131 protein-coding genes, 4 pseudogenes and 1 CRISPR repeat array (1 of these 136 cut by a window edge) are annotated in these 110,121 nt (G+C 25.2%); of the genes and pseudogenes, 114 read left to right on the top strand and 21 right to left on the bottom strand.

Annotated features, from left to right (window positions below):
- From J2Z53_RS06715 to J2Z53_RS06780, 14 genes are all read left to right on the top strand, one after another.
- Positions 1-303: the 3' portion of a hypothetical protein gene (locus J2Z53_RS06715; protein WP_209796679.1), read on the top strand. It extends 219 nt beyond the left edge of the window; the window shows 303 of its 522 coding nt (coding positions 220-522); its start codon lies off the left edge, out of view; it ends in the stop codon at positions 301-303.
- 20 nt (positions 304-323) lie between these two features.
- The gene (locus J2Z53_RS06720; protein ID WP_209796680.1) at positions 324-908 is read left to right on the top strand and encodes a helix-turn-helix domain-containing protein; all 585 of its coding nucleotides are present in this window, start codon (positions 324-326) and stop codon (positions 906-908) included.
- Between the two features lie 160 nt (positions 909-1,068).
- Entirely contained in the window at positions 1,069-2,238 is a 1,170-nt protein-coding gene (locus J2Z53_RS06725; protein WP_209796681.1) for a ParB/RepB/Spo0J family partition protein, read from the top strand.
- A 243-nt stretch (positions 2,239-2,481) separates the two neighbouring features.
- Positions 2,482-5,517, top strand: coding sequence for a hypothetical protein (locus J2Z53_RS06730; RefSeq protein WP_209796682.1), 3,036 nt, complete (start codon positions 2,482-2,484; stop codon positions 5,515-5,517).
- A gap of 85 nt (positions 5,518-5,602) precedes the next feature.
- The gene (locus tag J2Z53_RS06735) at positions 5,603-5,800 is read left to right on the top strand and encodes a hypothetical protein (protein WP_209796683.1); all 198 of its coding nucleotides are present in this window, start codon (positions 5,603-5,605) and stop codon (positions 5,798-5,800) included.
- 24 nt (positions 5,801-5,824) lie between these two features.
- Positions 5,825-7,450, top strand: coding sequence for a DEAD/DEAH box helicase (locus J2Z53_RS06740; protein WP_209796684.1), 1,626 nt, complete (start codon positions 5,825-5,827; stop codon positions 7,448-7,450).
- A gap of 801 nt (positions 7,451-8,251) precedes the next feature.
- Complete coding sequence (locus J2Z53_RS06745) at positions 8,252-8,887, top strand: type III toxin-antitoxin system ToxN/AbiQ family toxin (protein WP_209796685.1); 636 nt, start codon at positions 8,252-8,254, stop codon at positions 8,885-8,887.
- Between the two features lie 291 nt (positions 8,888-9,178).
- Complete coding sequence (locus J2Z53_RS06750; RefSeq protein WP_209796686.1) at positions 9,179-9,646, top strand: hypothetical protein; 468 nt, start codon at positions 9,179-9,181, stop codon at positions 9,644-9,646.
- Between the two features lie 611 nt (positions 9,647-10,257).
- Positions 10,258-10,521 (top strand): hypothetical protein, encoded by a 264-nt coding sequence (locus J2Z53_RS06755; RefSeq protein ID WP_209796687.1) that lies wholly within the window; start codon positions 10,258-10,260, stop codon positions 10,519-10,521.
- Positions 10,521-10,862 carry a hypothetical protein gene (locus J2Z53_RS06760; RefSeq protein WP_209796688.1) on the top strand — a complete coding sequence of 114 codons (342 nt, stop codon included), beginning with the start codon at positions 10,521-10,523 and terminating at the stop codon, positions 10,860-10,862. Before J2Z53_RS06755 ends, J2Z53_RS06760 begins: the two co-directional genes overlap by 1 nt.
- Before the next feature lie 32 nt (positions 10,863-10,894).
- Positions 10,895-11,113: a hypothetical protein gene (locus J2Z53_RS06765; protein WP_209796689.1), complete on the top strand. Its 219-nt coding sequence runs from the start codon at positions 10,895-10,897 to the stop codon at positions 11,111-11,113.
- Between the two features lie 2 nt (positions 11,114-11,115).
- Entirely contained in the window at positions 11,116-11,253 is a 138-nt protein-coding gene (locus J2Z53_RS06770; protein ID WP_209796690.1) for a hypothetical protein, read from the top strand.
- Positions 11,254-11,266: 13 nt separating this feature from the next.
- Entirely contained in the window at positions 11,267-11,467 is a 201-nt protein-coding gene (locus tag J2Z53_RS06775; protein WP_209796691.1) for a hypothetical protein, read from the top strand.
- Positions 11,468-11,530: 63 nt separating this feature from the next.
- A complete protein-coding gene (locus J2Z53_RS06780) occupies positions 11,531-12,256 on the top strand; it encodes a DUF975 family protein (protein WP_209796692.1) in 726 nt (241 codons plus the stop codon).
- 116 nt (positions 12,257-12,372) lie between these two features.
- Here the strand turns inward: J2Z53_RS06780 and J2Z53_RS06785 are convergent, their stop codons facing one another.
- Positions 12,373-12,540, bottom strand: a complete 168-nt coding sequence (locus tag J2Z53_RS06785) for a hypothetical protein (protein WP_209796693.1) — start codon at positions 12,538-12,540, stop codon at positions 12,373-12,375.
- Between the two features lie 310 nt (positions 12,541-12,850).
- Between J2Z53_RS06785 and J2Z53_RS12845 the strand changes: the two genes are divergently transcribed.
- The 27 genes and pseudogenes from J2Z53_RS12845 (at position 12,851) to scpB (ending at position 36,637) form a co-directional block, all read left to right on the top strand.
- A complete protein-coding gene (locus J2Z53_RS12845) occupies positions 12,851-13,090 on the top strand; it encodes a hypothetical protein (protein WP_234925797.1) in 240 nt (79 codons plus the stop codon).
- A gap of 117 nt (positions 13,091-13,207) precedes the next feature.
- Positions 13,208-13,594 carry a phage terminase small subunit P27 family gene (locus J2Z53_RS06795; RefSeq protein WP_209796694.1) on the top strand — a complete coding sequence of 129 codons (387 nt, stop codon included), beginning with the start codon at positions 13,208-13,210 and terminating at the stop codon, positions 13,592-13,594.
- Entirely contained in the window at positions 13,587-15,254 is a 1,668-nt protein-coding gene (locus J2Z53_RS06800; RefSeq protein WP_209796695.1) for a terminase large subunit, read from the top strand. Before J2Z53_RS06795 ends, J2Z53_RS06800 begins: the two co-directional genes overlap by 8 nt.
- A gap of 207 nt (positions 15,255-15,461) precedes the next feature.
- Positions 15,462-16,685: a phage portal protein gene (locus J2Z53_RS06805; RefSeq protein WP_209796696.1), complete on the top strand. Its 1,224-nt coding sequence runs from the start codon at positions 15,462-15,464 to the stop codon at positions 16,683-16,685.
- Positions 16,663-17,262: an HK97 family phage prohead protease gene (locus J2Z53_RS06810; protein ID WP_209796697.1), complete on the top strand. Its 600-nt coding sequence runs from the start codon at positions 16,663-16,665 to the stop codon at positions 17,260-17,262. Before J2Z53_RS06805 ends, J2Z53_RS06810 begins: the two co-directional genes overlap by 23 nt.
- Before the next feature lie 48 nt (positions 17,263-17,310).
- Positions 17,311-18,411, top strand: coding sequence for a phage major capsid protein (locus tag J2Z53_RS06815; protein WP_209796698.1), 1,101 nt, complete (start codon positions 17,311-17,313; stop codon positions 18,409-18,411).
- Between the two features lie 47 nt (positions 18,412-18,458).
- A complete protein-coding gene (locus tag J2Z53_RS06820) occupies positions 18,459-18,749 on the top strand; it encodes a head-tail connector protein (RefSeq protein ID WP_209796699.1) in 291 nt (96 codons plus the stop codon).
- Positions 18,742-19,080 (top strand): phage head closure protein, encoded by a 339-nt coding sequence (locus J2Z53_RS06825; RefSeq protein WP_209796700.1) that lies wholly within the window; start codon positions 18,742-18,744, stop codon positions 19,078-19,080. The genes J2Z53_RS06820 and J2Z53_RS06825 overlap by 8 nt, the downstream gene beginning before the upstream one ends.
- Positions 19,080-19,436, top strand: coding sequence for an HK97-gp10 family putative phage morphogenesis protein (locus J2Z53_RS06830; RefSeq protein WP_209796701.1), 357 nt, complete (start codon positions 19,080-19,082; stop codon positions 19,434-19,436). Before J2Z53_RS06825 ends, J2Z53_RS06830 begins: the two co-directional genes overlap by 1 nt.
- Before the next feature lie 16 nt (positions 19,437-19,452).
- On the top strand, positions 19,453-19,803 hold the full coding sequence (locus tag J2Z53_RS06835; protein ID WP_209796702.1) for a prohead protease: 351 nt from the start codon (positions 19,453-19,455) through the stop codon (positions 19,801-19,803).
- 20 nt (positions 19,804-19,823) lie between these two features.
- Complete coding sequence (locus tag J2Z53_RS06840; RefSeq protein ID WP_209796703.1) at positions 19,824-20,447, top strand: major tail protein; 624 nt, start codon at positions 19,824-19,826, stop codon at positions 20,445-20,447.
- A gap of 11 nt (positions 20,448-20,458) precedes the next feature.
- Positions 20,459-20,794, top strand: coding sequence for an RNA polymerase subunit sigma (locus J2Z53_RS06845; protein ID WP_209796704.1), 336 nt, complete (start codon positions 20,459-20,461; stop codon positions 20,792-20,794).
- A 233-nt stretch (positions 20,795-21,027) separates the two neighbouring features.
- Entirely contained in the window at positions 21,028-24,270 is a 3,243-nt protein-coding gene (locus J2Z53_RS06850) for a phage tail tape measure protein (protein ID WP_209796705.1), read from the top strand.
- A gap of 55 nt (positions 24,271-24,325) precedes the next feature.
- Positions 24,326-24,760, top strand: a complete 435-nt coding sequence (locus tag J2Z53_RS06855; protein ID WP_209796706.1) for a hypothetical protein — start codon at positions 24,326-24,328, stop codon at positions 24,758-24,760.
- Between the two features lie 152 nt (positions 24,761-24,912).
- A pseudogene (locus J2Z53_RS12990) lies at positions 24,913-24,975 on the top strand (sporulation initiation factor Spo0A C-terminal domain-containing protein); the annotation flags it as partial.
- A gap of 358 nt (positions 24,976-25,333) precedes the next feature.
- Entirely contained in the window at positions 25,334-25,867 is a 534-nt protein-coding gene (locus J2Z53_RS06860; protein WP_209796707.1) for a hypothetical protein, read from the top strand.
- A gap of 739 nt (positions 25,868-26,606) precedes the next feature.
- A complete protein-coding gene (locus J2Z53_RS06865; protein WP_209796708.1) occupies positions 26,607-26,906 on the top strand; it encodes a hypothetical protein in 300 nt (99 codons plus the stop codon).
- A 392-nt stretch (positions 26,907-27,298) separates the two neighbouring features.
- On the top strand, positions 27,299-27,511 hold the full coding sequence (locus J2Z53_RS06870; protein WP_209796709.1) for a hypothetical protein: 213 nt from the start codon (positions 27,299-27,301) through the stop codon (positions 27,509-27,511).
- A gap of 290 nt (positions 27,512-27,801) precedes the next feature.
- Positions 27,802-28,884, top strand: coding sequence for a DUF1002 domain-containing protein (locus J2Z53_RS06875; RefSeq protein ID WP_209796710.1), 1,083 nt, complete (start codon positions 27,802-27,804; stop codon positions 28,882-28,884).
- 96 nt (positions 28,885-28,980) lie between these two features.
- On the top strand, positions 28,981-29,499 hold the full coding sequence (locus tag J2Z53_RS06880) for an NUDIX hydrolase (protein ID WP_209796711.1): 519 nt from the start codon (positions 28,981-28,983) through the stop codon (positions 29,497-29,499).
- A 146-nt stretch (positions 29,500-29,645) separates the two neighbouring features.
- Complete coding sequence (gene spoIIM, locus J2Z53_RS06885; protein ID WP_209796712.1) at positions 29,646-30,281, top strand: stage II sporulation protein M; 636 nt, start codon at positions 29,646-29,648, stop codon at positions 30,279-30,281.
- Positions 30,282-30,364: 83 nt separating this feature from the next.
- Positions 30,365-31,243 carry a tyrosine-type recombinase/integrase gene (locus J2Z53_RS06890; RefSeq protein ID WP_209796713.1) on the top strand — a complete coding sequence of 293 codons (879 nt, stop codon included), beginning with the start codon at positions 30,365-30,367 and terminating at the stop codon, positions 31,241-31,243.
- A gap of 50 nt (positions 31,244-31,293) precedes the next feature.
- A complete protein-coding gene (locus J2Z53_RS06895) occupies positions 31,294-32,466 on the top strand; it encodes a phosphopentomutase (RefSeq protein ID WP_209796714.1) in 1,173 nt (390 codons plus the stop codon).
- 27 nt (positions 32,467-32,493) lie between these two features.
- Positions 32,494-33,798: a pyrimidine-nucleoside phosphorylase gene (locus tag J2Z53_RS06900; RefSeq protein WP_209796715.1), complete on the top strand. Its 1,305-nt coding sequence runs from the start codon at positions 32,494-32,496 to the stop codon at positions 33,796-33,798.
- Positions 33,799-33,993: 195 nt separating this feature from the next.
- On the top strand, positions 33,994-35,178 hold the full coding sequence (locus tag J2Z53_RS06905) for a D-alanyl-D-alanine carboxypeptidase family protein (RefSeq protein ID WP_209796716.1): 1,185 nt from the start codon (positions 33,994-33,996) through the stop codon (positions 35,176-35,178).
- Between the two features lie 114 nt (positions 35,179-35,292).
- Positions 35,293-36,048, top strand: coding sequence for a segregation/condensation protein A (locus J2Z53_RS06910; RefSeq protein ID WP_209796717.1), 756 nt, complete (start codon positions 35,293-35,295; stop codon positions 36,046-36,048).
- Entirely contained in the window at positions 36,041-36,637 is a 597-nt protein-coding gene (gene scpB / locus J2Z53_RS06915; protein WP_209796809.1) for an SMC-Scp complex subunit ScpB, read from the top strand. Before J2Z53_RS06910 ends, scpB begins: the two co-directional genes overlap by 8 nt.
- Positions 36,638-36,680: 43 nt before the next feature.
- On the opposite strand, the gene ytfJ is transcribed toward scpB, so the two are convergent.
- Positions 36,681-37,178, bottom strand: coding sequence for a GerW family sporulation protein (gene ytfJ / locus J2Z53_RS06920; RefSeq protein WP_209796718.1), 498 nt, complete (start codon positions 37,176-37,178; stop codon positions 36,681-36,683).
- Complete coding sequence (locus J2Z53_RS06925) at positions 37,171-37,758, bottom strand: DUF2953 domain-containing protein (protein ID WP_209796719.1); 588 nt, start codon at positions 37,756-37,758, stop codon at positions 37,171-37,173. The genes ytfJ and J2Z53_RS06925 overlap by 8 nt, the downstream gene beginning before the upstream one ends.
- A gap of 109 nt (positions 37,759-37,867) precedes the next feature.
- Here J2Z53_RS06925 and J2Z53_RS06930 point away from each other — a divergent pair, with 109 nt between their 5' ends.
- Together J2Z53_RS06930 and J2Z53_RS06935 are read left to right on the top strand one after the other, a co-directional pair.
- Positions 37,868-38,953 carry a D-alanyl-D-alanine carboxypeptidase family protein gene (locus tag J2Z53_RS06930; RefSeq protein WP_209796720.1) on the top strand — a complete coding sequence of 362 codons (1,086 nt, stop codon included), beginning with the start codon at positions 37,868-37,870 and terminating at the stop codon, positions 38,951-38,953.
- A 78-nt stretch (positions 38,954-39,031) separates the two neighbouring features.
- A complete protein-coding gene (locus J2Z53_RS06935) occupies positions 39,032-40,021 on the top strand; it encodes a sulfide/dihydroorotate dehydrogenase-like FAD/NAD-binding protein (protein WP_209796721.1) in 990 nt (329 codons plus the stop codon).
- Between the two features lie 45 nt (positions 40,022-40,066).
- On the opposite strand, the gene J2Z53_RS06940 is transcribed toward J2Z53_RS06935, so the two are convergent.
- Positions 40,067-41,593, bottom strand: coding sequence for a recombinase family protein (locus J2Z53_RS06940; protein ID WP_209796722.1), 1,527 nt, complete (start codon positions 41,591-41,593; stop codon positions 40,067-40,069).
- Between the two features lie 140 nt (positions 41,594-41,733).
- Here J2Z53_RS06940 and J2Z53_RS06945 point away from each other — a divergent pair, with 140 nt between their 5' ends.
- Positions 41,734-41,877 (top strand): hypothetical protein, encoded by a 144-nt coding sequence (locus J2Z53_RS06945; protein WP_209796723.1) that lies wholly within the window; start codon positions 41,734-41,736, stop codon positions 41,875-41,877.
- A gap of 54 nt (positions 41,878-41,931) precedes the next feature.
- On the opposite strand, the gene J2Z53_RS06950 is transcribed toward J2Z53_RS06945, so the two are convergent.
- Positions 41,932-43,299: an MFS transporter gene (locus tag J2Z53_RS06950; protein ID WP_209796724.1), complete on the bottom strand. Its 1,368-nt coding sequence runs from the start codon at positions 43,297-43,299 to the stop codon at positions 41,932-41,934.
- Between the two features lie 378 nt (positions 43,300-43,677).
- Between J2Z53_RS06950 and J2Z53_RS06955 the strand changes: the two are divergent.
- Positions 43,678-44,415, top strand: a pseudogene (locus J2Z53_RS06955) (NAD(P)/FAD-dependent oxidoreductase); the annotation flags it as partial.
- On the opposite strand, the gene J2Z53_RS06960 reads toward J2Z53_RS06955, so the two are convergent.
- The 3 genes from J2Z53_RS06960 to J2Z53_RS06970 all read right to left on the bottom strand — a co-directional run bounded on the left by J2Z53_RS06960 (position 44,395) and on the right by J2Z53_RS06970 (position 47,180).
- Positions 44,395-46,113 (bottom strand): recombinase family protein, encoded by a 1,719-nt coding sequence (locus tag J2Z53_RS06960; RefSeq protein ID WP_209796725.1) that lies wholly within the window; start codon positions 46,111-46,113, stop codon positions 44,395-44,397. The pseudogene J2Z53_RS06955 and the gene J2Z53_RS06960 overlap by 21 nt on opposite strands.
- Before the next feature lie 105 nt (positions 46,114-46,218).
- Positions 46,219-46,683, bottom strand: a complete 465-nt coding sequence (locus J2Z53_RS06965) for an ImmA/IrrE family metallo-endopeptidase (RefSeq protein ID WP_209796726.1) — start codon at positions 46,681-46,683, stop codon at positions 46,219-46,221.
- 20 nt (positions 46,684-46,703) lie between these two features.
- Positions 46,704-47,180: a helix-turn-helix domain-containing protein gene (locus J2Z53_RS06970; RefSeq protein ID WP_209796727.1), complete on the bottom strand. Its 477-nt coding sequence runs from the start codon at positions 47,178-47,180 to the stop codon at positions 46,704-46,706.
- Between the two features lie 190 nt (positions 47,181-47,370).
- Here J2Z53_RS06970 and J2Z53_RS06975 point away from each other — a divergent pair, with 190 nt between their 5' ends.
- From J2Z53_RS06975 to J2Z53_RS07210, 47 genes are all read left to right on the top strand, one after another.
- Positions 47,371-47,589, top strand: coding sequence for a hypothetical protein (locus J2Z53_RS06975; RefSeq protein WP_209796728.1), 219 nt, complete (start codon positions 47,371-47,373; stop codon positions 47,587-47,589).
- A gap of 11 nt (positions 47,590-47,600) precedes the next feature.
- Positions 47,601-48,353: a phage antirepressor gene (locus J2Z53_RS06980; protein ID WP_209796729.1), complete on the top strand. Its 753-nt coding sequence runs from the start codon at positions 47,601-47,603 to the stop codon at positions 48,351-48,353.
- Positions 48,354-48,428: 75 nt separating this feature from the next.
- Positions 48,429-48,587: a hypothetical protein gene (locus tag J2Z53_RS06985; RefSeq protein WP_209796730.1), complete on the top strand. Its 159-nt coding sequence runs from the start codon at positions 48,429-48,431 to the stop codon at positions 48,585-48,587.
- Positions 48,588-48,654: 67 nt separating this feature from the next.
- On the top strand, positions 48,655-48,840 hold the full coding sequence (locus tag J2Z53_RS06990; protein WP_209796731.1) for a hypothetical protein: 186 nt from the start codon (positions 48,655-48,657) through the stop codon (positions 48,838-48,840).
- 13 nt (positions 48,841-48,853) lie between these two features.
- The gene (locus J2Z53_RS06995) at positions 48,854-49,009 is read left to right on the top strand and encodes a hypothetical protein (RefSeq protein WP_209796732.1); all 156 of its coding nucleotides are present in this window, start codon (positions 48,854-48,856) and stop codon (positions 49,007-49,009) included.
- 104 nt (positions 49,010-49,113) lie between these two features.
- Positions 49,114-49,377, top strand: a complete 264-nt coding sequence (locus J2Z53_RS07000; protein ID WP_209796733.1) for a hypothetical protein — start codon at positions 49,114-49,116, stop codon at positions 49,375-49,377.
- Positions 49,377-50,288 carry a YqaJ viral recombinase family nuclease gene (locus J2Z53_RS07005; RefSeq protein ID WP_209796734.1) on the top strand — a complete coding sequence of 304 codons (912 nt, stop codon included), beginning with the start codon at positions 49,377-49,379 and terminating at the stop codon, positions 50,286-50,288. Before J2Z53_RS07000 ends, J2Z53_RS07005 begins: the two co-directional genes overlap by 1 nt.
- A gap of 2 nt (positions 50,289-50,290) precedes the next feature.
- The gene (locus tag J2Z53_RS07010) at positions 50,291-51,121 is read left to right on the top strand and encodes a recombinase RecT (RefSeq protein ID WP_209796735.1); all 831 of its coding nucleotides are present in this window, start codon (positions 50,291-50,293) and stop codon (positions 51,119-51,121) included.
- A 10-nt stretch (positions 51,122-51,131) separates the two neighbouring features.
- Positions 51,132-51,893, top strand: coding sequence for a hypothetical protein (locus J2Z53_RS07015; protein ID WP_209796736.1), 762 nt, complete (start codon positions 51,132-51,134; stop codon positions 51,891-51,893).
- A gap of 135 nt (positions 51,894-52,028) precedes the next feature.
- Positions 52,029-52,235 carry a hypothetical protein gene (locus J2Z53_RS12850; protein WP_234925798.1) on the top strand — a complete coding sequence of 69 codons (207 nt, stop codon included), beginning with the start codon at positions 52,029-52,031 and terminating at the stop codon, positions 52,233-52,235.
- 14 nt (positions 52,236-52,249) lie between these two features.
- Entirely contained in the window at positions 52,250-52,645 is a 396-nt protein-coding gene (locus tag J2Z53_RS07025; protein ID WP_209796737.1) for a replication terminator protein, read from the top strand.
- Positions 52,646-52,679: 34 nt separating this feature from the next.
- Positions 52,680-53,393 (top strand): hypothetical protein, encoded by a 714-nt coding sequence (locus tag J2Z53_RS07030; RefSeq protein WP_209796738.1) that lies wholly within the window; start codon positions 52,680-52,682, stop codon positions 53,391-53,393.
- An 82-nt stretch (positions 53,394-53,475) separates the two neighbouring features.
- Positions 53,476-53,772: a hypothetical protein gene (locus tag J2Z53_RS07035; RefSeq protein WP_209796739.1), complete on the top strand. Its 297-nt coding sequence runs from the start codon at positions 53,476-53,478 to the stop codon at positions 53,770-53,772.
- 43 nt (positions 53,773-53,815) lie between these two features.
- Positions 53,816-54,127 carry a putative PDDEXK endonuclease gene (locus J2Z53_RS07040; RefSeq protein ID WP_209796740.1) on the top strand — a complete coding sequence of 104 codons (312 nt, stop codon included), beginning with the start codon at positions 53,816-53,818 and terminating at the stop codon, positions 54,125-54,127.
- 190 nt (positions 54,128-54,317) lie between these two features.
- A complete protein-coding gene (locus tag J2Z53_RS07045) occupies positions 54,318-54,956 on the top strand; it encodes a hypothetical protein (RefSeq protein WP_209796741.1) in 639 nt (212 codons plus the stop codon).
- Between the two features lies 1 nt (position 54,957).
- Positions 54,958-55,281 carry a PadR family transcriptional regulator gene (locus J2Z53_RS07050; protein WP_209796742.1) on the top strand — a complete coding sequence of 108 codons (324 nt, stop codon included), beginning with the start codon at positions 54,958-54,960 and terminating at the stop codon, positions 55,279-55,281.
- A 248-nt stretch (positions 55,282-55,529) separates the two neighbouring features.
- Positions 55,530-56,045, top strand: coding sequence for a 2'-5' RNA ligase family protein (locus J2Z53_RS07055; RefSeq protein WP_209796743.1), 516 nt, complete (start codon positions 55,530-55,532; stop codon positions 56,043-56,045).
- Between the two features lie 71 nt (positions 56,046-56,116).
- Positions 56,117-56,320: a hypothetical protein gene (locus J2Z53_RS07060; RefSeq protein WP_209796744.1), complete on the top strand. Its 204-nt coding sequence runs from the start codon at positions 56,117-56,119 to the stop codon at positions 56,318-56,320.
- A 103-nt stretch (positions 56,321-56,423) separates the two neighbouring features.
- Positions 56,424-56,957 carry a hypothetical protein gene (locus J2Z53_RS07065; protein WP_234925799.1) on the top strand — a complete coding sequence of 178 codons (534 nt, stop codon included), beginning with the start codon at positions 56,424-56,426 and terminating at the stop codon, positions 56,955-56,957.
- Positions 56,958-57,443: 486 nt separating this feature from the next.
- A complete protein-coding gene (locus tag J2Z53_RS07070) occupies positions 57,444-58,271 on the top strand; it encodes a dCTP deaminase (RefSeq protein WP_209796745.1) in 828 nt (275 codons plus the stop codon).
- A 65-nt stretch (positions 58,272-58,336) separates the two neighbouring features.
- Entirely contained in the window at positions 58,337-59,245 is a 909-nt protein-coding gene (locus J2Z53_RS07075) for a terminase small subunit (RefSeq protein WP_209796746.1), read from the top strand.
- Complete coding sequence (locus J2Z53_RS07080; protein ID WP_209796812.1) at positions 59,238-60,587, top strand: terminase large subunit domain-containing protein; 1,350 nt, start codon at positions 59,238-59,240, stop codon at positions 60,585-60,587. The genes J2Z53_RS07075 and J2Z53_RS07080 overlap by 8 nt, the downstream gene beginning before the upstream one ends.
- A gap of 2 nt (positions 60,588-60,589) precedes the next feature.
- Positions 60,590-62,101, top strand: coding sequence for a phage portal protein (locus tag J2Z53_RS07085; protein WP_209796747.1), 1,512 nt, complete (start codon positions 60,590-60,592; stop codon positions 62,099-62,101).
- A complete protein-coding gene (locus J2Z53_RS12855; RefSeq protein ID WP_234925800.1) occupies positions 62,085-63,665 on the top strand; it encodes a phage minor capsid protein in 1,581 nt (526 codons plus the stop codon). The genes J2Z53_RS07085 and J2Z53_RS12855 overlap by 17 nt, the downstream gene beginning before the upstream one ends.
- Before the next feature lie 6 nt (positions 63,666-63,671).
- Positions 63,672-63,839, top strand: coding sequence for a CPCC family cysteine-rich protein (locus J2Z53_RS07100; RefSeq protein WP_209796748.1), 168 nt, complete (start codon positions 63,672-63,674; stop codon positions 63,837-63,839).
- A 170-nt stretch (positions 63,840-64,009) separates the two neighbouring features.
- Positions 64,010-64,609, top strand: coding sequence for a phage scaffolding protein (locus J2Z53_RS07105; protein WP_209796749.1), 600 nt, complete (start codon positions 64,010-64,012; stop codon positions 64,607-64,609).
- 21 nt (positions 64,610-64,630) lie between these two features.
- Positions 64,631-65,593: a major capsid protein gene (locus tag J2Z53_RS07110; protein WP_209796750.1), complete on the top strand. Its 963-nt coding sequence runs from the start codon at positions 64,631-64,633 to the stop codon at positions 65,591-65,593.
- 11 nt (positions 65,594-65,604) lie between these two features.
- Positions 65,605-65,892 carry a hypothetical protein gene (locus J2Z53_RS07115; protein ID WP_209796751.1) on the top strand — a complete coding sequence of 96 codons (288 nt, stop codon included), beginning with the start codon at positions 65,605-65,607 and terminating at the stop codon, positions 65,890-65,892.
- A 1-nt stretch (position 65,893) separates the two neighbouring features.
- Positions 65,894-66,256, top strand: coding sequence for a head-tail connector protein (locus J2Z53_RS07120; RefSeq protein ID WP_209796814.1), 363 nt, complete (start codon positions 65,894-65,896; stop codon positions 66,254-66,256).
- A 2-nt stretch (positions 66,257-66,258) separates the two neighbouring features.
- On the top strand, positions 66,259-66,585 hold the full coding sequence (locus J2Z53_RS07125; RefSeq protein WP_209796752.1) for a hypothetical protein: 327 nt from the start codon (positions 66,259-66,261) through the stop codon (positions 66,583-66,585).
- Positions 66,585-66,971: a hypothetical protein gene (locus tag J2Z53_RS07130; protein WP_209796753.1), complete on the top strand. Its 387-nt coding sequence runs from the start codon at positions 66,585-66,587 to the stop codon at positions 66,969-66,971. The genes J2Z53_RS07125 and J2Z53_RS07130 overlap by 1 nt, the downstream gene beginning before the upstream one ends.
- Entirely contained in the window at positions 66,971-67,357 is a 387-nt protein-coding gene (locus tag J2Z53_RS07135) for a phage tail terminator protein (RefSeq protein WP_209796754.1), read from the top strand. Before J2Z53_RS07130 ends, J2Z53_RS07135 begins: the two co-directional genes overlap by 1 nt.
- Before the next feature lie 8 nt (positions 67,358-67,365).
- A complete protein-coding gene (locus J2Z53_RS07140; RefSeq protein WP_209796755.1) occupies positions 67,366-67,836 on the top strand; it encodes a phage tail tube protein in 471 nt (156 codons plus the stop codon).
- Positions 67,837-67,848: 12 nt separating this feature from the next.
- Entirely contained in the window at positions 67,849-68,214 is a 366-nt protein-coding gene (locus J2Z53_RS07145) for a hypothetical protein (protein ID WP_209796756.1), read from the top strand.
- Positions 68,165-68,536: a Gp15 family bacteriophage protein gene (locus J2Z53_RS07150; protein WP_209796757.1), complete on the top strand. Its 372-nt coding sequence runs from the start codon at positions 68,165-68,167 to the stop codon at positions 68,534-68,536. Before J2Z53_RS07145 ends, J2Z53_RS07150 begins: the two co-directional genes overlap by 50 nt.
- Before the next feature lie 44 nt (positions 68,537-68,580).
- Positions 68,581-72,009: a hypothetical protein gene (locus tag J2Z53_RS07155; protein WP_209796758.1), complete on the top strand. Its 3,429-nt coding sequence runs from the start codon at positions 68,581-68,583 to the stop codon at positions 72,007-72,009.
- A gap of 3 nt (positions 72,010-72,012) precedes the next feature.
- On the top strand, positions 72,013-72,366 hold the full coding sequence (locus J2Z53_RS07160; protein WP_327786703.1) for a DUF6711 family protein: 354 nt from the start codon (positions 72,013-72,015) through the stop codon (positions 72,364-72,366).
- Positions 72,367-72,382: 16 nt separating this feature from the next.
- Complete coding sequence (locus J2Z53_RS07165; protein WP_209796759.1) at positions 72,383-72,646, top strand: hypothetical protein; 264 nt, start codon at positions 72,383-72,385, stop codon at positions 72,644-72,646.
- A 65-nt stretch (positions 72,647-72,711) separates the two neighbouring features.
- Positions 72,712-73,092, top strand: a complete 381-nt coding sequence (locus J2Z53_RS07170) for a hypothetical protein (protein WP_209796760.1) — start codon at positions 72,712-72,714, stop codon at positions 73,090-73,092.
- 34 nt (positions 73,093-73,126) lie between these two features.
- On the top strand, positions 73,127-77,944 hold the full coding sequence (locus J2Z53_RS07175; protein WP_209796761.1) for a hypothetical protein: 4,818 nt from the start codon (positions 73,127-73,129) through the stop codon (positions 77,942-77,944).
- 360 nt (positions 77,945-78,304) lie between these two features.
- A complete protein-coding gene (locus J2Z53_RS07180; protein ID WP_209796762.1) occupies positions 78,305-78,715 on the top strand; it encodes a phage holin family protein in 411 nt (136 codons plus the stop codon).
- Positions 78,716-78,763: 48 nt separating this feature from the next.
- Positions 78,764-79,186, top strand: a complete 423-nt coding sequence (locus tag J2Z53_RS07185) for a hypothetical protein (RefSeq protein WP_209796763.1) — start codon at positions 78,764-78,766, stop codon at positions 79,184-79,186.
- Between the two features lie 88 nt (positions 79,187-79,274).
- Positions 79,275-79,433, top strand: a complete 159-nt coding sequence (locus J2Z53_RS07190) for a hypothetical protein (RefSeq protein WP_209796764.1) — start codon at positions 79,275-79,277, stop codon at positions 79,431-79,433.
- A 132-nt stretch (positions 79,434-79,565) separates the two neighbouring features.
- Complete coding sequence (locus tag J2Z53_RS07195) at positions 79,566-80,666, top strand: GH25 family lysozyme (protein WP_209796765.1); 1,101 nt, start codon at positions 79,566-79,568, stop codon at positions 80,664-80,666.
- 103 nt (positions 80,667-80,769) lie between these two features.
- Entirely contained in the window at positions 80,770-81,921 is a 1,152-nt protein-coding gene (gene dprA, locus J2Z53_RS07200) for a DNA-processing protein DprA (protein ID WP_209796766.1), read from the top strand.
- 2 nt (positions 81,922-81,923) lie between these two features.
- Positions 81,924-83,057, top strand: a complete 1,134-nt coding sequence (locus J2Z53_RS07205) for a phosphoribosyltransferase (RefSeq protein ID WP_209796767.1) — start codon at positions 81,924-81,926, stop codon at positions 83,055-83,057.
- 177 nt (positions 83,058-83,234) lie between these two features.
- Positions 83,235-84,161: a PH domain-containing protein gene (locus J2Z53_RS07210; RefSeq protein WP_209796768.1), complete on the top strand. Its 927-nt coding sequence runs from the start codon at positions 83,235-83,237 to the stop codon at positions 84,159-84,161.
- A 321-nt stretch (positions 84,162-84,482) separates the two neighbouring features.
- Positions 84,483-84,968: direct repeats of the CRISPR family, unit length 29 nt; unit sequence GTTTTATCTTAACTATATGGAATGTAAAT.
- 122 nt (positions 84,969-85,090) lie between these two features.
- Here J2Z53_RS07210 and J2Z53_RS07215 read toward each other — a convergent pair.
- Positions 85,091-85,372 carry a helix-turn-helix domain-containing protein gene (locus J2Z53_RS07215; protein ID WP_209796769.1) on the bottom strand — a complete coding sequence of 94 codons (282 nt, stop codon included), beginning with the start codon at positions 85,370-85,372 and terminating at the stop codon, positions 85,091-85,093.
- On the opposite strand from J2Z53_RS07215, the pseudogene J2Z53_RS07220 reads away from it, so the two are divergent.
- Positions 85,364-85,585: pseudogene (locus J2Z53_RS07220) on the top strand (FAD-dependent oxidoreductase); the annotation flags it as partial. The gene J2Z53_RS07215 and the pseudogene J2Z53_RS07220 sit on opposite strands and share 9 nt — an antisense overlap.
- A gap of 58 nt (positions 85,586-85,643) precedes the next feature.
- On the top strand, positions 85,644-86,579 hold the full coding sequence (locus tag J2Z53_RS07225; protein WP_209796770.1) for a hypothetical protein: 936 nt from the start codon (positions 85,644-85,646) through the stop codon (positions 86,577-86,579).
- 58 nt (positions 86,580-86,637) lie between these two features.
- On the opposite strand, the gene J2Z53_RS07230 is transcribed toward J2Z53_RS07225, so the two are convergent.
- Positions 86,638-88,200, bottom strand: a complete 1,563-nt coding sequence (locus tag J2Z53_RS07230; protein WP_209796771.1) for a recombinase family protein — start codon at positions 88,198-88,200, stop codon at positions 86,638-86,640.
- Positions 88,181-88,372 (bottom strand): hypothetical protein, encoded by a 192-nt coding sequence (locus tag J2Z53_RS07235; protein ID WP_209796772.1) that lies wholly within the window; start codon positions 88,370-88,372, stop codon positions 88,181-88,183. The genes J2Z53_RS07230 and J2Z53_RS07235 overlap by 20 nt, the downstream gene beginning before the upstream one ends.
- Positions 88,373-88,395: 23 nt before the next feature.
- On the opposite strand from J2Z53_RS07235, the gene J2Z53_RS07240 reads away from it, so the two are divergent.
- Positions 88,396-88,554, top strand: coding sequence for a hypothetical protein (locus J2Z53_RS07240; protein ID WP_209796773.1), 159 nt, complete (start codon positions 88,396-88,398; stop codon positions 88,552-88,554).
- A 214-nt stretch (positions 88,555-88,768) separates the two neighbouring features.
- Entirely contained in the window at positions 88,769-89,053 is a 285-nt protein-coding gene (locus J2Z53_RS07245; protein ID WP_209796774.1) for a 50S ribosomal protein L7/L12, read from the top strand.
- A 214-nt stretch (positions 89,054-89,267) separates the two neighbouring features.
- On the opposite strand, the gene J2Z53_RS07250 is transcribed toward J2Z53_RS07245, so the two are convergent.
- Both J2Z53_RS07250 and J2Z53_RS07255 read right to left on the bottom strand, forming a co-directional pair.
- Complete coding sequence (locus J2Z53_RS07250) at positions 89,268-89,753, bottom strand: hypothetical protein (protein WP_209796775.1); 486 nt, start codon at positions 89,751-89,753, stop codon at positions 89,268-89,270.
- 552 nt (positions 89,754-90,305) lie between these two features.
- Positions 90,306-90,926 carry a hypothetical protein gene (locus J2Z53_RS07255; protein ID WP_209796776.1) on the bottom strand — a complete coding sequence of 207 codons (621 nt, stop codon included), beginning with the start codon at positions 90,924-90,926 and terminating at the stop codon, positions 90,306-90,308.
- A 358-nt stretch (positions 90,927-91,284) separates the two neighbouring features.
- On the opposite strand from J2Z53_RS07255, the gene J2Z53_RS07260 reads away from it, so the two are divergent.
- Together J2Z53_RS07260 and J2Z53_RS07265 are read left to right on the top strand one after the other, a co-directional pair.
- Complete coding sequence (locus J2Z53_RS07260) at positions 91,285-92,040, top strand: DUF3679 domain-containing protein (RefSeq protein WP_209796777.1); 756 nt, start codon at positions 91,285-91,287, stop codon at positions 92,038-92,040.
- A gap of 45 nt (positions 92,041-92,085) precedes the next feature.
- Positions 92,086-92,376 (top strand): annotated as a pseudogene (locus tag J2Z53_RS07265) (FAD-dependent oxidoreductase); the annotation flags it as partial.
- Between the two features lie 94 nt (positions 92,377-92,470).
- Here the strand turns inward: J2Z53_RS07265 and J2Z53_RS07270 are convergent.
- Positions 92,471-93,832, bottom strand: coding sequence for an MFS transporter (locus tag J2Z53_RS07270; protein ID WP_209796778.1), 1,362 nt, complete (start codon positions 93,830-93,832; stop codon positions 92,471-92,473).
- 460 nt (positions 93,833-94,292) lie between these two features.
- Here J2Z53_RS07270 and J2Z53_RS07275 point away from each other — a divergent pair, with 460 nt between their 5' ends.
- From J2Z53_RS07275 to J2Z53_RS07290, 4 genes are all read left to right on the top strand, one after another.
- A complete protein-coding gene (locus tag J2Z53_RS07275) occupies positions 94,293-94,724 on the top strand; it encodes a MarR family winged helix-turn-helix transcriptional regulator (RefSeq protein ID WP_209796779.1) in 432 nt (143 codons plus the stop codon).
- A 13-nt stretch (positions 94,725-94,737) separates the two neighbouring features.
- A complete protein-coding gene (locus tag J2Z53_RS07280; protein WP_209796780.1) occupies positions 94,738-95,136 on the top strand; it encodes an HsmA family protein in 399 nt (132 codons plus the stop codon).
- Positions 95,137-95,369: 233 nt separating this feature from the next.
- Complete coding sequence (locus J2Z53_RS07285) at positions 95,370-95,756, top strand: zinc ribbon domain-containing protein (RefSeq protein ID WP_209796781.1); 387 nt, start codon at positions 95,370-95,372, stop codon at positions 95,754-95,756.
- Between the two features lie 120 nt (positions 95,757-95,876).
- Positions 95,877-96,149, top strand: coding sequence for a hypothetical protein (locus J2Z53_RS07290; RefSeq protein ID WP_209796782.1), 273 nt, complete (start codon positions 95,877-95,879; stop codon positions 96,147-96,149).
- Positions 96,150-96,221: 72 nt separating this feature from the next.
- Here the strand turns inward: J2Z53_RS07290 and J2Z53_RS07295 are convergent, their stop codons facing one another.
- The 3 genes from J2Z53_RS07295 to J2Z53_RS07305 all read right to left on the bottom strand — a co-directional run bounded on the left by J2Z53_RS07295 (position 96,222) and on the right by J2Z53_RS07305 (position 98,062).
- Positions 96,222-96,470, bottom strand: coding sequence for a spore coat protein (locus J2Z53_RS07295; RefSeq protein ID WP_209796783.1), 249 nt, complete (start codon positions 96,468-96,470; stop codon positions 96,222-96,224).
- Between the two features lie 12 nt (positions 96,471-96,482).
- On the bottom strand, positions 96,483-96,668 hold the full coding sequence (locus J2Z53_RS07300) for a hypothetical protein (protein WP_209796784.1): 186 nt from the start codon (positions 96,666-96,668) through the stop codon (positions 96,483-96,485).
- A gap of 146 nt (positions 96,669-96,814) precedes the next feature.
- Complete coding sequence (locus J2Z53_RS07305) at positions 96,815-98,062, bottom strand: CapA family protein (RefSeq protein ID WP_209796785.1); 1,248 nt, start codon at positions 98,060-98,062, stop codon at positions 96,815-96,817.
- Positions 98,063-98,259: 197 nt separating this feature from the next.
- Here J2Z53_RS07305 and J2Z53_RS07310 point away from each other — a divergent pair, with 197 nt between their 5' ends.
- Positions 98,260-98,874, top strand: a complete 615-nt coding sequence (locus J2Z53_RS07310) for a DUF4352 domain-containing protein (protein WP_209796786.1) — start codon at positions 98,260-98,262, stop codon at positions 98,872-98,874.
- A gap of 285 nt (positions 98,875-99,159) precedes the next feature.
- Here J2Z53_RS07310 and J2Z53_RS07315 read toward each other — a convergent pair whose 3' ends face one another.
- On the bottom strand, positions 99,160-99,600 hold the full coding sequence (locus J2Z53_RS07315; protein WP_209796787.1) for a hypothetical protein: 441 nt from the start codon (positions 99,598-99,600) through the stop codon (positions 99,160-99,162).
- Positions 99,601-99,817: 217 nt separating this feature from the next.
- On the opposite strand from J2Z53_RS07315, the gene J2Z53_RS07320 reads away from it, so the two are divergent.
- On the top strand, positions 99,818-100,354 hold the full coding sequence (locus J2Z53_RS07320) for a hypothetical protein (protein WP_209796788.1): 537 nt from the start codon (positions 99,818-99,820) through the stop codon (positions 100,352-100,354).
- A gap of 54 nt (positions 100,355-100,408) precedes the next feature.
- Here J2Z53_RS07320 and J2Z53_RS07325 read toward each other — a convergent pair whose 3' ends face one another.
- The gene (locus tag J2Z53_RS07325) at positions 100,409-100,648 is read right to left on the bottom strand and encodes a hypothetical protein (protein ID WP_209796789.1); all 240 of its coding nucleotides are present in this window, start codon (positions 100,646-100,648) and stop codon (positions 100,409-100,411) included.
- A 210-nt stretch (positions 100,649-100,858) separates the two neighbouring features.
- On the opposite strand from J2Z53_RS07325, the gene J2Z53_RS07330 reads away from it, so the two are divergent.
- The 5 genes from J2Z53_RS07330 (at position 100,859) to J2Z53_RS07345 (ending at position 104,680) form a co-directional block, all read left to right on the top strand.
- Positions 100,859-101,725: an SDR family oxidoreductase gene (locus J2Z53_RS07330; RefSeq protein ID WP_209796790.1), complete on the top strand. Its 867-nt coding sequence runs from the start codon at positions 100,859-100,861 to the stop codon at positions 101,723-101,725.
- Positions 101,726-101,749: 24 nt separating this feature from the next.
- Positions 101,750-101,884, top strand: a complete 135-nt coding sequence (locus J2Z53_RS12930; protein WP_268835884.1) for a hypothetical protein — start codon at positions 101,750-101,752, stop codon at positions 101,882-101,884.
- Between the two features lie 147 nt (positions 101,885-102,031).
- Positions 102,032-103,060 (top strand): DUF6398 domain-containing protein, encoded by a 1,029-nt coding sequence (locus J2Z53_RS07335; RefSeq protein WP_209796791.1) that lies wholly within the window; start codon positions 102,032-102,034, stop codon positions 103,058-103,060.
- 131 nt (positions 103,061-103,191) lie between these two features.
- Positions 103,192-103,695 carry a DUF308 domain-containing protein gene (locus J2Z53_RS07340; RefSeq protein ID WP_209796792.1) on the top strand — a complete coding sequence of 168 codons (504 nt, stop codon included), beginning with the start codon at positions 103,192-103,194 and terminating at the stop codon, positions 103,693-103,695.
- Between the two features lie 70 nt (positions 103,696-103,765).
- On the top strand, positions 103,766-104,680 hold the full coding sequence (locus J2Z53_RS07345) for a hypothetical protein (RefSeq protein ID WP_209796793.1): 915 nt from the start codon (positions 103,766-103,768) through the stop codon (positions 104,678-104,680).
- Positions 104,681-104,707: 27 nt separating this feature from the next.
- Here the strand turns inward: J2Z53_RS07345 and J2Z53_RS07350 are convergent, their stop codons facing one another.
- Positions 104,708-105,331: a hypothetical protein gene (locus J2Z53_RS07350; protein WP_209796794.1), complete on the bottom strand. Its 624-nt coding sequence runs from the start codon at positions 105,329-105,331 to the stop codon at positions 104,708-104,710.
- Positions 105,332-105,398: 67 nt separating this feature from the next.
- Between J2Z53_RS07350 and J2Z53_RS07355 the strand changes: the two genes are divergently transcribed.
- Positions 105,399-106,430 carry a 3'-5' exonuclease gene (locus tag J2Z53_RS07355; RefSeq protein WP_209796795.1) on the top strand — a complete coding sequence of 344 codons (1,032 nt, stop codon included), beginning with the start codon at positions 105,399-105,401 and terminating at the stop codon, positions 106,428-106,430.
- Between the two features lie 20 nt (positions 106,431-106,450).
- Here the strand turns inward: J2Z53_RS07355 and J2Z53_RS07360 are convergent, their stop codons facing one another.
- Complete coding sequence (locus J2Z53_RS07360) at positions 106,451-106,879, bottom strand: divergent PAP2 family protein (RefSeq protein WP_209796796.1); 429 nt, start codon at positions 106,877-106,879, stop codon at positions 106,451-106,453.
- Between the two features lie 289 nt (positions 106,880-107,168).
- Between J2Z53_RS07360 and J2Z53_RS07365 the strand changes: the two genes are divergently transcribed.
- From J2Z53_RS07365 to J2Z53_RS07380, 4 genes are all read left to right on the top strand, one after another.
- A complete protein-coding gene (locus tag J2Z53_RS07365; protein ID WP_209796797.1) occupies positions 107,169-107,786 on the top strand; it encodes a hypothetical protein in 618 nt (205 codons plus the stop codon).
- A 190-nt stretch (positions 107,787-107,976) separates the two neighbouring features.
- A complete protein-coding gene (locus J2Z53_RS07370; RefSeq protein ID WP_209796798.1) occupies positions 107,977-108,516 on the top strand; it encodes a hypothetical protein in 540 nt (179 codons plus the stop codon).
- On the top strand, positions 108,513-109,409 hold the full coding sequence (locus J2Z53_RS07375; RefSeq protein ID WP_209796799.1) for an ABC transporter ATP-binding protein: 897 nt from the start codon (positions 108,513-108,515) through the stop codon (positions 109,407-109,409). Before J2Z53_RS07370 ends, J2Z53_RS07375 begins: the two co-directional genes overlap by 4 nt.
- Positions 109,393-110,088 carry a hypothetical protein gene (locus J2Z53_RS07380; RefSeq protein ID WP_209796800.1) on the top strand — a complete coding sequence of 232 codons (696 nt, stop codon included), beginning with the start codon at positions 109,393-109,395 and terminating at the stop codon, positions 110,086-110,088. The genes J2Z53_RS07375 and J2Z53_RS07380 overlap by 17 nt, the downstream gene beginning before the upstream one ends.
- The last annotated feature ends 33 nt before the right edge of the window (positions 110,089-110,121 follow it).

Raw genomic sequence — 110,121 nt, forward strand, 5'->3', positions numbered from 1 at the left:
GATTTACAAAAATACTTAAAAGAAAAAAATAAAAAGAATTTTGGAAATGCAATAGAGATTTTTAATAGAAGTGCTGGTACTAGATTTAATAGAGATAGTCAAGTTAAACTAAATAATGATTGTATTATAGTTGAAGGGGATTTTTGTGAATGGGGTGGATCAATAAGACATCCTCAAATTGGAGATGTTGAAGGTGTTATATTAAAAATGAATAATATACCTAAAAAACAAGTTGAAGAAGAAATTAAAAAATATAATTTAACTTGCATGACTATAATAGAAGAAGATCAAATTAGAGAATAAAAAAGTAGGTGAGTTTTTTGTTGAGAGGAAATATAAATCAAATAATCGAAGATTATGAAAATAGAAAAATTAAAGTTCCAAATATATTAAAAAAATATTCTATAACAAAAAGGGAATTAGATAGAATTAGAAAAGATTACAACTTGAACTCTAGAAAAAAAAGATTAACCGATGAAGAAATAGAAGAAATGCTTAAACTATATAAAGAAGGGCTTGATACTAATTTAATAGTAAAAAAATTTAAAACTACCATTACTACTTTACACAAATATAGAAGATTGCATAATATACCAAAAAGGGAAAAAATAATTAAAGAATTAGATAAAAAAATAGTAAATAAAATCCAAAAATATTATAGAATTGGATTGGAGAATAAAGATATAGCAAAATTAGTAGCAAAAGATAAAAATAGAAAATCATTTATAGTATTAATGTATCAATCAAAAATTATTAAACCAATGAGAAGAAAACCAGTACCCAAAGAAATAAAAGAAAGAATTTTACAAGAATTAGCATTTGGAAGAATAAGCAACAAAGATATAGCTACAAAATATAATGTATCTGCAGCTTTGGTATCAAGATTGGCACACGGAGAATGTATATAAATACAATGAGAATGGAATACCAGAAGATGTTAAAAAATTTATTAATAAATTAGAAAAGCAAATTTTTATAAAAGATAATAGAGGTTTACTTTATATAAATAAATAAGGCTTGTGTATATTACATAAGCCTTAAATATTAAAATAAAGGAGATAATGAAGAATGAATCAAATTACAAAAATTGCTACAAGTTCATTACATATTCATCCAGAGAATACAAAATTCTTTGATGATATAGAAGGTGAACAATATGAAAGATTTAAGAAATCAATACAAGAAGATGGGGTATTAACTCCATTAATAATTGCACCAGATATGACAATAATAAGCGGTCATCAGCGTTATAAGGCTTGTAAGGATTTAGGTATTGATTTAGTTCCAGTAATAATAAGAGAAGATTTAGTTGATGAAGATGAAAAATTAAAAAAATTATTAGCCACTAATTTTGGAAGATTGAAAAATAATCCAATGAAACAAAGTAGAGTTATTACTGAATATGAGAAGTTATGTGAAATAAAGAAAGGTAGACCATCAAAAGTGCGAAATAATTTCGTAATTTCTCAAAATCAGATTGCTAATGAGTTTAGAATCACCCCAAGACAAATGCAAAACCTTAAAAAGCTACAAGATTTAATACCTGAATTACAGGATATGATAGAACAAGGTCAGTTATCTGCAACAGTAGGTTATAAAATATGGGCTAGAATGCCACAGGATGAACAAGAAAAGTTTTTTAATGATATTGGTCAAGATAAAATAAAAACTCTTTCACAGAAGGCTACACAACAATACATAGATAAGATTAAAAATCTTGAAAAAGAATTAGAGAATGAAAAAAATAAAGAACCTATTATAAAAGAAGTTGAAAAAGTTGTTGATAATACTGATTATAGTTTAGAAAAGAAAAATGAATATTTAAAAAAAGAATTAAAACATAAAACTGAATTATATGAAATATCAGAAAGACAACTTGATAATTTTAGGGAGCAGCTAAATAAAATGGAAAGTGGTACTAAAAAATATAATGATTTAAAGAAAAGTATAGATAATTTGACCAAAGAAAAAGATAGTATCAGTAGGCAAATAGCTTCGTCTACTGAATTAAGTGGAATGGTTCATGAAATTGAACATTTCTTAAAAAATAAGTTAGCACCAATCACATATTCAAGAGCTTTACTTGACTGCAAGGATAATCCAATAGTAATAAAAAACATTGAGGAAATAGTACAAGTTGTAGAAAAATGGTGTATAGAAATGAAAAATCAAATAAATAAAAATAAAATTAATACAGATGAATTAGTAAGTAATGTTGAATTTGTAGAGGTAAGATAATATTGAAAATTTTAATTTAACAAAATTTATGGAGAATCAAACACAAATTAAGAAAAGGTAAAAGAATAGAACTTATTTAAAAAAGGAGAGTAAATATATGATTACATTAAAATTGAAATTTATTATAGGAGATTATTATAACTTTCGATCGTTAGTGCCAAACATTGGGTACTTTAAAAGTATTTAAAATTACTATTTTAAAACCTTAATTCAAAAAGATTTAAAAGGAGGAAAAGAGAATTTATGGTAAAACAACAACAATTTAAGATAGACTATGTAAGAGATAATAATAAGATAAAAGAGATAGCATTAAGTAAAAATGTAATAATAGAAGCATTACAAATATATTTAGATAAAGAATTTAAGGACGGAGAACATATAAGCCAATTAATAAAAGTTATATTAAAAAAAGGTCAAGAATTAGAAACTTTAAAAAAAGGAATAACTTATAACAACATCGATTATATTCCTTTATTAACTTCACCATCTATGCAGAAAGCTGAAGAAGATAAATATAAATTGGAGTACATATTTATTAAAAAAGATCTTGCTGGATTTAAAGATAAATTAGAGGATATATTAAGTTTAAGCAAATGTAAAAACTGGGAAAACAAAGAAATGAGTATAGTTAAAGATGTTACTGCAAGACTGGGATTAGCAACATCAGGTACATATAAAATTAATCATAATTTTAGCTTTATTATTCTTCCAGAAGAAACATATACATATTTAACTAATAACTATATAGCATTTAGAAATAAAGATTATAGTGAAACTGTAGATATAAAACCAGACTCAGATTTAGAAGCATATAAACATACCATTTTTGATGGATTTGGACTAATGAGTAATAATATGGCTAGTATAATTCAAAAGCAGTTAAATAAAGATTATAGAGTAGATTTTGCAATAATACGTGCTTATAATGGACTAGCTATAAAAGGCTTATGTTTACGTTTTGATTGGAATAAATACTTTAAAGAAAATTATATAAAAGATACTGATTTTATAAAAAAAACTGAACATGGTTTTGAGATAAAAGATTATAAAGATGAGTGGAAAGATACTAATGTAGATTTTATTTTAACTGAATCTCAAGTTAAATGGTTAAAAAATTGGATTAATTTAGAAGAGTGGCAAAATGCAAAAGATAATTTTGAGGATAAATATAAAACAATAATTAATAGCTTATATATTACTAAAACTAATAAGAATCCTAAAATGCTTAAAACTCATATTTTAACCAATTATCAATTACTAAATAATTTAGCAATTACAAGTCAAGAATTAGAAGAAATAAGTAAACCTACAGAAGATTATTATAAAAAAATATTAGATTATAATATAGATTCAATAAGACTCTTCATGGGGGATATAGCAAGGTTTAATGATACAGAATTAAGTGCAAGTACAAAAGTACAATTCTTGTTGCAGACATTAGGAGATAAGGCATTAAGGATTAGAGAAGTTAGAGAAATAATCCAAAATATGATAACTAAAAAGATAAGTGAGGCAGCAGGAGGAAAAGTATATGTTGAAGGTGGTTATAAATTAGCTGCGTGTTGTCCTATTAGTTTCTGTAATTGGATTATGACTAGAGATCCAGGTAATAATGGATTACAAGAAAGAGAGTATTATATACCAAAATGGAATAATGAAAAGGTTGTAATGAGTAGAAATCCTATTGCTTGTTTTCAGGAAATACAAAGAACAGAAATAGTTGATAAAGAAAATATAAATAAATGGTTAGGAGATTATACACCAGAGTTAATTTTTTATAACCAAAAAGATGATACAGCTATGTTGATGTCAGGTGAAGATTTTGATGGTGATGGTAATTTAGTTATTAAAAATGATATTATATATAATTCTGTTATTAAACCAGACGAAATTTTTGTTAATTTAAACGATAGTAAAGTAGATACTCCAAAACATAAATATACAAAAGAGCAAAGGTTTGAAGATGAAATAGCTAGTAGTGGAAATATGATTGGAAAAATAGCTAATTGTACAAGTGTTATAAATAGTTTAGCTCAAAGATCGTATTATTTTAAAAAAGATAATTATGATAAATGTTATGAATGGAAGGATTTATTTTTAAGATATTTAAATAAAAAATTTAAATCTGATAGAAAAACTTTAAAAGAATTTGATGAAAATACAAGAAAAGAAGAAAAAGAAAATTTTAAAAAATGCTTAGAGAAAAATTTAAAAAATAATAAGATAGAAGAAGAAAAAAATTTAAGTATAGATAAACAAAAAGAGTTAATTGCAAAACATTTTAAAAAATATAAATTAGATAGTTATAAAGCAATAGAATTTAGCATGATGGCAATAGATGCTCCAAAAACTTTAAAATTTCCTACCAAAGATGAGTTAAAGGAATTAGAAAAATATTTAAATAGTAAGAATCCGAGGTTTTTATGCTATTTAGATAAGTGCAAAAAAGATGAAACAAAATTTTATAACTCTACTTTGGAAATGAATGCAAGTAGAATAGCTTATACATTATTAAAAGAAAATTTGAAACTAAAAAAAGGTGAATTTAAAAATGAATTAGATAAACAAGTATATTATGCAAGTGGAGAATCTAAAGAAATTTTATATAAAGAGTTAGAAAAATATAAAAATGATATATGTATTTTAAATGCTGCTATATTAGATTTATATAAAGAGTTTAAAGAATGTAAAGATTTAGAAAAAATAAGAAATAAATTTAATTTATCTGAAGATGAGTATAATGAGAAGGAAGTATACAGTTTTAAGACTTTATATTTTATAGATAAATATAGAGATATAATTAAAAATTTAGATCTAAGTATAGTTGTAGATAATTTATTGCAGCTTAAAGTAAGCACAAATTTTTTACTTAATATAGCTTTTGATACGTTAGAAACTTGCATTAAAAATACTTATAAAGATGTAACTAAGACTTATATAGAAGATAAAAATGGAGATATAGACTGGCTATTTAAGAGATATAGAAAGATTGATACTAAATTAAGTAGTAATAGATTGATTAATAAAGATATTATAAAACACAATAAAAAATTAGGACAAGATATTATAAAATTAAGTTTTAAAAAAAATGATGATGTAGATATTGAGATAAAAGATATATTAACTGTAGAAGAAGATTATTTAATAGATAAAAATAATAATAAATTAGAGTTATATAAAGATAAAAAAGGATTAATAGAAGATAATAAAAAAATAGAAATATTAGATTATAAGATAAATAAGAAAAGTGTACAGATAGAAGTGAAAATAATAAATTAGTAAGGTTAAGGGTGTATCCACACCCTTTTACCTTTCTGTGATGGATAAGTATATCCAGAAAATTAAATAAGAAGGGATGGTTTATATGGAAAAGAAAAAATATTATGTATTGAAAAATAAAAATATGGCTATAACAATAAGTTTTTTATTAAATAAGCCTTTTTATACATTTGATGATAGATTTAATGAAGGTAAAAAAGTTTACAGTTTTGAAGATGATGATAAATTTAGAGAAATATTAACATTAGTTAGTAAAATCAGAACTGAAAATAGTAATTATTAATGTATAGAAAGGATGGATTTATGAATGAGCAAAAAATTAAATTTAAATTGGGTAAGTGATGCGATAGGTGAAGATTACAAGAAATGGAAAAAAGGTGATGTTGTAAAAATACAAGCTCAAACAGGAACTGGGAAAACATATTTTATAACAGGAGCAAAGAATTTTAAGGGATTAATAGGAATGATGAATCGTTTTGAAAAAATGATTTATATATGCAATAGAATAGAATTAAAAAGGCAGATCAAATTAGAACTACTGAAAAAGTTTAATAAAGAAATAATTTATAAAGATGATAAAAAAGTTGATACAGATTGGTTGGATAAACAATGCGTCATAGGAAATGTAGTAATAACAAGTTATCATGCAATTTCAGAAGGAAAATTAGATAATATTTACTTAGATAAAAATAATAATTTAGAAGAGTTTGATTATATAATATGTGATGAATGTCATTTTTTTTTAACAGATAGTAGTTACAATAATAAAACTTATTTAGCTTTTGAAGAATTAATAACACAAGTTCATTTAAACTCAATAAAAATATTTATAAGTGCAACAATGGATGAAGTTAATAATGCTATAAATAAAAATTTTAATAAAAGAATATTACCAGGAAAACATAAGATATTTGAATATGATACAAATAGAGATTACAGCTATTTAAATGTGAAATATTTTAAAAATTTAGAAGATGACATATTTAAATTAATAAAAAATGATAATAGTAATTATAAATGGCTTATATTTGTAACCTCTAAAAAGAAAGGGGAAAATTTAAAGAATAAGCTAAATAATAGTAATATAAGTACAGAATTTATTTATTCAAATAAAAAAAGTAAAGAAAAAGAAAATATATTAAGTACAAATAGTTTCATATCGAAAGTTTTAATAACTACTAAGTGTTTAGATAACGGTGTAAATATTAAAGATAAAAAAGTTAAAAATTTAGTAGTTATAGCATATGATAAAGTTACTTTTATACAAGAAATAGGAAGAAAAAGGTTAAATATAGAAGATGCTGAAGAAATTAATTTATATATACCTTGTTTAGATTTAAGAGTATGTAATACCATACTTAAAAAGTATAGAGAAAAAAATGAGCAATTAAAATTATTTGATGAGAATATAAATGAATTTAAAAGAAAATATAATCATAATCCGTCTTATTCTAAAGATTTATTTTATTTAACATCAAATAACGAGTATAAGGTAAACTTATCAGGCTATGCAAGATTTTTAACTGATAATTATTTTATTAAAACCTTAAAAAAAGATTTATCAGAAGATAAGTTCGCATATATAAAAAGACAATTGGAGTGGTTAGGATTGGAAGATACTTTTGATGAAAGAAATTTAATAGAAAATGTTGTAGATAATAAAGAAAAAAATACTTTAGACGATTATTTAAAAAATATATTAGGTAAAAAACTATTTGAACAAGAACAACAAGAATTATCTAATTTAATAGTTAATGAATTAATAAGTATAAAAATTAATAAAGATTATAGAACTAAGAAGTTGAGACCTTCTACTATGGAAAATATAATTAGAAATGATTTAGAATTAAATTATGCGATAAGTGAAACGGGTAAAGAAAGTAAAGGTGTTAATAGAGGAAAAAGATATATTATTTTTAAGAAGATACAATAAGTTTGTTCCACTTTTACTATCGAATTTATTATATAAAAAATATAGTAGAATTGGAACAATTTATAATAAGTATATATAATAACATATATTGACTTTTATTGACTTTTTCAGTGATGAAGTTATATAATAAGAGTGTAAAACAAAATATGTTTTATATAAATATGATGTTAAGTATAGGGAGGTTTTGCAATAATAGAGCAATAAAGTGCTTACATTAAACCTATCCCAAAGATTATAACTCTATAATAATGAGAGTAATCGGTATTAAGTTTTGTCGGTAACCAGTATCCGTCTAATAAATAACTGGTTCGTCATGTTTTGTCGCTTACCGATATGCGACTAATAAATAGTCGGTTTGTAATGTTTAAAAAAATATTTTTAGTAGTTGATAAAATAGTTAATTATAGTATAATTATAAATAATAAAAGCGGTGAACTTCTACCAGTAAGTGAAGAGCTAAAAAAGTGGTGAATCTCAGCCAATAAATGAGAATAAAAAATAAATTCCTTATATATAAATAAAAATTAAGTATTACCTCTAAAAATATAACTTATACACATTTTATTTTAAAAAGTATTGACTTTACTTGCAATAGATGTATAATAATAAATATAGAAGATAGTTCTTAGTAATTATCTTTCAATATCTGGGTGTTCAACTACCTTATCTTTTATAGATTAAAATGATGGACGTTAAATCTGGGTGTTCAACTACCTTATCTTTTATAGATTAAAATGATGGACGTTAAATCTTAAAGAGAACTGATTAGTTCTCTTTTTTTATACACAAAGGGGAAATACTATGGTAGAATATGAAAAAATTGGGTTGTACCGTATAGATATTGATTATGTTAAATATTTACATGATAAAGATTCACAGGTATTTTATACATCACAAGATAATTATTATAAAAAACCTTATTTAGGTTTAATTGCAAATTTAAATGGATATAAATATTGTATACCCTTGACTTCAAGGAAACCTCATCATAGGAATTGGAAAAATGTAACCCCACATAACTATATAATTTATGAGATAGTTAAAAAACGAGAACTACAACATGGAGATATTTACAAACAGTTAGGTAACACAGATAAGTATAAAAAGATTTTATCTGTATTAGAAATTAGGAAAATGATACCAGTCAAAAATGGTCTTTATAAATATATTGATTTTAATGAAATAGATAATTCGGATGGGTATAGAGATTTACTATATAAAGAGTATAATTTTATCAAGAAAATAAAAAATAGTATATTAAGTAAAGCTGAAAAACTATATAATGATCAAATTAATACTGGAATAATTGGTAAATGTTATTGTAATTTTAGTATATTAGAAGAAGCAATGAAAAATTATAGAGTTATATCAGATGCAGAACTTGAAGTAGCAGTAACAGATATAAAAAAATCAACAGATAAACAAAAAACTAAATAAAATAGTACATATGAACTTAGTGGACAAGCTAAGTTCTTTTTTATGTCTAAAATTAAAGGTTTCAGGTGTAATCCTACACCTTACACCTCGTTATGGTGGAAGTAAGAGTAAATAACTTTTATTTCCATTCTTAGAAATTTAAATTATTGTTAAACCATAGGCTGGATGGATTTGGTCAGTCCATTCAACCCTCCTTTCAATATCAGGTTTTGGATTTTTATTAAAAAAATAGGGGTGAAATTCCCCTAAAAACTATTAAAAAATATAATTAAGCGAAGGAGCTGTGCATAAATGGAAATTAAAAAAATAGAAAAAGAAGTAAGTAAAATATTTAGTCTTTATAATTCAGCAGAAGAAAGCGAATATAAAGTAACTATTAGTAAAGAAAAAGATGGATATAAGTTTAATCTTATAGATGTTGAGTTTTATGATTTAGAATATAATTTTTTCTGTCAAGGAAATCCAGTAAATGAGGATGAATTACTTTATGGATTTATAAAAGATATTTATGATAAAGAGATAAATTATAGAAATAAATTTATTAAAGAAACTTATAATTTCTTATATAGAAAAGCTAGAAGTTTAAATTTATGGTTAAAAAGAAATAATACCAAAAAAGTTAATGAAATTAATGAAGAAATAGCTTTTAGATATGAGGAAAATGAAAAAATGAAATCAAAAATAAATGAATATAAAAATCTAATTAATATTTTATATTCTATCAAAAATCAATATGATAATACAGAAGGATTAGATTAATTTTCTAGTCCTTTTTTATATAATTAACATTAAAGAGCGGATAATTAAATAAAATAAACCTCCTTTTAATTTATTTTTTATTCCTAAGTTTTTTAAATTAAACTAATTCAAATCTTACAGTTTGTTGTCCGCTCTTTAATGTTAATTATAAAATTTAATAAATAAATTAAAGGAAAAATAGGAGTGATTAATTATGTTAGATGTAGATAACATGAATTTAAAAGATTTTTATGACTAAGAACATTAGATCAGAGTATAGAAGAATTACAAGAACTTATTACAATTAATAAAAAAGAATTTTTACATATTTTATTAGAATATAAAGAATATAAAAGATTATATTCTGATGATGGTGAGATATTATGTAGCTTTACAATGGATAATAAATACAATTTTACAGGAAGAATATTTGTAAAAAATAATAAAGTTATAGATTTAATTGCAATGTAGGAGGAGTAATTTGGAAGAATACATAAAAATTAAAAAGAAAATGAGATTTTTAGATAAAAAGATAATAGAAAAAAGAAAGAAAAATATATTAGAATATCTTAATTAAAATACTCGTAAATGATTATTAATTAAATATAAAAGCTAAAGGGAGTTGAAGGATTATGTTGAAAGGAATGGATTTAAATGAGTTAGATTTAGAGGAGGATAAATTTAAAACAATTGATGATTCTATAAAAGAAATAAAAGAATCAATAAGAAATAATAATGAAAATTTTGAAATAGAATTAGAAGATATGTTGCAATATAAAAATAAATTTGGTGGTGATTGTACAATCGCTTGGATGGACGGAAATAATGATATGGATTTTATTGGATATATATTTATTAAAAATAATAAGATTATAGATGTAGTAGAGTACATATAATGCAAGATAATATTTTTAAAATGATGGAAGAAGATTATAACAATTTTATTTTACATAAGATTTTAGATACTTTAGTATCATTTAAATATTTTATAAAACATAAAGTTAGTTATTTAATCTTAGAAAATAATAAGATATTTTATAGCTATCAATTTAAAGGTAAAGATAAGATTACAACTATTGTAAGTTATAAAAATTTTAAAGATTTAAGCAATAGTTATAATAAATGTTTAAATAAGAATATGCAAGTTATTATGTCATATTCAAGCAATAAATTTAATGATTATAGTAGCAATTATATTTTAATCTTAAAAAGTAATATTGATTTATATAAAAAATAAAATTTTAGAATTAATTCAAGGAGGATTTATATATGAATAAAGATTTTAAAAATTATAAAAATGTAGAAAAGGAAGGTAATATAGATATGAAATTAAATATTAAAGTAGATAAAAGAGAGTTAGAAGAAACTTTAGATTTATTAAAACAAATTAAAGAAGAAGTAAGAGAGATAAATGAATTAATGATAAATTCTGAGCCTAATCCTTATGATCCATTTGATGCTATTGCAAGAGTTATGGAGGTAAGATAAAAATGGACTTAGAAGAATTTAAAAAGTTTGTTGAGTTAGAAAAGGAAAATGAAAGATTTAAAACTAGAAATAGAAAGTTAAATAAAGAGAATAAAAAATTAAAATCTATATTAAAGAGTAAGAATAAAAATCAAAAATAGGAGGATTAATTAAATGATAAAAATAAAAATGGAAAACGGTGATGAATTTATAAAAAATACAACTAGAGAGGAATTCATAGAGAATGAATTACACTATTATGTAAAGATACCCATTGGTGATGAAATGAAAGTACAAAGAAGGGGACTATATAAATTAAATAATAATGTAACAATTAATATAGATCAAATAAGTTCTATAGAAGATATAAAGTAATATGTAGACAAATAACTTTTTATGTGAAATAATTTAAGTGTATTTAAATAAGGAGTCTTGCTTATGGATAATAAAGAAATAAAGAAGAATGCTAGAATTATTATTGCAAATAAGAAGTTTAATGTTATATTGTTTACTTTTTTTATAGAAATAATTTTTTTTATAATAGGAGTATTTTTTGTATATAGTACAATTCATTATAAATTTAATTATTATGTGATATTTATATTAATGTCTATATTAATTAATGTTAATATGATGATTACTATTGGAGTTTATTTAAATTTCGAAAGGTATAATAAATTTAATTTATATAATATTTTAAAAAGATGGAGGATTTGTTTAAAGTATTATATATTTAATATGTGTATATTACTAATTGTTAGGATACTTACATTTGTATTTTTAAGTGCTTTTATTATATTTGGATCTCCATTAATATTTTCAGCATTATCAAAGTCTTGGATAGATATATTGGTGAATGCACTAACAATAATTCTAACTATGTATATAACTATAATATTAAATTTAACTTATTTCCCAGTTATATATTTATTATTTCATGATAATAGTTTAAGTGAATCCGTTAGGAAATCTAAAAATTTAATGTATAAAAAGAAAAAGAAATTATTTATATTGAAATTATCATTTATAAAATGGTTTGTATTAGGATTTTTAACTCTAGGGATTGCCTTTCTAATAGCAATACCTTATTATAATATATCTTTAATTATTTTTTATAATAATTTAATTTGCGATAATGAAGAAAAATTAATTGAGATTGAATAGATTAAATATAAAAATATTTTTAGGATAATATAAATAAAGTATTTATATTGAACTTAGTACAAGCTAGGTTCTTTTTTATGCTCTAAATTAAGGGATAGTCATAGTATCTTAAAGTATTATTCCTTAGTTACACCTTTAAATGGGGTATCACTTGAAGTTTTACCATCCATGAATTTACCAGTTGAGCTATCTCTTTTTGTCCAAATACCTGTTTTAGGGTTATATGTTTGAGTTCTTAATTTTACTGCACCTTTTCTACTACCTTTACCTGTATTCTTAGCCATTATATCAGATCCTTTCTTTAACTATCCCTTAATAATAAATTCTATTTAGATTTAATAAAATCCTTCAAATTGAAAGAGGTGATTAGATATAGCAATATTAAAACAATGTAGTTTTCATGGATGCACTAAGATAGTCAAGGAAGGTGTAAAGTTTTGTGAATATCATCAGAATAAATATGATAAAGAACAAAAAGAAAAGTATAAAGAATATAAAAGAAGAAGGATGCATAATGAGGAGCAAAAGAAATTTCAAAAATTTTATTCTAGTAAACAGTGGAAATGTATAAGGGAGTTAGCTATTAATGATACATTGGGAATAGATATAATTAACTATTACAAGTTTAATAGAATAACTGCAGGAAAAATTGTTCATCATATAGTTGAATTAAATGAAGATTATAGCAAAAGATTAAATAGAGATAATCTTATATATTTAACAGAGAGTAATCATAAATTTGTACATAAAGAATATTGCAAAGGTAATAAAGCTAATATGCAAGAACTATTATTAAGTTTGAAATTAAAATTTATGGAAGAGTTTAATTTATAGAAGTTGGGGAGTCAAAAAAGTTTTAATGAAATAAGAAAAGTCCACGGTTCGTAATCTTCTGTAAGTTTTTTTACACTTTTTTTAGATAGTGGGGGTATAGAAAGGGGGATTATAATATTGAATAAATTTAATTGTCCAAAAAATTTAGATAAAGAAGCAAAAAAAGAATGGAAAAGAGTTATTAAACTTTTTGTAGAAGAAAAAAAAGAGATTTCAGAAAAAGACATAAAAGCACTAGAAAGATATTGTGCAAGTTATTCAGACATTATAAAATTTTCAAAATTATTAGAAGAAAAAGGATATTTAATTTATAGTCCTAATGGTTATCCTCAACAACATCCATACTGCCAATTAAAGAAAAATGCAGAACAAGAGATGAGAAATTGGATGAAAGAATTAGGACTAACTCCAGCAGCTAGGGCAAGAATGAACAAGAATAAAATTGTTAATTGTGATATTGATGATACTGAAACCAAAGATATGGAGAAGTTATTCAATGATTAACCAGAAATTATTAGATCAATTGATAGAAAAAAATAAAATTAATCAAAGCTTTATGCTAGATAAAATAAATAAACAGATGGAAGAAAAGTGGAACGATGATAAATATTATTTTGATACAGTAGAGTGTAAAAAGATATATAAATACATAAGTTTATTAAAAAATGATAAAGGAACTTCAAGAAAGTTTAAAATACTTAGATTTCAATTTGAGATAATAGTTGAGATTTTATGTGTTAAAAGAAAAAAAGATAATTTGAGAAGATTTAGAGAAGCTCATATAAATGTTGCAAGAAAAAATTCTAAGTCTTTTTTAGTTGGAATTATTATGAGTTATATATTCTTTATGCAAAAAAATATATTTGGTGCTTTATTTATTATAACTGGTAATACAACTAAACAAGCTACAGAACTTTACAATACTTTTAAATGTTTTGTTAATAGTAATAAAGCATTAAGAAGAAGATGTAAAATTACAGATTCAAAAAAAGAAATTATAAGAAAAGATAATCAAAATAAATTAATAGTTCTTAGTAATGATGGTGGAGGAGCTGATAGTTATTCTGTGTACAGTTTTGCATGTGATGAAGTACATGAATATAAATCAGATGAAATTTATGGAAAGTTGAAGACAGGTACTGGTCAATGGGATGAGCCTTTGGCAATTACATTAACTACCGCAAGTTCTGGAGAAAATAAATTCAACTTAGAAATGCAATTATATACAGTGGCTAAAAATATAGAAGAAGGAAAAGGAGAAGATGAAACTTTTTATTATAAAATATATGAAGCTGATAAAGAGTGTGAAATTGATGATGTAAGGCAATGGTTTAAAGCAAATCCAGCATTAGGATTATTTAGAAAAATAGATGATATAGTGAATTTATGTAATAGAGTTAAATTAATGCCACTTCAAGAAAATATGTTTAGAAGAATGTTTTTAAATCAACATGTAGCAACAGATCATATTAAAAATGCAATTAACATGGAATTGTGGGAACAATGTATACAAGACATAAAAATAGAAGATTTTGAAGGAGAAAAATGTTGGTGTGGATTAGATTTATCTTCTCAGCATGATATTACTGCATTTGTGCAAGTATTTTATAGAGAACATGATGATAAATACTATGTATTTCCACATTTATTTACTGCTAGAGATACAGTGATAGAAAGAGAAGAAAAAGACAAAAATCCATATAGCACATGGATAAAAAATGGTGAGTTAATAGCAACCGAAGGAAGGTATATAAAGTTTAATGATATGTTGGATTACATGAATAATTTGAGTAATGAATATAATTTTGAAAAGCTTGGATATGATAGATATGGTAGTCCAACCATAATGAATGTGTTAGAAAGTGAATGGAATGTTGTTCCGTTAGGTCAAGGAACAGTAACTATGACTACATTTATAAAAGATTTTGAAAATCTGCTTATAGATAATAGAATTGTTATAGCTAAAAATAGTTTATTTGATTTTATGGCTAGTAATTGTGTTGCCGTTTATAATGAACAACTAGAATGTAAATATAGTAAAAAGAAATCTAAATTTAAAATTGATGGAATAATATCTATGTTAATGGGATTAGGATTAGCTATTGAAGATAATGAAGTAGAACATTATAATCCGTTTAGTTCATTAGAAAAAATGGATTGGTAAGGAAGTGATTAAAATAAAAAATATATTCAAAAATTTTATAGGAAAGTTTAAACAGAAGTTATTTTTAGCAGATATGTTATTAATAATTTCTTTTTTTATGGTCTTTTTTACTACATTTAAGCTTAATAAATATATTGCAATGTATTTACTTGCAATAGGATTATTTTTATTAAGTTATTTTATACAGAAAGGAGGAGATAATAATTAATGTTTTGGGATAAATTAGAAAAAAGAAGCACAGAAAAAAACTTGCAAAAATATACTTTTGAAGAATTACTTAGAAATGGTTTGGAAGCTGAAGATGATGTACTCAAAGAAAGTACGTATTTCAAATGTATCAAATACATTTCAGAAAGTGTTGCTAAATGTCCAATAATATTAAAACAAGATACTGAAAAAGGTGAACTTGAAGCTTATAATCATAAGTTGTATGAGAAATTAAGACTTAGACCTAATCCTTTTATGAATGCAGTAGATTGTATTAAAACTTTAGTAGCATTAGGTGAACATAATGGTATATCTGGATTATATATAGACAGAGATACAATGAATTTATATCCAGCAAGAGTAGAGAATATAATAATAGATGATATTGGATTAGTTAGAACATTAAAGAAGAATGCAACATTATACAATATTACAGTTTGTAATAGTAATTTTGATGTAAAGGAAGATGATATATGTTTATATAAATCAGGAATTTCTTTTGATGGGTTAAAGACTAAATCTAATAAATTTTTATTAAGAAATATAATAAATACTAATATTAAAAGTTCTAAGTATTTAAATAATCTTTTTGATTCTGGATTAACTAATAAAATTCTTGTTCAAATGACTAGCGATATCAAAGATAATAATGAGCTTAAAAAGATACAAGAAAAGTTTGACAAACTATATTCTTCAAATGGAAGAACTTTTACAGTACCAGCAGGATTTAATATATCTAGCTTAAATTTATCTCTTGCAGACGCTCAGTTTGAACAACTTAGAAAATTAAGTAGAAGAGAGATTGCAAATTGTTTTGGATTGAGTCCAGCACAAATCAATGATTTAAGTGATTCTAATAATAATAATATGGAGATGCAGAATTTAGGATTTTTAGCTGATACATTATTAATTAAATTTCAACAAATAGAACAAGAATTAGATTGGAAATATCTAAGTTCTATGGATAGAAAGAATGGATTTAAATGTAGATTTAATCAGTCTGTTATGCTAAGAACAGATGCTAAAACACAGGCAGATATTATATGTAAATACTTGCAAAATGGAGCTTATAGTATAAATGATGCTAAAAGAATATTAGGTATGCCACTCATAGAAGGTGGAGACACTGTTTTAGTGCCTTCAGGTTACTATGATTTGAAATATCTAAATGAAATAACATTAAAGAAAGTAGGAGTTAAGGATGGAGAAACAGAAGGAGATTAGAAAATTTATTGCTATTGATTTAGAAGCTAGAACAGAAGAAAATTCTAGTGAAAAAATTATTAGTGGATATATAAATAAATTTAATACTAGAAGTCAATACATGGGATTTTATGAAGAAGTATCAAAAGATGCTTTTGATAAAACTTTAGCTGATGGACATAATATATATGCTATGTATAATCATAATTCAGATATGATTTTAGGTTCTACTAGAAGTGGAAGTTTAAAATTAAATATAGATAATGTTGGATTACATTTTGAATTAAGAATAAATCCAAATATTTCATATGCTAGTGATATTGCAGAACTTGTGAAATCAGGAGATGTAGAAGGATGTTCATTTGGATTTTATGTTTTAGATGATGAATGGACATACACAGAAGATAAAATTGATTTAAGAATCATAAAAGAAGTTGAATTAATTGAAGTTACAATAACACCTTTTCCAGCTTATCTCGATAGTGAGGCAAGTTGTAGAAGTTATGAATTACATAATAAAGAATTAGAAAAAACTAAAGAACTTAGAAAATTAGAAAAAGAAATTGAATTAGCAGAGATAGAAGCAGAACTACTATAGTAGCTCTTTTTTTATACATAAAATTAATTAAGAAAGGATGATTTTTTAATGAGAATAGATGAATTAAAAGAACAAATAAAAACTTTAACAGGAGAAGTTAGAAGTTTAACATGCAATAAAGACTTAGAAGGTGCTAAAGCAAAAATGGAAGAACTAAGACAAGTTAAAGAAACTTTAAAAATTGAAGAAGAATTAGCCGAAGAAGAAATGAGAGATCTAAAAAGACAAAAAGAGAAAAGAAAGGATGATGTAAAAATGGAAAATAGAAAATCAGTAAAAGAAATGGAATTAAGAGCAATTGCAGGAGTTGCTTTAAATAAAGTAGGAGAATTATCAGAAGAAGAAAGAAGTACAATAACAAGTGTTGGAAATACAGCTATAATTCCTAAGCAATTTGTAAATGATCTTATAGAAATTAAAAAGGGATTTGGTTCATTAAAAGAATATTGTGATGTAATCCCAGTAACTAGAAATGAGGGCACTATTCCAGTAGTAGATTATGACCAAAATGAACTTGCAGAAATTGCAGAAGGACAAGATATAGTTGAAGGCAATTTAGTAACAACAGATGTTCCTTTTAAATGTACTAAAGTAGGTTTATTTCAAAAAGTTAGTTCTGAAACTGTAGATGATTCAGCTGTTGAAGTTGACAATTTAATAAGAAATAATTTTAGCGAAATTACTACAACTAAGGAAAATAAAAAGATATTAACACTTATAAATACAAATGCAAAAGCAATTGAAGCAACTGATTATAGTGCAATAGAAAATGCGATTGATAGTACAGTTCCTTCAGCTAAAGGTGGAGTAGTAACTTTATGTAATACTGCTGGATATTGTCTATTAAATAATATGAAGGATAAACAAGGAAGACCTTTAAATTTAATTACAGTTGGAGCTAATGGAGTTGAATACTTCCATAATAAACCTATTATACCATTTGATGATGGTTTAGTTGCTTCAACAAAAGGAAAGACAGCATTATTCTTTACTTTAAACTTTAAGGAAGCAGTAAAATTTATTGATAGAAAACAAATAACAGTTGCAACAGGAAAAGAAATTAAAGATGATACTAATATGTGGAGTATATTAGAAAGAATAGATGTTGTGAGTGGTTCAAAGAGAACTATAAATAAAATAGAACTTTAATTTAAGGAGGGGTTATTCCCCTTCTTTTATATAAAGGAGGAATTTAAATGATAACTTTAGAAGAAGTTAAGAAATATATAGCAGTAGATACTAAATATGATGATGATTTAATTAATAAATTAATAGAACAAGCACAAATATATATTGATAGTTGTGTTGGTACTGGTTATCAAAAGTATGATGATAAAGTAAAGCTATCCAATCTTTTATTAAAAAAGATAATAGGAGATTTATATAATAATAGAGATCTTTATTTAGATAATAAAAAAGGTGGCTATGATAGAATTTCTAATACTATTTTAGATATTTTAGCAAACTGTGGTGATTCTAATGAATAATAAATTAACTGAAAGAATTACTATACAAGAATATACAACAACTCAAAATGAGAATGGTTTTGATGAAGAAACTTGGATTGATTATTTTTCTTGTTATTCAGGTTTTAGACAAATAACTGGAAAAGAATATATAAGTGCTAAAGCTACTAATAGTGAGAATATAGTTACTTTTACTGTTAGATATTGTGAAGAAACAAAAATTTTATTAAAGCCAGGTGCAACAAAGGTATTTAAAATTAAATTCAATGAAGAATTTTATGACATACAATATGCTAGTGATTATAACAATTCTCATCAATATATAGATCTAAAATGTGAGGTAATTAACTAATGGATAGTGTAGAAGTAGAAGGAATGGAAGAATTTGAAGAATTATTGCAAGATATGGTTTTAGATATTAATGCTAAAAAGAAAGCTGTAAAAGCTGGAATAGATATAGTAGCTAAAAGTATAGAAAATAATTCTCCAAAAGGAAAAACTGGAAAATTATCAAAAATCAAAACATCTACAAAAAATACAGGATTAGCTATAGAAGGAACTGCACATGCAAAGGCTTTTTACGATGTATTTGAAAATTTTGGAACTTCACAACAAAAAGCTCATGTGGGTTATTTTGATAGAGCTGTACAAGATAGTACAGATGAAGCAATTGAGAAGGTAGCACAAGTTATATTCTCAAAAATATAGAAATGAGGTGATTAAGATGAATATAAAAGAACATTTATTAAACACCTTGAAAGATGATAGAGTTCTAAATTTAACTGCTGATAAGAGAGTGTATTTTATCCATGCTAATAATCCTAAAACACCTTACATTGAATATGAGGTTATCTCAGAAAATGGAGAAGCGTATGGGGATAATAAAGAAATATATACTAATTATTTAGTACAAATAGATATATTTAGTAAAGATGATTATACAGATTTAGAACAAACTATAAAAGAAGTAATGTTAGAAAATGGATACAACAGAGATCAAGCTGTTGATCTATATGAAAAAGATACAAAATTATATCACAAAGCGATGAGATTTAATATTTCATTGCCATTTTAATTTTAAGGGGGAATTTATATATGGAAAGTAAACAACAAAATTACATGCCAGTCATTGGTGTACAAAATGTACATTTTGCACATAAAATTAATGAAGGTGAGTATGAAACACCAATATTATATGAGGGAGTAAAGCAAATTGGAATAAAGCCTAAAACAGAAAATGTTCCAATTAATGGAGATAATAGACTTTTATATCAATTAAGTAATGTTCCAACCATTGAAGTGGATCTTTCAATGAATGATTTAACAGATGAACAAGAACATTATTTACTAGGACACGAATTAGATGAAACAGGAGGAATAATTTATAATAAATGCGATCATGCACCAATAGTTTCACTATTATTTGAATCTCCAAAGGCTAATGGGGAAATGAGATATTGTATATTATATGAAGGACAGTTCGAACCTTACAGCGAAGATATAAAAGGACAGGACGGAAAAACTACACCAGCAGTTAAAAAGTTAAAAGGTACATTTAGATCAACAGCAAATGGTCTTTATAAATATCAATTTGATAGCGATTCTAAAAATGTTACACAAGATAAGATAGATAATTTCTTTAAAAAAGTATATATACCTAAAAAGTTAATTAATAAAGAAACACCAGTTTCCACATCAAATACTGGATTAGGAGCATAGGAGGAATATAAATGAAAAGAAAATTTAAGCTAGGTAATGAAGAGTTAGAATTTGAAATGACTAATAAAACTATATTTGATATAGATGATAGATATGGTAATTATGGTATTGTTATAAACAGTTTAATGCAAGATGAAAAATTATATAATAATGCTTTAAAAATAATGTCTTGTTCTTGTGTTACAAGAGAATTAAGTGAAGATGAGATAATAGAAAAACTTACACCTAGACAATTAACACAAGAATTTATTAATTTTGTAATAGAACTTTATTTTGATTATGTTGGAATAAAACCAGAATTAAGTGAAGATGAGGATAAAAAAGAAACTAAAAAAAAAGAAATTTAGAAGATAAGCCGTTCGATATAAATAGGCTTTTTTTTATTGCAAAAACACAACTAAATTATAGTAGAGAAGAGTTCTTTAATGCTACTTTTAAAGAAATAGTAGATATGATTAATGAGCTTAACTCTTTCTATAATTTGGATGATAAAAAAGAAATTGAAGAACAAGAAACTAAGAAAGTATATATAGATCAAATCTCTTTCTTATAGATATTAAAAAAAGAAAGGGGGTAAATAATGAGTAATAATACAGAAAAAAGAATTACTGCCAAAATGGTGCTAGATGATAGTGGATATTCTAGTACATTAAAAGGAATAAATGCAGAATTAAAAAACAATCAATCAGCATTAAGAGCTACTCAATCAGGGCTTGAAGCATTTGGTAAGACTACAGAAAATGTAAGTAGAGTGCAAGAAAATTTACAAAAACAGATGGATTTGCAAACTAAAAAAGTAGAGTTATATAAGAGTAGTATAAATAAAGCTAATTCTACTTTGGAAAAAAGTATATCTGAGAGAAGTAAATTAAAGACAGCTATAGAACAAGAACAAGCTAAATTAGATAGCTTAAAGAGAACTTATGGTGAGAATAATGATGCTGTAAGAAATAGTGAAAAGAAACTTCAAGACTTACAGGAACAATATGATAAGACTGATAGAAGTATAGAAAATAATGCTAAAAGGATACAAAACTATGAAACTAATTTAAATAAAGCACAGGATCAAGTTAATAAAACTAAAAGTTCAATAGATAAATTTAATAAATCTTTAGAAAATGTAGATGGATTTAAAAGCACTAAAAAGAGATTAGAAGAAACAAGTGAAAGGTTTACTAAGTTTGGAGAAAAAGCTGAAGGACTTGGAAATAAATTAACTTTTGGAGTTACAATGCCAATTGGTATGGCAACAGCTGCAAGTTTTAAATTAGCAAGTGATTTAAATGAAAATGTAAATAAGACTGATGTTGTATTTAAAAATAATGCAGATACAGTTAAAAGTTGGAGTAAAACTTCATTACAATCTATGGGGATGTGTCAATCTAGTGCTTTAGAAATGGCTAGTAAATTTGGAGATATGTCAGTATCAATGGGATTAAATGCTAAACAAACTGTTAAATATTCTGAAGGATTAACTCAGTTAGCAGCAGATATGGCTTCATTTAAAAACATAAGTATTGAAAGAGCAGATGAAGCATTAACAGGAGTATATACAGGTGAAACAGAAGCTTTAAAAAGTCTTGGTATAGTAATGACACAAACTAATTTACAACGTTTTGCAGAAAGTAAAGGCATCCATAAAAAGATACAAGATATGAGCCAGGCAGAACAAGTCCAACTTAGATATAACTATGTAATGAGTGTAACCAAAGATGCACAAGGTGATTTTGCAAGAACATCAGATCAGGCAGCTAATGCTGGTAGAACTTTTAAAGAATCTACAAAAGAGTTAGGAGCAACAATAGGTACAGATTTATTACCTAAATTTACACCTTACATAAATCAAGCAAATGAAATTATAAAATCTTTAGCTGGAATGGATCAAGGAACTAGGGATTTAATAATAAAAACTGGTATGGCTGCTATGGCAGTCGGTCCCGTTGTTAGTGGAGTAGGTAAATTGTCTAAGGGTATAGGTGGAATTATAAAAGTTGGAAGTAAAGCGGGAGAAGTTCTAGGGTTATTTAGTACAGCTAGTAAAGTAGCAGGTATAGCAGCAGAAGTAACAACAGTAGCAGCTGGAGGATTAGGAGCTTCTTTAGCAGGAATTGCTTTGCCAGTTGTTGGAGTAGTTGCAGGGCTTGGAGCAGTTGGATTTGCAGCTTACAAAGCAAGTGAAAAATTAAACGAAAGTGCTACACCAGCAGTAGATCTATTTGCAGATAAAACAGTTGATGCTACAAAAAGAATAAAAAATGGAAATCAAGAAGTCCAGGCTGTTGTAGGAAGAACAACTGTTAAAATAAGTGAAGCAACTAAAAAGGCTGTAAAATCTTATTTAGATTTAGATAAAAAAGCTAGTAATTCACTTATGGATTTGAGAATGAATTCTGATAAGTTTACTAAAGATGCTAAGAATAAGATAATTAAAAACTTTACTGATATGAGTAAAAGAACTAGCAAATTAAGTAAAGAACAAAGGCAAAAAATGACACTTGATTTTAAGAAACTTGTTAGTGATACTGGTAATTTAAGTAAGAAAAATAAAGCTGAGATTATAAAGCAATATACAGCAATGGTTAATGGAACTAAGAAATTAAGTAAGAAACAAAAACTTCAACTTATAAAAGATTTTACTGATACTTTAAATAAGAGTACAGCTATTACCAAACAACAATCTAAGGCTTTACAAAAGCTTTATAAAGATATGGGAGATAAAATAAAACTTGGAATTAAGAAAAAACAAAGTGAACAACTTAAAGATTTACAAGATTATTTTGGAAAAAGCAATGCTTTAACAGTTAAAGAAGAAGCAGATATATTAAAGAAAACTAAGGATAGTTGGGATAAAAAGCGAGATACTGTAGATAAAATGCAAGAAAAGATAAATAAGATTATATCTAAAGCATCAGAAGAACATAGGCAAATAACAGATAAAGAAGCTAAAGAAATTGGTGATATTCAAAAGAAAATGAAAGAAAGTGCAATAAAAACTTTAAGTGATAATGAAGTTCAATCTAAAGTTATACTTGAAAGAATGAAAAGCTATGATGGCAATATAACAGCTCAACAAGCAAGTGAACATATTAAAGAACTTAATAGGCTTAGAGATGGTTCTGTTAAGGCAGCAAATGATGAATACAACAAAAGAATAGCAGAAGTTATACGAATGAGAGATGAAAGTAAAACAATAACTGCAGATCAAGCTGAAAAACTAATTAAAGAAGCTGAAAAACAAAGAGATGGAACAATTAAAGCAGCAGAAGCAACAAGAAAAGAATCTGTTGATAAAATTTTAAGCATGAATAAAGATATAGGACAAGATGTTGATACCACAACTGGGAACGTATTGAGTGCATGGCAAAAGTTTGCTAATTGGTGGGATAAATGGTTTCCACAGCCTAAAACACTTTCAGTGGAAGAAACAGGTAATTCTCCTAATATGTTTGCTAGAAGGCAATATGGGCATAACTGGACTGGTAACTCTTGGTTTAAAGGTGGATATACTACCCTTCATGAAAGAGGATATGAATTATATGATTTACCAGAAGGTACAAGAATATATAATCATGATTCCAGTGAAGCTATGGTAAAAGCTACTGCAGAAAAGACTGCTGAAATTGTTGCAGAAAATATATTGAATGGAATAAATTTAAACATTCCTAATAATAATATACCAAACATAACTATAAAATCAGATTTACATATAGGAAATTTAAATGAAGGTAAGAAAGAAGATTTAGAAAGAATGTTAGATAAAAGAGATAAAGAAGTAATAAATAAAGTAATAAAAGTTATTACAGAAAATATGAGTGTTAGATAAAAGGTTAGGAATAAAATCCTAGCCTTATTTTTTGCATAAGAAAGGAGAAATATAAATGAGTAAAAAACATGGATTAAGATATACAAAATTATATGGAGTATGGGGAATGATGAAACAAAGATGCTATAATTGTTGCAACAAGGATTATAAAGACTATGGAGCAAGAGAAATAAGGATATGTGATGAATGGAAGAATAATGTTAAAATATTTTATAATTGGGCAATTAATAATGGATATGAAGAAGGGTTAACATTAGATAGAATAAATCCAAATGGAAATTATGAGCCTAACAACTGTAGATGGATTACTAATGCAGAACAACAAAATAATAAAAGAAATACTATTCATGTATTATATAAAGATAAATTATTAACATTAACTGAATTAAGTAACATTACTAATATAAAAAGAGAAACTTTAGAAATGAGATATATAAGAGGGGATAGAGGAGAAAGATTAATAAGACCAGTTAGAAAAAGATGTGCTTAAAGTATTGAAGAAATAAATTTATAAGTATATAATAATGTTAATAAATAATAGTAATCTATGTTAATAAAGATAGAGTTTTTTTATAGTATAGAATATAGGCAAAAGATACTTAAATAGGGAGTTTGTAGTGTTTTGAACAATAACAATTCTCTACTAATAGTGAATTTATAGCAATTATTGCAGACAAGCTTCGTCTTAAAAATAAAGTTTCATAAATGGCTTGGTTGAGGGAAAGTTGATTTTATTTGTACCAATAAATAATTGAAAACACTCAAAAATTATTATATAAATGCAACTAAATAATATTTAAAAGATTAAAAAATACCTTCTATTTATTGAGTTTATAAACTTGATAGATAGGAGGTATTTTTTTATGCCATTAATTAAGAGTAAAAGATGTTATGCTGATATATTCAAGATTTTATAGACCATTGTACATTAAAAGGATTATTAAAGTAAATGATAGATACTAATATTTATAAATTCACTTTTTTGACTTTCTTGTAAATGTTTTCTTATTTATTTATAATTAAATTATACTTTATATAAAAATAATAAGGAGTTGAATAATATATGAAAGTAAGTAAAAAGAAAAAAATTATAATAGGAATAATTGCAGTTATTATAATTTTTATAGCATTTTCAGTTATTAAACATATTATATTTTTTAAACAGGATAGTATAAAATATTTAGAAAATTATAAGACAACGCATGATTATGAACAAACTGTACAAGAATTAAATAATTTATATACAGGGAAAGATCAAAATGAAAAACAAGAAGTGTATAATATTATTTTTAAAGATGAAATAGAACAAGCTAAGGCTAAACAAAAAATAGCTATTTCAGATTTAAAGATAATAAAAGATCCTTATAAAAACCAAGCAGAGTTTAAAATTGATAATCCAACCGATCAAGAAATTTTTTATATAGAATTAAATATAAATTATCTTGATAAAAATAAAAAAGTAATAAGTTCTGATTATACAAATGCTATGAGTATAGCACCACATAGTAAAAGGTTAAAGCAAGTATATCTTAATCCACCAGAAGGAACTAAGGGCATATCTGTAGAAATTACAAAAGTTAAATTTGAAAATTATTAGTATAATTTTTATTTAAAGGTCTCCATCTTATTTTGCTTTCCTTCAAGGTGGAATATTTTGCTACCAACTTCCAAGTTTTTAGAATTTAATATTTTTAATTTATTTACTGGGTATCTGTAAATATTTTATAAAATTTATGTAATTGTTTTCTTAGGGTGGAAGTATATGAGATGATATAGGTGATAACTAGAGAAGAATTATTAAAACAAGACACGATGAATTAATTAAAGTCTCAGAAAATGATATGGATAATTAATTAAAGAAAATTAGACAGGGTGAAATTCAAAACAATATTGCAAAAATTTCAATACATGATGAATATACAGACTATATTTTACAATAAGTAATTGATAAATATAAAAATAAATGTGAAATCATACTTTAGGACTTTGCATATAAATTTAAAAGATGTACTATAAGATACTTAGATTAATTTCTAGGTATCTTTTTTCAACTCAATGACAGTAGTAAAATTTTAAGTTCAATTCATTTACATTATGATATTCAATTTTCAATTTATTTTATTTTGTTTTAGTTTGCTAAAGTTTAAAATTGAAATTTTATTAAATATTATATAATTATTTATATAAATATATAGTTACAATTCATTACTTAATAGGTAAACAATTGAATTATATTTAAACATTTGTGTTATATTTAAACATTTTGTTATACCACTTGAATTTAAATAAATGTTTTTTTAATATAAAAATATAAAGGTATTTGGGAGGTAAACTTAATGAAGGTATCATTTCTTGACGAGAGTGGTAAAAAAACTTTTTTAGAAAAAGATTCAAAGGAGCTAGCAGATATTTTAAATTTAATAACAAGAGAAGGTATGGAACTTAAACTAGATTTTGGTAAAGATTGTTTTATACATGGATATGTTGTTAAAACAATGTATAATTATAATGAAGAAAAAAAAGAAGATATATTAAAAATATATATATCTGAAAGTTATAATAATATTAAATTAAATATAAATAAAGCAATAAAAGAGATTAACGAAAATATAGAGTATATAAAAGATTATATTTAAAAAAGGATGTATTTTAAGATACATCCTTTTTTAAATATAATTGATAAAAGTTTATCATTGTGTTGAAAAAAAATACATATATTCCTACAATAGTATTAAATTTATGTTATTTTATAAAATTTATTAAGCAAAAGTTTAAATTTTATATTAACAAATTATGAATAAAAATTTTAAATAAAATAAAACTTATCATATATAAACATAGATAAAATTCTTTTTAATAGCGATAATTAAAAAAGAATATTAAAATTATTAAAAAGTATATGATCTATATATAGACTTAAGGTTTAATAATAGAATAGTTAAAACTTTACCAATATTTTATGAATTAGTTATATGTAGTATAATAACAAATGTAATATAACTAATGATAGGGAGATGTATTTAAAGATATGAATACTTTAAATATGGGTTTAAATAAGAATTATAATCAAAATATACTTTGTGAAAAAAATGGAATATATGAAAATAAAGATGAAGAATATGATGAGTTTGCAAAAAGTATATTGTATTATTATGGAGATAAAGATAGTAACTTAGATACAAATAAAGATGAAGAATATGATGAATTTGCAAAAAGTATACTATATTATTATGATAATTAATAATAGATTTATAAGCTATTTAGAACTAATTTTTAATAAAAAAACACTTACCATTTATAATAATTTATATGGTAAGTGTTTTTTATTTTATTTATACGAATGCATAATTTTAATATATAATATAAGAAAATATACTTTTATATAAAATACTCTTAAATGATTATTAATAATTAAAATAAAAATAAAATATATAATTAAAAATACTTAATAATAAATTAATCTTTTGTTAAGGATTTCTAATTATAATATACTATAAAGTATTTATTATAATTAGAAATGGAGATACAAAAATGAAAGTAAAAAAATTAGCTGGAATAATAGCATTATCAGGAATAATAACTATTAGTAGTTCTATGATTGCCTTTGCAGATCAATTTAATGTTGTAACATTAGGAGCTAACTTAACAGAGCAACAAAAAGAAAGTATGCTTAAATATTTCAATGCTAAAGAAGGAACATATCAATTATTAACTATAAATAATAAAGAAGAAAGAGAAGCTCTTAAAGGAATAGCAACTCCAGCAGAAATTGGAAATAAAACTATATCCTGTGCATATGTACAACCAACAAAGGCTGGATCTGGAATAAATGTTAAAACTGCAAATTTAACATGGGTTACAGCTTCAATGATTTCAAATACATTAGTTACTGCTGGTATAAATGATGCAAATGTAATAGCTGCTGCCCCATTTCAAGTTTCAGGAACAGGTGCACTTACAGGAATATTAAAGGGTTTTGAAGATTCAACTGGTAAAAAATTAAATTCTGAAAAAAAAGAATTAGCTAATAAAGAATTAGTTACAACAGGGAATATAGCAAAAGATTCAAATATAGGTAAAAATAAAGCTGCTGCTGTTGTTAATGATGTAAAAACAGAAGTTATAAAAGATAAAGCTAAAACTCCAGAAGCAGTAAACAATATAATAAATAATGTAACAAATAATTATAATATTAAGCTTACACCAGAACAAGAAAAGGAATTAAAAAATTTAATGGTAGATATAGGTAAGCAAGATTATAATTATGATGACGTTAAAAAAACATTAAATGAAGTAGGAAATAATATTCAAGAAATATTGAAAAAGTCAGGAGAAACTGTTAAAGATTCAGGCTTTTTCCAAAATTTATGGGAAAATATAAAAAATTTATTTAGTGAAAACAAAGGTAATGAAACCTCAAGTAATGATATAATAAATCAAACTAATGATAAAGCATTAGGAAATAATACAGTTGTTACTGGAACTAATGAAAATATTGAACAAAATGCCAATGCTAATAATAGCAATAAAAAAACAGATGAAGAAAATCAAGGAGTATTTTCAAGATTTATTAATTGGCTTAAGGGAATTTTTAATTCAGATAATCAACAATAATTTAAAGCAATTAAATGATTATATTTATTATAATGTACAAATCTTAGAAGAAGTAATACAATTATTATAAATAATAAATTGTAAAGGAGAAAGTAAATGGATTTAAAAGAAAATATACTAAATGAAGAACTTAAGTATGAAGGAAATTTTCTTAAATTTGTAAGTATAGATGTAGAATTACCTGATGGAAATAAAGGGAATAGAGATGTTATAAGACATCCAGGAGCTTCTGCTATATTAGCTTTCTTAGATTCTGAAACAGTTTTACTTGTAGAACAGTTTAGGGTAGCTTTAAATAAAGTATTACTTGAGATTCCAGCAGGAAAGCTAGAAAAAGGGGAAGATCCAAAGGTTTGTGCATCTAGGGAATTAGAAGAAGAAACTGGATATAAATCAGATAATATAGAATATCTAGGAACGATAGCAACAGGTGCAGGATTTACTGATGAGCAAATACGTATATTTAAAGCAACTAATCTTTATAAAGGAATTAAGTGTGGAGATGAAGATGAATTTATAGAAGTTAAGCCATACAAAATAAAAGAAATAAAAGAAATGATTAAAGATGGTAGAATTATAGATACAAAAACTATATCAGCTTTTATGTATTTGTAAATTTAAAAATGAATAATAAAAAAGAAGCAATTTTTATAAAAAATTGCTTCTTTTTTGTTTATTTACATATTTACCCTTAGGTTATAAGAATAAATTTAAGTTTAATATCATAATATTATTTATAACAACTTTAGGAGGATAGAAAGATGAATGTTTTGGCTAAAAAAGTAAGAGAGACTTTTGAAGGACAAAAGTTATATTATTTATTAGTATTACTATTTTTTTGTGTTGGAATTGTTCTTGGTATTTATGCAGTAAAGTACATGAATTCTACAGATAGACAAGACTTAACTAATTATTATACAAGCTTTATAAATAGTATTGGAAAGAAACCAATAGACTATGGAATCTTATTATTAGAAGTTGTTAAAAAAAATATAATTTTAATATTTCCTATAATGATTTTTAGTTTCACTTTTTTTGGTGCTCCAATAATATTAATAATAGATTTAATTAAGGGATTTACAATAGGATATACATTTACATTTTTACTAACTACTTTTAATGGAAAGGGACTATTAATTGCTTTAAGCTCTTTAATACCACAAAATATAATTTATATTCCAAGCATTATTGCTCTTAGCATAATAGCCATTAGCATTTCAACTATAAAATTCAAAGAAAAATTTATAAAGAAAACTCATATAAAAAATTTAATATTTTATAAAGGGGGACTTAATATAATAATAATATTGCTATGTATAATGGTATTAGGAATAGTTGTAGAAACATATATTTCTCCTTTTATTATTAAATTTATAGTAACTAATTTTTATATGTAAAAAAGAGGAGATAGAAAGAAACTTAGAAGGAAATTAAATAAAAATGTCGAATATAATAATTAGCAATGGTGTAGGAGAGAATAATGTTAGAAATTATTGAGAGTTATAAGGAGTACTTACGAAATAATGAAAAAAGTGAAAACACTGTATATGCTTATGTCACTGATGTAAATTTATTTGTAAAATTTCTTAAAATTAAAAATATAGAAGTTTATAAAGCAGATAGTGAATCAATTACAGCTTATATTAAAAATTTATTAAGTGAGGGAAAATCAGAAAGGTCAATAAATCGTATTGTAATAAGTTTAAGAAGTTTTTATGGATATTTAAAAAATCAAGGGAAAATAATAGATATTCCTAAAATCAAATATAAGAGCAGTAAATCTAACAAAAAATTACCTCAAATTCTTACTATAGATGAAGTTGATAGAATAATAAAATCTGTAGATAAAAATGGAGTTAAAGGTATAAGAGATAATGCTTTACTGGAACTTATGTATGCAACAGGAATGAAAGTTTCAGAACTTATTTCTTTAAATGTAGAAGATGTGAATTTGGATCTTTCTTTTGTAAAATGTACTGATAATAAACACTATGAAAGATTAATTCCAATAGGAAGGAGTGCAGCAAAAGCATTAGAAGAATATCTTTTAATTAGAGGAGAAGTTGCAGAAACTGGAGTTAATACTTTATTTGTTAATTTAAATGGTAAAGGATTAACTAGACAAGGCATATGGAGAATTGTAAAGGAGTACTCTCATAGAGCTGGAATAAAAAAAGATGTAAATCTTAATACATTCAGACATTCATTTGCTGTTCATATGCTTCAAAATGGAGCAAATGTTAGAGCTGTACAAAAGCTTTTAGGAAATCAAGTATTAACTTATATGGATACTTATTATGAAATAATAAATAGCGATAAGATTAATTTAGTCTATAAAAATGCTCATCCTAGGGCATAATTATATAATATAACAAAAGATGAAAAAGTAGTTTCGAAAGGAGAATAATTATGAAAAGAGCAATATTAGTAGTATTAGACAGTGTAGGTGTAGGAGAGCTTAAAGATGCAAATTTGTATGGAGATGTAGGAAGTCATACATTTGACAACACTTATAAAGCATGCGGTGGATTAAGTTTACCTAATTTACAAAAACTTGGTTTTGGAAATATTGAAGGGGTAGAAACATTAGATAAAGTTTCAAATCCACTTGCAGGCTTTGGTAAATCTAAAGAAGAATCAAAAGGAAAAGATACTGTTACAGGTCATTGGGAAATAGGAGGAGTTGTACTTAAAACACCTTTAAATACTTATCCAGATGGCTTTTCAAAAGAAATTATAGATGAATTTATGGAAAAGGCAGGAGTTAAAGGAGTACTTGGAAATAAAGTAGCTTCAGGAACTGCAATAATTGAAGAACTTGGAGAAGAACATATTAAAACAGGATTCCCAATAATATATACTTCAGCAGATAGTGTATTCCAAATTGCTGCACATGAAGATGTAATTCCTCTTGATAAATTATATGAAATGTGTGAAGTAGCTAGAAAAATGTTAGTTGGAGATAATGTTGTTGGTAGAGTTATAGCTAGACCATTTATTGGAGAAGTAGGAAACTTTACAAGAACTCCAAACAGAAGAGATTATGCTTTAGATCCATTTTCAAAAACTATGCTAGAATACATAAAGGAAAATGGATTAAGTGTGGCTGCTGTAGGTAAAATAGAAGATATATACAATAAAAAGGGAATTACAGATGCAGTTCATACAAAAGGAAATATGGATGGAGTTGATAAAACTCTAGAATATATGGATACAATAAAGAATGGATTAATATTTACTAATTTAGTAGATTTTGATATGTTATATGGACATAGAAATAATCCAGAAGGTTATGGAAAAGCAATTGAAGATTTTGATAATAGACTTCCAGAAATATTAGAAAAAATGACTGATGAAGATCTATTAATAATTACAGCAGATCATGGATGTGATCCAACAACAGAAAGTACAGATCATTCAAGGGAGTATATTCCAATAATCGCATACAATAAAAAAATGAAAAAAGGAGTTAATATAGGTATTAGAAATACTTTCTCTGATATAGGAAAGAGTATATTAACTCATTTAGATGTTGAAAATGATTTACATGGAGAAGATTTTTCTAAAATTTTATTTGAATAAATGGGATAACTAAGGAGGCGTTTATCTATGAGAATGTATGATATAATCTTAAAAAAGAGGAAGGGCTTAGAATTAACAAAGGAAGAAATTGATTTCTTTGTTCAAGGATATACAAAGGGTGAAATCCCAGATTATCAAGCTTCAGCACTTTTAATGGCAATCTTCTTTAATAAGATGAATAAAAGGGAAACTGCTGATTTAACAATGTCTATGGTTCATTCAGGAGACACTTTAAATCTTTCAAAAATAAAAGGGGTAAAGGTAGATAAACATTCAACAGGTGGAGTTGGAGATAAAACATCAATATGTTTAGCACCTCTTGTTGCAAGTTGTGATGTTCCAGTTGCAAAAATGTCAGGTAGAGGACTTGGTCATACTGGTGGAACAATAGATAAATTAGAAGCTTTTAAAGGTTTTACAGTTCAACTTACAGAGGAAGATTTCATAAAAAATGTAAATGATATTAAGATAGCTTTAGCAGCTCAAACTGGACATTTAGCACCAGCTGATAAAAAGATATATGCCCTTAGAGATGTTACAGCAACAGTTGATAATATGTCACTTATAGCTTCAAGTATAATGAGTAAAAAAATTGCTTCAGGTTCTGATGCTATAGTTCTTGATGTAAAAGTTGGAGATGGAGCATTTATGAAAACTCCAGAAGATGCAAAAGAATTAGCAAGGGAAATGGTTGACATTGGCAATAATGTTGGAAGAAAAACAATAGCTGTTATTTCAGATATGGACCAACCTTTAGGATTTGCAATTGGAAATGCTTTAGAAGTTATTGAAGCTATAGAACTTTTAAAAGGAAATGGACCTAAAGATTTATTAGAATTAACACTAACTTTAGGTAGCAATATGCTTGTTCTTTCAGGAAAAGTTAAAGATGAAGAAGAAGGAAGAGCACTTTTACTTGAAAATATAAACAATGGAAAGGCTGTACAAAAGTTAAAAGAATTTGTTAAAGCTCAAGGTGGAGATGAATCTTTTGTAGATGATTATGAAAAATTCCCTACAGCTAAACATATTATAGAAGTTAAATCTGAAAAAGAAGGGTACATTAATAAAATACATGCTGAGAAGCTAGGACTTATTGCTATGGAACTTGGTGCTGGTAGAGCAACTAAAGAAAGTACTATTGATTTAGCAGTAGGAATGAAACTTACTAAAAAGCGTGGAGATAAAGTAGAAAAAGGCGATGTTATTGCTTATGTTTATGCAAATGATTTAGACAAAGCAGAAAAAGCAAAGAAAGATTTACTTGAAAATATAATAATAGAAGAATCAAAGGGAAAAGATTTACCTTTAATATATGATATTATAAAATAAGAAATATAAAAATAAGCTATACATTTGTTAATGTGTAGCTTATTTTTTTTATTAAATTAAAATAATATATTTTATTATAAATTAGATTATATATATAAAATTAAAATTGGCTTTTTAATACATATTATGAAATAAATAAGCAGAGTTATATTTTCTATAAATGGTAATACTAATTTTGAGAGGAGGATAATTATTATGAAAAAAATTTATAGAAAATTAGTTAAAATAATAAGTATGACTTTATTAGTTTTCATGTTACCATTGTCATCTATTCAAGTTTTTGCAAAAGGAGAAGATAAGAATGAAAATCAAATAGAAGCTAAATCAGCTCTACTTATGGAACCTAAAACAGGTAAAATAATATATGAAAAAAATTCAGATGAAAAGTTTGCACCAGCTTCTGTAACTAAAATTATGACAATGTTACTAGCGATTGAAGCTGTAGATAATGGAAAAATAAAACTTAATGACAAAATAACCTGTAGTGAAAATGCAAAGAAAATGGGCGGAAGCACTATGCTTTTAGATACAGGAGAAGTTAGAACTGTTGAGGAAATCCTTAAAGGAATAGCTATTGCTTCAGGTAATGATGCAGCAGTTGCAATGGCAGAATATTTAGGTGGAACTGAATCAGATTTTGTTCAATTAATGAATAAAAGAGCACAAGAACTTGGAATGAAAAATACAACTTTTAAAAATTGCACAGGTCTTCCAGCTGAAGGACATTTGTCAACTGCTAAAGATATAGCATTAATGTCAATGGAATTACTAAAACATGAAAAAATATTAAAATATACAGGAACTTATATGGATACAGTTTCAGAAGGAAGAAAATCTCCAATTGAACTTGTAAATCATAATAAACTTGTGAGATTTTTTAAAGGTTGTGATGGATTAAAAACAGGTTATACAAAAGAGGCTAAGTATTGTATATCTGCAACTGCAACAAGAAATGGAGTTAGAATGCTTACTGTAATTATGGGGGCGCCAACTTTTAAAATAAGAAATAGAGATGCTAGTATATTATTAAACCATGGTTTTTCTAAATTTGAAAGTAAGAAGGTATTATCAAAAGATGAGGAAATAAGTAAAGTTTATATGGGTGAAAATACTGATAAGTATTTTATTGCAAAAGCTAAAGATAATTTAAATATAATTTTAGAAAAAGGCCAAAATGGAAAAATTGAAAATAAAATTAATATTAAAGAAATAAAAAATAAATATAATAGCGGAGATATTGTAGGTAAATGTGAAGTATATATGGGAAAAGAAAAATTAGGTGAAGTTGATATATATACTGATAGGGATATAAAAAAAGATAATGTATTTGAAAAAATTAAGTTTAAAGTTAAACATATTTTTAATAAAGAAAATAAATAATAAAAATATAAGGGAATCATACAAATTGTATGGTTCCCTTAAAATTTAATTTAAAAACTACATTATTTAGTGTATAATTAAAATGTTGTTTTAGCGTTGAAAGGTGGGATGAAAATGGAATTACCTAAGATAAAAGTATCTAATTTTGAGGGTCCCTTTGACTTACTTTTACATCTTATTAAAAAGAATAAAATGAATATATACAATATAGAAATATATAAAATAACAAATCAGTATTTAGAATATTTAGATACTATGAAAGAAATGGATCTTGAAATAACATCAGAATTTATAGTAATTGCAGCTACACTAATAGAAATAAAGTCAAAAAGCCTTTTACCTAAAACTAAGGTTTTAGAAGAAAGTGAAGAGGATATAGAAAAAAAACTTGTTGAAAAACTTATTTTATATAAAAAAATTAAAGCATCTACAGAATATTTTAAATCAATATCTTTGGGAATAGGTAGTACTTATTCAAAAAAACCAGAAATAATTGAAGAAGAAAAAGAAAGTAAAGTCAATAATGATGACATATTTAAAAATATTACATTAGTTGACCTTTATAATATATATAACAAAATACTAGAAAATTATATTAATAAACAAAATAAGGGCAATGTAATACAGAAAAATATAAGAGTTGACCTTTATAAAGTTGAAGATAAATATGATTATTTACTTGAAAAAATTAAAGATTGCAAAATACAACAATTTAATAACATCATGAAAGAATGTGAGTGTAAACTTGAGTGTGTTGTAACATTTTTGGCTTTACTTGAACTTATAAAACAAAGAGAAGTTAAAGTTTACCAAACAGAAAATTTTAGTGATATTATTATTAAAAGGTGTGATGAAGATGGAAATGACTAATATAGATAAATTCAAAAATATGGACTATTCTAATAAGGAATCTTTAAAAGCTGCAATTGAAGCAGTACTATTTGTAACTGGAGAACCACTCTCTTTAAGAGATATAGCTATTAATTTAGAAATAACTCCAAAATATGCAGAAGAAATTTTGGGAGAAATGATGTTAGATTATGAAGTATCAAATAGAGGTATAAAACTTATTACATTAAATGGTTCATATCAATTAGTAACTAAAAGAGAATATAGTGACTATATTCAGAAATTATTAAAGAAAAATAGAAGACAATCATTAAGTCAAGCCTCATTAGAAAGTCTTGCAATAATATGTTATAAGCAACCTATTACAAGAGTTGATATTGATGAAATAAGAGGGGTTAAATCTGATAGTGCAATTCAAAAATTAATAGAAAGAGAGCTTATTTGTGAAGTTGGTAGACTTGAAGTTCCTGGAAGACCTATTCTTTATGGAACAACAGATGAATTTTTAAGGCAGTTTGGCTTATCTGGCCTTGATGAGTTACCTTCTTTAGATTTATTTCAGGAAGAAACAGAAGAAAATGAGGTTGTATTAGATACTACTAACAGTTAAAAGGCATTGCTATATAAAATGTATAGCAATGCCTTCTTTTTAGTTACTTTATGTCATGGCCATTACAATTTGATGTAAAGTAACTATCATCTATTTTATTGGAAGTACTATTTTCGAAACTATGTTTACCATTTTTACATTCTTTATCTCCCATAGTACTATTAAATGCATCTTTTAATATTTCAATTATTTGAGGAACTGTATCAACAATTCTATCATAAGTTGTATTTTGTTCTACTGGTAAAAGTCTAACTGAATTTTCTCTAACCACAAGAAAAGCTACTGGTTTAACAGAGACTCCAGCTCCAGAACCTCCACCAAAAGGATAAGAAGTTTCATCTGAATTATTAGAAAATTTATTTTCAGAGTCAAACTCACTTCCTCCAGATGCAAATCCAAAGGATACTTTTGATATAGGAATAATATATGTTCCATCTCTTGTTTCAACAGCATCGCCAATAATAGTATTTACATCAACCATATCTCTTATACTTTCCATAGTGCTTTTCATTAAATTTTCAATTGGATGTTCTCTAGTCATAAATTTCCCTTAAAAGGGACACCTCCTTGGCTTTTAAAATTGATTTTATAAATAGCATTAATATATAAATAATTTGCCCCAATGAAATAAAGATTATACTTTTATAATTAAATGTTAATATTTTTGTATCTTTAAATATAGGATTTAGTGAAAATTTAGATTTCTTTACATTAAAAAATACGATTAATATTTTATAAATAAATGGGGAAATAGAAGCTATAACACCATAAAAAATTGCTGTATTATAGGAATCCCCTAATGAGTAATTTAAAAATCCATTTAGTTTTATTGTTGGTTTAAACTTAGACTTATTTAAATTTCTAATTAAGATTTTAAATAAATCCTTTGATAAATAATAATTTTTTAAAGTTTCGTTTAATGATTTTTTATCTATATCATTAATTATATTTTTAAGTTTATTTAAAACTTTATGTTTTTTTTCTCCATTTAATTTTGAAATTATTTTGTATTTATATAATTTTATATAATAATCTTTATCAGAATAGAAAATACTAATTTTAATAGGAATTGGAACTAAAAAAATTATAATTACAATAATTAATAACAAAAATAAGTTCATTTCTATCCTCCCTTTAATGATATTATTACCAAGAATAAGGAAAAATATACTACATAATGAAATGGTATATTAAAAAGAATTTATTGCAAAATAATATTGAGGTGATTTTATGAGAAAATTTAAACATTACTTAATGTTTATACCTATAGTTTGTTTAATATTTAATATGTCAACTATTAAAGCTTTTGCTTCAAATAATAAATTTAGGGTTTCAGCTAGAAATGCTATTGCAATAGAAGGGGATAGCGGACAAATACTTTTTGAGCAAAATGCTTTTGAAGTTGTACCTATGGCAAGTACTACTAAAGTTTTGACAGCATTGGTAGCAATAGAAAATGGAGATTTAAATAAAAAAATTATTATTTCAAAAAATGCAGCTTCTGTTAGGGGATCTAAAGTAGGATATAAGGTTAATGAAGAAATAACAATTAAAGAACTTTTATATGGTCTTATGTATAGGTCAGGAAATGATGCTGCAATAGCATTAGCAGAAGGTATAGGAGGGTCTGTTGAAGGATTTTCAGAAATTATGAATCATTTTGCAAAAGGAATTGGAATAATTGATTCACACTTCCAAACCCCTCATGGATTAGATAAAGAAGATCATTATTCATCAGCATATGATTTAGCTATTTTAACATCTAAAGCAATGAAATATGATTTATTTAGAGAAATAGTTGGGAGTAAAGAAATAAAAAAGGAAAAATATAATTTTACAAGAGATTATAATAATATAAATAAAATACTTTGGAAAATACCTGGAGCTAATGGAGTAAAGACTGGATATACAGGAGGAGCTGGAAAATGCTTAATTTCCTCTATAAATTATAAAGGAAAAGATATAATAATTGTTGTTTTAAATTGTCCAGATAGGTGGAATCAAACAGAAAAAATATTTAATAACATAAAAGATAAATATGCATTTAGTTCTAATATGACTAGGGATCTTTTGTTAAAAGAAGGAAATAACATTTTAAGTTCAATTGTAAAGGATGAAAAAATAACAAATGCTTTTTCTAAAGATAATACTCAATATGAAATTGATGTATTTAAGCCATATATAGATATAAAAGAAGGGGAAGTAATTGGTGCTTTTAAGATACAAGAAAACAATAAAAAGAAGATGGAACATCCATTAAAGTCATTAAAAGATATAACAAATGAGGATGCAACAAATATACTTCAAATTAAATAAAAGATTTTGATTATAATTGTGAACAATTTACTTTTATAAAAATATTCTAATATAAGGATTAATTTTTTAGGAGAAAAAATGATTAGAGAAGCAACTGATTGTATTGATGCAGGAAGCGAATTTTGTCCTTGTAAGTTAGCAGAAAATGGAGAATGTATAATTTGTTCTCAGATGCATGGAGAATGTTTTTGCGATTGTTCAAATTGGAAAGGAGTATGTATATATCAAGAGTTTTTTAATAATGGAATGAAAGCTAAAGAGGGGAGAGAGAAGTATCCTTGCAAAATATTAGATATTAAAAACTATGATAATAGTGTAATTGTTTTGAAATTCAAAACTGTTCACAAATTAACATTAGATTTAGTTAAGCCTGGAAGTTATATTTTTATATGTCCCGATGAAGATAAATATTTTGATATGCCTATTTCAGTTTTAGAATCAAATATTACCGAAAATAGTATTACTGTAGCAGTAGAAATTAGGGGGGTAAAAACTAAAAAATTATTAGAATTTAATATTGGAGATAAAATTTATATAAGAGCACCATATTGGAATGGAATTTTTGGTATAAAAAATATAGAAAAACAAAATAGAAGTAAGTGCTTAGTTTTAGGAAGAGGAATAGGAATAGCTCCAATGGTTCCTGTAATGCGCAAGTTGATATTACAAGGGTGTAGTGTAGAAACTTTTGTAGATTATGGAGGACTTAAAAAAGGATTTTTAGATGAGTTTTTAGAAAAATATGATGTAAAAAATACTTCTAAAAGTATGCTAGAAAAAGGAGAGCTATCAAAAGAATGTAAGGATATTATTAATAAAAGTATTGAAAATGAAGTTTTATATATTCATATAGCTGGAGCTGATATATTAACTTTAAAGGTAATAGAATATTTGGATAGTTTAAATAGAAATGATATTTTATTGTCATGCTGCAATAACTTTAAAATGTGTTGCGGAGAAGGAATATGCGGTGCATGTACAGCAAGATATAAAGGTCATAAAGTTAAAAGGTTTTGTAAGGTTCAAACAGATCCTAGAAGTATATTTGAAGAAAGGAGATTAATATGAGGATAGTTATTATTGGTGGTGGATGGTCAGGTGTTGCAACCCAGTTCAAATTATATCATTAAATATTATTTGAACTGAGTTATTACCATCAAATTTAATTTCTTTTATTACTTCTTTTACAAAATTTTGTTTTTCTGTTATTGGTAGTTCATTTAAAATAATTAATATATATTTAAGTTTAGTTTGAAAATAATCTAAAGAATAGTTCTGATTTTTATTTAACATTAAGTTTTTTTCTAAATTCATTATATTTTTATCTATGGTACGATTTTCATCACATATATTATTAATTTTATTATTAATTATTTTTAAAGCATCTCCATTTAAAATAGAAATTTTATTAGTTAAAGAATCTATTTTAGATTTATTTGATTTTAGTTTATTTTTTAAATTTGCTAATTCTTTTTTATAATTATTATTATTTACATTAATATATTTATTTAATAAATTTTTATTTAAAGAGATTTTTATTAAAACATCTAAAACTTTTTCTTCCAAAACAGAGGCTCTAATAGAGCTTGAATTACAATTTATTGATTTATTTTTTTTACCAGAACATTTAAAATAAAAAGACTTATCCCCATTTTTTTTAGTATAACTATAAGTTAAAAACATTTTACTACCACATTTACAGGTAACTAAATGAGCTAAAAAAGAATTATTAGATATTCTAGGTCTACCAATTAAGGCTCGTTTTTTTAAGTTTTCATTTGCTTTTATCCAGGTTAGAGAATCAACGATTCCTTCATGAACACTTACTGATACAAATTTATCAGGAGAATTATATAATTTCTTACCATTTCTTTTTGGTCTTCTTCCATAAGATAAAAATCCTTTCCCATTAATATCACCGTATACTTTATAACCTATATTTTCTAAATAATGTTTAGCCTCTAAATCTGATTTAATATAAGTTGGATTAGCAATTATATTAGAAATTGTTTTACTACTTATATTTAGTTTTTTACCTATTTGATAAGTTGTAAAATTATCACTTGCAAGTTTAAATATTTTTTCTATTATTTCTTTTTTATTCTCTAATAACTTAAGATAAGTAATTTTTTTACCATTTATATATTTACTTTCACTAATATAGCCACTAGGAGGTGTACCACCGCTCCATCTTCCAAGTTTAGCAAGCTCATTCATATTATCTTTAATTCGTTCTCTTATATTTTCTCTCTCCATATCAGCAAAACCTGCAAGAATAGTCATCATCATTCTACCAATAGGAGTAGTAGCATCAAATCCTTCTGTTATACTTACTAATTTAATATTATTTTTTTCTAATTCATTGTATATATTAAAAAAATCAGTTATATTTCTAGCAATTCTATCTATTTTATAAATTCCTATAATATCAAATTTCTTTAGTCTAGAGAATTTCATCATATTTTGAAAGGCAGGTCTATTAGTATTTCCACCACTAAATCCTTCATCAACAAAGATTTCAAAGTTACAATTACTATATTTGTTAGAAAAATAATTTTTACATAAATTTATTTGATTTTTTATACTTTCTCCAGTATCAGTTTCTTTAGACTTCCTTGAATATATAGCAATTTTTTTCATTTTAACCTCCTATTAGTAAAGTTTATTCTATTTTCAATAATTATATTATTAAAAAATTTTAGTCTAAATTAGTAACAAAATATAAAAATAATCATAATATAATTAATATTAAAAGATTTATTTTAGGAGTAATAATATTTATGAAAAGAGAGCTAAATGTTAATTATGTATTTTTAAAAAATACAAATTTAATATTTACAAAAGCATTATTAAATATATATGAAAGAAATAAAGAATATATTGATAAAAGATTTTTAGAATTAAAAAATAAAGAAAATATATAGAACTTATAAAAATAACACCCTACAAAAAATTGTAGGGTGTTATTTTTATAAGTTCTATTCTGTTTTTGCTTCTTCTTCCTTTTCAGGTCTGTTATATTTTTTAGTAAATAATATTAGTAATACTATACTACATAATAAATATACTGTACCTGCTATATAGTAAGCTGTACCATAACCATCAGGAGTTGTAAATAAAACATATCTTCCAAATATTCCAGTCAAAATTCCAACTATAGAATTTGTAACTAAAATAAGAGAATTATATGCTGGAACTAAATTTTTTGGAACAAATGTTAATGGTAAAGAAAGTTCAATTGGACCAGAAGCATTTGCAATTCCAGATCTAAAGAATAGAATAATTCCAATTGCCCAAGAAACGTTAGCACCAAACATAGCACCATGTGGCATTATAAACATTATAGGAACACATAGTATTGTAGCTACTGCTATTGTAACTATTGCTCCTAATTTTTTCTCAAGCCAAGGAGTGCAAAAATATCCTAAAACCATTGCAATTGTTGAGAATGTTATTATTGTTGAAACAACACCTCTACTAATATGTAGAAAATCATTTAAATAAATTGGGAAATAAGGAGTTACAAGTAAAGCACCAAATCTTATAATACTAAATATAACTACCCACATAATGACATATTTATTTGCAAATAGTTTAAAGTCAAACTTTTTCTTAGATTTTCTTTCAGAAATTTCTGCTTCTGTTTCTTGATAGTCTTGAACTTGTTCTTTTAAGAAGAATAAAAAGAATAAAGAAATAATTGTTAAAATAACTGCTATCCATAAAACAAATTTATATGATGAAGTATAAGCTGATAATTGCATAGGATTTAATTCGTTTTGATGTTCAGATAAAAGAGCTGCTTGATCATAGGAAATTTTTAAATTTTTACTAAATTTCCAAACAACTATTTTACCATTAAAAAATGTTAATATAGATTGGCTAATTAAATTACAGTACATTACTCTTGAGAACATAGATGTTCGTTCTTCTATAGGAGTATATGATGTAAACATTAAAGGGTATATACAATCATACATTGCAGCACCTATATTTATAAGAATATTAGCAATTAATATGATTGTTGGATTTTTACTATATATACATGCAAATAATCCTAATAATAAAATTATTGGTGATCCAATAGCTATTTTTTTATAACCAATTTTACTTGTAAATAATAATATAATGGCTATGGCAAATGTTGCTATTGATGCATAAGCTGGAAGGGCTTTAACTACATCTGGAACAGTGATGTTTAAGTAGGAAACGAAAGAATCATTTGTTATTCCTGTTACTGCACCCATAAAAATATAACTTATTATAAAAATAGCACAGTTATATTTCCATCTCTTATCCCAATTTTCATCTTTGCTTGTTATTAAATTTAACAATGTATCGTTCATTAATATTCCTCCTTTGTTTATGTATATGTTTACAATACAATAATAGTATTAATTTCCTTAATAATCCACATTGATAAAAATACATTATTGAATTTTTTTATAATAATATAGATAATTAATTAAAAAAAACTAGTTATTTATCTTAAATAATAAATAAAAGTATATATTAAGATGAATTTTAATAAACTTTGTATTTTAAGTAATAAATTTGAACAAATTAAAAATTAAAATATATTGATTTTTTACCTATAATATGCTTATAAAAAAGATAATTAAAATGAAAAAAAATAATAAATTTAGTAAATTTTTTGTGATATTATATTAATAAAATTTACTAAATTTTAATGTAATTTTAAGTAAGTAGCTGTTGCAGCAGCCATAACTGCAAAAAAAGCAGGAGCTGAAGTATTATTATTTGAAAAGACAGATTTACTTCTTGGACTTGGAAATGTGGGAGGTATAATGAGAAACAATGGAAGATTTACAGCTTCAGAAGAACTTATAGCTTTAGGCGCAGGGGATTTAATAAAAATAACTGATGAAAATTCAAGACATAAAAATATAGATTTTCCAGGACACAAGCATGCAAGCCTTTATGATGTAAATATAATAGAAGGAGCAGTAAAGGAATATTTAAAAGATCTAGGAATAGAAATTTTTATGGAAACTCGTGTTAAAGATGTAGATTTTGATGGTAAGAAAATTAAAGGAATAATTTTAGCAGATGATACTTATATTTCAGGAGATGTATTTGTAGAGACAACTGGATCAACAGGACCTATGGGTAATTGTTTAAGATATGGAAATGGATGTTCAATGTGCATTTTAAGATGCCCAGCTTTTGGTCCAAGAATAAGTGTAAGTGAAAGATGTAATGTTAGAGATATTCAAGGAGAAAGAAATGGTGATGAACTTGGTGCCTTTTCAGGATCTTGTAAGCTTACAAAGGAAAGTTTATCAAAAGATTTAAGGGAAGAGTTAGATAAAAATGGAGTAGTAATATTAAAAATTCCTAAGGAAGATATTAATTATGATAAATTAAATAGTAAAGTATGTCAGCAATATGCATTGAGAGAGTTTGCTGAAAATATAATATTACTTGATACTGGACATGCCGTGTACGTAAAAGGACAACTTTTCAAGCTGCCTTTTACAACTACTATCTAAATTTAAAGGACTTATCTTTTCAATAGATCCAACAAAATTAATTTTTATTTTATATTTATTATCATCTTCTTTATAATAATAAATACTATCTATTAATGCATTTATTATTTGTTTTTGTTCTTCATGACTAATTTTATCAATAAAGGAACATTTATTCAATAAAGATTCTATAAAAGATATTTCTAGTGATGAATTTTCTATTTTAATTTTTTCTTTATTTAAAGTTTCTATTTTATTTTCTATATCAATACATTCCTTCTTTAAGATAGAAATTTTCTCAAATAATATATCTGTTAAGAGATTTTTGTCATCATGAGAAAGTTTATCTACTAAAATATTAATTTGTTGTTTTTTATCTTCTAATGACTTATTTAAAGAAAGTAGTTCTATAGATTTATTAGCTTCTTTTTTATATTTTATTTTCACAGAATTTATAAACTCTTTTTTATTATAGCTTAAATCTTTTAAGGCTTTTAAAACTAAAGATTCTATTTCAGATAACTTTACATTATCAATACTACATAAAGCTTTTCTTGATTTTTTCTTTAAGGAGCATACATAATAAAATAACTTTTCTCCAGTTTTAACTGATGTCTTTCCATGTTGTATAATCATACGGCTACCACAATTTCCACAATATAATTTTCCAACTAAAAGAGCATTATGAGTTTTACCTAATCTAGGAAATGTAGATTTATTTTTATCAAATTGTAATTGAACTTTAAGCCAAAGTTTATCATCTAAATATCCAATTACATTACTTACAGAAGCAATACGTTCAGATATATCTTTATTTGCTTTAGTAAGTTTACCTTTCTTGACTATACTTTCAGTTTTATTATAAGTTAATAGAGAGTGAATATTATCTGGTTCACCATATATGGTCCAGTTATTATTTTTAAGATAAGTAGTCACGTTTTCTGTTGATTTAACATATATAGGATTTTGTAAAATGATTTTCAATGTACTTTTTTCAAATAACTTTCCACTATGAGATCTTATGTTATTTTCATGAGTATATACTTCTAATTTATGAAGGCTACCAAGCTCTAAATATTTTTCATATAAAAATTTAACAAACTCAATTTCTTTTTCATCATGCTCTAATATAGTTTGTTGTCTTTTAACTCCATTATCATCTAAGTAAAATGTTTTTTTAGATTTAAATCCTACTGGTATTTTACCACCTGTCCACTTACCATTCTTAGCCATCTCAAGCATATTATCTTTAATACGTTCAGCTATAGTTTCTCTTTCTAATTGAGCGAATACAGAAGCAATATAGATCATAGCTCTACCCATAGGAGTTGAAGTATCAAATTGTTCTTTTATAGAAATAAAATCAACTTTATATTCTTGTAAAGTATCAAGAACAGAAGAGAAGTCAGAAACATTTCTACTGATTCTATCTAATCTATAGCAAATTAATAAATTTATTTTTTTATGTTTAATATCGTTCATTAATTGTTTAAATTGAGGTCTATTTATATTTCCACCACTAAAGCCTTCATCTTCATATATAATGAATTCAACATCTTTAGAAATAAAGTTCTTAACATGCTCTTTGCACATTTCTATTTGATTTTCTATTGAATCACCTTTACCAGTAAACTTTGATTTCCTTGAATATATAGCTACCTTTTTCAAATTAATCCCTCCTTATAAAATTATATTGTAAAGTATTAGAATTTATTTACGAATATATGTTCTTATATATTTAAAAAATAAACAGTTAAATAATTAACTGCTATTTTATAAAGCTTTACCAATAAATAGATTTGGTATGAAATAAATTAAATAATTATCTATTTGATACATAACTCCATATTTATTTCTATAGTAGTCAATAGCTTCTTGTAAATATTCTTCTGTAACTCCTAGATATTCAGCTATTTCAAATCGTCCAACGCATCCATCTTTGAAAGCTTCGATTAAGCCAATTAAACCAACATTTCTATCATAACCATACCGTCTAGCTACAATTTCTTGTTTTTTATTTTCTATTTTATCTTGATCAGATATATCACCATAATTTAATTTATAATGACCAAATTCCTCAGCTAATATGCAATATTTATCTTTTACATTCATTCTACTATTCAATATAATTACATTATTTATACATTTACCACATGGGGCATCAATTCCTAAGTCTATTTCGAGAATTTCAACTCCCTGTTTATTTACTTCATTTAATAAATTTTCATATTTAGTCATATGCATACCAATCCAATCAATTATTTTCTTTTATTTAAAAATTCATTGATTTTTTTATTCATAATATCTTTTTCTTCATCAGTTAAGTTATCATCATGACAAGCAACTAAATAAGGTTCAAAATCTTCTGTTTCATTTGTAGCAGAAATGTCATTATTTATAGAACTAAATTTAGGATTATCTATTAAATCTTTTGTATAGGTAAATACTTTCTTTTTACCTAGATCATTTAGTTTTCTTAAATCTTCTAAATGTTGCTGTTCTTCTTCTGAATAGTTATTAATATTTTTAGATATATTTTCTAATGGTTCAAATGTTTTTACATCAATATTTAAAACATCACATATTTTAATTATTCTATCAACTGCCATTCCACCAATACCTTTATCTAATGCACTTGTTAAAGTTGTGCTTGGAATTTCTACTATTTTAGAAAATTCACGAATACTATTATATTTACTTAAAATTATATGTTTAAGTTTTTCCGTTTTATTCATAATTAAAGAACTCCTTTCTTTCTGTAAATAAATAATAACATTCTATACACGAAATATCAAGAAAAATAAACGAAATATCGTATGAAAATAAATAAAATCATAAAAAAATAAAAAAAATAATTGACTTAAAACGAAATTTAGTTTAATATGAACTCAACGAACGAAATAACGTTCAGAAGGAGGTGGTTAAATGTATTGTAATTTAGAAGCAGAAATTGCTAGAAAAAAAATTAAAAAGCCTATAATAGCTTCAGCTATAGGAAGAACATACAACACTTTAAATCTTAAGATAGCTGGCAAATATCCTTTCACTTATGATGAGGCATTAATAATTCAAGAAAAATTTTTCCCAGAAGTTGATTTTAAGGAGTTATTTAAAAAAACAGAATTGCAAACAAATGCTAGTTAGGAGGATAAACAATGAATAATTTAATTATTTTAGAAGAAAGAGAAGTATTAGGAAAAGATTTTAAAATTTATGGAACAAAAGAAAATCCATTATTTTTAGCAAAAGATGTTGCTAATTGGATTGAACATAGTAGAGCATCAGAAATGTTAAAGAGTATTGATGAAGAAGAAAAGCTGATGCAAACAATCTTTGCATCAGGTCAAAATAGAGAAATGTGGTTTTTAACAGAAGATGGACTTTATGAGGTATTAATGCAAAGCAGAAAACCAATAGCAAAACAATTCAAAAAAGAAGTTAAAAAAATACTTAAGCAAATAAGAAAGACAGGTGGTTATATTCCTTTAGAAGATGAAATGGATGACGAAGAGTTTATGGCGAGAGCTTTAGAAGTTGCACATAGAACTTTAAAAAAGAAAGAAGAACTTTTGAAAACTAAGACAAAAGAACTTGAAGAAAAAAATAGATTCTTAAATCAAATATCAGCAAGTTCAAATTCTATTTTAGTTAGAGATGTAGCACATTTAGTAACTAAGCAAAATATAAAAATTGGAGAAAAGAGGCTTTGGAACAAACTTAGGGAATGGGGTCTTATTCAAAAAGGTTCAACTAAACCAATGCAAAGAGCTTTAGAGCAAGGACTATTTGAAAAATCAGAGTTTATAATTCAGAGAAGTCATGGAGTAGAAACTAAATATACAACTAGGGTAACTGGTAAAGGGCAAGTTTATATAATAAATAAGCTTATTAAAGAAATTAATTCATAAGCAAGATAAATATTAATAGTAACCAAAATGGTTATTAATCATAAAATATATAGAAAAAATTTTAGGTGTGATTTTATGGCAAAGAAAATTTATGAAGTTGAACTAAACTTCCCTAAGGATATGGACGAGCTTGAAAAGAAAATGTCAGAGGTTTTAGCAGATGTAGTATATAAAAAGTTTGGATCAGAAGGAAGTATGAGAATAGTTGAAGGACTAGAAAAAAACTTAGATTAGAAAGTGATGTGGAGTAATCCACTAAACACTTTATTAACATAACTAAAAGTAAGTTAAGGAGGTAGTAATGAAAATAATAAAATATTTAATTTTATTAGTGGTTATATCCTTGCAACTAACAACATTCTGTTTAGCAGCTAGTAAGTTTATTTTAACTAATAAAAGGAAAGAGAAATTAGAGTTTTTAATAATGGCTCTAAGTGGATTAGTAGGATTTATATTATTTACTAATCCAGTAATGTATTTAATTTAAGGAGGGATTAAAAATGTTTAGGAGTGTATTTGAATATGACTTAGCTTTAGTAACTAATATTCTTAAAGATAAAAATGTAAGTTATGACAAAAGAAGTGAGGTTTTACAGGAATTTTGTGAAATGTATATTAATTTTGATAGTTCAAAATTAGATAAATATTTATTTTAGGAGGAATGAAGATGTTAAAGAGATTTTTAAGAAACTTATTTAGTTCTAATAAAACTAAATATAGAAATCATTTCAAAGAAGTTCTTAGAATGGGGGATTAATTAATGGGTACTATAAACACAATACTAGATAAGGTTGTTCCAAGGGTACAAGCTAGAGAAGGCAAGGATAAACCTTTAATAGATATCATTAAAGAAGAGTTAGAAAAAGAAAAGGATCTATCTGAAACCGACCAAAGTAAACAGATAGATCCAAGCAAAAATAATCTTAATAATATATTACCATCAGGAGTGGATTTAGACAATGGGCAAGTATTTTCAGAAGAAACAGGAGATACATTAGGAGAAATTGAGGAGGTACTAAAGTAATGGAAAATAAATTGGAGTGGTTACAAGAAAGACAAAAAGGAATAGGAGGTTCAGATGTAGGAGCAATCCTTGGATTAAATAAATATAAAACAGCTTTTGAGGTTTATTTAGAAAAAACAGAACCTATTTTAGAAGTAAAGGAGCAAAGTGAATCAGCATACTGGGGAGATCAATTTGAAGAAGTAGTTGCTAAGGAATTTGAAAAGCGAACAGGAAAGAAAGTAAGAAGAGATAAAAGGCATTTTCAACATAAAGATTATCCATTTATGGTTGCAAATATAGATAGAAAAGTTGTAGGAGAAAATTCAGTACTTGAATGTAAAACAGCTAATCAATTTTTATCAAAAGATTGGGAAGAGGAAGAAATACCAGCTAGTTATTTAGTGCAAGTTCAACATTATTTAGCAGTTACAGGAGCAGAAAAAGGTTATATAGCAGTTCTAATAGGTGGTCAAAAGTTTGTATGGAAAGAGGTTGAACGTGATGAAGAATTAATAAATATGATTATTGATTCAGAAAGAAACTTTTGGAAGTTAGTAGAGAATGGAACACCACCAGAACTTGATGGATCAAGTGCAGCTGAAAAGTGGGTTAATGAAAAATTTAAAGAAGTAAATAAGGAATTAGCAGTTCAATTTGATTCAACTTGGAAAGAAAAATTAGATAAATTACAAGATTTAAAAGAAAATAAAAAAGTTATTGAAGCAGATATTAAAGAAATAGAAAACCAGTTAAAAAATACCTTAGGACATTCAGAGGTTGGGATAGCTCCAGGTTATTCAATAAATTGGAAAGAAGTATTAACTAGTAGAATAGATTCTAAAAAATTAAAGTCAGAATTTAGAGATATTTATGATAAATGTTTAAAAGAAACTAAGAGTAGAAGATTAACAATTAAGGAGGAAAAATAATTATGGCAACAACATCAACTTTAAAAAATCAATTATCTCAAAGAAAGGAAACTAAAGGCGGATTATCTTTAAGTTCATATTTAGATACTCCTAAAATAAAACAAAGATTTGAAGAAGTTTTAGGAAAGAAAGCACCACAATTTTGCAGTAGTTTATTAACTTTATATAACAATGATGATTTATTAAAAAAATGTAATCCACAAACTTTAGTCCCAGAGGCCATGAAAGCAGCAACATTAGATTTACCAATAGAAAAGAATCTAGGATATGCTTGGATAGTTCCATATAAGGGACAAGCTCAATTTCAAATAGGATATAAAGGATATATTCAATTAGCTCTAAGAAGTGCTCAATACAAACATATTAATGCAGTTCCTATAAGAGAAGGAGAATTAATAGATTGGAATCCATTAACAGAAGAAATTCAAATAGATTTTAATAAAAGAAAATCAGAACAAATAATAGGTTATGCAGGATATTTTGAATTAATAAATGGATTTAAAAAAACAGTTTATTGGAGTAAGGAAGAAATTGAAACTCACAAGAGGAAATTTAGTAAATCAGATTTTGGATGGAAAAATAATTATGATGCTATGGCTCTAAAAACTGTATTAAGAAATATGTTAGGTAAATGGGGAATTCTTAGTGTAGATATGCAACAAGCTTATTCTATGGACGAAGTTCAATATGAAGATAAGTTAATAAATGATATTTCTGAAAAAGAAATAAATACAGAAGATACTAATGTTGTAAATGCGGATTATACAGTTGATGAAGAAAATGAAACAGTTATAAATGGTCAAATTAATTTTGAAGGAACACCATTAGAGTAGGAGAAGCATTATGGATAATCAAGGGTGGATAAAAGATTATAGAAAAGAAATGGATAGTGATATTTGGGTTATGCCACCCTTGTATTTAAAGGTGTGGCAATACCTAAAATATATGGTAAATCATAAGAAAAATGAAATACCTATGACTGATGGCAGTAAAGAAATTATAGAAAGAGGACAACATTTAACAAGCTATAGAGGAATAGCGAAAGGCGTTTCTTATTATGAAGGAAGAACATATAAAGAACCAAGTGCAAGAATGATTAAAAAAATTTTAGAATGGCTTGAAAAAAATAATATGATTTCAATAACACATGGAAGGGGTAACAGGCAATATACTAAGATAACACTAGTAAATTACTCACTTTATCAAGCTGAAAATAACGAAGGGGTAACAGTAAGTAAACAGCTAGTAAACAGTGAGGAAACACAGAGGAAACACTTAGTAAACAGTGAGGAAACAGATGGTAAACAGACCGTGCATATAAACAAGAATGATAAGAATGATATAAGAATGAATAAGAATGAGGAAGAAGGAAAAGAAAGAGAAGAATTACCTAAACTTGAACCTCTTTCTTTCCCAACTCCATCCTGTCAAAAAATTTATAAGTTGATAGGAGAGAATGGATATAGGTTTTTTATTAATGCAGATATAAAAGAAAATGATAATACTATATCAATAAAAACTAAGAGCAATGTAGATAAATCTATAATAGCTCAATATATACCGAGAATAGATTGGCAACTAGACAAAAGAATTGAGGTGATTTGATGGATCCACAAGAAATAATGGACAAATTAAATGATTGCATTATAGCTTTAGGAAAAGGAAATATACAATATAAGACTTTAGCATTACAAAAAAAATAAAGCTGAAAAAGAATATAGAGTTTCTTTAGCTAAAAAAATGCTTAGATTGAGAGCAGAAGGTTATCCAGTTAGTCTTATAAATGATTTATCAAGAGGTGATGAAGAAGTATCAGAATTACGATTAAAGAGAGATATATCAAATAGTAGTTTTTATGCATGTAAAAATTCAATAGATGCTTTAAAATCTGAAATTGAAATATATAGATCATTACTTACATGGCTTAGGGAAGAATATAAAAATTAATAGGAGGAATAGAAATGGAAAACATGATTAATTTAGAAAAATTTGCAGAAGGTGCATTAGCAGAAAAGATGAATGGAGCTTTAAAAGAAGTTTTAGAAAATATACAGGATCCTAATACTGATTTTAAGCTAAAAAGAAAACTTACTTTAGAAATGACTTTTGTAAGTGGAGAAGATAGAGAATTAGCTGAGGTTAGTATGATAGCGAAAACTAAACTAGCACCTAATAAACCGATTGCAACAAAAATTGTTATTGGAACAGATGGCAAGGGTGGAGTTTTAGCAAGTGAATATAAAAAGCAAGTACCAGGACAAAGTGCCATGAGAGTAAATGAAGAAACAGGGGAAATACTTACAACAGCAGAAGAAAAAGAAACAATAAACTTAGAAGGGATTAAATTAGTTAAATAATAAAATTTATATAAATTGAAAGGTGGAAAATAAAATGATGAACAAAGAAGCAATGGAGTATTTAGTGAACTTAGGAGAAAATGATGATCCAATAATTCAATTAGCACAAGGAACATATTCAAGGGTTGGTTTAAGTAGAATTACAGAACCAGTAGCAAATACTCTTACAGTATCAACACTTACAGGTTTAGTTGATTATATAAAAGGAAATGTAGATAAATTAAAAGGTGAGTTACTTATACAAGTAAAATCACAAGATGAAGTAAGATTATATAGTCCTTTAAATGAGGATAAGGAAAGAGAGCTTTATATCAAAGCAGAGGCTATATTACCTAATAATGTTCGTTATGACCAATTTATAGATACAGAAAGATTTAATATAATGCTTCAAAGTAGCTTTGTAGATGCAGGAGATAAAAAGGCATTATTACAATATACAGGTTTAGTACAAGATGAAAATGTTAAGAGTATAGGTGATGATGGAGTAAGTCAACAAGTGACAGTTAAAACAGGTGTAGCAAGTGTAGGACAGGCTATAGTTCCTAATCCAGTAAGTTTAGCACCATATAGAACATTCCCAGAAGTTGAACAACCAATAAGCAAGTTTATTTTTAGAATGAAAGAAGGTCCAAGTGCAGCAATATATGAAGCTGATGGAGGAGCTTGGAGAAATGAAGCTATTAAAAATATAAAAGAGTATTTAGAAGAACAGTTAAAAGAAGTTAAAAATATTAAAATAATAGCTTAATAACAGGGATTATAGGCATATGAGGGTACAGTTTTACCACTGTATTCTCATATGAAAATCATTTGATAAAGGAAGCGAGGATATGAAATTAAAGATAGGAGATAATATAAAATTACTATGCAAAAATGGGATAGGAAACAATAGATATATAGCAGAATATGAAGGTAAGATTGAAAATATATATAAAAATTATATTTTATTGGATCTAGAAAACTATAAAACATGTGTTGGAATAGCAGATATTATTAAACCATCACAGAATGTTCTACAACTTATAAAAAATAAGAATAGGATTAACGTAACTAAGGATATGTTGCCTAATAATGTGGTTAATATAGAACATCTAGAATCAAATAGAGCATTTCAAACGTGTAAATAATAATGATATTTTTAATTTTATTCTAGTTTAAAGGAGAATTTTAATGACTAATAGCAAAAACAAAGGTGCAAGAGGTGAAAGAGAGTTATCCTCTAAATTAAAGGAATATGGATATAATACAAGGCGTGGACAACAGTATTGTGGAGCTAATGGTGATGCAGATGTTGTTGGATTACCAGGTATTCATATTGAATGTAAGAGAGTTGAGAAACTTAATATATATAATGCAATAAGCCAAGCTAAGGCTGATGCTAAGAAAGATGAGTTACCTACTGTATTTCATAGGAAAGATAGAAGTGAATGGCTTGTGACAATGACTTTAGAAGATTGGATGAAGTTGTATAAAAATAATTAAAATAAAATGTTCTTTGAAAATTGAATAATGCGGTATTATAAAAATATTGTTTTGAAAAGATTTTGTGAATTTATTTTTTAAATAATAAAAAAATAAGTAATTAAACTTTTTTATAGGAGCTTTACAAAAACACTATAATGCTATACAATATAGCAGTAAGTTGTATAGCAAGGTAGGTGTGTAAGTAGTTATGGAAAGAATAAGAAAAGATAAGTATTGTTTAAACGGCGAATATTATGAGGCACTTGAAATAATAAATTCTAGATTAGGATTTGTTGTTCCAAAAAGCTTTAGAAAAGAAGTGTATATTGATTTATTGGAGCTTCTTTTTAGAAATCAAAGTTTAGGAAAACCTCTAAATAAGGCTCTAGGGAAAAGTCTTGATGATTTTATTGATGATTTAGTAGAAACATATTATTTAACATTAGGAAAAGGAAAATTTATTAATTATTTTTTGCAGAATGGTTTTTTATGTTCTTTTTCATGTATTATATTTTATATTATTAATTCATATTTTGATAATAGTAATATATTACCATATTCATTTGCGGCATTAATTATGGGAATGGTAGGGTTTATAGGTGGAATAATTCGTGTTTATACAAATTATAAATGCTTATATAAATTTACTGGATATAAAAAACACTTATTTCAAGTTTTTTTAATGTTATGGCCATTATATTTTGTGATATTTGGAGATAATTATATATTTAATTTAACTAAAAATATAATTATATCTAAAAATGTAGTTTGGAGTATTGTAATTGTAGAAGCTATAATATATTTAGTATTAGCTTTATTATTTAGATATGAAGGAAAGAGAGACTAATATGGCAGTTAATTCACAGTTATTAAAGGGATTAATGGATAAAGTGATATTAAAAATTATTAATGAAGAAGAGACTTATGGATATGAAATATATATAAAACTTCAAAAGTTAGGATTTATAGATTTTGCTGAAGGATCGCTATATCCACTTTTACTAAGATTAGAGAAAAAAGGATTAATTAAAGGAATAAAAAGAAAATCACAAATAGGTCCAGACAGAAAATATTATTCTTTGACTGAAGAAGGAATAAAGGAAATGAATGATTTCAAAGAAAATTGGGATAAAATAAATGCAGCTATAGAAAAACTATGGAATAATGGATAGTAAATTTTTCGATATCAAAGTCATTTGGCAAATTTAATATACTACGTAAATGACGTACTTAAATACCGTATTATTCAAAATGAATATACGGTATTTTTTATTTCAATATTAAGAAATTATCAATAATTGATATAAATAATAACCTTTTTAGAAAAGTTGCTCTTTGAAAATTGAATAATACGGTATTATAAAAATATGTTATAATTATATCATTATACATAAATAGTAATTTGTGGAGGGGATTTAAAATGAATACAAGAACTATTATGATTTTTCCCGAATTTGAAAATATTGATATTATTAATAATATACATAAGAAATATGATCCTTTAGCAGATTTAGTATTGCCACATATTACTTTAGTTTTTCCTTTTGATAGTGAATTTACTAATGAGGAAATTAATTTATATTTAAAAGAGTGTTTAAGTGATATAAAACCATTTAAAGTTCAACTACAGGGATTTAGTAAACAACAAGATAAATATGGAAATTATTTATTTTTAAATGTAGTTCAAGGTATGGATGTAATTAAAAACATTCATGATATTCTATATAAAGATAAACTAAAACAATTTGATTTAGGCTATGATTATATTCCTCATATGACAGTTGGTAAATTACCTTCTATTGAATTACTTGATAAAGCATTTGATGATGTAAGTAAATGTAATACTAAATTTAGTACTATTGTCAAAAAGATATCAGTTGAAATTATTGGGGAGCATGAAGAATCAATTATTATAATAGAGCATGAATTAAATTGAAAAATTCCAATTTGACGATTAGTTAATATTTTAAATCAAATGATAAATTATAATAGGGGGAGATTATAAAGATGTTTAAAAATAGAAAAACTTTACGTGGTATTGTACTAGCTGTATTGTTAATTTGTACAGCGTTTTTAGTATATTCCATTGTAACAAATCCACTTGGCAAACATAATATAATGTTGGCACTTGCCGTTTCAGCAGGTTTTATTGCATTGGAGGATGATAAAGCTAAAAAACATAAATCTAAGCTTACTAAACAGATTAAATAACTACTTTTAAAAATTATAAGATAAAAAATATTAACTATTTAAATACCGTATTATTCAAAAATGAATATGCGGTATTTTTTATTGAAAAATTAGAGGTGATAAAGTGATAGATAAAGAAACATTTAAGAAAACAGAAGGAAAGTTATATAGATATTATAAGAGTAAAAAGAAAATAGAGAGTTTTAGAGCTAAAATAGACCTATTACAAAATGATATAAAAGTAATAAATAATAGAATTAAAAATATAGATTTTACAATACCAGTTGAAAGTAAAAGTATAGGATTTGATGAAAGAGTTCAAACATCATCAGATGGAATAAGCTATGCAGAAAGATCTATGATTCAAATTATAGATAGATTAGAAAGAGAGATAGTAGATAATACAAAGGAGATAGAAAGATTAGAAGAGCTTATTAGAAAAATAAATAAGGATAATAAGATAATAGAGGTAAATATTAAATGGTTAGGAAAAGAACAATTAAATTATTTAGAGTGTAAATATAAAGATGAATTAAAAAATTGGGAAATAGCTAATAAATTAAATGTAAGTGAAGTTACTTGTACTAGGATAAGAAATAAATTAATTGAAGATGTATCAAAGTGGGAAGATAGTTTATTAATGCAAGGAATAAATTGAGTGAAATTTTTTGAAAGTTTTTTGAAATAAAATGATAAATCATAATTAAAAAGTTATGAGATAATGAGTATGTGGACAGGTTGAAGATGATGTTCATTTCGTGAAGCCTCCTTATGTTTTAGATTTAGCAGGGAGTAAGCTCCCTGCAATGTGGAAGGAATAGTATTATAAAGGTGCAATTCCTTTACCTTCCTCTCATAAATTCTCATAACCCTTTTATACCATAATTAAATAAAGACTACTGATAGGGATTATAAAGTGCTATTAGTAAGTTTACTAAAGAATCTAGTTTAGGCTAGGTTCTTTTTTATTAGTGAATCAATCTGAAAAATTTCATTAATACAAAAAAATAAAAGATAAATAATCAAAATTAATAAAAAATAATAACATATTAAAAAATTTATAAATATAATAGGAATTATAATAATTGCATATTTAATATAAAAAGTGATATAGTTGAATAAGAGAGATTGGGAGGAAAAAGATATGATACTTATTGATAAACAAATAAAGAAATTAATTAAAGATAAAGAATTAATTATAGACGGATATGATGAAAATAATGTTGGAGCAATCTCTTATGATTTAACAATAGATAAAATTATTATACCTGATTCAAAAAATAAAGAGATAAATAGTTATGATATGGCACCTAATGAAACTGTATATATTAGGACAAAAGAAAAATTAAAAATCCCTTATAATTTAATGGGAACAATTGCAGAAAAAAATTCAGTTATGAGAATGGGCTTAGAAGTTAGTGGACCTCGATATCAGCCAGGGCATGAAACATATTCATTTTTGAGGATTCATAATATTTCACATAATATTATAGTATTAAAAGAAGGTAAAAAAATTGCACAAATAATATTTGAACAGCTAGATGGAAACCCTGAAGTACCATACAATAAAAATAAAAATGCATCTTTTAATAATGAAGTTAAGTATTTAGGCTTTGGTAAATACAAAGATGAATATTCAAAGGATATTGTTAGGTACAATAAAGTTAAAGAAAATCTAGAAAATAAAGAATCACAAATATATGCTAATATATTAACCTTCATGGGAATATTTGTAGCAATTTTTTCTATTTTGACTCTTAATTATGATGGGTTCATAAAAAAAGAATTTCCAATAGACTATATAATAAAATTAAATTTATCAGTAGGATTTGTTATTACTCTTTTTATGGGTTTAATATTAATTTTTATTAATAAAAGAAAAGCAAAAATGTATAAGTTTTTTGTAGCTACCTTTATAATTATTTTAATTATTTTATTAGGAATTAATATATATTGGGTTTTTAAAAAATAATAGGAAAATTTTGAGCTCTTAATAGAGCTCTTTTTATATGTTAATAATTTAAGTGAGGTGGTGATATGGCCAGAGTAAGAAGTCCGAACAGAGATAAAGCATTTAAAATATATAAGAATAGTAATGGTGATATAAAATTAAAAGATATAGCCAAGGAATTAGATGTAAGAGATTCTCAAATTAGAAAGTGGAAATCACAAGATAGATGGGATGATAAATTAAAAGCAGCGTTACCAATAAATAAAGGTAACGTTACTAATAAAAAGAAGAATAAAACCAATATAAAAAAAGAAAGCAGAGAGCCTGTTGCAGAAGAAGTAAAAGAAGTATTAGAAAATGCTGAACTTACTGATAAGCAAAGGCTTTTTTGTATTTATTATATAAAGTATTTTAATGCTACTAAGGCGTATCAGAAGGCTTATAATTCTAGCTATATAGTTGCTAATTCAGAAGGATATAAACTCCTTGTAAATCCTTGTATAAAATCTGAAATAGAAAAGCTTAAGAAACATAAGCTTAATCAAGTAATGTTAAGTGAAGAAGATATATTTCAGAGATACATTGATATAGCTTTTAGTGACATAGGAGATTATTTATCTTTTAAAAAGGTTCGTAAGAATAGATGGACTAAGAATAGTGATGGTGAAGATATTCCAGTTATTAATCTGGATACAGGAGAACAAGATTATTTTGAATATAATGTAGTAGAACTTAATGATAGTAAAGATTTAGATACAAGCATATTACAAGAAGTATCAGAGGGAAAAGATGGAGTTAAGATTAAACTTCAAGATAAAATTAAAGCACTCCAATGGTTAGGAGATCATATTGGAATAGCTACAGATAAACAAAGAGCAGAAATTGAAATATTAAAATCAAGAATAATTAAAGATAATTCTAATAAAGATAATATTAATTCAACAGCTAAACTAGATTCTATATTAAATCAATTAGAGGATGAAGATAATGAGTGATGAATATAAATTATCATCAAAATATAAAGCATTTTTAAAACATAATGCACCAGTAGAATTTCTTGAAGGCACAACAGCAGCAGGAAAAACAACAGTAGGAATACTTAAGTTTATGTTGAAGGTTGCTAAGTCAAATAAGAAAATGCATGTTATAGCATCTAAGACAACAGGGGTTGCAGAGAAAAATATAATACAAAAAGAATATGGTATTACTGATGTATTTGGAGATTTAGTTAAATATAATGGTAATGGTGATAAGGATAATAAAATACCTCATATTCTGTATCATACACCTTCAGGAGATAAAGTAATATATATTTTAGGTTATGATAATGCAGATAAATGGAAGATGGCTCTAGGTTCTCAATTTGGTTGTGTACTTATAGATGAGATTAATACAGCAAGCATTGAGTTTGTAAGAGAAATATGTACAAGAAATGATTATCTTATGGCAACACTTAATCCAGATGATCCTAGCTTACCTATTTATTCAGAGTTTATTAATTGTAGTAGACCATTAGAAAAATATAAAAGTGATGTTCCAAAAGAAATAATGGAGCAATTAAATTCAGAACCAAAGCCTAACTGGACTTACTGGTTCTTTTCTTTTTATGATAATGCATCTTTAAGTGATGAAGATATAGAGAAGAAAAAGACTAGTGCTCCTAAAGGTACTAAGTTATATAAGAATAAGATATTAGGTCTTAGGGGTAGAGCAACAGGATTAATATTCTCTAACTTTGAAAGAAAGAATAATGTTATATCTAAAGAAAAAGCTAAAGGAATGAAGTTTGTTCAATTTACAGCAGGACTTGATACTGCATATTCTCAAAATAGTCCAGATACATTTTCATTTACTTTCTTAGGTATTACAGATAAGAAAGAGTTAGTAATGCTAGATGAAGAAGTATATAACAATAAAGATTTAGAAATACCTTTAGCACCTAGTGATATAGCTCCTAAATATTTTAAGTTTTTAGAGAAGAATAGAAAAGATTGGGGATTTGCTAGAGATGTATTTATAGATTGTGCTGACCAAGCAACAATAACAGAGCTTAAGAAGTTTAAAAGAACTAACGCTTGTATGTATAACTTTATTAACTCTTATAAGAAGGTAGCTATATTAGATAGAATACATTTAATGCTAGGTTGGATAAATGTTAATGGTAAGATATTTTATTATGTTGTAGATACTTGCAAAGAGCATATAAGAGAATTAGAGTGTTACAGTTGGAAAGAAGATAAGTATGAACCAGAAGATTCAAATGACCATACAATTAACTCTAGTCAGTATGCATGGATACCATTTAGAAAAATGATAGGAGATTACGAGGAGGAATAGAAATGGGGTGGATTAAGAGTATGTTGACTAATGCAGCTATAAAGTTATTAGATATACAACCTGCTATATCTAAGCCTGTAATTATAAAAGAGCCTTTATCTTTTGAAGGCAATGTTATGAAAAACAGAATGTGGTATAGAGGTGATCCATCAGAATTAGACCAATTTTTTAAGGGTACTGTAATGGATCAAGTAAGTAGGAGTAGATTTTGGGCAGCAGTTCCAAGTGATAAATTAAATATAAGAAAAATGCATTCAGGATTGCCAGCAATAATAGTTGAAACTTTAGCTGATATTGTTGTAAGTGATATAAGTAATATATCAATTGAAGATAAAGAAGCATTTAAATTATGGGAAGATATAAGTATTGATAATAAGTTTTATAAGTTGTTAAAAAAATCGTTAGTAGAAGCACTTGTTACTGGTGATGGAGCATATAAGATAACTATTGATACCGATATTACTCCATACCCTATCTTAGAGTTTTATTCTGGAGAAAGAGTAGATTATACAATAAAAAGGGGTAGACTACAGGAAGTATTATTTTATACTGATTATTCTATTAGAAATAATAATTATAGATTAATAGAAACATTTGGGAAAGGATATATAAGAAATAAACTTATAGATCAAAAAGGTTCAGAAGTACCTTTAAATACTATTCCAGAGTTATCAGAATTAAAAGATGTAACTTATAATAGTAAATTTATAATGGCAGTACCCTTAAAGTTTTTTGAATCTCAAAAGTGGAGTAATAGAGGTAAATCATTATTTGATAATAAATCAGATGCATTTGATAGTTTAGATGAAGTAATATCACAATGGATAGATGCCATAAGAAGTGGTAGAGTACAAAAATATATACCAGAGGATTTACTACCTAAAGATTTTCAAGGACAAATTATGGAGCCTAATCCTTTTGATAATCAATTTATAAAGATTGGGACAAGTTTAGCAGAAGATGCAAAAAATGAAATAAATATGGTACAGCCAGAAATACGTTATGAAGCTTTTATAGAAAGTTATGCTAAAGCACTAGATATGTGTTTACAAGGTATAATAAGTCCTGCAACATTAGGAATAGATTTAAAGAAGCTGGATAATGCTGAAGCTCAAAGAGAAAAAGAAAAAACTACTTTGTATACCAGAAAAAAGATAGTAGATGAATTACAAGAAGTTATTCCAGAACTTATAAATAAATTACTTAAAGTTAATTGTATATTAAACAATAATAAACTTATTGATGATTTAGATATTACCATAGATTTTGGAGAATATGCTTCACCATCATTTGATGATAAGGTAGAAACTGTAGGTAAGGCTAAAACTTATGGAGTAATGTCTATAGAGCAATGTATTGAAGAAATGTATGGAGATACATGGACACATGAAGAAAAGGAAGAAGAGATTAAAAGGATAAAGGAACAGAATGGTTATCTTGAAGCTGATGAACCTAAGTCAGTAGATGATGAAGATTTAAATTCAGAGGTTGATGAAGATGGACAAGAAGAATAATCCATCAAAATTAAAAGATATTCTAAATAAGCTAAATATAAAGAAAATTAAAGATAATGCTAAAAAGGAAAGAGATAAGTCATATGATATTAGAAAGATATTCGAGCAGATGGAGCTTGATTTAATTTCTAGTATGCATAGGGCTTTTTATTTTCATAAAAAACAGCAAGAAGATGAAGGCTTTAATTGGGAACAATGGCAAAGAACTAAACTTAGAGAGTTAGAAAAATATAGGAAAAGAAATAAAAAGATAGTTGAAAGTTATAATAAACCTATTGAAGAAGCTATAGAAAGAGAAATACAAGGTAATTTTACAAATGGCCAAGATAATGTAGAAAAACTCATAGATAAGGTTAAGGTGCAATTCCCAGATGATATAAAAGAAACTCAAACAGTTAAAGGATATATAGCAAATGAGTTAGGAAAAGAGAGTGTACCTTCTAAAGAAACTAATTTTTTTGGTATTAATGAAAAGAAACTTAATGCATTACAAGAAGTAGTAACAAACGACTTAAAGAAAGCCCAATATTCAGTTCTTAGAAAGATGGATGATGTATATAGACAAACTATATTTAAAACTCATATGTATTTACAGAGTGGAACTAAGACAATTAATCAAGCTATAGATATGGCTACTAAGGATTTCTTAGACAAAGGTATAAATAGTATAGTATATAAAGATGGCAAGAGAGTTAATATTGCTAGTTATGCAGAAATGTGTTTAAGAACAGCAAGTCAAAGAGCTACATTCTTAGGAGAAGGTAAAAAGCGTGATGAATATGGAATACATTTAGTAGTTGTAAGTGCACATTCTAATACTTGTAAGATGTGTGAGCCTTGGCAAGGTAAAATACTTATTGATGATGTATTTAGTCATGGAACTAAAGAAGATGGAGAATATACACTACTTAGTAAAGCTATAACAGAAGGTTTATTACATCCTAACTGTAGGCATACATTAGTAACATACTTTCCAGGTATAACTAGAATGCCAGTAGTTCCAGATGGTAAAGAAGCTATTAAACTATATGAAGCAGAACAAAAGCAAAGATACTATGAAAGACAACTTAGAAAGTGGAAGAGAATAGAAGTTGGTTCAGTTGATGCTAAAAATGTAAATGATGCATCAAAAAGAATTAAAGATATAAAAATTCAATTAAATAAATTGTTACAAGATAATAGACAGTTAAGAAGGTCACATGTAAGAGAAATAAACAGTGATATTATTGAAAAAGTTGGTAGAAATGATAAACTTAATAGTAGAAGGTGGTTAAAAGCTAATTTCTCAACTCAAAAGAAATTTGATAAGCATATAGAAAAACATTTATCAGAATATGGGTATATAACTCCAGAAGAATATTTAAATATATCTAGAGATTTACTAGCAGCTTCATTAAGTGAAGATGTAGAAGGTTTTATTAGCAAAGATGGATTTACATTTAAATATAGGAAAAGTACAAATGATTTTGCTGTAGGAAGAGCAGATGGAAAGATATCAACTGTATTTAAACCTAAAGAGGGTTATGATTATTGGTTAGAACAAATAAAAGAATATAAGGAGTGATGAAAAGTGAAATGTCCAGTTTGTAATAAGGAAGTAGATATGTTTGATATCTGTGATAATTGCAACTATCAAAATAGTGGACCAAATGAAAAGTTAGATGGCCCAGCAGGACCTAATAAAATGACATTAAGAGAAGCAAGGGAAGCATATAAAAATGGTAAAGAAATAAAATAAGAGCACTTACTTAGATAAAGAGTAGGTGCTTTTATTATGATTAAAAATAATAAAAAAGAGAGTAATTAATTATAAGTCTTAGAAATAAGGCTTTTTTATTTTGCCCAAAACTTGCCTAAGGCGTTAAAAGGTGCATGAAATTATTAATATTTAAGAAAGGATTGATTAATATGGCAAATTTAAAAGAGATATTAGGTGATAGTTTTAATAGCTTACCAGAAGATATTAAAAGTAAATACAAAAATATTGATTTAGTTGATAGTGCTAATTATATTGAAAAATCTAAATTTGATGAGGTTTCACAGTCTAAAAAGCAATTAGAAAAGGACATTAAAGATAGAAATAAACAATTAGAAGATTTGAAAAAATCAACTGGTGATAATGAAGAACTTAAAAAGCAAATTGAACAACTTCAATCTGATAATAAAAAGAAAGATGAAGATCATCAAGCAGAGCTTAAGGATTTAAAATTAACTAATGCTATTAAATTAGCTATATCTGGAAAAGCACAAGACACTGATTTAGTGGCAGGGTTAATTGATAAAACAAAATTAATATTAAGCGAAGATGGAAAAATTACAGGACTTGATGAACAGGTTAAGAGTTTAGAAGAAAATAAAGCTTTTTTATTTAAGAGTGAAGAAAAAAACAATAATAATCCATTACCAGGTTTTAGAGTTGGTAATGATGGAAATCAAAAACATAATGATCCAGGTATTAGTATGAGAGATGCTATAGCATCACATATTCAATCACAAATACAAAAATAATTTAAAGGGAGATGATTTTATATGCCAGTAACATTAGCAGAGGCAAAATTAAATGTACAAGATGCATTACAAATGGGAGTAATTGATGAATTTAGAAAATCAAATTGGATTTTAGATCATTTAACATTTGATGATGCAGTTTCACCAACAGGTGGTGGGGCAACACTTACTTATTCATATACTAGATTAAAAACACAACCAACAGCTGCATTTAGAGATATTAATACAGAATATTCACCAAGTGAAGTTACTAAGGAAAGACATTCAGTAGATATAAAGATATTTGGTGGTAGCTATCAAATTGATAGAGTTATAGCCAATATGGGTGGAATTATTTCAGAAATAGAATTACAACAAGCTCAAAAAATTAAAGCAGCTCAAGCTTTATTTAATGATACATTTATAAATGGAGATAGTGCTACAGATAGTAAGGCCTTTGATGGACTAGAAAAAGCTCTAAAAGGTTCATCTACTGAATATAATGCGAGTGGAGATAGTATAATTGATTTATCAACTTCTAAAGCTGTAACAGATAATTATGTTGCTTTTTTAGATATGTTAGATGAATTTTTAACTACATTAGATGGAACACCATCATTCATAGCGGGGAACACAAAACTTATATCTAAATTAAGAGCATGTGCAAGAAGAGCTAGTATGTATCAAGTAACAAAAAATGATTGGGGACAACAAGTAGAATCTTATGGAAATATACCATTTGTGGATTTAGGTACAAAGCCAGGAAGTAATGAAGATGTAGTTAAAACTGATTCTTCAAAAGGAACAACTTCATTATATGTTGCAAGATTAGGTTTAGATGGATTACATGGAGTATCTATGGCTGGAGTATCACCAGTACAAACATGGTTGCCTGATTTTAAAACAGCAGGAGCAGTAAAAACAGGTGAGGTTGAAATGAATGCAGCCATAGCATTAAAAGCTAGTAAAGCAGCAGGGGTATTTAGAAATATAAAAGTTAAATAGGAGGTATTAGTATGGCTAAAATAGTAGCACCTAATAAACAATACACTGGCATTAGTGCTAGTGTATATTTTTGCAATGGAATTGGAGAAACAACTAATGAAGATTTAATTAGTTGGTTTAAGGAACATGGTTATAGCGTTGTAGAAGAAGATATTGCAAAAAAAGATAAGAGTATAGATGAAATGTCAGTGGAGGAACTTATAGCTTATGCAAATGAACATAACATAGACATAGGAAAAGCTACAACACAAAGTGGAATAATAGAAAAAATTAAAACTGCAGAGCAAAAAGGTGAATAATATGTCTTATGTAGATAGTTCATATTATAGAGAAGAATTTAAAGGTAAAATCATTGACGATGATAATTTAGAAAATATATTAGAAAGAGCATCAGATCAGATTGATGTTTTAACTTATAACAGAATAATAGGAATAGAATTTAAAAATTTATCTCCATTTCAACAAGACAAAATTAAAAAAGCTATATGCTTACAAGCAGAGTTTATAGAGCAATATGGTGATTTTATAAATATGCCTTTAAGTAGTTATTCAGTTGGTGGTACATCTGTTAGTTTTAATGGAAGTATAGTAAATGGAATAACTACAACTAAAGAAGTTATTAATTATATATCTCAAACAGGTTTAAATAGTAGGAGGTTATAGGTATGGGTGTTAAATTACCATTTCCTAAATGGATATTGAATACTCCAATAAAAGTCTATCAAACATTCATTAATGAAGATGGAGAGCCAGTAGAAACTCTTTTATATGATGGTTTATGTAATTATAATGAGAAAAGTAAACAAACTTTAGATGCTGAAAGAAGGTTAGTAACTCTTTCAGGTAAAGTTATTATTGAAGGTGATATTAATCCAGGTAAATTAATAGAAGGATATATTAAAATTGGAGATATAAAAAAAGATATTTATAAATCATCAAGACCACGTAATCCAGATGGTTCTGTATTTAGTACTGAATTGGAGCTCATTTAATGAAATCTAAAGTAACAATAAAATTAGATAGAGCAAAGATAAATACAATAGTAAATGCTAAAAATAAAGCTTTAGAAGAAACCACAGAAAATATATTAAGTGATATTAAGACAAGTGCTGTGGTCCCAAAGGGAGATACTGGAGAACTTGAAAGAAGTGGTTTTGTTGATTTATCAAGAATAAATGATGGAATAACATCTATAATTTTTGATACACCATATGCAAGAAGATTATATTGGCATCCAGAGTATAACTTTAGACAAGATAAAAATATAAATGCACAAGGTAAATGGATGCAGTCTTATATTGATGGAGATAATGAAGAATTTGTTGTTAATGCATACAAAGAAAATTTAAAAAAATTTAGCAAAGGATTGATTAAATAATGTTGCTAAGTGAAGTAAGAGAATATTTAAAAATTAAAATAGAATGTCCTCAATGGTATATAGGAAAGATAGATGGAACTAAAGAACAATGTATAGGTATTTATAGTATAAGAGGACCAAGAAGTCATATAGCCTTAGGTGGATTAGAAAATACAAGCTATTCTACTAAGGCTATTTCTATATTAATACATTGGGGAAAGAATGCTAATATAGCAGAACAAAAAGCACAAGAAGTATATAATGTTTTATTTGGTGAAAAAGCAATTATAGGTGGTAAAAGAGTTATAGATTTCAATATGAGAACTACAGAGCCTATAAGTGTTGGAACAGATAAAAATGGGATATACGAATATGTTATAGAAGTAAAGATAATACACGAAAGGTAGGTAATATAATGGCAGGATTTGAAGGAGTATTTCCAGTTTATAATTTAAAATTTAAGATTGGAATAAAAGGTACAAAAAGCAATGATGATACAGATATGGTTGAAATAGCAGATATGGAGAATTTCGGTATAAAGATAGATGGTAAGGTACAGGACTGGACACCTATGAATACAGCAGGCTGGGCTAGAAATTTAATGACAGGAAAGGCCTTTTCTTTATCTTTAAAAGGAAAAAGACATGTAGGTAATCCAGGTAATGATTATGTTGCAGGTGTTGCATGGAAAGATGGTTTAGATTGTAGTTCAAAAGGTGCTATAGAATTTCCAGATGGCTCAAAACTTACATTTGATTGTGTAATTGATGTTAAGAATGTAGGTGGAGATGATAGTACAAAGGTTGCTCCACTTGAATTTGATTTAAAAGGTGATGGAAAACCAACATATACACCAGGAACATCATCACCAGGAGTAAGTCATTAGGAGGTATAGACAATGGCAAAAGTATATAACATAATGGATAAATTGGTTAATGTAAGACCAACAGTAAAAATAGATGAAGAACATGAGTATAAAATAAATAACAGTAAAAACAATGCAGTTTATATTCAATCTTTATTTTCTAATAATAAGAAAAATAAAAGCAAAGATAAAGAAATAAATGAGTTTGAAGCTTTAGATGAAATAATTAAAGCATCTTTAGGAAAAGAAGCTTTTGATTATATAGAAAGCTTAGATTTAAGCCTAGAAGGGTATAACTTAATAGTTAATACTATAATGGCTGGAATATCAAACGTAGAACTTGAAGAAATTGAGGAAATGGGTAAAAAAGAAATGGAGCGATTTCAAGAAGAAAAATAACCAATGGTATGATTTAATTGAAGATTGGGAGCTTATAGATGCTTCCTTTACAGCTCAATATGGTATAAGACTTAGGAATGAACCAGATATGAGTTGGGATGAGTTTTGTACTTTACTTAGTGGAATAATGCCTAAAACTCCACTTGGTCAAATTATTTCTATAAGAAGTGAAGAAGATGAAGAAATACTAAAGAACTTTACTAAAGAACAACATAAAATTAGGAACGAGTGGAGAAACAAACAATTAGAAGAAATGACAGATGAAGAAAAAGAACAGCAAATAAAAGAAATACAAGAATTATTCAAACAAGCATTTAGTTAAATCTAGGTGCTTGTTTTATTTTAGATGAAAGGCAGGTGAAGTTAGTGGCAGATAACGATAGCGTAGGTAAGATTGGCCTTGATTTGGAGATACAAGGGGACGATATAGAAAAACAAATAGAGCATATGGCATCTAAGATAGGAAGTCAAATAAGTAAAACTTTAGAAGGAATTACAGGCAAGTTTGATTTTAGCTCTATGACTAAAGGAATTTCAGAATCTTTAAATAGGTCTTTTAATTCTATAAATGAAACAATAAAATCTAATGTTGAAAAGAATAAGCAAAGTATATTAAAAACTATTGAAGAGATTAAGGAAAGAGCTTTAGATGCTATAAGAAGTATTATGGCCAATGCCAAAAAGATTAAATTACCTTTAAACTTTGAACCTGTAAAAAATATTGTAATGCCTAATCAAACTACTGCAAAGACAGTTAGTTCGAGAGGTCCACCTAAAACTAATACTGTTAACTTAGAAAGTATTAAAGCACAGATAGATAACTTATCTAGTAGTTTAGATATAACTAATAGAAGAATAGAACAACAACAAGAAAAGTTAGCAGGATTAAGAGAAGCTTATAACTCTACATTTAATCAAGCAAGAAAAAATAAAATAGAAGAACAAATACTAAAAACAGAAGCTACTATAAATAAACTTATAAGTAAAAGTGATAAGGCAGGATTTAAATTAGCTGATTTGGATGCAGAGTTTGAAAGATTAAGTAATGCTGCTAAAAGCTCTAGTAGTGGAGTAAACCAAGCTAATGAAAGTATAAAGAGAACATCAAGTGCTGCTAATAATGCTAGTAGAAGCTTAAGAAATGCCAATAATACAACAAGACAATATAGAAATAACATGAATAGTGCAAGAAGTGTAACAAGAATGTTTATAAGAAGTATGTTTATGTGGGGAATGGTTTTCCCTATTGTAATGAAGGGTATAAGTGCGGTTGCAGGATATGTTGGAAGTGCTTTAATGACCAATGCACAATTTGCAAATAGTTTAGAACAGATTAGAACTAATCTTATGGTTGCTTTTATGCCTATTTATCAAGCAGTATTACCAGCACTTAATGCATTAATGAGTGCATTAGCAACTGTAACAGCATATATTGCAGCATTTGTAAGTGCGTTGTTTGGTAAAACATATCAAGCTAGTTTTGGAGCAGCAAAACATATGAATGCTTCAATAGCAGCAATGAAAAACATGGAGAAGCAAGGTAAGAAAACTGGTGGAGCAGTAAAAGGAGTAGGCGATAGTACCGAAAAAGCAGCTAAAAAAATAAAAGGTGCTTTAGCTGGATTTGATGAAATAAATAAATTAAGTATGCCAAAAGACCCAAAAGATAAAGCTCCAAAAGCACCTAAAGGTGGTGGAGGGGGAATTGACCCAATACCAATGGTTGCTCCTAATGTAGATTTAGGACCTACAAGTGCAGCAATGCAAAAAATAAATGGAATGGTAAAAAAATTAAAAGATATTATATCTAGAATATTTCAACCTTTTAAAGCTGCATGGGCAAGAGAAGGTGCTGCAACTATTGCAAGTATTAAATATGCATTACATGGGATTTGGGAGTTAATAAGATCTATAGGGCATAGCTTTTTAGAAGTATGGACTAATGGAACTGGTGAAGCAATACTTGTTGTTATTCTACAGATTCTACAAAACATATTTAATATTATAGGTGATATAGGTATTACTTTTGCTAATGCTTGGAATGCAGGAGGCATAGGAACTGCTATAGTACAAGGTTTAGCTAATGCCTTTTTAAATGTTTTAACATTAATTAAACATATGGGAGATTCTTTAAGGCAAGTTTGGGGAGAAGTTGGTCCAGGAGTTGCAAAAACTTTCATGTCAATACTTCATTCAACATCTAAAGTACTTGAAAACTTAACTCAAAAATTAGTTTATGTTTGGGATCATGGTGGAAGTCATTTATTTCAAGGATTTATAAGATTAGGAGCAAAAGTATTTGAATTAGCTGGATATATTTATACTCAATTTGTTGTTCCTATGGTCAATTGGTTTATAAATAATATAGCACCAGTTATCGCAAAAGTAGCAGATGTAGTAGGAACTATTTTTGATGCATTTAGTAATTTAATAGGATGGTTATTGGGAAGTGGTAAACCTGTACTAGACATTATGATAATAACAGTAACAGCATTTTTTGCAGCTTGGAAAGTAGCAAAACTAATGGCATTTATTCAACAGGCTGGTGGTGTTGTAGGAGTTCTAGGCAATATAGGAAGAGCATTAAAAGAATGCACTTTAACTAAAATAGCAGATAGAATTGAAACAATGAAGTTAACTTTAATGTATGCCAAAGATTTTATTGTTTCATTAGGAAAGGGAACATTAGAATTAATAAAACAAGCAGGACAATTTGTAATAAATACTGGTTTAAAAATAGCAGATGCAACAGCACAAGGTGTAATGACTGCTGCAACTGTGGCTTGGAATGCAGTTTGTGTAATAGCAACAACTGTTACTACTGCTTTAGGAGCTGCAATAGCTTTCTTAACAAGTCCAATAGGTATAGCTATATTAGCAATAACAGCTATCATAGCTACAGGAGTTCTTTTATATAAACATTGGGATGTTGTTAAGGCTAAAGCTATAGAAGTATGGGGTAAGATAAAGGATGTATTTAATACTTTCAAAAATTGGTTACAAGGAGTATTCCAAAGAGATTGGTCTAAGAGTTTTGGAATATTAGGAAACCTATTAAATGCATTTTTGAGAAATGTACACAATATATTTGGTGGAGTAAAACGTATCTTTGGAGGAATTATAGATTTTGTTTCTGGTGTATTTACAGGAAACTGGAGAAGGGCATGGAATGGAGTTAAAGAAATATTTAGAGGAGCGTTCCAATCTTTAGGAGGAATTGCAAAGGCACCACTTAATGCTGTAATAGGAATAGTTAATGGAGCAATAAGTGGAATTAACTCTATTAGTTTTGATGTTCCAAGTTGGGTACCTATGTTTGGAGGCCGACATTTTGGTCCTAGTATTCCACATATGCCTTACTTAGCAAAAGGTGGTATTGTAGATAAGCCCACACAAGCAGTAGTAGGAGAAGCAGGAACAGAAGCTGTAGTACCTTTAGAAAATAATACAGGTGGATTAGATTTATTAGCAAATAAATTAACTGAAAGAATAAATAATATATTAGCAACTTCAAGCAGTTTATTACAACAACCAAATTTAACTATGCTTGGACAAAGCTCTAATGTAGATAATACAAATACTAATGATCCTAATTACTTAGAAAAATTAAAAGAAGCAATTATTGAAGCTATAAAAGAGAGCAAAGAAGATAAAGAAGATAAATATAATGGAAATAGTGACAGAGATATGGGAGATATAGTTTTAAAAGTTGGAGAAAATGAATTTGGAAGAATTGCTATAAAGACTATAAATAAATTAAATAAAATCTCTGGAAAGCAATTATTGATACTTTAGGGGGTGGCAATAATAAGTTTAGTAATTAATGGGGTAACAGTTGTTGCTCCTAAAAGTTTTAAAGTAAACATAATGGATTTAGATGGGGAAAATAGTAATAGAAATGCAAAAGGCGTAATGCTTAGAGATAGGTTAAGAGTTACAAGAAAATTAGAAATAGAATGGGGTCCATTAACAGAAAGTGAAATAAGAGAAATATTAAATGCAGTGAGTGATGTATATTTTTCAGTTTATTATCCAGATCCAAAGGATGGACAAATAACAAAAACATTTTATACAGGAGATAGGTCAGCACCAGCTTTTGATTTTGAAAGCAATATGTGGCAGTGCCTATCTTTTAATTTAATAGAAAAATAGAAAGAAGGAATTAAAAATGACAAATGAAGTAAAGGTAACAAGTACAATAAATGAAACTACAAATTTAAATGGAGTAGTTGAAGTAGAAAAGGATGGAATGAATCAACAAGTTATGAATATGAATTGTAGTTTAGTAGAAAATGGAGTTGCTAATATACAAACATATGTAATAAATAAAGAATTATTTTTAGCTAATTCTACTTTAGTTGCAGCAGAAGTACAAAAATTTAGAACAAAAGCAAATGAAGTAGCAAAAGGTTTAAATTGTTTTGTATTTTAGTTTAAGAGCTTACATTATGTAGGCTCTTTTTATATTAAATAAAATTAAGAAAGAAGGATTTAAAGATGTCAAAGTTAACAAATAAAGAAATATTAGAAAAAGTAGGAATGCTAGGAGAAGTTAGTAGAAAGAGTTTACCTGTTAAGGTCAGCTATGCAATAGGTAAAAATATTGGCAAGATAGAAAGTGAGTTAAAGCATTATAACAATGAAAGAGAAAAGATAGTAGAAAAATATTGTGAAAAAGACGAAGAAGGTAATTTAAAAATAGAAAATGGTAACTATGTTATAAAAGAAGATGAAAAAGAAAATTGGGAAAAAGATATGAAAGAGTTACAAGATATAGAAGTTGATGTTGATGTACACAAATTTAAATTAGAATTATTAAATGGTTATGATATGACTGCAAGTGAAATGATGTGCATTGATTTTATGATAGAAGAATAGATTTAAATTAATTTTTAGGAAAGGAGGTTAGACATTGATTAAGACAACAAATGCTTTTCTAAAAGAGATAAATAAGCTTGGTGGAAGAAAGTTTGTAAGTAAAGTATTAATAAGAGATAAAGAATATAATGATGATAATATTATTGATATGAGCCTAAATGAAAGTGTTAATCCAGGAGATAACTTTTCACTAGGATCTGTTGTTTCTAATACGTTTGAAATAAATTTAATTAATGTTGATGATATTTTTGAAAATGCAGTTGTTAAACCATATATAGGTTTAGAAATTGATAATGAAATAGAATATATTCCATTAGGCGTATTTATTGTTGATGAAGTATCTAAAAAGGATAAAAAAGTTAAGTTACAATGTGTAGATAATATGTTTAATTTAGAAAGAGCTTATTTCTCTGATTTAAGTTATCCAGCTAATCTAAATGAAGTATTAAAAGAAATATGTACTAAAGCTAAAATAACTTGTAATTCTATATTACCTAACTATTCTATAGATGAAATAAAGGGGTATAGTTTTAGGCAAGCAATAGGAATTATTGCAACACTTGCAGGGTGTTTTGCTAGATTTAATAGACTTGGAGAGTTAGAGATATTATCTTATGAAGATACAGATTTAAGAATAACACCAGATATATTCTTTAAATTTGAAACAAATGATAAAGATTATATTATAGGAAAGATAACAGCTAAAAAAGGAGAAAAGACTTTTAGTAAAGGTGCTAATACAGAAATAATAATTGATAATCCAGTAATTACAGAAAGTATTGTGAATGACCTTTATAATAAGTTTAAAGATTTTACTTATAGACCATATACTTTAAGTTGGCAAGGTAATCCAGCAGTTCAAGCTGGAGATAGAGTTACTATAGTTGGAATAGATAGCAAGGAATATAACACTTTAATTATGAATCATAAACTTACTTATAGTGGTGGAATTACAAGTGAATTAAAAGCAACTGGTAAAACAGAGAGCTCTGATAAATTTGATAGTAAAGGTTCTATAACACAAGCTATTGAAAACTATTCGATTGAACAGGCAAATATAAAGAAAGCATTAATAGAAAAGGCTGATATAGATTCTTTAAATGCAATAGATGCTAGAATAAATAATTTATATACACAAGATTTAACAGCTTTAAAAGCAAATATTAAAGAACTACAGTCTAATAAAATTAGTACAGTAGAGTTTAATGCAACAAAAGCAGAAATTCAAACTATGCTTGTTTCTAAGGCAGATATAAATTTACTTAATGCACAAGGAGCTAAAATAAATACTTTAGAAGCTAAAACAATTAGTGTTGAAAATCAACTAGCAGGTAATCTTACAGCAAAGAATTTTCAAGCAGGAGCAATAACTGCAGGTAGTGGAATAATTGCAGAAGGTGCAATAGGTGATGCAGAAATTAGTTCACTTAGTGGTAATAAATTAAGATTTGGAACTATAGATACAAGTTTAGTAAGTATATTAGGACCTAATGGCAGATTAAGATTACAAGGCAATAAGTTACAGGTATTTGATAATAAAAATGGTAAACTTTTTGAGAGGGTTATGTTAGGTGTAGATGATAATAATAACTCTAGTTTAATTCTTAGAGGTGCAGATGGTAAAACTATTTTGTTAAATCAAGATGGACTTACTAAAGAAGGAATAACAGAAGGTTTTGGGAAAATAGCTGATAATTCTTTGGATGCTAAAAAATTTGATAAAAATAGTTTAGTAAGAGAAGTAAATGGAGCAACTGAAACAATAAAAGGAACTAGAGTACAAATAGGAGATAGAACTTTAGATATAGAGTTGTCTACACAAAATAATACTATTACAGAGCATGGAAAAGAATTATCTAGTCAAAAAGCTACAATACAAGCTTTAGATAATGCTATTAAGTTAAAAGTAGATAATCAAACATTTGTTAAATCTACATCTACTATAAATAGTAATATTAATAATTTAAATAGTGATTTAGTAAGTAAAATAAATTCAAGTTTAAATAACGCTAAATCTTATGCAGATGCTAAAAAACAAGAAGCTATTAATAATGCGAGTACAGATGCTACTAATAAAGCCAATAGTGCATTAAATAGTGCTAAGGCATATACTACAGCTCAAATAACAACAACAAATAGTAATTTAAGTAAAGCTACATCAGAAATTAATATACTTAAAGAACAAATAAATACTAAAGTAGGTCAAGTTGATATAGATAAAAGTATTGAGAATATTCAAATAGGTGGTAGAAATTTATTAATAGGTTTTAGCAAATATACAGAAGGTAATAAATATAAAATTACTGCAAATAGAGATGATAATTATATTTCAATTCCGAGTGCAACTGTAAATTTAATATCAGGAAAAAAATATACTTTTTCAATTGAAACAGATTGTATTAATTGGGGAAGTAGTGGAGATAGTGTAGAAGCTTATTTATTATTAGATAATTCTTACACTCACATAATATATATAAGAGCTAAGACTTATACATTTATTCCAACTATTACAGGGGAATACACATTAAGATTAGATGTTAACAAAAATGGATCTACACATTATTTTTGGAATGCAAAGATTGAAAAAGGACAATTCAATACGGGATGGTCACCAGCACCAGAAGATACAACTAAAGTTATAACAGATAATATTAAAGTAGTTACAGATAAAATAAATACAGTAGAAAGTAATTTAAAACAAACTAAAGATAGCTTACAAGCTAGTGTAAATAGTTTAAATAGTACTACACAAATTATAACAACTAATTTAACTAATACAACTAACGATTTAAGCACTAAGATAAATAAAGCTAAAACAGATGCTATTAATACTTCTAATTCTCATGCTGATTCAGTAGCAACTGCAAAGGCTAATATAGCTAAACAACAAGCAATAGATTCAGCTAATTCTCATGCAGATTCGGTTTCTACAAGTAAATCAAATGAAGCTTTAAATAATGCTAAGACTTATACTAATGCACAAATAACAACAGTAAACACAAGAGTTAGTAATGCAGAAAGTAGTATTAATATACTCAAAAATCAAATATCAACTAAAGTAAGTCAATCAGATATAGATAAAAGTATTCAAAATATTACTATAGGTGGAAGAAATTTATTAGGAAATTCAAATTTTTTAAAAGATACGGAATTTACAGACACAACTCCAACGTTAATTGGGTGGTTAAGAGAAGAGAATGAAGGCGTACACTCTAATTATAATGGAAGATTATTATTTATAAATAATAATGGAGATAAAGTAGGAGATAGTTATACCAGCATAGGTTTGGGTTGTTCTGTAAAAGAAAACACAGATTATACTTTATCTTTTGATTATTGGGGTGCTGGTGGATTTAAAAATCAAGACGCATCTTCATCTTATATATGGGCAATTACAGATGGTGCAAATATTCCAATCAGAATAAATCACCCAACTATTAGTGACAAAGTGAGAAGAAGATATTCTCAAACTTTTACTTTCCCAAAAGGAACAACTAAAATATTAATAAGAACTGGTTTTTTTAGTATAAGTTATGCTTGGATGTGTTTTGATGGCTTTAAATTTGAAGAAGGAAATAAAGCTACAGATTGGACACCAGCTCCAGAGGATTTGCAACAAGAAATAAAGGATAATATAACAACAGTAACAACTAAAATATCTAATGTAGAAAGTAATTTAAAACAAACTAAAGACAGTTTACAAGCTAGTGTAGAAGCAGTAAGTTTAAAAACAAATAGTGTTTCAAATTCTTTAAATGAAACTAAAAATGATTTATTGAACAGAGTAAATTCAGCAATAGATACATCTAAAAAATATGCAGATGAAGTTGCAGTAGCGAAAGCAAATTTAGCACAAGCTAATGCAATAGCAAATGCTGATGGTAAGATAACGGCAGAAGAACAAAAAAGAATACAACAAGCTAAAGATAATTTAAATACTGCTATCGCTAAAGCGGATGCAGCAAAAGCAGAAGCTGTTAATCTAAGTAAACAATATGCAAATACTCAACTAAATAATGCTAAAGATTATACAAATAGTGCAGTTGCTAGTGTTAAATCTCAAATTACTGTAGATCTAAATGGAATTAAAACAGAAGTGTCTAAAAAAACAGATAAAGATAATATAATTAGTGCTATTAATCAAAGTGCAGAAGAAATAAAAATAGATGCATCAAGAATAAAAATAAATGGTTTAACAACATTTGCTAGTAAAACAGGATTAAAAGCAATAGAAATAGAAAGTAACAATATACTTTTTTATGATTGGGAAGGTAGTGAAAGAAAAGAACCTGTTGGAAAATTATATTCTACTAGATCAAATGGTGATGTAAATAAACCAGGATTAGCCATAGGGCATGAAGAAAATTCTATGTTTGATATAGTATATAAACAAGGAGATACATATATTTCTTATATTGGATTTGATAAATATAAGGCAGCATGTCCTATAACTTTATTTGAAGATATAAACTTAAATGGTTGTTTAATGTATTTAAGTTCTAAAAAAATAAATAGCATTTATGAAAGTACTTCCGATACTTTTTGTATAGAAACTAAACATGGTTTAAATGTTTTTGATAAAGATTCTAAAGCTACCATAGCTAATTTGGGTTCTAGTAGAGTTGGGTTTAGTAAATGGGATCAGAAATATTACTATGCTGAATTTTTCCCAGATGGTTTTAGTTTAGGAAATGGTAAAGGTAAATCATATTTTTGGGTTAAAGCTGATGAAAGTACTATTTGGACAGCTGGAGGAGTTAGCATGGGAATACAAGGTAACTTAACAGTTAGCGGGAAGAAAAATAGAGTTGTAGAAACATCAATTGGAAACTTAGCGTTAAATGCATTATAAAGTACAGAATGTTGGTTTACAGATTGTAGAATAGAGCAAGATAGAACTGATGCTAATGGTGATTGTATAATATGGTTTGATAATAAATTCTTATTAACTGTAAATACAAGATATAGATACAAAGTAGATGTAACTCCAATAGGGGAATTCGCATCAAATGGCAAGTTAACATATGTTAGAGTTGTAGAAAAAACAGAGAAGTACTTTAGAGTTAGAGGCACACCAAATACTCTTTTTGATTGGACAATAACTGCAAAACAAGTAGGTTATGAAAGAGATAGATTAGAAAAAGTTGAAAAGGCTAGTTAATTCTAGTCTTTTTTATTTACAAAAAATTAGACAGAAAGAAAGGATAAATTAATGGATAATGTTTTAAATCAATTAAAAATTTTTGTAGCAGTATTAGGAGTTTTATTCACATGGCTCTTTGGAGCATGGGATACGCCACTAATTGTTTTGATAATATTCATGGTAATTGATTATTTAACAGGACTTACAAAAGGATATGTAAATAAAGATTTAAGTAGTAATGTAGGACTTAAAGGCATAGCAAGAAAATGTGTTATATTTGCGATACTTATTGTAGCAGTAATGTTAGATAGACTTTTAAATACAGGCAATTGGGTATTTAGAAGTCTTGTTTGCTACTTTTACATAGCAAATGAAGGGATAAGTATTATGGAAAATGCATCAGAATTAGGAGCGCCAGTACCTCAAAAATTAAAAAATGCATTAATACAATTAAGAGAAGATAAAGAAGAGCATAAATAATTTTATTTATGCTTTCTTTTTATAAATAAAAAGAAAGAAGGAATTTAAATGATAAAAGAACTTATTAAGATCTTAGTAAAATTAGTAGAAGCAAAATTAAAGAAAACAGGCGTAGAAGAAGAAATATTAAAAAATAAAGAATACTTTGATACAGCTAAAAAAGTATGGAATGTAATAGAAGAAGATTTTAGAATCGAAGAAAATATAAAGAAAAAATTAGGTTCTAAAGCTGATGAATTTGATAGAAGATTGTTAAAAAGATTTCCTGAACTATCAGAAAATGATGTTGCTGATTTAAGGCAGGCAGTAGCTGGAGAAATTAATCAAGGTAAACAATCAGTTTTAGATAATTCTGAAATTTTAAGAAAACTTCAATCTGAAAATGAAGAATTAAAAGCTAAAAATTTAGATCTAGAAAACAAATTAAATGCTATTTCAAACTATGTACCAAAGGAAGAACAAGGACAATAGTCTTTGTTCTTTTTTTAATATATCAACCGATATTTATATAAATTATGTATAATAAGATAATAGTTGTAAATTATGGAGGATGAAATTTATGAGTGAAAACAATGATAAAAAGGATAATAGTTATTATTTACCAATGTTTATAGCGTTAGGAGTAGGTATCGGTGTGGCATTTAATCAAATACCAATAGGTTTATGCTTAGGTGTTGCTATTGGTATAGTTTTAGATGATGAAAAGAAAAAAAAATAGATTGAATTTGAATATTAATATGAAAAAAAGTGGATATGCATTGCATATCCACTTTTTAATTATCTAATATCAACATTGGTTTAAAACAAAGCCTAATATATATAAATTTATAAAAAAGTGAGGTAATGTAAAATGTTAAAAGGAATAGATGTCAGTGAACACCAAGGTAGAATAAACTGGGAAAAGGTTAAGAATAATGGAATACAATTTGCTATATTAAGGGCAGGATATGGTAAAAATCATATAGATAGGCAATTTATAAGAAATATAAAGGAATGCAATAGATTAGATATTCCAGTTGGAGTGTATTGGTTTAGCTATGCAACAAATACTAATGAAGCAAAAAGAGAAGCTGAATATTGTTTACAAGCTATAAAAGGATATAAAGTTGAATTACCAGTTTGCTATGATTTTGAGTATGACAGTATAAGATATGCTGAAAAAGATTGTGGAGTTAATGTAACTAAAAGATTAGCAACAGATCTTGTTAAATCATTTTGTAGTGTAGTAGAATCTAATGGCTTTTATGCTATAAATTATTCAAATCAAGATTTCATTTTAACTAAATTTTATCATAATGAATTAGAAAGATATACACTATGGTATGCTTGGTATAATTCAAGATTAAATAGAGGTGGAAACTTAGGAATATGGCAATACAATGAAAAAGGTAATGTTGACGGTATAAGTGGAAATTCCGTTGATATGAATAGAATGTTAATGGACCTAATAGGTATTATAAGAAAGAAAGGTTTAAATAACACAAATAACTTCAAACCCTCTAAAATTCCTGATGGAAATTATGATGTACATCATACTCCAAAAGGAGATAATAAGAAATACTTAGTAGTTACTTGTGATGTATTAAATGTAAGAGCAGGAGCAGGAACAGGTTATAAAATAGTTGGACAATTAAAGAAAGGTCAAAAAGTTGGATTAGATTGTAAGGTTGGAAATTGGTATTCAACTGATTATGGAGCTCATGGTGGTTTTTTATCTGCTGATTATGTAAAAGTAGTTGGAGAAAATAGTTCAACTGGAAATAGTGGATATGGTATAGTGACTGGTGATGATGTAAATGTAAGAGCAGGAGCTAGTTTAAACTCTAAAATAATTGGACAAGTAAATAAAGGAGATAAGTTTAAACTTTGCAATAAAGTTGGAGATTGGTGGAGTACAGACTATGGAGCTCATGGTGGATTTATATATGCTAAATATATAAGAGAAGTATAATTATTTAGGGAGTTGGAGAAATCCTACTCCCTTTATTTTTTTTGTTAAATTGTGTATATTTAAATAAAGAAGGAAATAAATTTATGTTAAGGGGAGGGTATAAATGAAGAAGTATTATATAGCATTACAGCTTATGGGAATAAGTAATGATATTATAATAAAAATAATGGAAGTCTTATCATATAAGCAATTGGTTAATATTTTTGATAATGGAAATATATTAGAAATAGAGTTTAAATATAATATACATTTAGGTAAATATATACAAAAATTTGATGATAAGATTTTTTTAAAAAATGCTTTAAATAAAGCGGAAAATATTATTAAAAAAAATAAAGTATTAGGTATAAAGACAATAATATTTATTAGTAAAAATTATCCTAGAAGATTAAAATTAATTAAAAATCCTCCAGCTATATTATATATAAAGGGTAGAAATATTTTAAAGGAGGACGATAAATCAATTGCATGTATTGGTACACGAAATCCTACTAATTATGGAATAAAAACTACAAAATCAGTTATATCAAATTTAGTTAGAGAAAAATTCACAATAATTAGTGGTTTAGCTTATGGTATAGATAGCATATCACATGAGTCTTGTTTAAATAATAATGGTAGAACTATAGCTGTTTTAGCACATGGATTAGATATTATATATCCTAAAGACCATACTAAGTTAGCTGAAGAAATTGTACAAAGTGGAGGAACTTTAATTTCAGAATATCCTGTTGGTACAAAAGTAGATAAATTTAGATTTGTACATAGAAATAGAATTGTAAGTGGTCTTGCAGCTGGAGTCTTAATGATAGAAGCAAAAGAAAAAAGTGGAACAAGGTATACAATAGACTTTGCTATTGAACAAAATAAAAAAATATTTGTTCCAGTTTTTAATAAATTTTCTTTTGAATCTGGACTAAATTTAGAATTATTAAATAGCAAGAAAGCAATAGCTATAAATGGAGATGATGATTATGTAAAAATTTTAAAACAATTAGACTACAAATTAAAATATGATAAAAGATTAATAAATAAACTAAAAAGTAAGCAAATAAATCTACTTATAAATGAATTGCTAAAAGAAACAAATATAGATGTTAATGAATTTAAAGAAAATGATGGAAAAGTAAGTTTTGATGTAAACAAAGAAACATATTCAATGTTTAAGCAAATATTAAAAGAAGAAGATATAACAATTAAGCAGTTTTTTAATTCGATAATATTGGGAGTTTTAAATAAAAGAGGGGAGAAATAAAATTGAGTAAACAGTTTATTATTTCAATAGATGTATATGAGAATTTAAAAAATGATAGTAGGAATGAATTAAAAAAATATTTAATTGAAATGAAAGAAAGAGGAAATAATATTATTTTTACTTCTATAGATTATAGAAGATCAAAAGAAATAGCTGATTTATTAAATAAAGGAATTGAATTTAAAAATAGAGATTTGTTAAAGAGTAATATTAAGAATAAAGAAATTGATATTGAAAATATAATTTTCATTGGAAATAAAAATTATGATCTAATTATGGCAGCAACAAATAAAAGTTTTTTTATAGTTCCTATGTGGTGTAATGAAATACAAGAAAAAGCTGATAAATATGGATTGAAAATTAGCTCTATTGAAAATTTAAAAAAAGTTATAGCAATAATTTTAAATCAAAAAAATTGGTTTTATGAGTTAGATGTTGATAATAAAACAAAAGTATTAAGTTTGACTAGTGCAAATACAATAGGAATACATTCAAGTGAAGAAATCGAATTAATTAATGGGTTTAGAGAATATTTAAAGAGAGGTGGATATAAATACTATAGTACATTATTATATCATTTTTTATCTGGGATTGTTAATAAACCAGAATTTAGAAATATACAGGATTGGTCTATAATACCATCTTCAGGGACTGAATTGAACAGAGAAATGCTTTTATTTAAAGAAAAAGCTAGATATCTTATGAATGGAAGAAAAAAAGACAATATATTTATAAGGCATACAAAAACATGGAAGAGTCATGAAGCATATATATATGGATATGATAGAATACCTTGTGACAGACATTTTAATACAATAATGATTAATCCCTTATATAAAGGAAAACTTAAAAATAGAATAGTATGTATATTTGATGATTATTCAACTAATGGAACATCTTTTGAAGTCGCTAGAAATTTACTTTTAAAAGAAAATGTAAAAAAAATATATTGTGTTTCATTAGGTAAATTTGGAGTTAATTCACCATATGTTAAACAAGATTATGAATTAGAAGGAAATTTATATAGCAAAGGAGGATATAAATATAATTTAATAGATAAAAAAAATATATATGGAAATGTTAATAAAAAGTCTATATCAGAAATAGAAAAATTATATCATATTATTTACGATTAAAAAATGCTAGTATGAATTATCATACTAGCATTTTTTATATAGAATAAGGAAATCAATTAACTCTTTTAAAATACTATAACATAAATAAACTTAAATATTTCTACTTAATAAATTGTTTACATATAACAAAAAGAAAGATGCTAAAATATAGATAAATACATATTAGGGGGAGAGTTTATGAGTTTTTTAGATAAACTTATGGAAAAGCAGAAAGAACATAATGAAAAATATGCAGAAAAAACAAAAAGTAGAATAGATAAGATAGAACAAATTAGAGAAAAAGGTAATTATAAATTAAATAATATAAAAGATAAAAAAGAAGAAAATAAATTAGGAGCATATTATCTTAATAGTAGCAAAAAAGAAATTCAAGAGCTACAAGTCGTATTAAATGAAAGTGAAGTGTGTAAGTATTTAGTAGATGGATTTGCATGTGGAGATACATGGATAATTGCTATTACAAATAGTAGACTAATATTCTTACATAAAAAATTAAAAGGTGATATTAAAAAGAAATATATAAATATCAGTGACATAAAGTTTACAAAACTTAAAACAGGTTTATTATCTGGAAAAATAGAAATAGGATTAAATGATGAGTATATTGTAATCACTAATATCTATAAAGATTATGTTGAAGGTATGTTTAATCTTTTAAATGAAACAATAATTAAATGTATTATGAATAGAGATAATATTGAATATGGAGAAGCAAAATTAGTTTGGGATGATGTTTCTAAAGAATATGAATTAGCCAAGATTGAAAAGGAAAATAAGCTAAAAGAAGAAAAGAAGGAAAAAGAAAGACAAGAATATGAAAAAGCTAAAAGAGAATATGAAGAAAAAATAAAAGCCAAGGAAGAAGAAAAAAGAAATGAGAAGCAATACCAAAAGGATAGATTAAAACAATTAAAGAGGGATCATATACCTTATTGCCCTAAGTGCCATAGTACAGCAATAACTTATCAAGGTAAAAAAATTAGTATAGGTAAAGCTATAGTTGGTGGAGTTCTTTTAGGTCCAGGAGGAACAGTTCTTGGTGGACTTAGTGGTAAAAAAGGAAAAGTAGTTTGCTTAAATTGCGGACATAAATGGAAGTTATAAAGTACCTATAAATATAAATAAGTTATTTTAAAATTAATCAATATATTATAGTTATATAAAATAATAAAGACGTATAAATTTAATTATGCCAGTAATGGAGAGAATGTAGTGTTGCCTAGCTTAAAAGATTAAACACAGGTGCAGTAGATCGATTTTTTTAATAAATACTTTCTAGCTATTATGAACACATGCTTTAAATGGGATTAGAAATATATTTAAAATCTATTATCTAAGGTTTACTGCAAAATAGAGTTAAATATGCTAGAATATTAATATAAAGAATGGCTTATTTATGCTGTTATTTAATATAAGATTTTTGGGGTTTTATCTTAACTATATGGAATGTAAATCGTTTGTAAGTTACTCTTACTCTATCTCCTATCTTTAGTTTTATCTTAACTATATGGAATGTAAATATTACACTATTTGCAACATCTTCATCACAATAAACATGTTTTATCTTAACTATATGGAATGTAAATCTGTCTGATTCATATTGAATAAATATATAATCGTATTGTTTTATCTTAACTATATGGAATGTAAATGCATTAATCTGACTTGCAGTATTTGCATTACTATAAGGTTTTATCTTAACTATATGGAATGTAAATTTAAATTTTATAGTAGATTTAATTTGTCCTGATCCGTTTTATCTTAACTATATGGAATGTAAATTGCTAAAGATGGAAGAGATTCTATATATGCAGGATTGTTTTATCTTAACTATATGGAATGTAAATGATGTTGATAATATAGCAAAGATTATTTTGGATAGGTTTTATCTTAACTATATGGAATATAAATAGATAGTTATGGAGAAAGTTATGAGTTTTTTAGATAAACTTTATGGAAAGACAGAAATGAGAAGTATTATAATACAATAAAAAAGCTAGAAGTTATATTCTTCTAGCTTTTTATATTTATGATCATTTATCATTTAAATTAAAGTAATCTTTATTCAAGTTAAAATTATTTATTAATTGATTTAAATACTTATCAGAAGGAATACGTTCATTACTTTCCCATCTATAAACAGTCATAACAGCAACTTGAGCTTTTTTAGCAAATTGATTGTATGTAAGACCACTTTTAATTCTAAGAAGCTTAATTTTATCACCTATAGTTTTATTAGGATATAATGATAAAAAAGAAACAGTTTTTTCTTTAAAAACTCGGTTAAAGGTTGTTTTTTTACTTACACTGGACATGCAAAATTAATGACTACCTATTATCCACTAGAGAAATTAAGAAAAATACATGGATTAGAAAGAGCAAAATATGTTGATCCATATGCAGGCAGTAAAGGAAATTCAATAAGATATCTTTCTGTTGCACAACGAACAAATGACATGAAAGTAAAAGGAGTAGATAATTTATTCTGTGGTGGAGAAAAATCAGGATTATTTGTTGGTCATACAGATGTATGATAGTCTAAATTGCTATATGTTATAATATATTTAGAAAGAGGAGAGGATAAATATGAGCTTTAATTATAATCTATATGCAGAAAAAAGAATAGATGATGCTGAATGTTATATTGACATTAAAGGAAAAGATATACGATTAGCTGTACAGAAAATGAATAATTTATATTCATTAATAAGTATTGCAAGAATATCGTTAGAATATTCTAATAAAAAGTGCTATTCAAAAAATGATGAAAATTCAAATTTTGTTAGATATGTACATATTAAAAATGCAATTTTAAATTTAAATTCAATCTATGATGTTTCGCTACAAGTTATATGGTTTTTATATAGAGTTTGGAATAAATATGATATATTAGAATTTTCTTGTGAAGATAGAAAAAAAGCTAAAAAAATAAAAAGAAATGGAGAGTTTTGGATTGATAATGCTGAAAATTTGTGTTCATATAAATATATAATAAAATATTTAAAAAATTCCGAAATAAAAGAAGAAAATGAATTAGGTGATTTATTAGAAGAATTCAAAGACAAATTTTTGTTTAATAATAAAAAGAAGTTTACTGTTAGAGCTTTATGTAATTTTATAAAACATAAAGGAGATATATTGGTAAAAGAATTAAATAAAGGTACAAAATTAGAAATACAATCTAATATAAAAATTGGAAGAGATGTCGACATTCTTTTAAAGTGTAATAATGATGAATTTCCAAAAATAAAAATTAAAAAATTCGAAAGTATATTAGTTGATATTATATATAGTAATAATGCAAAGAGTGAAGAAAATTTTTATGGTAAGGATTTAATTAGAAGAATATATACTTTAGATGAAATTATATTAGAGTGCAATAAATACTTAGAAAATTTTTATGATATATATGATAAGAATGTTAAAATACTAAGTAAACATCTTATTCGTAATCCATTTTTCCGAGAAAGTAAAGTTGGGAAGAGTATTAATGTAAATATAGATAAATATTTTTTAGATTAAAAATACAATTAATGAAATGAAAAGAAGCATGATAAATATCATACTTCTTTTCATTTCATTAATTGTATTTTAATACTATTTCATTTGAATCACTATTCCATGTTATTTTTTCAAGCATATCATTTAAACATCTTTTCTTTTCTTCAAAATTCATATAATCAAAATTGTTTTTAAACTCATCTAATTTTTTTATATTATTATTAACTTCTCTATGAGCTTCAGCTATTTTAGCTTCTATATTTTTAAATTCATCAATCTGTTTATCTATTTCTAAAATTTTAGATTTAAATAATGATATCTGATTAATAAATAATTTTGAAATATCATTATCACTTGTAAGGGATAATTTATTTATTAAGTTATCTATTTTCTTTTTTAAAAGATCCTTTTCTTCATTAAGTTTATTCACTTTATTAGTATTTTCTTCGATATCTAAAGAGTTTGTTAAAGTTTTTAAGTTATTACATATATCTTCGGCAGTTCTAATTTTAATTTTGTCTATAACAAGTTTTTCTACTTCTTGTCCATTTATGTTTTTAGATTTACATCTAGTGCCACCAGAATTATTTTTCATAGAACAAGTATAATAAAATGTTTTAGTTCCATCACATCTTTTATGTCCATAGGTAACTCTCATTCCTGAACCACACTGACATTTTAATATTCCAGTTAATAGAGCAGTATTAGTTTTACCTAGTCTTGGTGCTTTGGAAGTATTCTCTTTAATTATTTCTTGAACTTTAAGCCATTTATCAGCAGGTATAATTCCTTTATGCTTACTTATTGCTGCAATTTTTTCTTCACCTTTTCCATATCTTAAAATTCCATTACCATTTGGATCTCCACATACTTCATAGCCAAGCTTTTCTAAAAAGTTGCATACTTCTTGATTGCTTTGTACATATACTGGGTTTTGAAGAATTATATTTATTGCACTTTTATCTAAATTACCACCGTTTTTCCCCCTGAAGTTATTAGTTAAACTCCATTTACTAACTTGTGATAATGATTTTTCATCTAAATATTTATCATATACTTTTTTTACTAATTTTAATTCTTCAGTATTTTTCCTAAGTAAAGCTAATGATCTTTCTTTCATATTTTCATCTTTATAAGTTTCTCTAATATAATTAAAGCCTAAAGGAGATTGTCCACCTAACCAACGTCCCATTTTTGCAAGTGTATACATATTATCTTTAACACGTTCAGCAATTTGTTCACGTTCTAGTTGAGCTAATGAAGCTAGTATACCAATAATTGCTCGTCCAAAAGAAGTAGAAGAGTCAAAGCCTTCAGTAGCACTATATATAATACAGTTTAATGAAGTACACATTTCCATAGTATTATGTATATCTCTCGCATTTCTACCAAGTCTATTTAATTGATATATTATGATCTTATTAATTTTCCCATTTCTGACTTTAGATATCATTTCTTGATATTTAGGCCTATTTTCATTTTTACCTGAAAAACCTTCATCAACATATATTTCTATATCTTTTTCAGTTATTTCATCAGAGAACTTAAATTCAATGAATTTTTGACATTTTATAATCTGATTTTCTATAGATTCACCTTTGCCAGTAAATTTAGATTTTCTACTATAGATTGCAATAGTCATAAGTTACCTCCTTATCTTGAATAGAAAGTCTTATATTATTATATTTATCTTCCTTAAGATATATTGATAATAACTTATATTTTATAATTTCTTCTGTTACATTAAAATAGATTGAAAGTGCATATATATTATTTGAATTTTTAGTAGCAAATTTTTCTATGAAATCATACATTATTTTTATAGGGGGGGGATTAGATGAGTAAAATAACAGTTATTGAAGAAAATAAACCATCAGCAAAATGTAAAGAGGCTTTTGGTAAAATTGCAGCTAAATCACTTTTAAGACGCTTAGGGATAGAAGAGTGTAGACTATTATTAAAAGAGTATTATAAATCAAAAGAAAAAAAGGCATAATAGCCTTAAAATAATTTAAATTACATAACTTTAATTATTTAACAAATATTATTAATTGTTATATTTCTTAAATAATATACTCGTAAATGATAACTATAAAATATAAAATAAAAAACACTATTAATCTAAAATTAATTAAATAATATAATATTTATAAAATATGTTATAATTAACCTATAATTAGAAATTAGAATTAAAGATAAGGAGGAAAAACATGAAATATTATATTATTTTACTATTAATCATAATTTGTATTCTTGCATTTAATAAAATTTCTGTATTAGAGAAAAGAATAAAAATTCAAGAAGATAGTTTAAATGAATTATGTAAAATAACAGGACATGAAAACTTGTCTTCTTATTGGGTTTCAGATGAATTAAAAGAATTAGCTATTCATCTAAAGCGAACTGGAAAAGAAGTTGCAGCTATTAAAAAAATTCGTGAACAAACGCAGATGTCTTTATTAGAAGCAAAACAATATGTTGAAAACTTAGATTAGTTTCTATAATTTTAGTGTATTATGAATCCAGTTCATTAATTACATATTTAAATCATAACTTAAATACCGTATTATTCATAATTGAATAAACGGTATTTTCTATTGTGATCTAATTATAAAAATAAAAAACTTTAATTAACTTGGCTAAAAAATTAAATAGATCATATAGATAGGTAATTTATAATAAATATAGGTTAAAAATTATAAAAAAATATTATCTGCATCTAAGTTTAAAAATAAATCTAACATTATGACTATCATCCCAAACAGTCTCAACAATATATCCATATGTTCCAGGTTTTTTAGGCGTAGTAAATGTATAATTAGAAACTTCAACTTCAGTATGTTTATCATTTGACTTAATGTTTTTATTTATGGAGTACACCTTAAATTTTTCTATATCTTTAGCAAATGATAAGTTTAATTTAATATTAGTATTACTTGAAACTTGAATTGCTTCAATTTCACTTAATCTCACTATATCATAAGTTCCTAAATCAAAGCTATTACCACCATTACCATTGGAAGAATTAAACCAATTTCCACCATTTGTAGAAGCTACAAAATTTATATTATCTTTAGGTGAACTAACTTCTAATTTAGGAGGATTATATGGAAACTTATATATAGTTAGTGATGCTATTAAGATTATAGAAAATAATCCTACTAATAAAAGAATTGAAATTAAACATTTTTTCATAAAACCTCCTAGTACTTTTTAACGTATATTTCAATATATAATCTATTATATTTGTAATTAACTTTAGTATTATTAATATTATGACAATATAATAACAAATAAGTATAAATTAACAATTATGTATTTTAATTCAATTAAATAGTTTCATTTGTAGTGGATTAACTATAGCAGTTAAAAATTTATAAAGAAAGGACTAAGTATAGACTGAATAGTTGGGAAAGAACTTGGAAAGCTTTATATAGTAAATAGGAAAAAGGCAGTAGGATTAATTCCTTACTGCCTATAAATATCTTTTATTAAATTTAATCTCGCTAATTTACAATTTTTATATTTTTTAATTTATTTAGTATACATTCACGCTAACTACATCTTTATTATAACCTGCGTTAATACATAAAATTTATTTAAGTTATTTATGGTTATTTTATTTTCTATTATCTATAAAGTAACTTTATTATTAGTAAGTGTTTAAGTTATTTGGAAGGTAGAATAATTTTACCTTTTAGTTTCACTTTATTATATATTGAAAATAATATTCTAAATTTATAAATATTATTTTCCCACTGAACTTTCCAAACTTTCCAAAAAAGGTTTAAACAATTTTTCCTCTGCTATTTTTCTTGCTTTTATTGCATCATTTTTATTTTTAAAAGTTCCTAGAAAATATCTTTTCTTTTTAAAAGATATATTAGAAACCCATTTTCCAGTCTTACTATTAAAGGTAACACCAGTAACTCCACTTTTATTACTTTTAATAGTAGTATTTAATTTCAAAAAGGCTATATTTGTTCCATCTATTAAATTCTTTTCTTTAAGTTTTTTTCGTGCATTTTTTGCAGAATCTTTTGCTTTATTTCTTTTTAGACAACCGCAACTTACTGTAGCTCCTGAAATTAAACTAGACAATGGTACATCTTTTATGTTCCCACAATCGCACTTACAACGCCAGATTCTTCCGTTACTTTTAGATATTCCAACATATCTTAAAGCCGTTAATAATCCAAATCTTTTACCGGTTATATCATTAAATCTATAAGTATTAGAACAACCGCAATTATTAATTTTATTTTGGCCTAGGGAATCGCCCCTGATCCATTTGAAATTGCCACAATCACAACGGCAATAATAATAAGTTTTATTATTTTTTCTTTTACGTTCTAATAAAGTAAGCATTCCAATTTTTTTGCCAGTTAAATCTTTAGCTTTAATTTTAATTACCTCCCAGATTTAAATTACTCACTAAATCTTATACTTAATTACAACGTATGCTTCATAAAAAATAAAATAAATAACACTGTTTAATAAATTATTCAAATAAAAATGCTGATATATTATTATACAACATTATGCATAATTTATAAAGAAGTACTATATTGTTGATAATATTTAATTTAATCATATTTATATTAAATTAAATAAATAATATACAGGAAATTAATAAATCGATTAAAGAGTTTTACTATTTTGCTTTGAATATATTAAATAACTTCTTAATAAATATAAATAAATAAACTTATCAAGGGGGATTTTAATGAAAAATCATGATAATAATGCTTTCCTTACTATACTCAAGTCAGCTATGACTGTTCCAGGAGTAAAAATTAAAAGAGATGAGTATTTAGAAAAAGAATTAATTAAATATTTTCCAAAAGATATAGTTAATATTGCTATAGAAAAAAATCCTGCAAGTGCAGGAATTCATGCAAAGCAAATAGAAAATATAGCAAAATCATCTATAAAATATGAAACTAATAAAGTAACTACAATATCTGCTGTAGCTGGAATTCCTGGTGGATTTGCAATGATTGGGACAATTCCAGGAGATGCTGTACAATATTTTGCTCATATTATTCGAATACTTCAAAAATTAATATATTTATATGGATGGAAAGAATTATATAATGAAAACGATGAATTTGATGATGAAACAATGAATCAATTAATTTTATTTATTGGAGTTATGTTTGGGGTTCAATCAGCAAATTCTGCAATTGCAAAATTATCAGGCATTATGGCTCAAAACATTCAAAAATCGTTAGTCAATAGAGCATTAACTAAAGGAACTATTTATCCTATAGTAAAAAAAATAGCTGCAATTTTAAGTATTAAAATGACAAAGGAGATTTTTGCAAAAGGAGTAGGAAAGGTAGTTCCTTTAATAGGAGGTGCTTTTTCAGGTGCAGTTACTTATGCAACATTTAAACCATCAGCTAATAAATTGAAGAAGCATTTAGAGACTCTTCCAACAGCAAATCCAGCATTTTATGAAGAATCTGCTATGGATTAAATTTTCATAGAATAGATTATAAAATTTAATCGCAATTTAGAATAACATACAGAAGCAATATGCACAGGTTCTATTGCAGGACATAATGCAGTAAGGCAATATATGGGACTACCACTTTTAATTTTGCCAAGGAATTTGGCAATAGGTGATATTATAGCTTATGCTAATGAAAAAACACTAAACGAAGAAGATAGAAAAAGTAGATATACATTTGCAGGTTCAGTATACTTTAAAAGAATGCAAGAAGAAGGACTATATATAACTGATAGGAAACTAATAGAAGAAAAAATTAAAAAGTTAAATTTAGATAATATATTTGAGGAAAAATTAAATTAATATTTTACAGATAACATTTATAAAAAAATAAAAAGAAGTATGAGTGCTCATACTTCTTTTTATTTTCTTATATTTTAATATTATTTTTGATAATTTATTTCTTATTATTATTTTCAGAATTTCTATTATATTTTTTGAAGAATACAAGTAATATTCCTATACTACCAATTAAATAAACTACACTAGCTATATAATAAGCAGTACCATATCCACTTGGAGTTCTTAATAAATAATATCTTGCAAATAATCCTGCAAAAATTCCTACTAAACCATTTACTATTAACATAATAGAATTGTAAGCTGGAACTAAGTTTTTAGGAACAAAAGTTAATGGTAAGGATGCTTTAATAGGACCTGCAGCATTTGCAATTCCAGATCTTAAAAATAAAATTATTCCAATTGCCCAAGCTACATTAGCTCCGAAAATTGCACCGTTTGCCATAAGAAGCATTAATGGAATACATAAAATTGTACCAAGTGCAACTGTAACAATAGATCCAAGCTTCTTTTCAAGCCAAGGTGTACAAAAATAAGCTAAAACCATAGCTAATGTAGAGAAAGTTATTATTGTTGAAACAACACCTCTACTTATATGCAAGAAATTATTTAAGTATATTGGGAAGTATGGCATTATAAGTAGAGCACCAAATCCAATTAAGCTAGTTAAAACTACCCATAAAAGAACGTATTTATTTGCAAATAATTTTAAATCAAATTTCTTTGTAGCTTTTCTTGCAGCTAATTCTTCAGCTGTTTCTGTATAATCTTCAACTTGTTCTTTTAAAAACAATAAGCAGATTAATGAAAGTATTGTTAATATTACTGCAATCCATAAAACAAATCTATAAGAAGAAGTATAAGCTGATAATTGCATTTGATTTAGTTCACCTTGATGTTCTGATAAAATAGATGCTTTATCATAAGATATTTTTAAGTTATCACTAAATTTCCAAACGACTATTTTACCATTTAAAAATGTTAATAAAGATTGGCTAATTAAATTACAATACATAACTCTTGCGAACATAGATGTTCTTCTTTTTGTAGGTGTATAAGAAGTAAACATTAGAGGATATATACAATCATACATTCCTGCACCAATATTTATAAGAATATTAGCAATTAAAATTACAGTTGAATTTTTACTAAATATACATGCAAACAAACCTAATAATAATATAATAGGAGATGTAACTATTAATTTTTTATAGCCAATTTTATTTGTAAGTAAAAGTATAAGAGCTATTGCAAAGGTACCTATTGATCCGTAGGCAGGAAGTGCTTTAACAACATCTGGAACTGTAAGGTTTAAATAAGATACATAAGAATCATTTGTTATTCCTGTTACAGCACCCATAAAAATATAACTTAATATAAAAATAGTGCAATTATATCTCCATCTCTTGTCCCAATCCTCGTCGTTAAAGGTGACTAAATTTAATAATTTTTCTTCCATAAAAATTCCTCCTTAGTTTAAACTCAGCTTATGTTTACGTTTACAATATTATAATAAGCTTTATTTACAAAAAAATCTAATTATAGAAAAATAAATTATAAAAGTTTTTTAAAGGAAGTATAGTTAAATAATTAATAAAGTTAATTATTTATTATTAAAAATGAATAATATTAATTATTTAATTACATTTTATAAAAGGTTTATACAAAATTATAAATTATAAAATTTATATTATTTATGGGAAGTTTTAATAATATTTAAATATATAAATAATAAATATTGAAAATTCTGCAATCAATATATTTTATACTTTTATAAAAAAATATATTTTAATTTTTTTTATATATAAAATTATTCACTATTAATTAACAACATAATTATTGTAATATTTTTTATATAGTATTATTATTTTAATATAATAATTAGTATGCTAATATTTTAAAATAAAAGGAAGTATTTTATGAAATGTATACACGAATTTAATATCTGTTTATATATAAAAGAAATTAATTCTATAATAAATAGTAAAATAACAGAAAAATTAAAATTAAGGGGACTTACTCAAAGTCAAGTAACAGCTATTAAATTTATTGGTCATTTTGACAAATTGACATTAAGTGAATTAAGTCAAAAAATGGCTATAAAAAAATCTACATGTTCTGGAATAGTTGATAGATTAGAAAAAGCTAATATTTTTGAAAGAGTTAAAGATAAAGATGATAAAAGAGTAACCTATATTAAATTTTCAGAAAAAGGAAAAATTTTATCAGATGAAATTAAAGGAGATATAAATAATAGCTTTAAAGAAATATTTAATGGAATTTGTCAAGAAGATTTAGAAATAATAGAAAGCAGATTAGAAAAAATTATTAATCTAATAAAAGAAAACTAAGGAGATGATTATAATGCCAAAATTATTAATTCCTGCAATTATATTTATAACTTTAGCATTAATATTTTATACTATAGGTGTTTGGGGAGAGCATAAAGCCAAAATATTAAAGAAAAAACATGTAATTATTTTTTGGTGTGGTTTAGTTTGTGATACTTTAGGAACTTTCACAATGAGTAGGATAGTTGCTGCAGGTACAGATAAAACTATAACAAATACTCAATTAATGATACACCAATCAACTGGTTTATTAGCTATAATTTTAATGCTATTTCATGCAGTTTGGGCAACTTGGGTTCTTAATAAAGGAAGTGCTAAAGCAAAAGAAGCTTTCCATAAATTTAGTATGTTAGTATGGTTTATTTGGTTAATTCCTTACTTTGTAGGTATGTATATAGGGATGGCAGGTTAAAATTTGTAGTATAAATTTTAAGTTGAAGAGATTTTATTATTTAAAATTTCTTCAACTTTTTTTAGTTATATAAAATTAGTAAAATAATTTATAATACAGTTATAATAATTGTAATTGTAGCTAAAGATAAAATAATAATTTGCAAAATAAATTTTTGATAAACTATAAATAAGTTATATACTTAATAAAGAGAGAAATTTAAATATAATATATGTTGCTATATGGAGGTATATATGTTTTTTATAGGGATATTTGGTATAGAAAATAAACAAAAAGAAATAAAAATTTTAAAAAATATATATTGTAAAAAATGTAATGAAAATTTAAGTGGAAAACTTATAAAAACATTTGATTGTTTTCATTTCTTTTTTATACCTGTTTTTAGGTGGAATGAACATTTTTATTTCATATGCAATAGATGTAATTCTGTATATGAAATTCCTAAAGAAAAAGGAAATAAAATTGAAAAAGGAGAAAATATAGATATTACTTATTGGGATTTAAATCCTATTGAAATTAAACATGATAGTTATGAAAAAATAAATAGATGCTCAAATTGTGGTAAAGTTTTAAAGGATGATTTTAGATATTGTCCATATTGTGGCACAAAGCTTAAGTAATAGTTTATTAATTAACAATTGTAGATAAGTATTTCATAATATGATAGAATATTATTGTTTTTATAGAGATAGAAAAATATAGATTTAATTATTTTTAAATTTTCTATAAAGGCAGGTATTATGAAAAGAGGCGTTTTTTTAATGGAAAATATTCAAAAATATATAGAGACAGCAAAGAAGATTCTTACAGAAAAATCTTTAAATATATTAGATGGTGAATCTGTAAGTGAAGGTACTCTATTATCTACTGGAATAAGTGAATTAGAAGAAGGTACAGTAGTATCATTTATAGATAAAAAATCTAATAAGATAAATCCAATATGGTATTATTATAATATAAAGAATGAAGTTATTTATAAACATAAAAATAATATATGGGAAAAAATCTATTAAATAAAATTTTACTAATGTTTAAAAAGCACTTATATTTAAATCAAAATATAAGTGCTTTTAAATTTTATGTAATTATCCCATAGTTACTTCAGATTTTACTGTATTTATTTCAGTTTCATTTGCTGGTTGTGCAGGCTTATAGTATCCTTTATTTTTTGCAATTGTATATACATTATATTGACGCACTTCATCTTTGTTTCTCATTTGTTGAATTGTTTCACGTAACTGTTGATTATCAGTTTGAGATATTATTGAAGCATAGCCTGTTAAACTACTATTAATCATACTTAAATAATCGTTTATCATATCTTTTTCATTCATTGTATTAACCTCCTATTTTAGAAAAGACATTAAAGTTTCTTTGCTATTTTTTGCATCTTGAGCATCTTTTTGAAGCATTTGAATAATATTAGGATCAGTACAATGTTTAGCATAATCCTCAAGTTTATGTTCTATTGTTCCATGTGCACCAATAAGATGACGAAGATTTTGTAATTCTAATAGATTTAAGTTTGACATAAAATCACTTCCTAACTTTAAAACTCAATTATATTATCAGAATAAATAAAAGAAATTATTCTATATATGTAATTCCAGTTCATCCTAGAGTTTCCATGAATAATAAATAACCTATGAGTCTAAATATAAAGACTCATAGGTTATTGTTAAGGAAAAGATTTTGTTCCTAAAGAATTTTCACCTAAAATATTTTTTGTATTTTCAAGAGAATTTAGTGCCCTATTATAAGATTTTTCTGAAAGATTAAATTTATCTTTATTATTAACTATTTCATTTAAAGGAATAATTTTGTGAGTAAATAAATTATTTCCTTTTGGTTCTCTATAAACCCACGTAGGAATAATAGTATAATCTTTTAAATATAGTTTATTATTTTTCAATCCTAGTGAAAATTTTAATAATAAACCATCTTCTGTTAGATAATTATGAATCTCTTCATAACATTGGTTAGATAAAAAGTTTCCTTGTGAGTATATTACAAAGGTTGAATGACCGGAATTGTTTTTAATAATTTCATAAGGCTCTATAACATGAGGATGACTTCCTAAAATTATATCTACTCCTAATTCATTCATTTTCTTTGCTATTTTCTTTTGAACTTTATTTACTTTTGTACTATATTCATCTCCCCAATGGAAAGATCCTATTATAAATTGAACACCATTTTTTTTCATATCTTTTATTGAATTTTCAACATTTTTATAAAGTTCATCTAAATTATCATAACTAAAGGAATTAATTAGTGAATTAACATCTTTTGGAATTGGAATTGAATTTATTGAGTTAGGACCAGTTCTGTATGTATAAGAAAATAGTCCAATTTTATGACCATCCATATTATATATTAAATAATTTTTATCAGAAGAGCTTTTCTTTACTCCAAGATTTAATAATCCATTTTCATTACCTTTAGATATTGTACTTTTTACCCCTTTGGTTCCTTGGTCTATAACATGATTAGAAGCATAATTAATTACATTAAATCCAACGTTTTTTAAAGATTTTAAAAATGCTTCTGGAGAGTTAAAAGTAGGGTATCCTTCAGGTTTTCCACCACTTACATTACCTTCAAAAACTCCTATACTTAAGTTGGAATTTTTTATGTAGCTTTTAACATATTGAAAGCTTTTATCAAAATTATATCCACCATCTTTTGTTTTAGCACCAGCTATTTGAGCATCATGTGTCATCATGTTACCAACAGATGTTATAGTATAAATTTTTTCTTTATTGTGCAGTACAATATTTGATGACTTTTCTTGTTTATTAAAAAATAAGCCATAAACTTTATAACTACATAAGCTTAAAAAGATTATACATAAAGAAATAAATAAATATCTCCTTATTCTAAATTTCTTTTTATAACTATTAATTTTTTTAGACCTTTTAGTCATTTTATCCCCCTTAATATTAATAGATTTATTTACAATTTATATATTACTAAAATGATATTAATAAAACAATAAAAAATTAAAATATAATTTAAAAAAATTAATAATAAGACAAGTAATGAAAAGTACTAAAGATTAAAAATATTAGTAGAAAAATTAACAACATAGCATAGTATAGAATGGAGGAGGAGATTTTAATTATGAAAAAAGCTAAAAATTTAGTTAAAAAGGCCTTATTAATTATTATGATAGGTGTTGTCAGTACAATTGGTTTAGTTGGTTGTGGAAACACACCTAAAGAAAATAATGAAGTTAAAATTGAGCAACAATCAAAAGATAAAATTATAGAAAAAGAGAGCAAAGATGAGAAAGAAAGTAACTTTCCACAAGTGCAGAAAGAAGAAGTTAAAGAGAATGCTCAACTGAAAGGAAATCTTAAAGTTGGAGATGTTTTTGAAACTGAAGACGCAAAGGTAACTATAAATAAAATAAGAACAACTAAAGATAGAAATAGATATAGTAAAATTAAAGCTAATAGAGTAATAGTGATAGAATATACTTATACAAATAAAAATATTGATGGAACTATGTATTTAGACACTTATTTTTTCAATGCTTATGATAATGATGGAGAAATTTTAGAACATTATGATGTAATAGATCACAAACAACCTAAAGAAATAAGTAAAGGGAAAAAATGTACTGCAGAAATGGTTTTTGCACTTAATAATAAAAATAATAATATAACTTTAGATATGAATGAAACAATGTTTGGTGGAGAAGTTTTAGCAACTTGGAATTTAAAAATTAAATAAAAAATAATTAAAAAGAAAAATAGTATAATTGTTTTATTTACAATTATACTTTAATATGATTAAATCAAATGAATAAATTAGATATACACTAAACTAATTTAAATTTAGAGATTTAGGAGCTATTAATTTAGCTCCTTTTTTTATTATCTCATCAAATTTTACTTAAATAACTGATTTTACTAGTCTATGCAATATATATTTATATATTATAATTAGCTTAAAAAATATATCTGTTATATCAACATTAATATAATTTAAAAGTATTTATACAGTATATAAATTGTGTTATATAATATCTAAGGATGTTTTTGATACTAATATTGTAGACAAAAATTCATCATGAAATTCAGTAGAAATGCCTACCCATTCTATAAATTCATTTAAATTATCATTAAATTCTTTTAATTCTAAATTTTCTTTTAAAAAATCTCTTATTGAATCTTTGCTTTTATCTAGCATTCTTAATATTAATTTAATATTTTGATAGGTTACATTTCCTCTATTTATATATTTATCTAAAATGTGTGAGTAAATTGAATAAGAAATTACACTTGCAAATATTTCTTTTGGAAGCTTATTTAAGTAATTTAAATTTTCAATTTTACATTTATTGAAAAATTCTATTAATAATTCATCCATATTGTTTTTTTCTTCGATATAATTAAAAATGTTTCTTTCTACACAGTTTCTTTTGTTATAAATTTTTTTTAAGTTAGATATGTCCATTATATCAATCCCTTCTTTTTGTAATACCCCAGCAACTTCTCATTTGTTTATATTATTAATTCTATAAGTTTTACAAAAAATCCTTCCATAAAAAGGAAAAATATAATATTGAATTAATAAATTTATATAACAAAAATTATTAATATGAAAAATAAGAATAAATATATATTATTTGGAAAATATATTAATGAATTTAAATCTAGGGGTGTGAACTAATATGAAGAAAAGTATAAAATTACTAATGATTATAGGTTCATTTATAATTTTTAGCATAAGTATTTTAAATAAGTTTTTATATGCAGATGAATATATAGAAATAATAGCAAATAAAAGGAATTGGGAAAGTATAATAATAACTGAAGATAATAATTTAACAGATTCAAAAATAAGTTCAGAATCAAAACTTAAAATTGAAAAAATAGATTATAATAAACTAAAATACAGTTATGAAGAATATAGTGATAAGCCTATAAATAAATTTGGTACTTTAGATTCTATTTCAAATAATACATGGGTTGGGTATATAAATGATAATTTATATGGGATTATGTATTGTAAAATAATTATTGACAATGAACATATAAAAATTAATATTGAGAGATTAAATAAAAATTGTACTACTATAGAAATGTTTAGAAATTCTAAAAATAAAGTATATGAATCATTTAATTATAATTTAAAAGATAAAACTAAAGATTTTATTTCAAATAATAAAAAATTAAAAACTAAAATAAAAGAAATAGAATTTTTATAGTTGTAATTACATAAAAATACATTAATAAAAACGCCTATACTCTAGGCGTTTTTATTAATAATCTATTCCACAAGATTTAATATTATCTTTATTATCTGAACTACATGGAGTTACTGCATAAGTTATATGACATCTAGGACATTTTGTAATTAACTTATTCATAACAAATGTTTCTCCGCAAGAACAAGTTATTGTATGCTCTACTTTTGTATGCATATCCTGAAAGCCTTTCTCTCTAACTAAATCTGCGACTTTTTTACCATCATTTCCAAGTGATGAACATCCACATCCCATAATTAAATACCTCCTAATATTAAATTAATTATATTATATATAATATTAAACTTTATGTCTGTATCTTATGTTACATAAAGTTTAGTTAAAGATTTAGTATTAGTTAAAATATAAATAAATTATTTGTTATAAAAATTTTATTTAATAGAGAATATTAAATATTATATGTGTAAAAAATAATTATGATATTTGACTATTGAGGTGATAATTATGATACAGAATAGTTTTCCTAGAATTTTTAATACACAAAAAGAACTAACTCAACCTGGAAAAGAAAATGATATGAGTATATCTCCAATATATTATAATGAAAATTATAATAATGGAAAAAGACTAAAAGATAAAGTTGCTATTATTACAGGTGGAGATAGTGGAATTGGAAGAGCTGTTAGTTTAGCATTTGCAAGAGAAGGGGCTAAAGTTGTAATAGTTTATTTAAATGAAGAAGAAGATGCAAATAAAACTTTAGATTTAGTTAAAAAGTTAAATTCTGAAGGAATTATAATTTCAGGTGATTTAGGAGAAGAAAGTTTTTGCAGCAAAGTTATCTCTAAAACTATTAATGAATTTAATAAAATTGACATTATAGTAAATAATGCAGGTGAACAATATCCGGCTAATTCTTTGTTAGATATTACATCAGATCAATTACTTCATACATTTAAAACAAATGTTTTTTCAGCTTTTTATCTTATTAAAGAAGCATTACCATATCTTAAAGAAGGAAGTAGTATAATAAATACAACTTCAGTAACTGCATATAATGGACATGATAGACTAATTGATTATTCGTCATCTAAAGGTGCTTTAACTTCATTTACTAGAAGTTTAGCATTAAACTTAGCTAATGTAGGAATAAGAGTAAATTCAGTTGCACCAGGTCCTATTTGGACACCACTAATACCAGCTTCCTTTAAAAAAGAAGAATATAAAAATTTTGGCTCAAAAACTGCATTTAAAAGGCCAGGGCAACCAGTTGAACTAGCGGAAGCCTATGTATTTTTAGCAAGTGAAGGATCTTCATTTATAACAGGTGAAACAATTCATGTTAATGGTGGAGAAATGATTAATGTATAATTTTATTAAAAAGAAGGTGATATAATGGGAAAAAACTTAAAAAATAAAGAAACAAATGGAAAATTTTCTAACTCAAGAGTTAAAAGTTATAGGGAAAATTACGAAAATCAAAATACTTCTATAGAACAAAAAAGTACATCTAACAATATAAAAAAATAAATTTAAATATATAGAGAAGAATATATAATTATTTTCTTCTCTATTTTTATGAAAGTATATAGTAAATTTATTAGTGAAAAATTTTGCTATATAAGTTATAATATTAAAATATGATTTAGTTTAATAATTATTGTTTAGGAGGAGTAAATGAAATACAGCATAAATGTACCAGATGAATTTAATATTCGTGTTAATGAAATAATAGAAAAAATAGATAATTTTTGTACTAAAGTTTTAAATGATGAATATTTAGAAAAATGTATTAAGTTAACAGAAATTTTAGCTAATAATGAAGATAATAAGTTATTGAGAGGAAAAAGTAATACTTGGTCTTCTGGAATAGTACATGCAGTCTTTTTTGTTAATGATACTCTTAATAAAAAAGGAATAAAAATGGATGAATTAGCTGATTATTTTGAAGTTTCAGAGGGGACTATAGGAACAAAGTCAAGAGAAATTAGAAAATTATTAAATATAGATAAAACTTCTAAAAAATGGAAAATAAAAGAAGATAATGATTGTTCATCTTGTTGTGGCGATGAAAATAATGTTATTGATTTATTTGATAATGCTTTAGAGTTAGATGATGTTGAAAAAGGTACTGTGGAACTTAGAAAATGTGCTTCTATTTTAAAAAATAATCTTGGAGAAGAATATTTTGAAAAATATATTGGACAAATAGGTGTATCAGCAGAAGGAGATTTCTATTTAACTGTATTATCTACTTTATCAAATTATGAATTTGCATTAGGAAACTATGAAGAGAGCTTTAGATTGGAAAAAGAAATATTAGAATTAGATGAATATGATTCAAGAAATGTTAGACATTCAATTGTTTTTAGAGCATTAATTAATAAAGATTATGATTATGCTAAAAAAATATTTGAAAAATATGCTGATGAAGACAGCATATTCTTTAAGTATGGTAAAGTCTTATATTATTATTACAAAGATGATAGAAAAAGTGCTAGAAAGGCTTTAAAGAAAGCTTTAAAACATAATGTTTATTTTATAGAATGTCTAGTTGGAAATATTAAAACAGTTGAAGGTGAAATTAGTTCTTATAAAAAGGGAAGTATTGAAGAGGCAAGCCTTTGTATAGAATATAGTTTACCACTTTGGACAAACAAAAAAATAGGCTCTTGGTTAATAAAAGCATTGAATAAGATAAAATAAAAAAGTAGGGAAACCTACTTTTTTATTTTATTAATTTAGAGTAACAAAGTATTTACATTAAGTTAATGGTGATAATTTTTTCATGGGAGTATACTTATAACTATAAAAATTAGCATAAGGAGATGGATATTATGGAAAATATTCAGAATGAAACGTATGAGTTATTTTTTCTTCAATATATTTTCCTTGGACTAGTTGGAATATTATTTTTTATATTTCCAATAACATCAATAAATTATTTTACAAAATTATCAGGTAGCTTAATTGTTATTTCTGGAATATTTAAATTAATAAATTCTTTTTCAATAGAAAAAAAGGTAGCTAATAATTTTATACTTAGTGCTTTAGATATACTTTTTGGTGTATCATTAATATTCATAAAAATAAACATTATAGAAAATTTATTGATTTTTTATGGTATTTGGTCTGTAATAAGATCAATTATTTTATTATTGGGCGAAATAATATATAAAAATTTTAGATTAAATTTTAAAACAATATATATAGTTAGTTTAATTATAATAGGATGTTTAATTATAAACTATTCTAGAATTAATATATTGCTAGTATCTATTATTATAGGTATTTATTTTATGATTAATGCAATATGTGGGGTTTTTGTAAATTTAAAATAATATTATTTTAATAATAAATGAATTAAATTCATAAGTATTATATAAGAACGTATCAATGGAGGTACCTATTTTGAATTTTCTTCTTTATTTAGATGAATTGTTAGTAACAGGATTATCTTCTGTAATTGCAGAAGGATATATTGAAGTATTAACAAGAAAAAGAGTATGGGATAGAGCATTACTTGGCAGATTTAATATTGAAAATAAAGAAACAAATTATTGGGAAGATAGATATAGTAAAGATAAAAGAGAAGGATATAAAAATTATATAGATTCTGATGCTAATACATATACTTGTGGTATAGATAATAATAAAACATTTGAAGGTAAAGGTTGTATTAGGTTAGAAGAAGAAGAAAAAAAAATTTATACAATGTTTAGTTTTCATAAAAATATAATGTTAGGTTTAGAAAACAAAGGAAAAGTAAAAAGTACAAATGATATTTGTTCTGGAAATGTACAAGAGGGAGATTATGTTAAACTGAAAGGCTTTCTTTGTAGTGAATCTTTAAATTCTTATATAGATTCTTTAAAAAGTATAATAGATTGTTTTGGATATGATAAATTAAATAAGTTAAGAGAAGATAATTGTATAATGGATTTTAGTGTAATAGATAAATTATTAGTTGAGATACAATCAAAATTACATCTTAATGATACGAGTGATCTAATATTAAAATGTGGTAATAGAGAGTTAGTTATTACAATAAACAATAATTATTTTTTAAATAATCACACTAATAAATATGATCATATAGATTGCAGCTGTAATATTTTTGGAAAGGTAGTAAAGAAGTGTTGTAGTAATGATGATATACATTTTCTTAGAAAAACAGGGCAAAAAGATTTTTATGAGGAGATGTTAAATAAATGTATTCCAGCTTTTGATTGTCTTAATAAAATTGGAATTAAACCTCCAATTTGCCCTAGAACTAAAATTATAAATAATCCATATCAAATAATTCCAATAAGTATATATATTTAAAAAGGCACTAAAAGTGCCTTTTATTTATTAGAAATTAAATTTCGATTCAAGTTCAATATTTAATTTTCTATTATTAAGGGATACATTTTTTATTGAAATACCATAATCTTTAGTTAAAGAAATTATAATATTATTATTAACCTCATCTTTTGATAATATAGAATTATTTTGTATATGATTAAATATATAAGATTTAGGAATTGTTATAAATCCAACCTTAGTATAATTATAGTGAAGTATAGCGTTATTATTATTAGCTTTTACTGTAAAATTACTAATTGCTTGTAGAGGAATTCCTTTATAATCAAAATTAATATATAATAATAGTTGATTATCCTTTATAAGTGCTCTTATTCCATTTAAATTTTCTGTATTTATATTGCTATTATTTATTGAATAAATAATCAAATCTGTTATTTCATTATCAGTAAATGATGATGAAGATTTAAATTCTATTCCAGAAAGATTTAAATCAATATTATTAGGAATGAGCTTTTTCATAATTTTTTTAGGAGTAAGTTCTACTTCAGAATTAATTGATTTTACTTGTATTTTAGGTTCAAAACTAATTTTGTAAGTAATAAAAATTGATACTATAGCAATAACTAATATTATAAATATAACTAATAATCTTTTACTTGTTTTACTCATTAAAAACACCTCAAATTTTATTAAATTCAATAACTATAATTATATCAATGAAGGGATCAATATACAAATGAACAATCAGATAGAAGCATATTATTACATAGATGGAAGAAGCCCTAATTATTATTTACAATATCTTATTAAGGATGTTAAAAATAGTAAAGTTTTAATTAAAATTAGGAAAAAATTAAAAGAAGAAAATTTTAAAGTAGCATATTATCATGGTTTATACTATGTATGTAAAAATATACTTTCACTTATAGCCTTAAAAGAAATAGCTGGTGATAGCAAAATAATATTTTATACAAATCAAAAAGATTTAGTACATAAAATAAATAACAAGAAGTTTTTTATTAAAAATCAATATGATTATATAAATTTCTTTTTAAATAAATTTTACTCCTACGAATGTAAGGAAATTAAAAATATTAAAGAAATAATATATAAAGAAAAAAAGCCATCAATAAAATTATATATTAAATGTAAAAAAGCTGGTAAAGAATATAAAAAACTTATAAAAAGAAATAGTACATTAATTAAATTAAATAAATATCTTAATAGTGCAGAGAAACTTATTTTTTTCGATTTTGAAATGAATTGTGTTGGAAATTTTAAGGATGTAGAAATAATAAGTATAGGTGCAGTAAAAACAACCTTAGATGGGAAAATACTTTCACAGTTTTATAGCTGCATAAAACCTAAAAATATATATAAATTAACTAATAAATGTATAGAAATAACTTCTTTAAAACAGGAAGAAATAGATAATGCAAAATCCTTTGAAAGTGTTTTTAAAGAATTTGAAAAGTGGTGTGGAAATAAAAGAAATTTATTTTTATATTGGGGAGGAAATGATATTTCTGTTCTAAAAAATGATAGCAATAGAATTAAAGAAAATATAAAAATAGTAAATAATATTATTAATTTTAATATTGATTATCAAGAAGTTTTATGCAAGGATATTCTAAATTTAAATAATTTCCTTTCTCTTAAAAATGCGGTATTAAAATATAATTTAGATTTTCATGGATTACAACATAATGCATTAGATGATAGTTACAATTTAAGTAAACTGTATTTTAATGAAATAAAAAGAAGATAATTATATAATTATCTTCTTTTTTATAATGGAAATAAAACTCCAATTAATATTCCTAATATAAGACCTCCTAAAACTTCAAAAGGAGTATGACCTAATAATTCCTTTAATTTTTTATGATTAAAAGTAAACTTACTATCATTTGATAATATTAAATTTAATATTTTAGCATGTTCTCCAGCAGCTCTTCTAATTCCCATAGCATCATACATAACAATTGATGAAAAAACAAAGGAAAGGGCAAAAATTGGAGAGTCAAAACCAGTCATTCTACCTATACCAATAGTTAATGAAACAACAAAGGCAGAATGGGAACTTGGCATTCCGCCTGTTTCAAACAATCTAGTTAAATCAATTTTTTTATTAGATATATAACCAAAGGGTATTTTTAAAAATTGAGCTAAGAATAGAGCTGTTAAGCTTAAAATAATTAATTTATTTTCTACTAACAATAATAATCACCTCTTATTTAATTATTAGTTTTATTATACTGTTTTATAGAAAAAATAGTAGTTATTAAAAGAAAACTTTAATTAAACTATATGAATGAAAATTAAAAATCTTACTAGTAATTCCTATAAGGTTAATGAAAATAAAATTTAGAAATTATAAATATTAGAAAATATAAATATTAGAAAATATAATTAAATTATTTAAAGATTAATTACTTTGTAATAAAAAGTATAAAAGTGATAATACTAAATTTAGAAATGATAGACATAGATAAAAGGAGAGATAAATATGCCTATACCACTAATAACTTCTATAATATCAGCAATTTCAATTTTATTAGGTTCAGCAATGGGTGCTTGGTTTAGCTGGTTAATAAATAACAAAATGTATAAACGGAAAATGAAGGAAGAATATAATATTATAAAAGATAATAGAGAATATGAAGAACAATTTAAATTTAAAGAAATTTGTTCTAATGCAAATTTAATAAGACTAGATATATGTACTTCAATATATCAAAGTATAAGAATCCTATTAGAAAATGAAAACTATATATATCCTATTCCAATAAATAAAAATTATTCATGTGCAATATCTACATTAAGTGATAATTATAGTTTAAAAGAGTTAAGTTATATTTATCAATTATATGGAATAATAGAACGTGTTAATAACGATATACTAAATTTTAATTTTAATTCGGAAAAAGAATTAAAAAATATAATTAATGGATTTGAAGTTATATTAAATAAAATATATGGAGAAAATTTTAAAAAATTTTTAAAAGTTAATATTGATGATATTTCTTATAAGGATCTATATGACAATGAATATATAAAATTGGGTTATAGAGATATTCTAAAAAAATTAGATGAATTATGTTACAGAGAAAATATGAATAATTAATTATTATAAAAGCAGTAAAGTGTATTATTACTGCTTTTTATTTTTAATAATAAAAAATTTAAAATTTTATCATTGTTTTATATAAATTTTTATTTATATATTAAGATAATTTTAAGATATAAATAAGAATTTATAAATTGACATTAACTTTACTAAAAAGTAAAATTTTGAATGTAGAGGTGATAAAAAAGTGAGAAAATCTAAGATATTAGTAGTTGTTGGTTTAATTATAATAGTAACAGCTATAATAATAAATAAACCAAATGAATTGAACGTAAAAATGAAATTTTCCTCACCAAAATCTTTAATAGAATCATTTAATAATTCTATTTTATTAGTTAGAGATGATAACTTTAATATGGTAAATACTCAAATTTTAAATGATTGCATATCAAAAAGAAAAAGAGTTTCTAACTCTGGAATACAATTTAACAAAATAAATTTAGAAAAAAATATAAAATTAAGTAATTCTGAAAAAAGTAAGATGATAAACAAATATAAAGAAGTAGCTAGAAGAATTTATAATAATTCACCAAAAGAAATTATTCCTTTTAAATTTAAAGCAACTGGATTAAATAATATATATTCTTATGAAAATGGAAAAGATAAAATTGTAGAGTTCCATAAAACTCCAATTATTTTAGATGCTATAATTATAAAAGAAAATGGAAGTTATGTTTTTGACTATTTTCTAGTTTCTTCAAAGGAAAATGGGGAGGCTATAAATTGATAGAAGTTAATAATATTTATATGAATATAGATAATAAAGAAATTTTAAGGGATATATCATTTAAATGTGAAAATGGAAGAATTCTTGGACTAATTGGTCCTAATGGTGTTGGTAAAACAACTCTTATAAAATGTTTAACAGGTATTTATAAACCTCAATCAGGCTCTATATTATATAATAATTCACAAGTTTTTGATAACGATAAGACCAAAGAATTAATTGGATATGTACAAGATGAAAGTACATTTTTTTCTAACTATAAAATTAATGATATAAAAAAATATTATAAGTTAGCATACAAAAACTTTGATGAAATTAAATTTAATAAAATAAATAACATGTTTAATATTCCATTAAATAAAAAAATGTTTCAACTATCTAAAGGTATAAAAATGCTTGTAAATATATTATTTGCATTTTCTATAAATGCAAAATATTTAATACTTGATGAACCAACTGCAGGTCTTGATGTTATTTTTAAAAAGAAATTTTTAAAATTACTTAGAGAGGAAGTTTTAAAAAATAAAATTACTGTTGTTATAAGTTCTCATCATTTGAATGAACTTGAAAATATATGTGATGATATTTTAATTATAAATAATGGAAAAGTAGTCTTTAATGATAGTATAAATAACTTAAATAATAAAGTGAAAAAAATACAAGTAGCTTTTGATATTCCAGTATATGAAGAAGATTTTGCAGAATTTAACGAAATACTTGCTTTATCAAAAACGGGAAGAGTGTTTACTATAATAACTAAAAATTATAATGATGAGTTTTTATTTAAATTAAATAAATTAGAACCTTTGTTTATAGAAGAGATAAGTTTAACTTTAGAAGATATGTTTATATATCATATTGAAAAGGGAGATATAAATGAAAAATATAATTAAAAAAAGTCTAATATATCAATGGTTTTATACAATAAAATGGATATTATTACTAATAACTGTTATGTGGTCACTATTTTCATATATTTTTATTTTTAGCAATAAGATAGATAAATTTAAAAATGAAATATCTCAATTTATTTCAAACAAGTTTCCTGTTATTCAGATAGAGAGTATAATAGTATTTATTGTATTATTAATGTTTGTTTATATATTAGGAAATGGAATAAAAAAGAGAAGTAAGATAATATCAATAAATAGCGGACCATATACAAGAGATCAAATATTTTGGAATAATGTATTATGTAATATTTTAGTTTTAATATTTTTTATATTTATATATCTATATTTTGGAATATGTTTTAAGTTAAAATATACTAATTTACTTAATTATTCTTCTAATTATTTTAGTATTTTGTTTCTTGATATTTTAAAGTTATTATCATTAGGACTTATAACACTTTCATACACATTATTTATGGACAAACTTTTTTCTAATTCCATAGTAACTATTATGACAATAGGCCTTGTACCAGTATCATTATTTTCATTTTTTTTATTAAATAGTAGAATTATATCTGATACTAATTTATTAAATAAATTTTATTATTTTAAAGATATAATTTTTATTTATTTAAATAGATATCAATATATAAATGATGATTATTTATATAGGTTATGATATTGTTTTAATTTTAATGTGTTTGGGTCTCGT

The sequence above is a fragment of the Clostridium moniliforme genome (assembly GCF_017873235.1).
Taxonomy (GTDB): Bacteria; Bacillota; Clostridia; order Clostridiales; family Clostridiaceae; genus Clostridium; species Clostridium moniliforme.

Excerpts from the sequence above, each read along its gene's own strand:
- J2Z53_RS06725 (WP_209796681.1), top strand. The coding sequence starts at position 1,069 with ATGAATCAAATTACAAAAATTGCTACAAGTTCATTACATATTCATCCA.
- J2Z53_RS06730 (WP_209796682.1), top strand. The coding sequence starts at position 2,482 with ATGGTAAAACAACAACAATTTAAGATAGACTATGTAAGAGATAATAAT.
- J2Z53_RS06735 (WP_209796683.1), top strand. The coding sequence starts at position 5,603 with ATGGAAAAGAAAAAATATTATGTATTGAAAAATAAAAATATGGCTATA.
- J2Z53_RS06740 (WP_209796684.1), top strand. The coding sequence starts at position 5,825 with ATGAGCAAAAAATTAAATTTAAATTGGGTAAGTGATGCGATAGGTGAA.
- J2Z53_RS06745 (WP_209796685.1), top strand. The coding sequence starts at position 8,252 with ATGGTAGAATATGAAAAAATTGGGTTGTACCGTATAGATATTGATTAT.
- J2Z53_RS06750 (WP_209796686.1), top strand. The coding sequence starts at position 9,179 with ATGGAAATTAAAAAAATAGAAAAAGAAGTAAGTAAAATATTTAGTCTT.
- J2Z53_RS06755 (WP_209796687.1), top strand. The coding sequence starts at position 10,258 with ATGTTGAAAGGAATGGATTTAAATGAGTTAGATTTAGAGGAGGATAAA.
- J2Z53_RS06760 (WP_209796688.1), top strand. The coding sequence starts at position 10,521 with ATGCAAGATAATATTTTTAAAATGATGGAAGAAGATTATAACAATTTT.
- J2Z53_RS06765 (WP_209796689.1), top strand. The coding sequence starts at position 10,895 with ATGAATAAAGATTTTAAAAATTATAAAAATGTAGAAAAGGAAGGTAAT.
- J2Z53_RS06770 (WP_209796690.1), top strand. The coding sequence starts at position 11,116 with ATGGACTTAGAAGAATTTAAAAAGTTTGTTGAGTTAGAAAAGGAAAAT.
- J2Z53_RS06775 (WP_209796691.1), top strand. The coding sequence starts at position 11,267 with ATGATAAAAATAAAAATGGAAAACGGTGATGAATTTATAAAAAATACA.
- J2Z53_RS06780 (WP_209796692.1), top strand. The coding sequence starts at position 11,531 with ATGGATAATAAAGAAATAAAGAAGAATGCTAGAATTATTATTGCAAAT.
- J2Z53_RS06785 (WP_209796693.1), bottom strand. The coding sequence starts at position 12,540 with ATGGCTAAGAATACAGGTAAAGGTAGTAGAAAAGGTGCAGTAAAATTA.
- J2Z53_RS06800 (WP_209796695.1), top strand. The coding sequence starts at position 13,587 with ATGATTAACCAGAAATTATTAGATCAATTGATAGAAAAAAATAAAATT.
- J2Z53_RS06805 (WP_209796696.1), top strand. The coding sequence starts at position 15,462 with ATGTTTTGGGATAAATTAGAAAAAAGAAGCACAGAAAAAAACTTGCAA.
- J2Z53_RS06810 (WP_209796697.1), top strand. The coding sequence starts at position 16,663 with ATGGAGAAACAGAAGGAGATTAGAAAATTTATTGCTATTGATTTAGAA.
- J2Z53_RS06815 (WP_209796698.1), top strand. The coding sequence starts at position 17,311 with ATGAGAATAGATGAATTAAAAGAACAAATAAAAACTTTAACAGGAGAA.
- J2Z53_RS06820 (WP_209796699.1), top strand. The coding sequence starts at position 18,459 with ATGATAACTTTAGAAGAAGTTAAGAAATATATAGCAGTAGATACTAAA.
- J2Z53_RS06825 (WP_209796700.1), top strand. The coding sequence starts at position 18,742 with ATGAATAATAAATTAACTGAAAGAATTACTATACAAGAATATACAACA.
- J2Z53_RS06830 (WP_209796701.1), top strand. The coding sequence starts at position 19,080 with ATGGATAGTGTAGAAGTAGAAGGAATGGAAGAATTTGAAGAATTATTG.
- J2Z53_RS06835 (WP_209796702.1), top strand. The coding sequence starts at position 19,453 with ATGAATATAAAAGAACATTTATTAAACACCTTGAAAGATGATAGAGTT.
- J2Z53_RS06840 (WP_209796703.1), top strand. The coding sequence starts at position 19,824 with ATGGAAAGTAAACAACAAAATTACATGCCAGTCATTGGTGTACAAAAT.
- J2Z53_RS06845 (WP_209796704.1), top strand. The coding sequence starts at position 20,459 with ATGAAAAGAAAATTTAAGCTAGGTAATGAAGAGTTAGAATTTGAAATG.
- J2Z53_RS06850 (WP_209796705.1), top strand. The coding sequence starts at position 21,028 with ATGAGTAATAATACAGAAAAAAGAATTACTGCCAAAATGGTGCTAGAT.
- J2Z53_RS06855 (WP_209796706.1), top strand. The coding sequence starts at position 24,326 with ATGAGTAAAAAACATGGATTAAGATATACAAAATTATATGGAGTATGG.
- J2Z53_RS06860 (WP_209796707.1), top strand. The coding sequence starts at position 25,334 with ATGAAAGTAAGTAAAAAGAAAAAAATTATAATAGGAATAATTGCAGTT.
- J2Z53_RS06865 (WP_209796708.1), top strand. The coding sequence starts at position 26,607 with ATGAAGGTATCATTTCTTGACGAGAGTGGTAAAAAAACTTTTTTAGAA.
- J2Z53_RS06870 (WP_209796709.1), top strand. The coding sequence starts at position 27,299 with ATGAATACTTTAAATATGGGTTTAAATAAGAATTATAATCAAAATATA.
- J2Z53_RS06875 (WP_209796710.1), top strand. The coding sequence starts at position 27,802 with ATGAAAGTAAAAAAATTAGCTGGAATAATAGCATTATCAGGAATAATA.
- J2Z53_RS06880 (WP_209796711.1), top strand. The coding sequence starts at position 28,981 with ATGGATTTAAAAGAAAATATACTAAATGAAGAACTTAAGTATGAAGGA.
- spoIIM (WP_209796712.1), top strand. The coding sequence starts at position 29,646 with ATGAATGTTTTGGCTAAAAAAGTAAGAGAGACTTTTGAAGGACAAAAG.
- J2Z53_RS06890 (WP_209796713.1), top strand. The coding sequence starts at position 30,365 with ATGTTAGAAATTATTGAGAGTTATAAGGAGTACTTACGAAATAATGAA.
- J2Z53_RS06895 (WP_209796714.1), top strand. The coding sequence starts at position 31,294 with ATGAAAAGAGCAATATTAGTAGTATTAGACAGTGTAGGTGTAGGAGAG.
- J2Z53_RS06900 (WP_209796715.1), top strand. The coding sequence starts at position 32,494 with ATGAGAATGTATGATATAATCTTAAAAAAGAGGAAGGGCTTAGAATTA.
- J2Z53_RS06905 (WP_209796716.1), top strand. The coding sequence starts at position 33,994 with ATGAAAAAAATTTATAGAAAATTAGTTAAAATAATAAGTATGACTTTA.
- J2Z53_RS06910 (WP_209796717.1), top strand. The coding sequence starts at position 35,293 with ATGGAATTACCTAAGATAAAAGTATCTAATTTTGAGGGTCCCTTTGAC.
- scpB (WP_209796809.1), top strand. The coding sequence starts at position 36,041 with ATGACTAATATAGATAAATTCAAAAATATGGACTATTCTAATAAGGAA.
- ytfJ (WP_209796718.1), bottom strand. The coding sequence starts at position 37,178 with ATGACTAGAGAACATCCAATTGAAAATTTAATGAAAAGCACTATGGAA.
- J2Z53_RS06925 (WP_209796719.1), bottom strand. The coding sequence starts at position 37,758 with ATGAACTTATTTTTGTTATTAATTATTGTAATTATAATTTTTTTAGTT.
- J2Z53_RS06930 (WP_209796720.1), top strand. The coding sequence starts at position 37,868 with ATGAGAAAATTTAAACATTACTTAATGTTTATACCTATAGTTTGTTTA.
- J2Z53_RS06935 (WP_209796721.1), top strand. The coding sequence starts at position 39,032 with ATGATTAGAGAAGCAACTGATTGTATTGATGCAGGAAGCGAATTTTGT.
- J2Z53_RS06940 (WP_209796722.1), bottom strand. The coding sequence starts at position 41,593 with ATGAAAAAAATTGCTATATATTCAAGGAAGTCTAAAGAAACTGATACT.
- J2Z53_RS06945 (WP_209796723.1), top strand. The coding sequence starts at position 41,734 with ATGAAAAGAGAGCTAAATGTTAATTATGTATTTTTAAAAAATACAAAT.
- J2Z53_RS06950 (WP_209796724.1), bottom strand. The coding sequence starts at position 43,299 with ATGAACGATACATTGTTAAATTTAATAACAAGCAAAGATGAAAATTGG.
- J2Z53_RS06965 (WP_209796726.1), bottom strand. The coding sequence starts at position 46,683 with ATGACTAAATATGAAAATTTATTAAATGAAGTAAATAAACAGGGAGTT.
- J2Z53_RS06970 (WP_209796727.1), bottom strand. The coding sequence starts at position 47,180 with ATGAATAAAACGGAAAAACTTAAACATATAATTTTAAGTAAATATAAT.
- J2Z53_RS06975 (WP_209796728.1), top strand. The coding sequence starts at position 47,371 with ATGTATTGTAATTTAGAAGCAGAAATTGCTAGAAAAAAAATTAAAAAG.
- J2Z53_RS06980 (WP_209796729.1), top strand. The coding sequence starts at position 47,601 with ATGAATAATTTAATTATTTTAGAAGAAAGAGAAGTATTAGGAAAAGAT.
- J2Z53_RS06985 (WP_209796730.1), top strand. The coding sequence starts at position 48,429 with ATGGCAAAGAAAATTTATGAAGTTGAACTAAACTTCCCTAAGGATATG.
- J2Z53_RS06990 (WP_209796731.1), top strand. The coding sequence starts at position 48,655 with ATGAAAATAATAAAATATTTAATTTTATTAGTGGTTATATCCTTGCAA.
- J2Z53_RS06995 (WP_209796732.1), top strand. The coding sequence starts at position 48,854 with ATGTTTAGGAGTGTATTTGAATATGACTTAGCTTTAGTAACTAATATT.
- J2Z53_RS07000 (WP_209796733.1), top strand. The coding sequence starts at position 49,114 with ATGGGTACTATAAACACAATACTAGATAAGGTTGTTCCAAGGGTACAA.
- J2Z53_RS07005 (WP_209796734.1), top strand. The coding sequence starts at position 49,377 with ATGGAAAATAAATTGGAGTGGTTACAAGAAAGACAAAAAGGAATAGGA.
- J2Z53_RS07010 (WP_209796735.1), top strand. The coding sequence starts at position 50,291 with ATGGCAACAACATCAACTTTAAAAAATCAATTATCTCAAAGAAAGGAA.
- J2Z53_RS07015 (WP_209796736.1), top strand. The coding sequence starts at position 51,132 with ATGGATAATCAAGGGTGGATAAAAGATTATAGAAAAGAAATGGATAGT.
- J2Z53_RS12850 (WP_234925798.1), top strand. The coding sequence starts at position 52,029 with ATGCTTAGATTGAGAGCAGAAGGTTATCCAGTTAGTCTTATAAATGAT.
- J2Z53_RS07025 (WP_209796737.1), top strand. The coding sequence starts at position 52,250 with ATGGAAAACATGATTAATTTAGAAAAATTTGCAGAAGGTGCATTAGCA.
- J2Z53_RS07030 (WP_209796738.1), top strand. The coding sequence starts at position 52,680 with ATGATGAACAAAGAAGCAATGGAGTATTTAGTGAACTTAGGAGAAAAT.
- J2Z53_RS07035 (WP_209796739.1), top strand. The coding sequence starts at position 53,476 with ATGAAATTAAAGATAGGAGATAATATAAAATTACTATGCAAAAATGGG.
- J2Z53_RS07040 (WP_209796740.1), top strand. The coding sequence starts at position 53,816 with ATGACTAATAGCAAAAACAAAGGTGCAAGAGGTGAAAGAGAGTTATCC.
- J2Z53_RS07045 (WP_209796741.1), top strand. The coding sequence starts at position 54,318 with ATGGAAAGAATAAGAAAAGATAAGTATTGTTTAAACGGCGAATATTAT.
- J2Z53_RS07050 (WP_209796742.1), top strand. The coding sequence starts at position 54,958 with ATGGCAGTTAATTCACAGTTATTAAAGGGATTAATGGATAAAGTGATA.
- J2Z53_RS07055 (WP_209796743.1), top strand. The coding sequence starts at position 55,530 with ATGAATACAAGAACTATTATGATTTTTCCCGAATTTGAAAATATTGAT.
- J2Z53_RS07060 (WP_209796744.1), top strand. The coding sequence starts at position 56,117 with ATGTTTAAAAATAGAAAAACTTTACGTGGTATTGTACTAGCTGTATTG.
- J2Z53_RS07070 (WP_209796745.1), top strand. The coding sequence starts at position 57,444 with ATGATACTTATTGATAAACAAATAAAGAAATTAATTAAAGATAAAGAA.
- J2Z53_RS07075 (WP_209796746.1), top strand. The coding sequence starts at position 58,337 with ATGGCCAGAGTAAGAAGTCCGAACAGAGATAAAGCATTTAAAATATAT.
- J2Z53_RS07080 (WP_209796812.1), top strand. The coding sequence starts at position 59,238 with ATGAGTGATGAATATAAATTATCATCAAAATATAAAGCATTTTTAAAA.
- J2Z53_RS07085 (WP_209796747.1), top strand. The coding sequence starts at position 60,590 with ATGGGGTGGATTAAGAGTATGTTGACTAATGCAGCTATAAAGTTATTA.
- J2Z53_RS12855 (WP_234925800.1), top strand. The coding sequence starts at position 62,085 with ATGGACAAGAAGAATAATCCATCAAAATTAAAAGATATTCTAAATAAG.
- J2Z53_RS07105 (WP_209796749.1), top strand. The coding sequence starts at position 64,010 with ATGGCAAATTTAAAAGAGATATTAGGTGATAGTTTTAATAGCTTACCA.
- J2Z53_RS07110 (WP_209796750.1), top strand. The coding sequence starts at position 64,631 with ATGCCAGTAACATTAGCAGAGGCAAAATTAAATGTACAAGATGCATTA.
- J2Z53_RS07115 (WP_209796751.1), top strand. The coding sequence starts at position 65,605 with ATGGCTAAAATAGTAGCACCTAATAAACAATACACTGGCATTAGTGCT.
- J2Z53_RS07120 (WP_209796814.1), top strand. The coding sequence starts at position 65,894 with ATGTCTTATGTAGATAGTTCATATTATAGAGAAGAATTTAAAGGTAAA.
- J2Z53_RS07125 (WP_209796752.1), top strand. The coding sequence starts at position 66,259 with ATGGGTGTTAAATTACCATTTCCTAAATGGATATTGAATACTCCAATA.
- J2Z53_RS07130 (WP_209796753.1), top strand. The coding sequence starts at position 66,585 with ATGAAATCTAAAGTAACAATAAAATTAGATAGAGCAAAGATAAATACA.
- J2Z53_RS07135 (WP_209796754.1), top strand. The coding sequence starts at position 66,971 with ATGTTGCTAAGTGAAGTAAGAGAATATTTAAAAATTAAAATAGAATGT.
- J2Z53_RS07140 (WP_209796755.1), top strand. The coding sequence starts at position 67,366 with ATGGCAGGATTTGAAGGAGTATTTCCAGTTTATAATTTAAAATTTAAG.
- J2Z53_RS07145 (WP_209796756.1), top strand. The coding sequence starts at position 67,849 with ATGGCAAAAGTATATAACATAATGGATAAATTGGTTAATGTAAGACCA.
- J2Z53_RS07165 (WP_209796759.1), top strand. The coding sequence starts at position 72,383 with ATGACAAATGAAGTAAAGGTAACAAGTACAATAAATGAAACTACAAAT.
- J2Z53_RS07170 (WP_209796760.1), top strand. The coding sequence starts at position 72,712 with ATGTCAAAGTTAACAAATAAAGAAATATTAGAAAAAGTAGGAATGCTA.
- J2Z53_RS07180 (WP_209796762.1), top strand. The coding sequence starts at position 78,305 with ATGGATAATGTTTTAAATCAATTAAAAATTTTTGTAGCAGTATTAGGA.
- J2Z53_RS07185 (WP_209796763.1), top strand. The coding sequence starts at position 78,764 with ATGATAAAAGAACTTATTAAGATCTTAGTAAAATTAGTAGAAGCAAAA.
- J2Z53_RS07190 (WP_209796764.1), top strand. The coding sequence starts at position 79,275 with ATGAGTGAAAACAATGATAAAAAGGATAATAGTTATTATTTACCAATG.
- J2Z53_RS07195 (WP_209796765.1), top strand. The coding sequence starts at position 79,566 with ATGTTAAAAGGAATAGATGTCAGTGAACACCAAGGTAGAATAAACTGG.
- dprA (WP_209796766.1), top strand. The coding sequence starts at position 80,770 with ATGAAGAAGTATTATATAGCATTACAGCTTATGGGAATAAGTAATGAT.
- J2Z53_RS07210 (WP_209796768.1), top strand. The coding sequence starts at position 83,235 with ATGAGTTTTTTAGATAAACTTATGGAAAAGCAGAAAGAACATAATGAA.
- J2Z53_RS07215 (WP_209796769.1), bottom strand. The coding sequence starts at position 85,372 with ATGTCCAGTGTAAGTAAAAAAACAACCTTTAACCGAGTTTTTAAAGAA.
- J2Z53_RS07225 (WP_209796770.1), top strand. The coding sequence starts at position 85,644 with ATGAGCTTTAATTATAATCTATATGCAGAAAAAAGAATAGATGATGCT.
- J2Z53_RS07230 (WP_209796771.1), bottom strand. The coding sequence starts at position 88,200 with ATGACTATTGCAATCTATAGTAGAAAATCTAAATTTACTGGCAAAGGT.
- J2Z53_RS07235 (WP_209796772.1), bottom strand. The coding sequence starts at position 88,372 with ATGTATGATTTCATAGAAAAATTTGCTACTAAAAATTCAAATAATATA.
- J2Z53_RS07240 (WP_209796773.1), top strand. The coding sequence starts at position 88,396 with ATGAGTAAAATAACAGTTATTGAAGAAAATAAACCATCAGCAAAATGT.
- J2Z53_RS07245 (WP_209796774.1), top strand. The coding sequence starts at position 88,769 with ATGAAATATTATATTATTTTACTATTAATCATAATTTGTATTCTTGCA.
- J2Z53_RS07250 (WP_209796775.1), bottom strand. The coding sequence starts at position 89,753 with ATGAAAAAATGTTTAATTTCAATTCTTTTATTAGTAGGATTATTTTCT.
- J2Z53_RS07255 (WP_209796776.1), bottom strand. The coding sequence starts at position 90,926 with ATGCTTACTTTATTAGAACGTAAAAGAAAAAATAATAAAACTTATTAT.
- J2Z53_RS07260 (WP_209796777.1), top strand. The coding sequence starts at position 91,285 with ATGAAAAATCATGATAATAATGCTTTCCTTACTATACTCAAGTCAGCT.
- J2Z53_RS07270 (WP_209796778.1), bottom strand. The coding sequence starts at position 93,832 with ATGGAAGAAAAATTATTAAATTTAGTCACCTTTAACGACGAGGATTGG.
- J2Z53_RS07275 (WP_209796779.1), top strand. The coding sequence starts at position 94,293 with ATGAAATGTATACACGAATTTAATATCTGTTTATATATAAAAGAAATT.
- J2Z53_RS07280 (WP_209796780.1), top strand. The coding sequence starts at position 94,738 with ATGCCAAAATTATTAATTCCTGCAATTATATTTATAACTTTAGCATTA.
- J2Z53_RS07285 (WP_209796781.1), top strand. The coding sequence starts at position 95,370 with ATGTTTTTTATAGGGATATTTGGTATAGAAAATAAACAAAAAGAAATA.
- J2Z53_RS07290 (WP_209796782.1), top strand. The coding sequence starts at position 95,877 with ATGAAAAGAGGCGTTTTTTTAATGGAAAATATTCAAAAATATATAGAG.
- J2Z53_RS07295 (WP_209796783.1), bottom strand. The coding sequence starts at position 96,470 with ATGAATGAAAAAGATATGATAAACGATTATTTAAGTATGATTAATAGT.
- J2Z53_RS07300 (WP_209796784.1), bottom strand. The coding sequence starts at position 96,668 with ATGTCAAACTTAAATCTATTAGAATTACAAAATCTTCGTCATCTTATT.
- J2Z53_RS07305 (WP_209796785.1), bottom strand. The coding sequence starts at position 98,062 with ATGACTAAAAGGTCTAAAAAAATTAATAGTTATAAAAAGAAATTTAGA.
- J2Z53_RS07310 (WP_209796786.1), top strand. The coding sequence starts at position 98,260 with ATGAAAAAAGCTAAAAATTTAGTTAAAAAGGCCTTATTAATTATTATG.
- J2Z53_RS07315 (WP_209796787.1), bottom strand. The coding sequence starts at position 99,600 with ATGGACATATCTAACTTAAAAAAAATTTATAACAAAAGAAACTGTGTA.
- J2Z53_RS07320 (WP_209796788.1), top strand. The coding sequence starts at position 99,818 with ATGAAGAAAAGTATAAAATTACTAATGATTATAGGTTCATTTATAATT.
- J2Z53_RS07325 (WP_209796789.1), bottom strand. The coding sequence starts at position 100,648 with ATGGGATGTGGATGTTCATCACTTGGAAATGATGGTAAAAAAGTCGCA.
- J2Z53_RS07330 (WP_209796790.1), top strand. The coding sequence starts at position 100,859 with ATGATACAGAATAGTTTTCCTAGAATTTTTAATACACAAAAAGAACTA.
- J2Z53_RS12930 (WP_268835884.1), top strand. The coding sequence starts at position 101,750 with ATGGGAAAAAACTTAAAAAATAAAGAAACAAATGGAAAATTTTCTAAC.
- J2Z53_RS07335 (WP_209796791.1), top strand. The coding sequence starts at position 102,032 with ATGAAATACAGCATAAATGTACCAGATGAATTTAATATTCGTGTTAAT.
- J2Z53_RS07340 (WP_209796792.1), top strand. The coding sequence starts at position 103,192 with ATGGAAAATATTCAGAATGAAACGTATGAGTTATTTTTTCTTCAATAT.
- J2Z53_RS07350 (WP_209796794.1), bottom strand. The coding sequence starts at position 105,331 with ATGAGTAAAACAAGTAAAAGATTATTAGTTATATTTATAATATTAGTT.
- J2Z53_RS07355 (WP_209796795.1), top strand. The coding sequence starts at position 105,399 with ATGAACAATCAGATAGAAGCATATTATTACATAGATGGAAGAAGCCCT.
- J2Z53_RS07365 (WP_209796797.1), top strand. The coding sequence starts at position 107,169 with ATGCCTATACCACTAATAACTTCTATAATATCAGCAATTTCAATTTTA.
- J2Z53_RS07380 (WP_209796800.1), top strand. The coding sequence starts at position 109,393 with ATGAAAAATATAATTAAAAAAAGTCTAATATATCAATGGTTTTATACA.